The sequence below is a fragment of the Lysinibacillus sp. KU-BSD001 genome, assembly GCF_042920265.1.
In the GTDB taxonomy this organism is placed as follows: domain Bacteria; phylum Bacillota; class Bacilli; order Bacillales_A; family Planococcaceae; genus Lysinibacillus_B.
Map to the genome: position 1 here is coordinate 1 of NZ_JBDQZI010000001.1, position 115343 is coordinate 115343.

Annotated in this window: 114 protein-coding genes (1 of these 114 running past the window's edge); 86 read left to right on the plus strand and 28 right to left on the minus strand. The window is 38.7% G+C overall.

Annotated features, from left to right (window positions below; genetic code table 11):
• Positions 1-152: 152 nt before the first annotated feature.
• The gene (locus tag AAGS61_RS00005) at positions 153-1886 is read right to left on the minus strand and encodes a B12-binding domain-containing radical SAM protein (protein WP_391366225.1); all 1734 of its coding nucleotides are present in this window, start codon (positions 1884-1886) and stop codon (positions 153-155) included.
• A gap of 209 nt (positions 1887-2095) precedes the next feature.
• Here AAGS61_RS00005 and AAGS61_RS00010 point away from each other — a divergent pair, with 209 nt between their 5' ends.
• Together AAGS61_RS00010 and AAGS61_RS00015 are read left to right on the plus strand one after the other, a co-directional pair.
• Positions 2096-3505 carry an ATP-binding protein gene (locus AAGS61_RS00010; protein WP_391366226.1) on the plus strand — a complete coding sequence of 470 codons (1410 nt, stop codon included), beginning with the start codon at positions 2096-2098 and terminating at the stop codon, positions 3503-3505.
• A gap of 73 nt (positions 3506-3578) precedes the next feature.
• The gene (locus tag AAGS61_RS00015) at positions 3579-4025 is read left to right on the plus strand and encodes a MarR family winged helix-turn-helix transcriptional regulator (protein WP_391367269.1); all 447 of its coding nucleotides are present in this window, start codon (positions 3579-3581) and stop codon (positions 4023-4025) included.
• Positions 4026-4069: 44 nt separating this feature from the next.
• Here AAGS61_RS00015 and AAGS61_RS00020 read toward each other — a convergent pair whose 3' ends face one another.
• From AAGS61_RS00020 to AAGS61_RS00030, 3 genes are all read right to left on the minus strand, one after another.
• Positions 4070-4744 (minus strand): hypothetical protein, encoded by a 675-nt coding sequence (locus AAGS61_RS00020; protein ID WP_391366227.1) that lies wholly within the window; start codon positions 4742-4744, stop codon positions 4070-4072.
• 57 nt (positions 4745-4801) lie between these two features.
• A complete protein-coding gene (locus AAGS61_RS00025) occupies positions 4802-5413 on the minus strand; it encodes a CPBP family intramembrane glutamic endopeptidase (RefSeq protein ID WP_391366228.1) in 612 nt (203 codons plus the stop codon).
• 81 nt (positions 5414-5494) lie between these two features.
• On the minus strand, positions 5495-5683 hold the full coding sequence (locus AAGS61_RS00030) for a YkvS family protein (RefSeq protein ID WP_391366229.1): 189 nt from the start codon (positions 5681-5683) through the stop codon (positions 5495-5497).
• Positions 5684-5809: 126 nt separating this feature from the next.
• Between AAGS61_RS00030 and AAGS61_RS00035 the strand changes: the two genes are divergently transcribed.
• The 12 genes from AAGS61_RS00035 to AAGS61_RS00090 all read left to right on the plus strand — a co-directional run bounded on the left by AAGS61_RS00035 (position 5810) and on the right by AAGS61_RS00090 (position 18546).
• Positions 5810-5998 carry a hypothetical protein gene (locus AAGS61_RS00035; protein ID WP_391366230.1) on the plus strand — a complete coding sequence of 63 codons (189 nt, stop codon included), beginning with the start codon at positions 5810-5812 and terminating at the stop codon, positions 5996-5998.
• 70 nt (positions 5999-6068) lie between these two features.
• Complete coding sequence (locus tag AAGS61_RS00040) at positions 6069-6260, plus strand: aspartyl-phosphate phosphatase Spo0E family protein (protein ID WP_391366231.1); 192 nt, start codon at positions 6069-6071, stop codon at positions 6258-6260.
• Between the two features lie 343 nt (positions 6261-6603).
• A complete protein-coding gene (locus AAGS61_RS00045; protein ID WP_391366232.1) occupies positions 6604-7470 on the plus strand; it encodes an NAD(P)-dependent oxidoreductase in 867 nt (288 codons plus the stop codon).
• A gap of 146 nt (positions 7471-7616) precedes the next feature.
• Positions 7617-8525, plus strand: coding sequence for a chemotaxis protein (locus tag AAGS61_RS00050; RefSeq protein ID WP_391366233.1), 909 nt, complete (start codon positions 7617-7619; stop codon positions 8523-8525).
• A gap of 154 nt (positions 8526-8679) precedes the next feature.
• Positions 8680-10221 carry a Ppx/GppA family phosphatase gene (locus AAGS61_RS00055; RefSeq protein WP_391366234.1) on the plus strand — a complete coding sequence of 514 codons (1542 nt, stop codon included), beginning with the start codon at positions 8680-8682 and terminating at the stop codon, positions 10219-10221.
• Positions 10222-10250: 29 nt separating this feature from the next.
• A complete protein-coding gene (locus tag AAGS61_RS00060; protein WP_391367271.1) occupies positions 10251-12395 on the plus strand; it encodes an RNA degradosome polyphosphate kinase in 2145 nt (714 codons plus the stop codon).
• 627 nt (positions 12396-13022) lie between these two features.
• Positions 13023-14666: a putative bifunctional diguanylate cyclase/phosphodiesterase gene (locus tag AAGS61_RS00065; protein ID WP_391366235.1), complete on the plus strand. Its 1644-nt coding sequence runs from the start codon at positions 13023-13025 to the stop codon at positions 14664-14666.
• Positions 14667-14866: 200 nt separating this feature from the next.
• Complete coding sequence (locus tag AAGS61_RS00070) at positions 14867-15103, plus strand: short-chain dehydrogenase (protein WP_391366236.1); 237 nt, start codon at positions 14867-14869, stop codon at positions 15101-15103.
• A gap of 117 nt (positions 15104-15220) precedes the next feature.
• A complete protein-coding gene (cbpB, locus tag AAGS61_RS00075) occupies positions 15221-15664 on the plus strand; it encodes a cyclic-di-AMP-binding protein CbpB (protein WP_391366237.1) in 444 nt (147 codons plus the stop codon).
• A 67-nt stretch (positions 15665-15731) separates the two neighbouring features.
• On the plus strand, positions 15732-16622 hold the full coding sequence (locus AAGS61_RS00080) for a LysR family transcriptional regulator (RefSeq protein WP_391366238.1): 891 nt from the start codon (positions 15732-15734) through the stop codon (positions 16620-16622).
• A 76-nt stretch (positions 16623-16698) separates the two neighbouring features.
• Positions 16699-17415, plus strand: a complete 717-nt coding sequence (gene dapD / locus AAGS61_RS00085; protein WP_391366239.1) for a 2,3,4,5-tetrahydropyridine-2,6-dicarboxylate N-acetyltransferase — start codon at positions 16699-16701, stop codon at positions 17413-17415.
• Between the two features lie 12 nt (positions 17416-17427).
• The gene (locus tag AAGS61_RS00090) at positions 17428-18546 is read left to right on the plus strand and encodes an N-acetyldiaminopimelate deacetylase (protein WP_391366240.1); all 1119 of its coding nucleotides are present in this window, start codon (positions 17428-17430) and stop codon (positions 18544-18546) included.
• Between the two features lie 221 nt (positions 18547-18767).
• Here the strand turns inward: AAGS61_RS00090 and AAGS61_RS00095 are convergent, their stop codons facing one another.
• From AAGS61_RS00095 to AAGS61_RS00120, 6 genes are all read right to left on the minus strand, one after another.
• The gene (locus AAGS61_RS00095; RefSeq protein WP_391366241.1) at positions 18768-19970 is read right to left on the minus strand and encodes an MFS transporter; all 1203 of its coding nucleotides are present in this window, start codon (positions 19968-19970) and stop codon (positions 18768-18770) included.
• Between the two features lie 768 nt (positions 19971-20738).
• Positions 20739-21815 (minus strand): ABC transporter substrate-binding protein, encoded by a 1077-nt coding sequence (locus AAGS61_RS00100; protein WP_391366242.1) that lies wholly within the window; start codon positions 21813-21815, stop codon positions 20739-20741.
• On the minus strand, positions 21812-22609 hold the full coding sequence (locus tag AAGS61_RS00105; RefSeq protein WP_391366243.1) for an ABC transporter permease: 798 nt from the start codon (positions 22607-22609) through the stop codon (positions 21812-21814). The genes AAGS61_RS00100 and AAGS61_RS00105 overlap by 4 nt, the downstream gene beginning before the upstream one ends.
• Entirely contained in the window at positions 22610-23413 is an 804-nt protein-coding gene (locus tag AAGS61_RS00110) for an ABC transporter permease (RefSeq protein WP_391366244.1), read from the minus strand.
• Entirely contained in the window at positions 23403-24509 is a 1107-nt protein-coding gene (locus AAGS61_RS00115; RefSeq protein WP_391366245.1) for an ABC transporter ATP-binding protein, read from the minus strand. Before AAGS61_RS00115 ends, AAGS61_RS00110 begins: the two co-directional genes overlap by 11 nt.
• A 13-nt stretch (positions 24510-24522) precedes the next feature.
• Entirely contained in the window at positions 24523-25065 is a 543-nt protein-coding gene (locus AAGS61_RS00120) for a helix-turn-helix domain-containing protein (RefSeq protein ID WP_391366246.1), read from the minus strand.
• Positions 25066-25339: 274 nt separating this feature from the next.
• On the opposite strand from AAGS61_RS00120, the gene AAGS61_RS00125 reads away from it, so the two are divergent.
• From AAGS61_RS00125 to AAGS61_RS00135, 3 genes are all read left to right on the plus strand, one after another.
• Positions 25340-25882, plus strand: coding sequence for a peroxiredoxin (locus AAGS61_RS00125; protein ID WP_391366247.1), 543 nt, complete (start codon positions 25340-25342; stop codon positions 25880-25882).
• 43 nt (positions 25883-25925) lie between these two features.
• Positions 25926-26378 carry a TlpA family protein disulfide reductase gene (locus tag AAGS61_RS00130; protein WP_391366248.1) on the plus strand — a complete coding sequence of 151 codons (453 nt, stop codon included), beginning with the start codon at positions 25926-25928 and terminating at the stop codon, positions 26376-26378.
• Positions 26379-26448: 70 nt separating this feature from the next.
• Positions 26449-27105 carry a potassium channel family protein gene (locus AAGS61_RS00135; RefSeq protein ID WP_391366249.1) on the plus strand — a complete coding sequence of 219 codons (657 nt, stop codon included), beginning with the start codon at positions 26449-26451 and terminating at the stop codon, positions 27103-27105.
• A 69-nt stretch (positions 27106-27174) separates the two neighbouring features.
• Here the strand turns inward: AAGS61_RS00135 and rnjA are convergent, their stop codons facing one another.
• A complete protein-coding gene (gene rnjA, locus AAGS61_RS00140; RefSeq protein ID WP_391366250.1) occupies positions 27175-28842 on the minus strand; it encodes a ribonuclease J1 in 1668 nt (555 codons plus the stop codon).
• Positions 28843-28848: 6 nt separating this feature from the next.
• Positions 28849-29058, minus strand: a complete 210-nt coding sequence (locus AAGS61_RS00145) for a DNA-dependent RNA polymerase subunit epsilon (RefSeq protein ID WP_391366251.1) — start codon at positions 29056-29058, stop codon at positions 28849-28851.
• 365 nt (positions 29059-29423) lie between these two features.
• Between AAGS61_RS00145 and AAGS61_RS00150 the strand changes: the two genes are divergently transcribed.
• The gene (locus AAGS61_RS00150) at positions 29424-30194 is read left to right on the plus strand and encodes a Cof-type HAD-IIB family hydrolase (protein ID WP_391366252.1); all 771 of its coding nucleotides are present in this window, start codon (positions 29424-29426) and stop codon (positions 30192-30194) included.
• 128 nt (positions 30195-30322) lie between these two features.
• Here AAGS61_RS00150 and def read toward each other — a convergent pair whose 3' ends face one another.
• The gene (gene def / locus AAGS61_RS00155) at positions 30323-30880 is read right to left on the minus strand and encodes a peptide deformylase (protein ID WP_391366253.1); all 558 of its coding nucleotides are present in this window, start codon (positions 30878-30880) and stop codon (positions 30323-30325) included.
• 365 nt (positions 30881-31245) lie between these two features.
• On the opposite strand from def, the gene pdhA reads away from it, so the two are divergent.
• The 7 genes from pdhA to AAGS61_RS00190 all read left to right on the plus strand — a co-directional run bounded on the left by pdhA (position 31246) and on the right by AAGS61_RS00190 (position 39678).
• Positions 31246-32352, plus strand: coding sequence for a pyruvate dehydrogenase (acetyl-transferring) E1 component subunit alpha (gene pdhA / locus AAGS61_RS00160; RefSeq protein ID WP_391366254.1), 1107 nt, complete (start codon positions 31246-31248; stop codon positions 32350-32352).
• A 1-nt stretch (position 32353) separates the two neighbouring features.
• Positions 32354-33331, plus strand: coding sequence for an alpha-ketoacid dehydrogenase subunit beta (locus AAGS61_RS00165; RefSeq protein ID WP_391366255.1), 978 nt, complete (start codon positions 32354-32356; stop codon positions 33329-33331).
• Positions 33332-33346: 15 nt separating this feature from the next.
• A complete protein-coding gene (locus AAGS61_RS00170) occupies positions 33347-34690 on the plus strand; it encodes a dihydrolipoamide acetyltransferase family protein (RefSeq protein WP_391366256.1) in 1344 nt (447 codons plus the stop codon).
• 4 nt (positions 34691-34694) lie between these two features.
• Entirely contained in the window at positions 34695-36107 is a 1413-nt protein-coding gene (gene lpdA / locus AAGS61_RS00175; protein WP_391366257.1) for a dihydrolipoyl dehydrogenase, read from the plus strand.
• A gap of 847 nt (positions 36108-36954) precedes the next feature.
• Complete coding sequence (locus tag AAGS61_RS00180; protein WP_391366258.1) at positions 36955-37737, plus strand: SDR family NAD(P)-dependent oxidoreductase; 783 nt, start codon at positions 36955-36957, stop codon at positions 37735-37737.
• Between the two features lie 495 nt (positions 37738-38232).
• Complete coding sequence (locus AAGS61_RS00185; RefSeq protein ID WP_391366259.1) at positions 38233-38892, plus strand: TetR/AcrR family transcriptional regulator; 660 nt, start codon at positions 38233-38235, stop codon at positions 38890-38892.
• A 12-nt stretch (positions 38893-38904) separates the two neighbouring features.
• Positions 38905-39678, plus strand: coding sequence for a CPBP family intramembrane glutamic endopeptidase (locus AAGS61_RS00190; RefSeq protein ID WP_391366260.1), 774 nt, complete (start codon positions 38905-38907; stop codon positions 39676-39678).
• A 282-nt stretch (positions 39679-39960) separates the two neighbouring features.
• Here the strand turns inward: AAGS61_RS00190 and AAGS61_RS00195 are convergent, their stop codons facing one another.
• Positions 39961-40398: a DUF1801 domain-containing protein gene (locus AAGS61_RS00195; RefSeq protein ID WP_391366261.1), complete on the minus strand. Its 438-nt coding sequence runs from the start codon at positions 40396-40398 to the stop codon at positions 39961-39963.
• An 81-nt stretch (positions 40399-40479) separates the two neighbouring features.
• Positions 40480-41910, minus strand: coding sequence for a carbon starvation CstA family protein (locus AAGS61_RS00200; RefSeq protein ID WP_391366262.1), 1431 nt, complete (start codon positions 41908-41910; stop codon positions 40480-40482).
• Between the two features lie 318 nt (positions 41911-42228).
• Here AAGS61_RS00200 and AAGS61_RS00205 point away from each other — a divergent pair, with 318 nt between their 5' ends.
• The 11 genes from AAGS61_RS00205 (at position 42229) to AAGS61_RS00255 (ending at position 55012) form a co-directional block, all read left to right on the plus strand.
• Positions 42229-44283, plus strand: coding sequence for a helix-turn-helix domain-containing protein (locus AAGS61_RS00205; RefSeq protein ID WP_391366263.1), 2055 nt, complete (start codon positions 42229-42231; stop codon positions 44281-44283).
• A 418-nt stretch (positions 44284-44701) separates the two neighbouring features.
• The gene (locus tag AAGS61_RS00210; RefSeq protein ID WP_391366264.1) at positions 44702-45892 is read left to right on the plus strand and encodes an acyl-CoA dehydrogenase family protein; all 1191 of its coding nucleotides are present in this window, start codon (positions 44702-44704) and stop codon (positions 45890-45892) included.
• A 14-nt stretch (positions 45893-45906) separates the two neighbouring features.
• On the plus strand, positions 45907-47088 hold the full coding sequence (locus tag AAGS61_RS00215) for an acyl-CoA dehydrogenase family protein (protein WP_391366265.1): 1182 nt from the start codon (positions 45907-45909) through the stop codon (positions 47086-47088).
• Positions 47036-48781, plus strand: a complete 1746-nt coding sequence (locus AAGS61_RS00220) for a class I adenylate-forming enzyme family protein (RefSeq protein ID WP_391366266.1) — start codon at positions 47036-47038, stop codon at positions 48779-48781. Before AAGS61_RS00215 ends, AAGS61_RS00220 begins: the two co-directional genes overlap by 53 nt.
• Before the next feature lie 20 nt (positions 48782-48801).
• Entirely contained in the window at positions 48802-49986 is a 1185-nt protein-coding gene (locus AAGS61_RS00225; protein ID WP_391366267.1) for a thiolase family protein, read from the plus strand.
• Positions 49983-50744, plus strand: coding sequence for a 3-hydroxyacyl-CoA dehydrogenase (locus tag AAGS61_RS00230; RefSeq protein WP_391366268.1), 762 nt, complete (start codon positions 49983-49985; stop codon positions 50742-50744). Before AAGS61_RS00225 ends, AAGS61_RS00230 begins: the two co-directional genes overlap by 4 nt.
• A gap of 12 nt (positions 50745-50756) precedes the next feature.
• On the plus strand, positions 50757-51545 hold the full coding sequence (locus tag AAGS61_RS00235) for an enoyl-CoA hydratase/isomerase family protein (RefSeq protein WP_391366269.1): 789 nt from the start codon (positions 50757-50759) through the stop codon (positions 51543-51545).
• Positions 51546-51690: 145 nt separating this feature from the next.
• Positions 51691-52794 carry a CaiB/BaiF CoA transferase family protein gene (locus AAGS61_RS00240; RefSeq protein WP_391366270.1) on the plus strand — a complete coding sequence of 368 codons (1104 nt, stop codon included), beginning with the start codon at positions 51691-51693 and terminating at the stop codon, positions 52792-52794.
• A 16-nt stretch (positions 52795-52810) separates the two neighbouring features.
• Positions 52811-53794: an MBL fold metallo-hydrolase gene (locus AAGS61_RS00245; protein ID WP_391366271.1), complete on the plus strand. Its 984-nt coding sequence runs from the start codon at positions 52811-52813 to the stop codon at positions 53792-53794.
• A gap of 164 nt (positions 53795-53958) precedes the next feature.
• The gene (locus tag AAGS61_RS00250; protein ID WP_391366272.1) at positions 53959-54360 is read left to right on the plus strand and encodes a CidA/LrgA family protein; all 402 of its coding nucleotides are present in this window, start codon (positions 53959-53961) and stop codon (positions 54358-54360) included.
• Positions 54335-55012 (plus strand): LrgB family protein, encoded by a 678-nt coding sequence (locus AAGS61_RS00255; protein ID WP_391366273.1) that lies wholly within the window; start codon positions 54335-54337, stop codon positions 55010-55012. The genes AAGS61_RS00250 and AAGS61_RS00255 overlap by 26 nt, the downstream gene beginning before the upstream one ends.
• A gap of 131 nt (positions 55013-55143) precedes the next feature.
• Here the strand turns inward: AAGS61_RS00255 and AAGS61_RS00260 are convergent, their stop codons facing one another.
• Positions 55144-56613 carry an aminotransferase class I/II-fold pyridoxal phosphate-dependent enzyme gene (locus tag AAGS61_RS00260; RefSeq protein WP_391366274.1) on the minus strand — a complete coding sequence of 490 codons (1470 nt, stop codon included), beginning with the start codon at positions 56611-56613 and terminating at the stop codon, positions 55144-55146.
• A 145-nt stretch (positions 56614-56758) separates the two neighbouring features.
• On the opposite strand from AAGS61_RS00260, the gene AAGS61_RS00265 reads away from it, so the two are divergent.
• Together AAGS61_RS00265 and AAGS61_RS00270 are read left to right on the plus strand one after the other, a co-directional pair.
• Positions 56759-57718, plus strand: coding sequence for an NAD(P)H-dependent flavin oxidoreductase (locus AAGS61_RS00265; RefSeq protein WP_391366275.1), 960 nt, complete (start codon positions 56759-56761; stop codon positions 57716-57718).
• 67 nt (positions 57719-57785) lie between these two features.
• Positions 57786-58055 carry a UPF0223 family protein gene (locus AAGS61_RS00270; RefSeq protein WP_391366276.1) on the plus strand — a complete coding sequence of 90 codons (270 nt, stop codon included), beginning with the start codon at positions 57786-57788 and terminating at the stop codon, positions 58053-58055.
• 80 nt (positions 58056-58135) lie between these two features.
• Here the strand turns inward: AAGS61_RS00270 and AAGS61_RS00275 are convergent, their stop codons facing one another.
• Positions 58136-59035: a ferrochelatase gene (locus AAGS61_RS00275; protein WP_391366277.1), complete on the minus strand. Its 900-nt coding sequence runs from the start codon at positions 59033-59035 to the stop codon at positions 58136-58138.
• A gap of 136 nt (positions 59036-59171) precedes the next feature.
• Complete coding sequence (locus AAGS61_RS00280; RefSeq protein WP_391366278.1) at positions 59172-59798, minus strand: YktB family protein; 627 nt, start codon at positions 59796-59798, stop codon at positions 59172-59174.
• 123 nt (positions 59799-59921) lie between these two features.
• On the opposite strand from AAGS61_RS00280, the gene AAGS61_RS00285 reads away from it, so the two are divergent.
• Positions 59922-60119: a hypothetical protein gene (locus AAGS61_RS00285; protein WP_391366279.1), complete on the plus strand. Its 198-nt coding sequence runs from the start codon at positions 59922-59924 to the stop codon at positions 60117-60119.
• Between the two features lie 140 nt (positions 60120-60259).
• The gene (locus AAGS61_RS00290; RefSeq protein ID WP_391366280.1) at positions 60260-61051 is read left to right on the plus strand and encodes an inositol monophosphatase family protein; all 792 of its coding nucleotides are present in this window, start codon (positions 60260-60262) and stop codon (positions 61049-61051) included.
• Positions 61052-61091: 40 nt separating this feature from the next.
• Here the strand turns inward: AAGS61_RS00290 and AAGS61_RS00295 are convergent, their stop codons facing one another.
• Positions 61092-61310: a hypothetical protein gene (locus AAGS61_RS00295; RefSeq protein ID WP_391366281.1), complete on the minus strand. Its 219-nt coding sequence runs from the start codon at positions 61308-61310 to the stop codon at positions 61092-61094.
• Positions 61311-61434: 124 nt separating this feature from the next.
• Here AAGS61_RS00295 and typA point away from each other — a divergent pair, with 124 nt between their 5' ends.
• From typA to AAGS61_RS00320, 5 genes are all read left to right on the plus strand, one after another.
• Positions 61435-63285: a translational GTPase TypA gene (gene typA / locus AAGS61_RS00300; RefSeq protein WP_391366282.1), complete on the plus strand. Its 1851-nt coding sequence runs from the start codon at positions 61435-61437 to the stop codon at positions 63283-63285.
• Between the two features lie 26 nt (positions 63286-63311).
• Complete coding sequence (locus AAGS61_RS00305) at positions 63312-63716, plus strand: YlaH-like family protein (RefSeq protein ID WP_391366283.1); 405 nt, start codon at positions 63312-63314, stop codon at positions 63714-63716.
• 246 nt (positions 63717-63962) lie between these two features.
• The gene (locus tag AAGS61_RS00310; protein ID WP_391367274.1) at positions 63963-64925 is read left to right on the plus strand and encodes an ABC transporter substrate-binding protein; all 963 of its coding nucleotides are present in this window, start codon (positions 63963-63965) and stop codon (positions 64923-64925) included.
• A 1-nt stretch (position 64926) separates the two neighbouring features.
• Positions 64927-65712 (plus strand): ABC transporter ATP-binding protein, encoded by a 786-nt coding sequence (locus AAGS61_RS00315; protein WP_391366284.1) that lies wholly within the window; start codon positions 64927-64929, stop codon positions 65710-65712.
• Positions 65678-66481: an ABC transporter permease gene (locus tag AAGS61_RS00320; protein WP_391366285.1), complete on the plus strand. Its 804-nt coding sequence runs from the start codon at positions 65678-65680 to the stop codon at positions 66479-66481. Before AAGS61_RS00315 ends, AAGS61_RS00320 begins: the two co-directional genes overlap by 35 nt.
• Positions 66482-66516: 35 nt before the next feature.
• On the opposite strand, the gene AAGS61_RS00325 is transcribed toward AAGS61_RS00320, so the two are convergent.
• Entirely contained in the window at positions 66517-66720 is a 204-nt protein-coding gene (locus AAGS61_RS00325; protein ID WP_391366286.1) for a YlaI family protein, read from the minus strand.
• A gap of 11 nt (positions 66721-66731) precedes the next feature.
• A complete protein-coding gene (locus tag AAGS61_RS00330; RefSeq protein ID WP_391366287.1) occupies positions 66732-67232 on the minus strand; it encodes a peptidyl-prolyl cis-trans isomerase in 501 nt (166 codons plus the stop codon).
• A gap of 174 nt (positions 67233-67406) precedes the next feature.
• Between AAGS61_RS00330 and AAGS61_RS00335 the strand changes: the two genes are divergently transcribed.
• The 3 genes from AAGS61_RS00335 (at position 67407) to pyc (ending at position 72384) form a co-directional block, all read left to right on the plus strand.
• Positions 67407-67688: a DUF1507 family protein gene (locus tag AAGS61_RS00335; RefSeq protein ID WP_391366288.1), complete on the plus strand. Its 282-nt coding sequence runs from the start codon at positions 67407-67409 to the stop codon at positions 67686-67688.
• Between the two features lie 65 nt (positions 67689-67753).
• Complete coding sequence (locus AAGS61_RS00340) at positions 67754-68935, plus strand: FtsW/RodA/SpoVE family cell cycle protein (RefSeq protein ID WP_391366289.1); 1182 nt, start codon at positions 67754-67756, stop codon at positions 68933-68935.
• Positions 68936-68949: 14 nt separating this feature from the next.
• Positions 68950-72384 carry a pyruvate carboxylase gene (gene pyc, locus AAGS61_RS00345; RefSeq protein WP_391366290.1) on the plus strand — a complete coding sequence of 1145 codons (3435 nt, stop codon included), beginning with the start codon at positions 68950-68952 and terminating at the stop codon, positions 72382-72384.
• Between the two features lie 34 nt (positions 72385-72418).
• On the opposite strand, the gene AAGS61_RS00350 is transcribed toward pyc, so the two are convergent.
• A complete protein-coding gene (locus AAGS61_RS00350) occupies positions 72419-73342 on the minus strand; it encodes a COX15/CtaA family protein (protein WP_391366291.1) in 924 nt (307 codons plus the stop codon).
• A gap of 879 nt (positions 73343-74221) precedes the next feature.
• Between AAGS61_RS00350 and coxB the strand changes: the two genes are divergently transcribed.
• The 10 genes from coxB to AAGS61_RS00400 all read left to right on the plus strand — a co-directional run bounded on the left by coxB (position 74222) and on the right by AAGS61_RS00400 (position 83894).
• A complete protein-coding gene (coxB, locus tag AAGS61_RS00355; protein ID WP_391366292.1) occupies positions 74222-75286 on the plus strand; it encodes a cytochrome c oxidase subunit II in 1065 nt (354 codons plus the stop codon).
• Between the two features lie 39 nt (positions 75287-75325).
• The gene (locus AAGS61_RS00360; protein ID WP_391366293.1) at positions 75326-77257 is read left to right on the plus strand and encodes a cytochrome c oxidase subunit I; all 1932 of its coding nucleotides are present in this window, start codon (positions 75326-75328) and stop codon (positions 77255-77257) included.
• The gene (locus AAGS61_RS00365; protein WP_391366294.1) at positions 77257-77883 is read left to right on the plus strand and encodes a cytochrome c oxidase subunit 3; all 627 of its coding nucleotides are present in this window, start codon (positions 77257-77259) and stop codon (positions 77881-77883) included. Before AAGS61_RS00360 ends, AAGS61_RS00365 begins: the two co-directional genes overlap by 1 nt.
• Before the next feature lies 1 nt (position 77884).
• Positions 77885-78226: a cytochrome C oxidase subunit IV family protein gene (locus AAGS61_RS00370; protein WP_391366295.1), complete on the plus strand. Its 342-nt coding sequence runs from the start codon at positions 77885-77887 to the stop codon at positions 78224-78226.
• Between the two features lie 301 nt (positions 78227-78527).
• Positions 78528-79229 (plus strand): phosphoadenylyl-sulfate reductase, encoded by a 702-nt coding sequence (locus AAGS61_RS00375; RefSeq protein WP_391366296.1) that lies wholly within the window; start codon positions 78528-78530, stop codon positions 79227-79229.
• Positions 79230-79241: 12 nt separating this feature from the next.
• Positions 79242-80306 carry an inorganic phosphate transporter gene (locus AAGS61_RS00380; protein WP_391366297.1) on the plus strand — a complete coding sequence of 355 codons (1065 nt, stop codon included), beginning with the start codon at positions 79242-79244 and terminating at the stop codon, positions 80304-80306.
• Positions 80307-80343: 37 nt separating this feature from the next.
• Positions 80344-81483: a sulfate adenylyltransferase gene (sat, locus tag AAGS61_RS00385; RefSeq protein WP_391366298.1), complete on the plus strand. Its 1140-nt coding sequence runs from the start codon at positions 80344-80346 to the stop codon at positions 81481-81483.
• 12 nt (positions 81484-81495) lie between these two features.
• Positions 81496-82089 (plus strand): adenylyl-sulfate kinase, encoded by a 594-nt coding sequence (cysC, locus tag AAGS61_RS00390; protein ID WP_391366299.1) that lies wholly within the window; start codon positions 81496-81498, stop codon positions 82087-82089.
• Positions 82090-82489: 400 nt separating this feature from the next.
• On the plus strand, positions 82490-83407 hold the full coding sequence (ctaG, locus tag AAGS61_RS00395; protein ID WP_391366300.1) for a cytochrome c oxidase assembly factor CtaG: 918 nt from the start codon (positions 82490-82492) through the stop codon (positions 83405-83407).
• Between the two features lie 25 nt (positions 83408-83432).
• Positions 83433-83894: a DUF420 domain-containing protein gene (locus AAGS61_RS00400; protein WP_391366301.1), complete on the plus strand. Its 462-nt coding sequence runs from the start codon at positions 83433-83435 to the stop codon at positions 83892-83894.
• A gap of 82 nt (positions 83895-83976) precedes the next feature.
• Here AAGS61_RS00400 and AAGS61_RS00405 read toward each other — a convergent pair whose 3' ends face one another.
• Positions 83977-84342, minus strand: a complete 366-nt coding sequence (locus AAGS61_RS00405) for a YugN family protein (RefSeq protein WP_391366302.1) — start codon at positions 84340-84342, stop codon at positions 83977-83979.
• Between the two features lie 154 nt (positions 84343-84496).
• Between AAGS61_RS00405 and AAGS61_RS00410 the strand changes: the two genes are divergently transcribed.
• Together AAGS61_RS00410 and AAGS61_RS00415 are read left to right on the plus strand one after the other, a co-directional pair.
• On the plus strand, positions 84497-85564 hold the full coding sequence (locus AAGS61_RS00410) for a CAP domain-containing protein (RefSeq protein WP_391366303.1): 1068 nt from the start codon (positions 84497-84499) through the stop codon (positions 85562-85564).
• Between the two features lie 166 nt (positions 85565-85730).
• On the plus strand, positions 85731-87200 hold the full coding sequence (locus AAGS61_RS00415; protein WP_391366304.1) for a UDP-N-acetylmuramoyl-L-alanyl-D-glutamate--2,6-diaminopimelate ligase: 1470 nt from the start codon (positions 85731-85733) through the stop codon (positions 87198-87200).
• On the opposite strand, the gene AAGS61_RS00420 is transcribed toward AAGS61_RS00415, so the two are convergent.
• Entirely contained in the window at positions 87171-87671 is a 501-nt protein-coding gene (locus AAGS61_RS00420) for a PaaI family thioesterase (RefSeq protein WP_391366305.1), read from the minus strand. The genes AAGS61_RS00415 and AAGS61_RS00420 overlap by 30 nt on opposite strands.
• 173 nt (positions 87672-87844) lie before the next feature.
• Between AAGS61_RS00420 and AAGS61_RS00425 the strand changes: the two genes are divergently transcribed.
• Positions 87845-88294, plus strand: coding sequence for a YlbF family regulator (locus tag AAGS61_RS00425; protein WP_391366306.1), 450 nt, complete (start codon positions 87845-87847; stop codon positions 88292-88294).
• Positions 88295-88361: 67 nt separating this feature from the next.
• Here the strand turns inward: AAGS61_RS00425 and AAGS61_RS00430 are convergent, their stop codons facing one another.
• Positions 88362-89273 (minus strand): glycerophosphodiester phosphodiesterase family protein, encoded by a 912-nt coding sequence (locus AAGS61_RS00430; protein WP_391366307.1) that lies wholly within the window; start codon positions 89271-89273, stop codon positions 88362-88364.
• A gap of 213 nt (positions 89274-89486) precedes the next feature.
• Here AAGS61_RS00430 and AAGS61_RS00435 point away from each other — a divergent pair, with 213 nt between their 5' ends.
• Positions 89487-89759, plus strand: coding sequence for a YlbG family protein (locus AAGS61_RS00435; RefSeq protein ID WP_391366308.1), 273 nt, complete (start codon positions 89487-89489; stop codon positions 89757-89759).
• Here the strand turns inward: AAGS61_RS00435 and AAGS61_RS00440 are convergent, their stop codons facing one another.
• Positions 89760-90149: a DUF7147 family protein gene (locus AAGS61_RS00440; RefSeq protein WP_391366309.1), complete on the minus strand. Its 390-nt coding sequence runs from the start codon at positions 90147-90149 to the stop codon at positions 89760-89762.
• A gap of 55 nt (positions 90150-90204) precedes the next feature.
• Here AAGS61_RS00440 and AAGS61_RS00445 point away from each other — a divergent pair, with 55 nt between their 5' ends.
• From AAGS61_RS00445 to coaD, 3 genes are read left to right on the plus strand one after another with little or no spacing between them, the layout of a single operon-like run.
• Entirely contained in the window at positions 90205-91623 is a 1419-nt protein-coding gene (locus AAGS61_RS00445; RefSeq protein WP_391366310.1) for an RNA polymerase II, read from the plus strand.
• Between the two features lie 18 nt (positions 91624-91641).
• A complete protein-coding gene (gene rsmD / locus AAGS61_RS00450) occupies positions 91642-92217 on the plus strand; it encodes a 16S rRNA (guanine(966)-N(2))-methyltransferase RsmD (protein WP_391366311.1) in 576 nt (191 codons plus the stop codon).
• Entirely contained in the window at positions 92210-92698 is a 489-nt protein-coding gene (coaD, locus tag AAGS61_RS00455; protein ID WP_391366312.1) for a pantetheine-phosphate adenylyltransferase, read from the plus strand. The genes rsmD and coaD overlap by 8 nt, the downstream gene beginning before the upstream one ends.
• A 30-nt stretch (positions 92699-92728) precedes the next feature.
• Here the strand turns inward: coaD and AAGS61_RS00460 are convergent, their stop codons facing one another.
• On the minus strand, positions 92729-93481 hold the full coding sequence (locus AAGS61_RS00460) for a hypothetical protein (protein ID WP_391366313.1): 753 nt from the start codon (positions 93479-93481) through the stop codon (positions 92729-92731).
• 214 nt (positions 93482-93695) lie between these two features.
• Here AAGS61_RS00460 and AAGS61_RS00465 point away from each other — a divergent pair, with 214 nt between their 5' ends.
• Entirely contained in the window at positions 93696-94760 is a 1065-nt protein-coding gene (locus tag AAGS61_RS00465; protein ID WP_391366314.1) for a SepM family pheromone-processing serine protease, read from the plus strand.
• On the opposite strand, the gene AAGS61_RS00470 is transcribed toward AAGS61_RS00465, so the two are convergent.
• A complete protein-coding gene (locus tag AAGS61_RS00470) occupies positions 94757-95956 on the minus strand; it encodes a nucleotidyltransferase (RefSeq protein WP_391366315.1) in 1200 nt (399 codons plus the stop codon). The two genes, AAGS61_RS00465 and AAGS61_RS00470, sit on opposite strands and share 4 nt — an antisense overlap.
• Positions 95957-96133: 177 nt before the next feature.
• Between AAGS61_RS00470 and AAGS61_RS00475 the strand changes: the two genes are divergently transcribed.
• The 20 genes from AAGS61_RS00475 to ftsA form a co-directional block, all read left to right on the plus strand.
• Positions 96134-96667, plus strand: a complete 534-nt coding sequence (locus tag AAGS61_RS00475; protein WP_391366316.1) for a YceD family protein — start codon at positions 96134-96136, stop codon at positions 96665-96667.
• A 24-nt stretch (positions 96668-96691) separates the two neighbouring features.
• On the plus strand, positions 96692-96865 hold the full coding sequence (gene rpmF / locus AAGS61_RS00480; RefSeq protein ID WP_391366317.1) for a 50S ribosomal protein L32: 174 nt from the start codon (positions 96692-96694) through the stop codon (positions 96863-96865).
• Between the two features lie 279 nt (positions 96866-97144).
• The gene (locus AAGS61_RS00485; protein ID WP_391366318.1) at positions 97145-97912 is read left to right on the plus strand and encodes an enoyl-CoA hydratase/isomerase family protein; all 768 of its coding nucleotides are present in this window, start codon (positions 97145-97147) and stop codon (positions 97910-97912) included.
• Between the two features lie 101 nt (positions 97913-98013).
• On the plus strand, positions 98014-98403 hold the full coding sequence (locus AAGS61_RS00490; protein ID WP_391366319.1) for a transcriptional regulator: 390 nt from the start codon (positions 98014-98016) through the stop codon (positions 98401-98403).
• Between the two features lie 321 nt (positions 98404-98724).
• Positions 98725-99627 carry a ketopantoate reductase family protein gene (locus tag AAGS61_RS00495; RefSeq protein WP_391366320.1) on the plus strand — a complete coding sequence of 301 codons (903 nt, stop codon included), beginning with the start codon at positions 98725-98727 and terminating at the stop codon, positions 99625-99627.
• The gene (locus AAGS61_RS00500) at positions 99624-100019 is read left to right on the plus strand and encodes a DUF3397 domain-containing protein (RefSeq protein WP_391366321.1); all 396 of its coding nucleotides are present in this window, start codon (positions 99624-99626) and stop codon (positions 100017-100019) included. Before AAGS61_RS00495 ends, AAGS61_RS00500 begins: the two co-directional genes overlap by 4 nt.
• Positions 100020-100160: 141 nt before the next feature.
• On the plus strand, positions 100161-101777 hold the full coding sequence (gene bshC / locus AAGS61_RS00505; RefSeq protein WP_391366322.1) for a bacillithiol biosynthesis cysteine-adding enzyme BshC: 1617 nt from the start codon (positions 100161-100163) through the stop codon (positions 101775-101777).
• 178 nt (positions 101778-101955) lie between these two features.
• Entirely contained in the window at positions 101956-102387 is a 432-nt protein-coding gene (gene mraZ / locus AAGS61_RS00510; protein ID WP_391366323.1) for a division/cell wall cluster transcriptional repressor MraZ, read from the plus strand.
• 24 nt (positions 102388-102411) lie between these two features.
• The gene (rsmH, locus tag AAGS61_RS00515; RefSeq protein ID WP_391366324.1) at positions 102412-103362 is read left to right on the plus strand and encodes a 16S rRNA (cytosine(1402)-N(4))-methyltransferase RsmH; all 951 of its coding nucleotides are present in this window, start codon (positions 102412-102414) and stop codon (positions 103360-103362) included.
• Positions 103363-103743: a cell division protein FtsL gene (gene ftsL, locus AAGS61_RS00520; RefSeq protein ID WP_391366325.1), complete on the plus strand. Its 381-nt coding sequence runs from the start codon at positions 103363-103365 to the stop codon at positions 103741-103743. It begins immediately after the preceding gene.
• A gap of 38 nt (positions 103744-103781) precedes the next feature.
• The gene (locus AAGS61_RS00525) at positions 103782-105947 is read left to right on the plus strand and encodes a penicillin-binding transpeptidase domain-containing protein (protein WP_391366326.1); all 2166 of its coding nucleotides are present in this window, start codon (positions 103782-103784) and stop codon (positions 105945-105947) included.
• Positions 105948-106037: 90 nt separating this feature from the next.
• The gene (locus AAGS61_RS00530) at positions 106038-107957 is read left to right on the plus strand and encodes a penicillin-binding transpeptidase domain-containing protein (protein WP_391366327.1); all 1920 of its coding nucleotides are present in this window, start codon (positions 106038-106040) and stop codon (positions 107955-107957) included.
• Positions 107958-108037: 80 nt separating this feature from the next.
• Positions 108038-109009: a phospho-N-acetylmuramoyl-pentapeptide-transferase gene (mraY, locus tag AAGS61_RS00535; protein WP_391366328.1), complete on the plus strand. Its 972-nt coding sequence runs from the start codon at positions 108038-108040 to the stop codon at positions 109007-109009.
• Positions 109009-110361 (plus strand): UDP-N-acetylmuramoyl-L-alanine--D-glutamate ligase, encoded by a 1353-nt coding sequence (gene murD, locus AAGS61_RS00540; RefSeq protein WP_391366329.1) that lies wholly within the window; start codon positions 109009-109011, stop codon positions 110359-110361. The genes mraY and murD overlap by 1 nt, the downstream gene beginning before the upstream one ends.
• A gap of 41 nt (positions 110362-110402) precedes the next feature.
• The gene (locus AAGS61_RS00545; RefSeq protein ID WP_391366330.1) at positions 110403-111488 is read left to right on the plus strand and encodes an FtsW/RodA/SpoVE family cell cycle protein; all 1086 of its coding nucleotides are present in this window, start codon (positions 110403-110405) and stop codon (positions 111486-111488) included.
• Positions 111476-112300, plus strand: coding sequence for a cell division protein FtsQ/DivIB (locus AAGS61_RS00550; protein ID WP_391366331.1), 825 nt, complete (start codon positions 111476-111478; stop codon positions 112298-112300). Before AAGS61_RS00545 ends, AAGS61_RS00550 begins: the two co-directional genes overlap by 13 nt.
• Positions 112278-113006, plus strand: a complete 729-nt coding sequence (locus tag AAGS61_RS00555; RefSeq protein WP_391366332.1) for a DUF881 domain-containing protein — start codon at positions 112278-112280, stop codon at positions 113004-113006. The genes AAGS61_RS00550 and AAGS61_RS00555 overlap by 23 nt, the downstream gene beginning before the upstream one ends.
• 10 nt (positions 113007-113016) lie before the next feature.
• Positions 113017-113733 (plus strand): DUF881 domain-containing protein, encoded by a 717-nt coding sequence (locus AAGS61_RS00560; RefSeq protein ID WP_391366333.1) that lies wholly within the window; start codon positions 113017-113019, stop codon positions 113731-113733.
• A gap of 3 nt (positions 113734-113736) precedes the next feature.
• Positions 113737-114114, plus strand: a complete 378-nt coding sequence (locus AAGS61_RS00565; protein WP_391366334.1) for a small basic family protein — start codon at positions 113737-113739, stop codon at positions 114112-114114.
• A gap of 89 nt (positions 114115-114203) precedes the next feature.
• On the plus strand, positions 114204-115343 hold the 5' portion of the coding sequence (gene ftsA / locus AAGS61_RS00570) for a cell division protein FtsA (RefSeq protein ID WP_391366335.1). 147 nt of this gene lie beyond the right edge of the window; only the first 1140 of its 1287 coding nucleotides appear in the window; the start codon lies at positions 114204-114206; its stop codon lies beyond the right edge, outside the window.

The following is a 115343-nucleotide window of genomic DNA, read 5'->3' on the forward strand; positions in this document are numbered from 1 at the left end:
CATATCTATCACCTCTAGTAGTAAGTGCTAATTTTATTTTCAAGAATATCTTTTAATTTTATTTTATAAAGAAAAAAGACTGTAGACAAACTCGAAATTTTCGAGTTTGTCTACAGTCTGAAAGGAGGAAGTTTTTAGACTTCCTCCTTTTTTTATAGTACGATATCAGCCATATAAGGTGATTGACCTTGACGGAAATATGTGAATAGATAGCCGTCTTGCTTTACGACGTGTCCTTTTTCTAAGTCTCTATAGGAAATGCTAGAAGGGACGATGAGTGAATGTTTAAATAAATCTTTTTCACTGACATTCATAGCTGCAAATTCCTTGCCGGCTATATGGGGGGTGTTTCGAATAGCTGTATAAATCTCTTTTAGTGCATCTTCTGCTACACGCTCCCACCAAGTTTTCCGCGGTATAAACGATTGTGGTGTGAAGTAATCAATTAACATCAACGTTTTAACGATTCCTAAATCAACATGTGGTAATGTTTGCAAAAATTCTAACAGACGCATAAATAAGTCTTCTAGCTGATGTCCGATACGACTCCAGCCACGTTCTTCCCAATATGTCCCGAAGCTTTGGAAGAAATCGAACGGTGTTTCAAATACATCTGTGACTAAATATTCGATCGTTTTGTCCATTCGGTGTGCATTCCAATATTTCTCTAAAACGTCTTCCGCATGTTTGATACGTACAATGTCAGTAAACGTGAGTACATTATTGGAGAAAATTTCATAAGGGGCTACATCCACATATGTGTAGCCGTATTTTGGTGCTTCTAGACGAAGACCTGTCCCTCGTAATAGTTTTAAGAAGCCGAGCTGTAATTCTTCAGGGCGCATCGCAAATACATCATTAAATGTTTTACGGAACGAATTGTAATCCTCTTCTGGGAGTCCCGCAATTAAGTCTAAATGCTGGTCGATTTTCCCGCCTTCTTTGACCATCGTGACAGTCCGTTTCAATTTTTCGAAGTTTTGACGCCGTTTTACAAGATCATTTGTTAAATCGTTTGTTGATTGTACGCCAATTTCAAAGCGGAATAACCCAGCAGGTGCGTGATCATTTAAGAACTGAATCACTTCAGGGCGCATAATATCTGCTGTGATCTCAAATTGGAACACGACGCCTGGCTTATGCTCATCGATTAAAAACTGGAACATTTCCATCGCATAGCTACGGCTAATATTAAACGTACGATCAACAAATTTAATCGTCTTAGCTCCGTTATTCATTAAAAAGCGGATATCTTCTTTAATTTTTTCGCGGTTAAAATAACGGACGCCTACTTCAATACTAGACAAGCAGAATTGACATTGGAATGGACAGCCGCGAGATGTTTCAATATATTGAATACGCTTTCCAAGGTAGGGGAGATCTTCCTCGAAGCGGAATGGTGACGCGAGTTCGCGTAAGTCAATTTTAGGTGGTTGGGCATGGATTTTTATTTTCCCGCCTTCTAAATAACAAATGCCATGTACGCTCTCTAATACTAAGTCACCTTTTAAATAATGCATTAATTCTTTAAAAGAAATTTCGCCTTCTCCCATAATAATAAAGTCGATTTCCGGGACTTTTCGAAGCCAATCATGAACGTCGTAAGATACTTCTGGCCCACCGAGTATGACTTTAGTCTCTGGTAAGACTGTTTTTAACATACGCACAACCTTAATAGTTTCCTCTATATTCCATATATAGCAACTGAAACCTATAACGTCTGGCTTTTTCTGAAATAGGTCAGAAACAATATTGAAAGCAGGGTCTTTAATCGTATATTCTGCTAATTCTGGGTCAAATTCAGGGCGAGCATTTGCTTTTAAATAACGAATAGCCAAATTTGTGTGAATATATTTGGCATTAAGTGTTGCTAAAATAATTTTCATAGTTATATTCTCCTTCACAAACTATATTGTAACAGTGTAGTGCAATAGGAACAATATGAGAAAAAATTCCTATTTTATTCTCAATTTAATTGTGAAATAATTTAATTAAATATAACTATAATTTAGAAAATTTAGAAATAAAACGTATAAAAAGTTAAATTTTATCATAAATTAGGGTATCTGATACTGGAAAAAAAGGGGGGGGAGCAATGGAAATAGCCTCTATTATGAATTTTCATCACAATGCAAAACCGACAAATGAGTCTACTGTTTTTATAGCTAACTCATTTGATATTATTTTTGCAAATCAAGGGGCAAAAGCGTTACTTGAAATAAGAGATGGTAAAGATGAAAATTTTTTTCCGATTGATGCAGGGTCGATTCCAAGATGGCAGCAATTTATAGAACAAGTTCGTAGTCAATCGAATGCCACTTGTGAAATCCAATTACAAACATCTATGCAGCCATTTGTAAGAGTGCATGGTTGTTATGATGAGCTTCAAGATGTTGTCATTGCTACATTGCAACCTACATTAATACAAGCAACCGACGCAGTTATGTCGATGATGTCTGTATTTAATTATATGGATTTAGGAATCATGACATTTACTGCAGATGGCTTTGTACTGGATGTAAATCATAAAGCATTGCAATGTATTGGGTGCAGTAAAAACGAAGTGTTAACAAAACATCATAAACAGTTATTAAAGTATTTCACATATGATAGAGAGTCAGCCTCTCATTTTTATAGTCGTCTCGAGAGAAAAGAGCAAGCGTCACTACTCGTAAAAAAAACTGAATGCAGTGAGCCGCTTTATTATGAACTAAAAGTATTTTACAATGAAAACAGTCGTTTGTTTATTGTTTCTATTGTTGATCATACGGAATATGTAAAGTTACAAAATGAATTAAAAGAACAAAATTATTTAAAAGAGCTTGGACAAATGAGCGCTTCAATTGCTCACGAGATTCGAAATCCACTAACGGCTTTAAAAGGTTTTGTCGAGCTATTGAAAAGTGAGGCATTACAAGAACAAGAACATTATTTCGACATTATGGAATCTGAGTTTAAACGATTAGATACGATTTTATCAGATTTATTGTTTTTAGCGAACCCCCGAAAAATCGAATTACAAAAAGTTGATTTAGTTGAAATCTCGAAGGAAGTCATTGACTTTATGCAATTTGAAGCACTAATGAATGAAGTAATAATTCAACTAGAATATGACGAACAATTACAGCATGTTGTGCTGGGAAGCAGTGTACGTTTTAAACAAGTATTGATTAATTTATTAAAAAATGCGGTTCAGGCAATGGAGGATAGCGGTAATGTAACGATTCAATTACATGTAACGACACAAGAGGTACAAGTTTATGTACAAGACGAAGGAATTGGCATGGATGAGGAAACGTGTAAAAACTTATTTAGTCCTTTTTTTACAACGAAAGATTATGGGACTGGTCTAGGATTACCGCTTGTGAAAAAAGTAGTGAGTGATTTTAGTGGCACAATTGAAGTAAAAAGTACACCTAATATAGGAACAACTTTTATTTTAACTTTCCCAAATGCATTAACGACACAGGCAATTAAGCAACCACTTGATTTTCTACTCGGTTAAATTTCGTTTTGACAAAACTTTTTTCTAATCGTTATAATAGCAGTTATAACAAAAAGTAGGGGATGATTTGTCAGTGGCAACAGAGGAGATCAAACAATCACTCAAACTTTTTATTGTACTATCCCGTGCACAAAAAGCGATTAGTGAATCGACCCATCAATTTTTTCAGCAACAAGGTTTAAATCCGACTGAATTCGCTGTATTGGAGCTATTATTTCATAAAGGGAGGCAGCCTTTACAGCAAATAGGGAATAAAATATTACTTGCGAGCGGTTCTATCACATATGTTGTGGACAAGCTGGAGAAGCGTGGTTATTTAAAGCGCGTGTCTTGTCCTAACGATCGCCGTGTTACATATGCGGAAATCTCAGAGGTAGGATGTACATTTATGCAAGAAATTTTCCCAAAACATGAACAGCAATTGCATGAGCTAATGAGTGTATTGACGTCTGAAGAAAAAGACACTGCAATTGAATTGTTGAAGAAGTTAGGATTGTCCATTAAAGATTTGTCCTATTAAAAAGAGTTTGCGCCAAAAGCGCAAACTCTTTTTCAACTACAATATTATTCGATTGTAAAGCCCATTTGTAAAAAGGCATCTGTCATTTCAGCTGTAGTTGTATCAAATACGGTTAACCGTACAATTTTTGTTCCTTTTTCGAAAACGACTGTCACCACTTGATCTTTATCCTCTGTGTAAGTGACAACATAGCCATTTGCATTTGTGATATCTTTATGTGTTGTTAAAAGTGAGTCAAGTGCATACGGTTCATACTTACCTTCTGGTGCAGTAATCTTAACCGTATTTTCTGTTTGTAGTGCTGCTTCTTCATAAGTAGTTTCATCTTTTGCAAATAGTTCGATGCGCATTGAGTGTTCGTTATTGGCGTCATACATTACCATATCGCGACCAGGCTCTTCTGCTTCAAGAGAAAACCCTTTCGCTAATGAAATAGTATAATCCTGCTGAGGACTTACTGTCGTCACCGTTTCCGCTTTTTTTGGTTGCCCATTTTCTACATACTCAATTGTATTTGTACTTTCATTTGTCTCTTCTGTCCCTGTATCAGCTGTTGTGTCTTCCCCTTCAGCGGCACCATTTTGTGTATTGTTTGTCTCGTTAACAGTGCCTGCTGTTTCTTCTTCCTCTGTAGGAGTGGGCGTTTCAGTGGAGTTACAAGCTGCAAGTAAGAGCATTGCGGAAAATGCTGATGTTATAAGGAATGCATGTTTTTTCATCTCAAATTCCTCCTTGTTAATAGTTAGACGTGATCATTAGAAATAAGTTTCATTTGATTAAATAATCGGTAAAATTAAAAATAATAACAAGACAAATACAAGATGCGATACAATAACTAATGGTAAGCTCTTTTTCCATTCGTAGAGTGTACCCCATAGTAAACCGGTAACTATAGCCGCGAGAGCACCAGGCATAAAGCCGCTGATCGCTAATGCAAGAGAAAATAACAGAGCCGTAATTAAAACTGCATAAAAAGGAGAAGTAAAGCGTTTTAACTGTTGTTGAACATAACCACGCCAAAACATTTCTTCACCAATGACTACAATAAAAATCAGCATCAAATAATGCCAAATATTCGTTGGACCATATAGCTCTAAAAATTTTGAAATATCCTTTGTTGTCGAGCTATCAATATATGGAAGCAGTATGTGCCCGAGTTTTACAACACCATATGCAATCGTCCCATAGCCTGTACCATATAGTAAGTAATGCCATGTGGGTAGCCGATCTTCAAACTTGCCGAATATGAGCGCCACAGCGATTCCTACGAGGAGAGTAAAGGAATATAAATACCAAAAAATCACTTTTTCCTCAAATGTGTAAAGTAACATTGCATAAATGAAAACTAAAGATAGAAGGAGCACGATAGTTTCTTTATGTTTCATCATAATTCTGTTTCCCTCCTTGATATAGTGTAACAAAAAAACACTCCTATATCATCTTTTAGCGATGAAAAGGAGTGAAAACGTTTAAGCATCTTTCGTATGTAAAATTTTATATCGTTTATGGTTTATTACAGTTTTCTCTTCCATTTCAAGTTCGTGGAAGTTGTCCATGATGGTTAAATCAACAATGACAGAGTTTTCATTTACTTTTTCGACGAGTCCTTGTAGACCGTCCTTAAATTCGACAATACTTCCTACTTCAGCTACTTTCACAGGCAGTCAGCTCCTTTATCGACTAATACTTAACAGTTTGCACGAATTTAACAAAAAGGTAAAGAGTTTTTCGAATAATTAATCATTTAAAAAGGGATTTTTTATTAAAGAAGGTGGTTTAAAATAATGGAAAAATATAAACAAATACTCGATCAATTAAGAAATGGAGAACTACGAAGTGTGGAAATTTCAAAATCGGATTATTTAAGCTTTCGTGAAGCGCTCGTAAACGATCCACAATTTAAACATTTTCGTGGTGAAGCAAAACAGGGGGGGAACATAATTTTCACATTTTTACAGGCTCCTAGAACATGAAACAATTACCATTTTATGTTATATATGATATAATTGGGGCGTGTGATTACTTTAAGCTTGGGGGGAAACTATGGAAAAGGGCATTTTAGAGCAATTGGAGCAGATGCGGGCGCTTATGATTCAATCGGGTATGAAACATGGCTTTGGAAATGCTAAAACCATTCAACTAAGTAAGAGGTTAGATGAACTACTTAATGAATATGATATGCTAAATAGCAGTAAAAAAGAAGTGGAAATAGAAGAAACAAATTTTTTTCAATAATCCAGAAAAAATAGTGTTTACTTATGAAGAATAGTGGGAATAATACATTTGAACACAGCAACATTCTCATTTCCCCCTTAAGAGCAGATGCTATTGCATTTGCTCTCTTTTTAGGTAAAGCCGATGTTTTATAAGAACATGATTAGACAAAGGTGATGAGGTTAAATTTGAATGAAGCTATAGATGTCTTTATTTGAAGAGCGTTCTTTTCCATGAAGTGTCTTCATCACCATACGGATGCGTTAAACTATGAACTCAGCTAAAAATAGCGTGAGTTTTTTCATTTTTCGCATTTTTTATGTTGTGACATTTGATAAACTAAAGAAAAGGAAGGGGATATGGGATGAAAAAGAAAATTGCTTTTATTGGTACAGGGGTTATGGGGGCAAGTATTGTGAAACATTTATTACATGCTGATCATGAATTAACGGTTTACAATCGAACAAAGAGCAAAACGGACGCGCTTGTAGCACTCGGTGCGAAGTGGGCTGCAACACCTGCTGAGGCAAGTAAGAATCAAGATATTATTTTTACCATGGTGGGCTATCCGCAAGATGTAGAAGAAGTATATTCAGGGGAATATGGTGTTTTCCAAACAGCGGCAGCGGGTACGATTGTCGTGGATATGACAACGTCTGAGCCAAGTTTGGCTAAAAAATTGTTTGAAATAGCACAAGAAAAAGGGATACATAGTATTGATGCTCCTGTTACTGGCGGTGATATTGGCGCGCAGAATGGTACATTGTCTGTTATGGTTGGCGGAGAAAGAGACGTATTTGAAAAATTACAGCCGATTTTAGAGCCCTTTGCAACGAATATTGTGTATCATGGCGAAGCGGGTGCTGGTCAGCATGCTAAAATGTGTAATCAAATTGTCATTGCTTCGGGTATGATTGGGGTTTGTGAATCGATGGCTTACGGCTTAAAAGCAGGACTTTCTATGGAAGACGTTTTAAAGTCCATTACACCAGGTGCTGCGGGTTCCTGGGCATTATCGAATTTAGCACCACGCGTGTTAAAAGGCGATTTGGAACCAGGCTTTTATATTAAACATATTATCAAAGATATTAAAATTGCGATTGATGAAGCAGAACGTATGAATTTACAGCTCCCAGGGCTCGCATTGGCAAAAGCGCTATATGAAGAACTAATGGAGCGCGGATATGGTGAAAAAGGAACACAAGCATTAATTCAATATTATGTAGAATAAGAGTAAATTAACCGCAAAAAACTGTTGTAAACTATATACTTTTTTTCGTTACTTTCATCGTTTGAGGTGGAAAACGGTTATAGGAGAATGGGCTTGCCTATGATACAATTAATGTATAGGGAAGTTTTGAAAGGAGCCGGTATGCTGTGGAAACAGAAAAAAAAGGTATCTTATTAGAGAGTGGTACAAACGAACTTGAAATCGTCGAATTTGAAGTAGGAAGTAATAAATTTGGTATTAACGTTATTAAAGTAAAAGAAATTATTCAACCAATGAACGTTACATTCATTCCACATGCACATCCACATGTTGAAGGGATTATCCAGCTGCGCGGAGAAGTATTACCAGTAGTAGATATGTTAAAAGTATTAGGAATAGCTAATGCACAACGTAATCCGCAACAAAAATATATTGTAGCTGAATTTAATAAGCAACGTGTCGTATTCCATGTCGATAATGTAACGCAAATTCATCGCATTTCATGGGATCAAATTGAAAAACCATCTGATATGTATCAAGGCGGCTCATCACAAGTAATTGGTGTGATTAAATACAAAGATGAGATGATTTTATTGCTTGATTTTGAGCGTATTATGGTAGATATCAACCCTGCTTCAAGTATTAGTGTAGAAGCGGTTAAAAAATTAGGAAAACGCGAACGTTCAGAAAAGAAAATCGTGATTGCAGAAGATTCGCCACTACTTCGTAAACTGCTATTTGATACGATGCAAGAGGCAGGCTATGTCAATTTAGATTTCTTTGAAAATGGTCGCGATGCGTATGATTATTTAGAAACATTAGCAAAAGCGGATAAAAATATTGAAAATCAAGTGCAGATTGTCATAACAGATATTGAAATGCCACAAATGGATGGACATCATTTAACAAAGAAAATCAAAAGCCATCCAGATTTAAAAAAATTGCCAGTCATTATTTTCTCAAGCCTAATTACCGAAGATCTTCGTCATAAAGGCGAAGAAGTGGGGGCAGAAGACCAAATTTCAAAACCAGAAATTGCAGAGCTTATATTACGTATGGATCAGTTAATCTTATAAACAAGCGCCTGTAAAACATTTATATATTCATGAAAAGTCGGGTGCTAATATAAGTATTCCGACTTTTTTTACAAAAAATTTACATAAAAATTTAAAAATGAGTGCTAATGTAAAGCTGTAAATATTTATTGTTGGACAAAAAGGAAGTGAAAAAATGGAGAGAATAAAAACAGCTATTATTGACATTGGCTCAAATACGGTACGGCTTGTCATGTATCAATATGATAAAAATGAAGGATTACATGAGTTTGGGAATATTAAAACGGTTGCTCGCCTTCGGACACATTTATTGCCTACTGGTGACATGAGTGAAGAGGGAATGGGCATTTTATCGAAAACGCTCGCTGCATTCAAACGGATTTTGGAAGATTATAATGTAACAGATATTAAAGCCGCTGCAACAGCCGCAGTGCGACAAGCATCAAATAATCAAGAAATTGTTAGGCGTATGAAAGAGGAGACTGGTATTGAAATTGAGATTTTATCGGAAGAGGAAGAAGCTTATTTTGGTTTTTTAGCTGTTGTTAATTCGATGGATACAGCTTCTGCTGTAACGATTGATATCGGTGGTGGTTCTACCGAAATTACATTGTTTCGAAATAAGAAACTGCAAAAAACTTATAGTTTTCCTTTTGGGACAGTGAGCTTAAAGCAGAAATTTGTAAAGGGCTCCATTATGAATAACGAAGAACGAAAGTTGTTACATAATTATATAAAAGAGCAATTTAAGTCATTAAGCTGGATTTGCGATGTAAATTTACCTGTGATTGCCATTGGTGGTAGTGCTCGTAATGTGGCGCAAGTCCATCAACAGCAGATTAGCTATCCCATTTCAGGTGTACACCAATATGAAATGACGTTAGATGATTTACTTGAATTAAAACAAGGTTTGAGTCAAATGACATGGGAACAGTTAAAACAATTGGATGGGTTATCATCAGATCGAGCAGATATTATTGTACCAGCGATAGAAGTGTTTACAACATTAATGGAAACAGTGTCAACTGAAAATTTCCAATTAAGTAAAAAAGGGCTCCGAGAAGGTTTAATTATTCATCGTGTATTGCAAGGAGATGCAACAGCATTCGATAAATACAATGTCTTTGCAGAGAATGCCAAAAGAATTGCGTTTGAATATGGGCGTTCTGTTGAGGAAGTAGAAACATTATGTACACTGAGTGAGCAAATGTATCGAGAGTGCTGTAAGTTAGACTATTTTACATTTAATCAACAACATTTAGAGCTTATTCAACGTGCAGCGAAAGTTTTTGCCATTGGCGAATACATTGAACTGGAATCCCCGAGTCAACATACATTCTACTTACTCGCTAATCAATCAATTGCTGGGATGAATCATTTAAATCGTGTAAAATTAGCGCTTTTAGCATCTTATAAAAATCGTAATTACTTTAATCGGTTCGCTATGCCGTTTCTATCGTGGATACCGCGTGAGGAATTAAAATGTTTGCGTGATTTTGGTGCATTACTTAAATTTGTCTATGCATTAAATGTATCTAAACGTAATATTGTCAAACAAGTTGTGCTTAAACGTATAGATGAAATGATTCAAGTAGATGTGATGGTGGAAGGGAGTGCGGTTGCTGAAATATATGAAGCAGAACGGACTAAAAAACATATGGAACGGATTTTTAAATGTGAAGTAAGTATTGATTTTTATGAAGAAGGGTGGAAATAAGGATGAACGTTAATCTTGACGAGCTAGCAATGGGCACAAATGACCAAAGTGAACAGACGCCAGAAGAACTGCAGCGCGCTGCATTGCTTGAAGAAATCGCAAAGCCGCAATATTACAATAATCGTGAACTTTCTTGGCTGGCGTTTAATGAGCGTGTATTAGAAGAGGCAGAGGATGAAGAAAATCCATTGCTGGAACGGTTGAAATTTTTAGCTATTTTTAGTTCGAATTTAGATGAATTCTTCATGGTCCGTGTAGCAGGATTACAGGATCAAGTACGGGCAGACTTTCATAAGCCAGAAAATAAATCAGGTTTGACGCCAAAAGAGCAATTAGCGAAAATTGCAGAGCGTACACAAGCTTTAGTTCGTCGTCAAACAGAAGTGTATCGTTATTTAATTGACGAATGTTTACCGAAGGAAAATGTGTTTATTAAAGATTTTAAAGATTTACAGGTAGAACAGAAACGATATATTACGGAATTGTTTGAAGAAACGATTTTTCCTGTATTAACGCCCGTAGCAGTTGATGCTTATCGGCCATTCCCGACACTTTTAGGGAAAACATTAAACTTGCTTGTCATGTTAGAAAAAAACAATAATGATGCCGAACATACAACTAAAGTAGCGATTGTCCAAGTACCGTCTGTATTAGATCGTTTTATTAAAGTACCGACAGCAAGTGATCAAACTGTGTTCGTGCTATTAGAAGATGTTATTACAAGTCATATTGACCACCTGTTCTATGGCTATAAAGTAAAATCTTCTCAAGCATTCCGTTTAACGCGTAATGCGGATTTAACGATTCACGAAGAGGGAGCACAAGACTTACTTTCTGAAATTGAAAAAGAGTTAAAGAAGCGTAAATGGGGCGTTGGCTCTCGTTTGGAAGTACGTGATGGGGAAATGAAAGATGATGTATTAGACTACCTATTAGATGAGTTTGAAATTAATGAATCAGATGTTTTTAAAATCGATGGACCATTGGATTTAACATTTATGTTCCCATTTGTTAAAACGATTTCGGTTGGGCTTGAACATTTGCAATATGAGAGCTTTATCCCACAGCCACCGCAAGATTTAGATTCGGATGAAAACATTTTTGAAAAGGCGTTAGTACAAGATTTATTTTTCCATCATCCATATGAATCATTTGTGCCGATTGTTGATTTCGTCATGGAAGCAGCAAATGACCCATCTGTGTTAGCCATTAAACAAACGCTCTATCGTGTAAGTGGAAATTCGCCGATTATTCAGGCGTTAAAGCAGGCAGCAGAGAACGGGAAACAAGTAACTGTACTTGTCGAGTTAAAGGCACGGTTTGATGAGGAAAATAATGTTCTTTGGGCGAAGTTGCTTGAGCAAGCGGGGTGTTTAGTCATTTACGGGATGAATAATTTAAAAACTCATTCCAAAATTACGCTTGTTGTGCGCCGTCGCCACGGAAAAATTGAGCGCTTTGTTCATCTAGGAACAGGTAATTACAATGATGCAACTGCGAAAATTTATACGGATATGGCCATTATTACGTCAAACAAGGAGTTTGGGATTGATGCGACAAACTTCTTTAACTATTTAAGTGGTTATACGGAAAAACCTGAATTTCACCATTTAGTTGTTGCGCCTTTCGATATTCGAGATGAATTTATTCAACTCATTGATGAGGAAATTGACTGTCATAAACGATACGGTAACGGCTTTATTCGGGCGAAAATGAACTCCTTAACAGATAAAGATTTAATGATGAAGTTGTATGAAGCATCGATTGCAGGGGTAAAAATTGAACTGATTATCCGTGGCATTTGCTGTATACGACCAGGTGTTCAAGGCATTAGCGAAAATATTACGGTAACATCCATTGTGGGACGTTTCTTAGAGCACTCCCGTATTTTTTGGTTCCATCATAATGGCGAAAATAAAGTATTCTTATCTTCAGCAGACATGATGACCCGTAATATGATTAAACGTGTAGAGATTTTATTCCCGGTATATTCACTGGACATCAAAAATCGTATTATAAAAATTATGCAGCTCCAATTGGAAGACAATCAAAAAGCACGTATTCAAGATGCAAATGGTAAGTATCATTATAAAGAAGATCATAACGGCAATAAAAAGATTAACAGCCAAGAAATATTCCTGCGAGAAGCAATTGGGCAACCTACGGAAGAATAGGGTGTTCGTAATGAGTAAAAATGTATTCTAAAAATACCAGTTAAATAGTAAAAGGTATGTATCATAGCCTCCGCGCTTTGCCACAGCCTACACAGGAGCTAAAACAGGCGCGGCCTGTTTGGATCTCCTGTTTCGGCTCCTGTGGCTATGCCGCGCTACGGCAAAAAGTAGCTACTTCTTGATATTTTAGAAAAATATTTCTCTTCTTTAAAAGAAACCATTTTCTTTCCATTTGTACGTATAATCTGCCCGGTCTTTTCTATAATCAATGAGAATCTTTCATTATTTTTGAGCAACCGATTATTGTATTGAACAATAGTTGCTTGTAGCGGAGGCACGAGAGTGTAGCTGACGGCATGCGCCTTTCGCTACAGAGCAAAGCTTCCTACGGGAAAAGCGAGACAATCAAGACCCCGCAGGAGCGAAGGATGAGCGACGAGGAGGCTTGATCTCGCCCGTGGAAAGCGAGTGCCAGAGCGGAAAGCAACGTGTACTGAAATGGTAATATATGTTTTGTGGTTTGCTTGTAATGAATAGGGTGTTGAAAAATTTTCATATAGTCTTGCAAAAAATGCAAGGCTATATGAAACTAAAGACAGTAGAGTGAGTTGGATAGGAGTGTAAAAAGTGATAAAGGTCGTAGAAAAAGATAGAATGAAAGCCTTACAACAAATTATTCAACTAAATCCATTCGATACTGTCATTGTATTAAAAAAAGTACAGTACGGGTATGAAATTGAATGTGTAAATGAAAAAGCCGTTCAGCTCTTTCAGGAACCAAGTAAGGAACCAAGTAATGTGAAAATGGATGCAGAATGTTTTTTCGGGGCTATTGATTGGCAAACGTTACATCCCTTTGTTGAAAAGTTAAGCAACCAAGTTGAATACATAAATCTGAAGTTAGAACAACAAATGGCATTATATATGCAAAAACTAGTGATTAATGATGAATCCTATATTCTCATTGTCCTGCGAGCAGTCATTAATCAAGAGCATTTTGTGTATGAAGATGAGTTAACCAATTTATTTAATAGACGTGCATTACAACATCAATGGTCATCGTTTACAGAGCAACGAACAAAGAGGCATGTGGCACTGCTCATCATTGATTTAGATCGCTTTAAAAAATTTAACGAATCGTTAGGGAAGCAAAAAGCAGATGACATGTTAGCGGTGATTAGTGAACGATTTAGATCATTACGCCATAAGCATTGTGAGATTTTTCGTTATAATGGCGATGAATTTGTATTCGTTATAGGTTATGATGCGCAGGAAGAAGTTGAAGTGCTAGCAACGCAAATTTTAACGTTACTGAAAGAACCGATTGTTGTAGATGAGCAAGACTATTATGTCACCGCATCTATTGGTATTGCCACAAGTATCGCTGAGCAAACCCCACAATTAGACACGATGTTGCATCATGCAGACCAAGCATTGTTTTATGTCAAAAATCATGGCCGAGGTGATTATCGCTTTTACCGTAAAGAAATGAGTCAAGTGTTTCCTAACGAAGCATTAATGGAGGCACATTTACGTAGAGCGATTGAACTAAATGAATTATCCGTTCATTTTCAGCCACAGATGGATTTACAATCAAACGAGATTAACAGTTTTGAAGCATTAATTCGTTGGCATAATCGTAAGTTTGGTTTTGTGTCCCCAGCGCAATTTATTCCATTGGCAGAATCATCTGGGTTAATTATAGAAATTGGGGATTGGGTACTAGAACGTGTATGTCAATACTTGCAAGAATGGAAACAAAAAGGCTATCGGCCTGTCAGAATTGCTGTTAATATTTCACCAAAGCAATTTAAACAGGGACAGTTTGCGAGAAAAGTAGAGCGAGTAATGAAGCAATACGATATTGACCCTGCTCAATTAGAGCTCGAAATTACAGAAGGTTCCATGACGAATGTGCATGAAACAACGGCCATTTTAAATGAGTTAAAGCAGTTAGGTTTGTTTGTGTCAGTGGATGATTTCGGTACAGGTTATTCGTCGCTCAGTTATTTGAAAACATACCCAATCGATATTATTAAGATTGATCAATCGTTTATTGCAGATATTGAAGAAGATGAAAAAAACGAGGCCATTGTAAAGGCGATTATTTTATTATCACATACGCTCGGATTAGAAGTAATTGCAGAAGGTGTCGAGAAAAAAAATCAAGAACAGTTTCTGCTTAAAAACCACTGTAAAAAAGTACAAGGCTATTTATACAATAAGCCATTGCCCGTTGAGGAAATTGTGGAGCAATATTTAATTAATTAAGGGATTTTTTCAAAATATAAAAAGTAGCGATTCGATTTGAGAATGGCTATTTTTTTATTTTTAGAAGGTTGTGTTTACCTGGCGTATTTATTTGAGACATGAGATGTGATAAGAGTGCTATGCACGGTAGGTGTGCATTCTAGTTGCATAGAATGGTAGCTGATCAGAGATACTACATAAAAACGAAAGGAGGTTTTTATGTGAGTTTATTTGTCTGGGGATCGATTGTTGTTATCATTATTTTATGTGCACTTTCAGCGTATGCAACTGTAGTGGCAGCGAACCAAATTGAAAAGAGTAATTCAGAGCTTGATACATCCGTTGACCCTGTCATTCGAAGGCATCCGTTTTTATTGAATCCAATTATTATGATGTACATTGTCGTCGGTATTTTTATGACAATCGTTCTTTTCTTTTATTGGGCAAGAGGGGAATAAAAGGGGAATTTTAGCATTTCAGGCTCCTGTACATAGTCACTTCTTAGTCAATTATGATATGATAACTATGAGTGCACTATCCTGCTCGATTTTTGAGCGGTAAAGGAGTAGAATGTTATGCTGTCAATAAATAACAGAGAATTATTAGATATACCCATTAAAGACTTTATTATTTCTTCTGAGAAGGTTGCTCACGTCCAAAGTGGGAATAATGCGGAACATGCTTTACTCGTGTTAACTCGCACGGGTTACTCTTCTATTCCGGTATTAGATGTCAAATATCGTCTACAAGGTTTATTAAGTAGCAAAATGATTACAGAATCCATTTTAGGTTTAGAGCGCATTGAATATGAACGTCTTTCTGAAATTAAAGTAGATACTATAATGGAAAAGAAAATTGCTTATTTACGAGTAACAGATACTTTTAAACGTGCGTTGGATCTAGTGATTAACCATGCTTTTCTTAGTGTTGTTGATGAAGAAGGAACGTTTGTTGGGATTATGACACGTCGCGTCATATTAAAACAACTCAAAAAGTATATTTATATGAATGAACGATAATGAACATAAAATCGGCAAAATCCTAAGAGGGTTTTGTCGATTTTTAATACCGTGAAAGGATGAGATTATGACCGCGACAGAGGCTGAAATTATTAAAGTATTAGCAGAAGAAAAAAATATGCGTAAGGCAGCGGAACGTCTTTTTTTAACGCAGCCAGCCTTATCACAAAGATTGCAATCAATTGAAAAAGACTGGGGAACACAGCTATTTTTACGTTCGCAACGTGGCTTAACCCCTACACCTGCAGGAGAGCTCGTTATTCAATACGCAACAGAGCAAATCGCTAGGCGTGAAGAAGTATTTGAAACTATTCAAGCGTTAAATGCCAAAGTACATGGCACACTTAAAATTGCATGTGCATCTATTGTGGGGCAAAACTGGTTGCCACAAGTATTGAAAGACTTTGTTACATTGTATCCGGATACAAAAATTTCATTAATGACTGGTTGGAGTTCAGAAATTGTGAAAGCCTTATATGAAGGAGAAGCACATATTGGCATTGTAAGAGGGCAAGCAGATTGGAAAGGGAAAAAAATTCACTTATTCCGCGATATGATGTACTTAGTAGATAAAGAAATTCAAACGTTAGAAGATATTTATACTGCAGATCGTCCATTCATTCAATTCAAAAGTGACTCAGATTATTATCAAGAAATTTTGCAATGGTGGCAACGGCATTTTAACCAAAATCCACGCCATCAAATTATTGTCGATCAAATTGAAACGTGTAAACAAATGGCGCTAAATGGTATTGGTTATGCGATATTACCGTCTATTACATTAAACGGAACAGAAGATGTGAATAAAATTCCGTTATTGCATTCGGAAAAAGATATGGGCTTAACACGGGATACGTGGCTGATCGGTTACGATTCAGCTTTTGAGCTACTTCAAGTAAAAGCATTCGTGGATGTTGTGCAAGATCGAGCCCGTTGTTTATATGAATATAAAAATTAATACGTGCGATTGAAATAAAAATTTAGTACAATCAAAACATGTTATAAAAACTTACATGAAAAGGGGTTGTATAAAGATGAGTGATAAGTTGAATGCACAACGAATTATTGAATTTATTTCGAAGGCGCAAAAAGTGACACCAGTTAAAGTGTATGTAAAAGGTGATAATGTCGCTTCGTTATCATATGGTAAGAGCTCAAAAGTGTTCGGTGAAGGGAATAATGCCGTTGTTTTTGGGGAGTGGAACGATATTGAAGCTGCGTTAAAAAGTAACGGAGAAAAGATAACGGACTATGTCATTGAAAGTGACAGAAGAAATTCAGGTGTCCCATTATTAGATACAAAACATCTGAATGCACGTATTGAGCCAGGGGCAATTATTCGTGATCAAGTAACAATTGGTGATCAAGCTGTTATTATGATGGGGGCCATTATTAATATTGGTGCAGAAATTGGACCAAAAACAATGATTGATATGGGTGCAGTATTAGGCGGACGTGCAACAGTTGGAGCGAATTGTCATATTGGTGCAGGCACAGTGCTAGCTGGTGTTGTTGAGCCGCCAAATGCACAACCGGTCATTATTGAGGATGATGTTGTGATTGGTGCCAATGCCGTTGTACTTGAAGGTGTACGTGTAGGAAAAGGCGCAGTTGTAGCAGCTGGTGCTATAGTGATTGGAGATGTTGCACCGTATACAGTTGTCGGTGGTGTCCCAGCACGCGTATTAAAGCAGCTAGACGAAAAAACAAAAGCAAAAACAGAAGTAATTGATGCTTTACGAAATATTTAAGAAGGTGACTTCATGCAATCCCTAATTGATATTCGCCGAGCGCTACATAAAATACCAGAGCTCGGTTTTCAAGAATTTAAAACACAAGCTTTTATTTTAGATTATTTAACCAAACTTCCGCAAGACGATCTAGAAATAGCAACTTGGCGTACAGGGGTTGTTGTAAGGATTGTGGGCACGAATCCAACGAAAACAATCGGATGGCGTACAGATATTGATGGTTTACCGGTAACAGAAGAAACAGGTGTAGCGTACGCTTCGGAGCACGCTGGTCATATGCATGCATGTGGTCATGATTGTCATATGACGACGGCACTAGGACTTGTCACAGCTTTTGTGAAAAATCGACCTGTGCAAAATGTAGTTGTCTACTTCCAACCAGCTGAGGAAGGACCAGGTGGAGCAGAACCAATGTTCAATTGGTTAAAAGAGGAGCGCCCTGATCTTTTATGCGATGAAATTTATGCACTTCATATTGCGCCAGAATATCCAGTAGGCACAGTAGCAACGCGCCCAGGGCTATTATTTGCGAATACGTCTGAGTTATTTATCGATTTAAAAGGGATTGGTGGGCATGCAGCATACCCCCATCTTACACGGGATATGACGATTGCAACAGCCAATTTAATTTTGCAGCTGCAAACGATTGTGAGCCGCAATATAGATCCGATGAATAGTGTGGTGATAACGGTAGGAAAGATAACAGCAGGTACTGTCCAAAATGTCATTGCAGAGAATGCACGTTTAGAAGGAACGATTCGTACGCTAAATGCCGAATCAATGCAGGCAGTAAAAAGCCGTATTGAGGCCATTTGTGCGGGGATTGAAGCAGCGTTTGAATGCGAAGTTGCTATTGATTACGGCTCGCTGTATCATGAAGTAAATAATCATGAGGCGTGTGCGAATCGTCTGCTTGCTTTTGCGAAACAGTATGACGGTGCAACGGATTTCTTATGCCCAGCAGCGATGACTGGAGAAGACTTTGGTTATTTCCTAAAAGAGATTCCTGGTGCCATGTTTTGGAGTGGAGCAAACTGCCAGTACGGTTTGCATCAGTCGAAGATGAATCCAGATGAAGCGTTACTTTCGTTTAATACCGATTTTGTAGAGGCGTTTATTCGTAGTTTATAAGTAAGAAGGGGGATGTCCAGAAAGTGAACATCCCCCTTTATTTGTTGTTAAATTATAAAATTTCGCATTGTGGATCACAATTGTTAGAAAAGAGCAGCAACGTTTAGGCGAAAGCGCCATCCCCTCGCGACGCTTCGACTCCCTCCTACGTGTGGCAAGCACACTTGTCAGGATTCTCCAACGCGTGTCGGGGATTAGCAGGCGCTTTAGCACTTTTGTTGTTATGATACTTGTTCCGAAGCGTGCATTAAATGTGGTGCTCTTTTTTGTGTCCATGCCCATGCTAAAATGAAGCATGTAGCTAAAATCACTGTCCCGAAAACATACGGAGAGTCCATATTCCAGTCAAATAAAGAGCCAGCTAATATAGGGCCGAACATATTCCCTAAGCTCATATAAGCGTTATTCATTCCTGCAGCAAATCCTTGTTCAGCGCCAGCTACTTTACTAATGAGTGTATTAACTGCGGGGCGGATAAAGGTTGTGGCAATGGAGAATAACGTCGCCACTGTGAGGATCATAAAGAATCCGCTCACATAAATAACAAGTAACATCGTAATCGCAGCTACTAGTAAATTGATTAAAATAACTTTCATTTCGCCGAACTTTTTAAACAGCTTGTTGATAATATACATTTGCAAAATAACGCCAGCAAACCCACCAACCATAATAATGACCGAAATATCAAAAGGTGAATAGTTAAATTTATGGTCTAAGTATAGTGATAATGTTGCTTGGAAGTTAGAAATACCAAAACTAAATGTTAAGACGATGAGTAAAAATACGAAATACGATGTTTTGGTAGAACGTACTAATTGTTTCACTAAACTTTCGCGTGGTGGCTTTGCCGTTGCTTCTGTATCTTTTTTGACATTTGGTAAAATGATAAGAGATAGAACAGCTGCTAGGATGGCTGCGCTACCAGCGAAATAAAATGGAATGTGTAAACTGATGCCAGCTAACACGCCACCAATACCGGGTCCAATGGTGAAGCCTAAGCTCATCGCTGCACCAACCATCCCCATCCCTTTTCCTCGTTCTTCCACTGTTGTAATATCGGCTACGTAAGCTAAAATAGGGGGCATGACAAATGCTGCACCTGCCCCACTTAAGAAGCGTGCAACGAATAATAGCCAAACATGATCTGATAAACCGAATAAAATTTGTGATAACCCGTATAATGTAAGACCAATAATAATAAAAATTTTGCGCCCATAACGGTCTGATAAATCACCAGCAATTGGCGAAAGTAAAAATTGTGCTAGAGAAAACCCTGCAATTAAAAAACCTAATACTTGTCCTCCTACCCCGAACAATTCTAAATAAGAAGGCATAACCGGAACAATGATGCCAATACCACCCATCGTGATAAACATATTAAACATTAAAATATAGAGGGCGACATTATTTGTTTTTTTCGCCATGGCTAACCGCCTTTCTAATCCATTATTTCGACTTTTGAAATGTAAGTACAATTAGTCTAACATAATTATACGACTTGTCACTACTGTAAAGTTATTAGACTAAGGGATGAAAAATGAACTAGTTTAGTACAAAATATGGTGATGATTACTTTATTTTTTTAAATTCTATACTCTTAATGAGTAAATTTTTAAACATATATTACCATTTGAGTAACCATTGCTTTCCGCTGCGGCACTCGCTTTCCACGGGCGAGATCAAGCCTCCTCGTCGCTCATCCTTCGCTCCTGCGGGGTCTTGATTGTCTCGCTTTTCCCGTAGGAGTCTCGTGCCTTCGCTACAAGCAACTATTGTTCCATAAAATAATTGATTACTCAAAAATAACGAATAATTCTTATTGATGACAATAGAGAATAGGCAACGATACATGTAAACAGAAAGAAATTGATTTCTTTAAACGAAGGTAAATACTTGTTTAGAATATTAAGAAGCACTCACCTTTGCCGTAGCGCGCCATAGCCACAGGAGCCAAGATTTTCTTTGCGACGAAAGCGCAGCGTCAGGAGCAGGAACAGGAGATCCAAACAGGCCACGCCTATTTTAGCTCCTGTGTAGGCTGTGGCAAAGCGCGGAGGCTACCATTACGCTTTAATTTAATATCTTTTGCTATTTACCTGGTATTTTTAGGGTGTATTTTTGCTCATTACGCATTCTACACTAATCCGTATACTAAAAAGACGTATGGCCATTAAATGCCCATACGTCTTTTGTTAATTGAGGTTCATTTTAAATTCTAAGAAGTATTCGTTATACTTCCCGAGCCATTCTAGCCCAAGGTTTTCGTATACTTCTAAATGTTTGCGTAGTTCTTCATCTGGATAGAAGCGCTCGTCTGTAATGACTTCTTCATCCATTAACGCCCAAGCGGCTGAGTTCGGGGTAGAGTAGCCAACATAATCTGCATTTTGTGCTGCATTTTCAGCATCTAACATAAAGTTAATGAATGCATGTGCACCTGCTACGTTTTTAGATGTTTTAGGAATGACCATGTTATCGAACCAAAGATTAGACCCTTCTTCTGGAACGGCAAAATCGAGCTCTTCATTTTCCCACATCATATCCGCTGCTTGCCCTGACCAAGTAAGGGCAACAGTTGCTTCATTGTTAATCATCAGTGGTGTAATTTCATCACCGATAATGGCTTTTACGTTAGGCGTTAATTGAATGAGTTTATCCGTTGCTTTACGTAATGCAGCATCATCTTTTAAGTTTAGCGAATAGCCAAGGGAGTTTAAGCCCATCCCCATTACTTCCCGAGAGCCATCCACTAAGAAAATTTTCCCCTTTAAGCGTTCATCCCATAAATCTTCCCAAGATGTAAAGGTTAAATCTTCCGGTACCATTGTTGGATTGTACACGATGCCAACTGTCCCCCAGAAATAAGGGAGAGAGAATTTATTTTTTGGATCAAATGGTAAATCTAAAAAGTACGGATCGATATTTTGAGCATTTGGAATTAATGAATGATCCAGCTCAATAAGCATATCATCTTCAATCATCGTTTCAATCATATATTCAGAAGGAACGGCCACATCATAAGAAGAGCCACCTTGCTGAATTTTTGTATACATCGCTTCGTTTGAATCAAATGTTTCGTAAATGACATGAATGCCTGTTTCTTTTTGGAATTGTTTGATTAACTCGGGGTCAATATATTCGCCCCAATTATAAACCGTTAACGTATCTTTACTGCCGCCCATACCAACCGATTCAAGTGATCTTGACGCGAAGAAAAGCAGGAAACAGGCGATGATAATAGCGATTGTTGCTTGTACTAATTGTTTCATTTCCCAGCCTCCGTTCTTGCTTTTGAGCGGTTTGTTATAAAGTAGTAACCGATGACAACAAGCACTGTAATAAAGAATACTAAGCCTGAGATTGCGTTAATTGTTAAGGTAATGCCCGCGCGAGCCATGGAGTAGATCTCGACTGATAATGTAGAGAACCCATTACCTGTCACGAAGAACGTGACGGCAAAGTCATCTAATGAATACGTAATCGCCATAAAGAAGCCAGCCAAAATACCGGGTGCGATATAGGGTAAGATAACGCGTGTTAAAACGTCGCGCTTTGTAGCACCTAAGTCACGTGCTGCATCGATTAAGGATGTATTCATTTCTAACAGTTTCGGTAAAACCATTAACACAACAATCGGCACACTAAAGGCGATATGTGATACAAGCACAGAAGCAAAGCCTAATTTTACCCCAATCATAGTGAAGAGGATTAAAAAGCTTGCGCCAATGACCACGTCAGGTGATACGATGAGCACATTATTTAATGATAGTAATGTGTTACGCATCTTTTTATCTTTAATGGAAACAATGCCAATCGCGCCAAGCGTACCGACAATGGTTGCAATTAAGCCCGAAAGCAGGGCGACAAGTACGGTATTAATCAAAATAACAATTAAACGTGTATCTTCAAAAACAGCCGCATAATGCTCAAGCGTAAACGATTCAAAATCGTTCATATTGCCACCGCTATTGAATGAATAAAAAATTAAATAGAAAATTGGTGCGTATAAAATGAGAAAGACTAAGGCTAAATAGGCTTTAGAGGCAGTCGATAATTTGTTCATTTATGCGCGGCCTCCTTTCTTTTTCTGACCCGTTAGCATCATAATAATGACCATGAAAATAATTAAAAATACAGCGATTGTGGATCCCATACCCCAGTTTTGTGCGACAAGGAATTGCTGTTCAATAGCTGTACCGAGCGTAATGACCTGATTCCCGGCGATCAAGCGTGTAATCATGAATAGTGAAAGGGCAGGGATAAATGTGACTTGAACCCCTGATTTCACCCCGTCAATTGTTAACGGGAACACAACACGGCGGAATGTCGTCCATGCCGATGCCCCAAGGTCTCTTGCTGCAAACACTAAAGACGGATTTAATTTATCTAATGAGTTGAAAATCGGGATAATCATAAACGGAATAAAAATATATACCGCTACGAAAATAAAACTAAAATCTGTAAATAAAATTTGTTGTGGGTTCAACCCAAATACTTCGATCACTGCATTCATCGGACCGTATAAACCGAAAATCCCGATGAATGCATATGTTTTAAGCAGTAAGTTAATCCAAGAAGGAATAATAATTAACATTAACCAAAGCTGCTTATGCTTTGTTTTTGTTAAGAAATAAGCTGTTGGATAAGCAATGAGTAATGTAAAGAGCGTAATTAAAAAGGCATACCAAAAGCTTGTTAATGTCATTTGTAAATAAATCGTTGAGAAGAATTTTTTATAATTTGCTAATGTAAAATTTCCGTGTAAGTCTAGCATGGAATAATAAAGAACTAAGGCAATGGGCGCAATAACAAATAAGGCAATCCAGACGAAATACGGAAATAATGCTGCACGATTTTTATTCCGCATCTTCGTCATCTCCGTATGCTTCTAAGCGCTTATCAAACTCTTCTTCCGTTTCATTTAAGCGCATAACATGAATTGCCTCTGGATCAAAATCTAAGCCGATTTCTGCCCCTACTTCTGCCTTCTTTAGTGAGTGTACTAACCACTCATTCCCGTCCTGATCGTATGTTGATAATTCATAATGCACTCCACGGAATAGTTGCGTATCTACTTTTACAATTAATTTGCCTTTATCGATTGTTGTAATTTCTAAATCTTCTGGACGAATGACAATATCAATTTTTTCGTTTGGCTTCATCCCGCCATCTACACAGTCAAAAATTTTGCCAGCAAATTGCACTTTATAGTCTTCAATCATAATACCATCTACGATATTGGATTCACCGATGAAGTCTGCCACGAATCGGTTAATCGGCTCATCGTAAATATCCACCGGTGTACCAGACTGCATAATTTCGCCGTTTGATAAGACAAAGATTTCATCACTCATCGCTAACGCTTCTTCTTGATCATGTGTAACGAATACAAACGTTTTACCGAGGCGTTGTTGTAATTCACGAAGTTCATATTGCATCTCCGTACGTAGTTTTAAGTCAAGTGCTGATAAAGGTTCGTCTAGTAAGATCACTTCAGGATCGTTGACGATTGCACGTGCAATCGCTACACGTTGACGTTGACCACCCGACATTTCTGAAATTTCGCGGTTGCCGTATCCAGCTAAGTTGACAAATTTCAATGCCTCTTGTACGCGTTCTTTTATTTCCTGTTCTTTTACCTTCTTTATACGAAGGCCGAATGCTACGTTTTCAAATACATTTAAGTGTGGGAAGAGTGCATAGTCTTGGAAAACAGTGTTGACTTGACGCTCATTTGCAGGGATATGGTTAATGCGTTTCCCGTTAAAGTACACATCGCCAGTTGTTGCCTCTGTAAAACCTGCGATAATGCGTAAAATTGTTGTTTTCCCGCAGCCAGAAGGACCTAATAATGTATAAAATTTACCTCTTTCTAGCTCGAAGTTAATATTTTTTAAAACGACTGTACCGTCGCTGTAAGATTTTGTTACGTTTTCAAAACGAATAATCGTGTTATCCATCATTTGTCCTCCTTCGTTATAAATAAGATTCGGTCGCCACAAGTAGTAGACGCGTTAAACCATTATGTGCGTTAAAAATTTGATGATGTGAAGATGCCTCGTAATAGACAGCGTGTCCTTCGGTTGCGATATACTCCTCATTCCCGATGACGACACGAATCCTTCCATTTAATACATAAAGAAATGTCTCGGATAAGGACGGTTCGAATTGTTTAAATTCTCCGCCCTTTTGCAATGTTAAAATGACCGGCTCCATCTCTTTTTCATTCGACGTCGGAATTAACCAATCAATTGTATATTGTTTATCATGGTCAGTAAAACTTGTTTGATCTTCTTTTGTATAGACAACCGGTTGTTCATCAGCCGTGTCGTCGAAAAATTCTTTTGGGGTTGAGCCTAATACTTCGAGAATATGAAAAAGTGTCTCAATGGAAGGAGAGTTTAAATCACGTTCTAATTGAGAAATGTAGCCCTTTGTTAAATCCGTACGTTCCCCAAGCTCCTCTTGTGTGAGTCCTTTTTTTAATCGTAAAGCTTTAATTTTTGCCCCGATTTGCATGAAGTTTATCCCTCCCAGTATAAGTTTATTAATTCTAAACAAAAAGTATTGAAGTTTACTTTTACAAAACTTTTAGTTTACAAACCAAAAAACATTATACACAATATCAAATGAATTTCAAGTGATGTAGTGAAAATTTTTGTGGGGAAATAAAAGATTTTATAGATAGTGGGGAGTTTTTTTACGTATGTTAAATATATACAAATTAGGAGTTTGTTTTTTTTGGTAAGTGTCATTCGATTCGGCAGAACATATTAAAAGGGAGGCAGTGATGATGATTGAAAGAATAGTCGGGAAAAAGGCCCCTCATTTTGAAATGGATGCAGTATTGGTAGATAAGTCATTTGGGAAGGTATCGTTAAAAGACAGTATGGAGCAAGGGAAATGGACGGTATTACTTTTTTATCCAATGGATTTTACGCCGGTGTGTCCAACTGATCTTACGGCAATCAGTGATCGGTATGATGAATTGCGAGATTTAGATGCAGAAGTGATTGGCATTTCTACGGATACAGTGTATACACATTGGGCATGGGTCAATACAGACCGAATGCAAAATGGTGTAGGCACATTAAACTTTGCGCTTGCAGCAGATACAAATCATCGTGTGTCAAAGCAGTATGGTGTATTTGTTGAGGAAGAAGGGGCTGCGCTTCATGGCTTATTTATTATTAGCCCAACCGGAGTACTACAATATCAAACGGTTTTTTATCAGAATGTTGGGCGAGATGTGGATGAACTATTACGTGTATTACAAGTACTTCAAATGGGGGGGCTATACTCGGTAAATTGGCCTCCTAGTGAAGAGACACTTTAACTACATTCGCATATGATAGCAAAGAGCTAGGAGGGATTAGTGGATGAAGTTACGCGCTCCAATGCCTTCGCTAGACGGAGCGAAGTGGTTAAAAGGTAGAGGATGGACAAATGACATGCTTACAGGAAAGCCAACGTTTATTCATTTTTGGTCTGTGAGCTGTAATTTATGTAAGCATGGGCTAGATGCTATCAATCATTTAGCTGATCAGTATGCGGGGGATTTAAATATTATAGCCGTGCATATGCCGCGTACCGAGGAAGATGTTATTGTAGATAATGTGAAAAAGGTTGTAAAATATTATGATATGCTACAGCCAATAGTAATCGATAATGAGTTTTTAATCACGGATCGATTTAACAATCGATATGTCCCGTCTTATTATTTATTTGACGATAAGGGGCTTTTACGCCATTATCAAGCAGGTGGCAGTGGATTGCGCATACTTGAAAAGCGCATTGAACGGGTTGTTCACGAACATAAAGGTATGGTTTGATGCCATACCTTTTTTATTTGGGTCATTTGCGATACACTTGAAACACATTAGAATAAGGGGGCATTATACGATGAGAAAAGAATTTGTAGTCATCGGACTTGGCCGATTTGGTAGTAGTATTGTTGGAGAGTTAATTGCACAAGGGGCTAATGTTATGGCCATTGATATGTCGCAAGAACGAGTAGATGAATTTGCACAAATTGCGACACAGGCTGTTGTAGCAGATACGACAGATGAGGCAGTCATTAAGTCTCTTGGTTTATGGAATTTTGAGCATGTAATCGTAGCAATCGGGGAAGACATCCAATCGAGTATACTGACAACGCTAATTTTAAAAGAATTAGGTGTACAGCAAATTACAGTAAAAGCGACGAACGATTATCATGAAAAAGTATTGCGTAAAATTGGTGCCGATTTTGTCGTGCATCCTGAACGTGATATGGGGATTCGAATTGCCAATAATATGATATCTAATAATGTACTGGACTATTTAGAACTATCGGACGAGCATTCCATTATGGAGATTAAAGCGAGCGATCGTATTGCTGGACGCTCTCTTGTAGACTTAGACATTCGTGCGAAATATGGGATTAATATTGTAGGGATCAAACGTGGTGAGGAAATTTTAATTACGCCTTCTCCGACAGATCCGATTTTAATGGGGGATATCCTTCTTGTTATTGGCGCGGATGTGGATATTAATCGCTTTATGAAAAAAGCGTTGTAGAAAAGGATAGCGTGTATCTAGTAGGAAAGTTCCTATTGGATACACGCTTTTTATTAAGTGTATAAGAAATTATACTTCCATAATGATTGGTAAAATCATTGGACGACGTTTTGTTTTTTCGAAAAGATAAGGTCCTAAAACGTCTGTAATTTCATTTTTTAATTCAGTCCATTGTGTCGATTTCTCTTGGATGACGTGATTTAAATGTTGCGTAAGCATTTTTTGTGCTTCATTAATCATCGTACCTGATTCGCGCATATACACAAAGCCACGCGAAATAATATCAGGTCCAGCAACGACTTTTTGATTTGTCATATCAACGCTTACAACGACGATGACAAGACCTTCTTCTGAAAGGATACGGCGATCGCGTAGTACGATATTACCGATATCGCCAATCCCGTTACCATCAATATACACATCTCCCGATGGAATGCGACCTGCTACATGTGCTTCTTTCGCACTTAAAGCAAGTACTTCACCATTTTCCATCACAAATGTGTTCTCATGTAATACATCACAATCAACGGCTAGCTCTGTATGCATTTTTAACATACGGTACTCACCGTGGATAGGCATAAAGAATTTCGGCTTCATCAGTCGAAGCATTAACTTTTGTTCTTCCTGTGAGCCATGTCCGGATGTATGGATGCTATTGAGTGAACCATGAATGACTTCAGCACCAGCGCGGAACAGTAAGTTAATAATTTTATTCACGCTCATTGTGTTCCCTGGAATCGGTGAAGAAGAGAACACAACTGTATCGCCAGGTTGAATTTGAATTTGTCGATGCGTTCCGTTTGCGATACGTGATAAAGCAGCCATTGGTTCGCCTTGCGAGCCTGTACATAAAATCATGACTTCATTTGCAGGTAAACGATTAATGCTTTGGGCATCCACGAATGTTTCTTTTGGCGCAGTAATATAACCTAACTCACGACCAATTGTAATCGCATTATCCATCGAGCGACCAAACACGGCAATTTTACGACCATGTGCAGCAGCTGCATCTGTTACTTGTTGTAAGCGGTGGATATTTGATGCAAATGTCGCGAAAATAATGCGGCCATCTACTTTTCGAAAAATATCATTAATGCTTTCGCCTACTTTACGTTCAGACATCGTAAAGTTAGGTACTTCAGCATTTGTACTGTCTGATAGTAAACATAAAACACCATCACGTCCGATTTCAGCCATTTTCGTTAAGTTCGCTGGCTCTCCAACAGGCGTAAAGTCGAACTTGAAGTCCCCTGTATGTACGATATTGCCAGGGGGTGTTTTAACAACGATTCCGAACGCGTCTGGAATACTATGTGTTGTACGGAAGAAGCTGACAGATGTTTTTCGGAATTTAATCACATCTTCTTCTTTAATTTCAATTAACTTTGTTGTACGTAGCAAACCATGTTCATCCAGCTTATTGCGTAGTAAACCTAGCGCAAGCTTACCGCCGTAAACAGGAACGTTTACTTGGCGCAGTAAGTACGGAATACCACCGATATGATCTTCATGCCCGTGCGTAATAAATAACCCTTTAATTTTGTCGACATTACGTACTAAATACGTATAGTCCGGAATTACGTAATCAATTCCGAGTAAATCATCTTCAGGGAATTTAATGCCTGCATCAATGAGGATGATTTCATCTTGGAATTGAACACCATATGTGTTTTTGCCGATTTCGCCCAGTCCGCCAAGTGCGAATACAGCTGCTTGATCGTTTTTAACGAACTTCATAATCGATTAAGCATTCTCCAAACGGAAGTTAGGGCTGTTTTGCTCATACTCAAGGTATGCACCTTCTAATAATTGTACAAGCTCGATATTGTATTTGCGGTCTTTTAAATACTGACGAACTTCGCGTTCTGAAGAGGCCTCTACATATAATGATTTTGTGTTTTCGCGAACTGGAATCTCATGCATATTTTCTTGATAATAAACTTTGTAAATCATAATTACTCTCCTTTTAAAACGTACATAGTCATTGCATTTAAGTTTATACTTTATACAACTTTTATGTTATTTGAAATACTTATGTATAAATACATGTCTGAAGAAGTATAAAATAACGAAAGTTATAAAAAGAATCATTTAATAAATGCATTTCCTTTATATTATCACGCAGCTACTTTAAAATAAAGAAAAGCCCTTCAAATTCTGAAGGGCTTAGGCAATTGATTTTTTTCCGAGGATGCCATTTAACCGTTTCAATAATTTCTTTTTGAGCCGTTTTAGCATGGCACATCACTCCTTACATTCATTATAATGAATTTTCAGATATTTGTAAAGGTCTTTTGGTTAAAGAGAGGGTAGATTATATGAAAAAAATTTTATTTTTCGACGTAGACGGTACACTGTACGATAGTGAGAAATGTTTACCTCATTCAACGAAAGAAGCGCTATTTTCTGCGCGTAAAAATGGCTATGAAATTGCTATAGCAACAGGGCGTGCCCCATTTATGATTACGTCTTTACTAGAAGAGCTTGAAATCGATACATATGTGACATTTAACGGACAATATGTGGTGTACAAGGGGGAGGTTATTTTTACGGATTCTATTCCGCGCGATTATTTACAACAAGTGATTGCATTTGGTGAGCGTCGTGGTGAACCTGTTGTATTTTTAGATGATCGTGAAATGATTGCATCGCTTCCAGATAATCATAAGGTAGCATCGAGCTTAGCTACATTAAAATATCCGTATCCTCGTATCGATGCTGCGTTTTATGAAGTGCAAGCAGTCTATCAAACGTTAATTTTTGTAGAAGAAAAAGATGAACATCTATATCGCAAAGCGTTTCCGGAAGTGCAATTTGTACGTTGGCATCCCTATTCATGTGATATTTTGCCTAAATCCGGTTCAAAGGCGCGCGGCATTGAGAAAATCTTGCAACATATTGGGAAGACAATGGATGATGCTGTAGCGTTTGGCGATGGCTTGAACGATATTGAAATGCTACAAGCAGTTGGACTTGGTATTGCCATGGACAATGGGCATGATCGAGCGAAGGCAGTAGCAAATGTCATTGCCCCACATGTGGATGATGATGGCATTTATAAAATTATGAAAGAGTTTGGCATGATTTAACGTTTGTATAAAAAATGGACTGTAGATAATTACAAAGGATGTATCCCAAAAGTAAAAACTTTCGGGATACATCCTTCATTTTTGATCAATATCTACTAAGAAGTCGCATCAGTATGCTTCCTTTGTCATTAATTTCTTTCGTATGGAGTAGCATTTGGGATTTCGCTAAATGGATCTTTTTCGTTAATGCGATCGTAGAACATGACGCCGTTTAAATGGTCGAGTTCATGCTGGAAGGCAATAGCGGGTAGTCCCGACAGTCGCATCTTTTTCTCTTCGCCGTCTACAGTCATAAATTTTACTGTAATGCGTGCGTAGCGGGGTACGTAGCCTGGCACATGACGGTCCACAGAAAGGCAGCCCTCACCAGATGTCATATACGTCTGCTCAACAGAATGACTGACGATTTTTGGGTTGATTGCAACAAAGCTTAATTGCTCTCCTTTTTCATCTGCTAAATGTAAGGCAAACATACGTTTTAAGCTGTTTACTTGATTCGCTGCTAGCCCAATCCCTCCACGTAAACCGTATTTTTCAGCCATTTCAGGATTTTGACTATTAATTAAGTATTCTAGCATATCATGAGCGAGGTTTTGGTCTTCTTTAGTGAGTGGGAAAGTCACTTCTTCCGCACGTGTTCGCAAAGTAGGGTGACCTTCGCGGATAATATCTCCCATTAAAATCATTTAAATACTTCCTTTCGCATTTCTACTTCTGCCTTTAGTATACAATACGGAGCAAGCTGTTCAATGAAAAAACGTTGAAATACGAAAAAAATATCATTGTAAATTATGGAGATGAGAAATGATGAGTTTGATTGAGCGGTTTAAGGGGAAAAATAAAAATGGAGGTGTTATTATAGTACAGAAGTTGTTTTGATATATAACAGATTAGAGTTTTTCGGAATTTTTTATTTTGTATAAAAAAATGCGTTTTATTAGAAAATCAACGATTGACCGATTGTGTTTTCTTCTTTATACTGAGTGGTAAGAAATAGTTGTACTAATAAAAACAAATTAAAAAATAATACAGTTGAAAGGGAGCGTTCACTATGGGAGAAAATAAGTTTGATCCAACTGTAACGTTACATGAAATTGAAGACAAATTTCAAATGTTCCAAATTTTAAATGAAGAAGGAGAAATCGTAAACGAAGAGGCAAATCCAAACCTTTCGGATGAAGAGCTTGTAGAGTTAATGTCTCGTATGGTCTATACACGTATTTTAGATCAACGCTCGATTTCACTGAATCGTCAAGGACGCTTAGGTTTCTATGCGCCAACTGCTGGTCAAGAAGCCTCTCAATTAGCATCACAATTTGCACTTGAAAAAGCAGACTGGATTTTACCTGGCTACCGTGATGTACCGCAAATTGTTATGCATGGTTTACCACTTTGGAAAGCATTTTTATTCAGCCGTGGTCACTTTATCGGTAATCAAATTCCAGAAGGTGTAAACGTATATCCACCACAAATCATTATTGGTGCACAATATATTCAAGCGGCAGGTGTAGCACTTGGTTTGAAGAAGCGTAATGCCAAAGCTGTAGCTGTAACATATACAGGTGACGGTGGTTCATCACAAGGTGACTTCTATGAAGGTATTAACTTTGCAGGGGCAATGAAATCACCAGCAATTTTCTTCATTCAAAACAACCAATTTGCGATTTCTACACCACGCGAATTACAAACAGCAGGTAAGACGCTTGCACAAAAAGGTGTAGCCGCTGGTATTCCAAGTATTTTAGTAGATGGTATGGATCCACTTGCCGTTTACAAAGTAACGAAAGATGCGCGTGAACGTGCGATCAATGGAGAAGGACCAACTTTAATTGAAACAATGACATACCGTTACGGACCACATACGATGGCAGGGGATGACCCAACGCGTTACCGTACAGGTGATTTAGATAATGAATGGGCAGCAAAAGACCCAATTGTACGCTTCCGTAAATTCTTAGAAGCAAAAGGTTTATGGTCACAAGAAAAAGAAGAAGCTGTAATCGAGCGTGCAAAAGAAGAGATTAAAGAAGCGATTAAACAAGCAGACCAGGCACCAAAGCAAAAAGTAACAGAGCTAATCGAGAACATGTATCGTGGTGACTTACCTGCGAACTTACAAGAGCAATTAGCGATTTATAAAGAGAAGGAGTCGAAGTAATATGGCACAAATGACGATGATTCAAGCAATTACAGATGCGCTTCGTTGTGAATTAAAAAATGACGAAAATGTATTAGTGTTTGGGGAAGACGTTGGGGTAAACGGAGGCGTGTTCCGAGCGACGGAAGGTCTTCAAAAAGAGTTCGGTGTAGATCGCGTATTCGATACACCGCTTGCAGAGTCAGGAATTGGTGGGCTTGCAGTCGGTTTATCGCTAACGGGTTTCCGTCCAGTGCCTGAAATTCAATTCTTCGGCTTCGTTTTCGAAGTATTTGACTCCATCGCAGGTCAAATGGCACGTACGCACTACCGTACAGGTGGTACATACAATATGCCAGTCACAATCCGTTCACCATTTGGTGGTGGGGTACACACACCAGAGATGCACTCAGATTCATTAGAAGGGTTAATGGCACAAACACCGGGTTTAAAAGTGGTCATTCCTTCTACACCATATGATGCAAAAGGATTATTAATTTCAGCCATTCGTGATAATGATCCAGTGGTGTTTTTAGAGCACTTAAAATTATATCGTTCATTCCGTGAAGAAGTACCAGAAGAAGCGTACACAATCGAAATCGGTAAAGCGGATGTAAAACGAGAAGGTAAGGATTTATCCATCTTTGCATATGGTTTAATGGTTCATGAAAGCTTAAAAGCGGCAGAAGAGCTTGAAAAAGAAGGGTATTCTGTAGAGGTTATCGACTTACGTACAATCCAACCATTAGATATCGAAACAATTATTGCTTCTGTTGAAAAAACAGGTCGTGCCATTGTTGTACAAGAAGCGCAAAAACAAGCAGGTATTGCTGCAAACGTTGTAGCGGAAATTACAGAACGTGCCATCTTAAGTTTAGAAGCACCGGTTCTTCGTGTAGCAGCACCAGATACAGTATATGCCTTCCCACAAGCTGAGGGTGTATGGCTACCGAACTATAAAGACGTAATGGAAACGGCGAAGAAAGTTCTAACATTCTAAAAAGAGGTGACAAATATGGCATTCAATTTCCGTTTACCGGATATCGGAGAAGGTATCCATGAAGGTGAAATCGTTAAATGGTTCGTAAAACCAGGAGACAAAGTACAAGAAGATGATATTTTATGTGAAGTACAAAACGATAAAGCGGTTGTAGAAATCCCGTCTCCAGTAGAAGGTACTGTCGAAGAGATTTTAGTAGGAGAAGGGACAGTGGCGGTTGTAGGTGACGTACTCATTCGATTTGATGCGCCAGGTTATGAAGATTTAAAATTAAAAGGCGATGACCATGCAGAAGCAAAAGGTGAAGAGAAAACAGAAGCACAAGTACAAGCAACAGCTGAAGCAGGTCAAGAGATAGCGAAGGAACCAACAGCAACAGAAGAGGCGCCAAAAGCTGAAGTCGTACGAGCAGGTGAGCAAGATACGAATAAACGCATCATTGCAATGCCATCTGTACGTAAATTTGCACGTGACAATGGGGTAAATATTCACCAAGTCGCTGGTTCAGGCAAAAATGGCCGTGTTGTAAAAGAAGATATTGAGAAATTTATGAGCGGTGAGCAAGCACCAGTTGCACAACAAGCAGTAGGGGAAGTGCAAGCAACGGAAACGGTAGATGCACCACAAGTAGCGGTACCGGTAAATGTAGAGGGTGAGTTCCCAGAAACACGTGAAAAAATGAGTGGTATTCGTAAAGCGATTGCAAAAGCGATGGTACACTCAAAACAAACAGCACCGCACGTGACATTAATGGACGAAGTAGATGTGACGGCACTTGTAGCACACCGTAAGCGTTTTAAAGACATCGCCGCTGAAAAAGGTGTAAAATTAACGTACTTGCCGTATGTTGTCAAGGCGTTAGTATCCATGTTACGTGAATTCCCTGAGTTTAACCGTTCATTAGATGATGCAACACAGGAAATTATTCAAAAGCATTATTATAATATTGGGATTGCAGCTGATACTGAAAAAGGGCTATTAGTTCCTGTCATTAAGCATGCAGATCGTAAATCTGTCTTCGCTGTATCAAGTGAAATTAATGAGCTGGCAACAAAAGCACGTGACGGCAAGTTAACACCAAATGAAATGAAAGGTGGCTCCATGTCGATTACGAACATTGGATCAGCTGGTGGTCAGTGGTTTACACCAGTAATTAACCACCCTGAAGTAGCAATTTTGGGAATTGGCAGAATTTCAGAGAAACCTGTAATAAAAAATGGTGAAATTGTAGCGGCACCTGTGTTAGCATTATCATTGAGCTTTGACCATCGCATGATCGATGGTGCCACTGCACAAAATGCTTTAAATCATTTAAAGCGTTTGTTAAGTGAACCAGAACTTTTATTAATGGAGGCGTAATAAAATGGTAGTAGGAGATTTTCCAATCGAGATTGATACTCTAGTTGTTGGTGCAGGCCCTGGTGGTTATGTAGCGGCAATCCGTGCAGCGCAAACTGGACAAAAAGTAACAGTAGTAGAGCGCGGTCAACTAGGCGGCGTATGTTTAAACGTAGGATGTATCCCATCAAAAGCATTAATCTCTGTAGGTCACCGCTTTGAGCAAGCGAAGCATTCAGATGATATGGGTGTTGTCGCATCAGACGTGAAATTAGACTGGGCTAAAGCACAAGAATTCAAAAACGGTGTTGTCAAAAAATTAGTAGGCGGCGTTGAAGGTCTATTAAAAGGCAATAAAATAGATATCGTAAAAGGTGAAGCTTACTTTGTTGATGCAAACACTGTACGTGTCATTGATGGCGATAACGCACAAACTTATACGTTCAAAAATGCTATTTTAGCAACAGGTTCTCGTCCAGTTGAAATTCCAACATTCAAATTCACTGAGCGTGTAATCAACTCAACGGGTGCGCTTTCTTTACCAGAAGTACCAGAGAAATTAGTTGTAATCGGTGGCGGTTACATCGGTACGGAGTTAGGTTCTGCATACGCAAACTTAGGTTCACAAGTAACAATTATCGAGGGTGGAAAAGACATCCTAGCTGGTTTCGAAAAGCAAATGACACAGGTCGTGAAAAAAGGCTTAAAGAAAAAAGGCGTAGAAGTAGTAGTAGGCGCATCAGCTAAAGGTGTACAAGAAAATGAAAACGGCGTAATCGTAACATACGAAGTTGGCGGAGAAGAAAAAACAGTTGAAGCAAACTACGTATTAGTAACTGTAGGTCGTCGTCCAAATACAGATGAAATGGGTCTTGAGCAAATCGGTGTTAAATTTGCAGAGCGCGGTTTACTTGAAGTAGATAAACAATGTCGTACGTCAGTACCAAACATTTACGCAATTGGTGATATCGTAGCGGGTCCACAACTTGCACATAAAGCATCTTACGAAGGTAAAGTAGCAGCAGAAGCAATCGCTGGCGAGCATTCAATCGTAGATTACTTAGCAATTCCAGCAGTATGCTTCACAGATCCAGAACTTGCTACTGTAGGTTACTCAGAAGACCAAGCAAAAGCAGAAGGTATCGAAGTGAAAGCGGCGAAGTTCCCATTCGCTGCAAACGGTCGTGCATTAGCTTTAAACGCTACAGAAGGTTTCGTAAAACTTGTTGCGCGTAAAGAAGACGGTTTATTAATCGGTGCTCAAATCGTGGGTGCTGGTGCATCTGATATGATCGCTGAAATGGGTCTAGCAATCGAAGCAGGTATGACTGCTGAAGACGTAGCATTAACAATCCATGCTCACCCAACATTAGGTGAGATCACAATGGAAGCGGCTGAAGTATTACTTGGCAACCCAATCCATATCGTATCTAAATAATTGATCAGTAAAGCCTTATTATTTCTTCGGAAATAATAGGGCTTTTTCTATTGATTAATAAAAATAATAGCCCTCATATATTAAGTTTATTTTCATCTTTTAACGTAACGGTTGACTTCAAAAATCAGTGTATACCTTGCTATTGAATCGTCTCATTTGTGTGCGTTTTGAAGAAAAAATGAACGATTTCATTCAAAATAGAGCGCTCTACAAATAGTTATTGTGATAAAAAAGAGAGAAATTTACTGAAAACGGAGGTTGCGCTGAGTGGGGAAAAAGATCTTTTTCGGATGGAAAACGAACAGAATCGAGCTTTTTTCGAAACATATGCCGTCATCGAAATTAGTTGGTGTGTGCCTTTATGATGCGATCATTCATAAAAAAAACGATAACTTACGATTTTTGAATAAAAAATTTATTTGTTCATTTAAAAAACGATGAAAATTGCTACTGGTCGTTTTTGAGATACGACTTAATTATGAATAAGTGCTATTTAGGATAATAGTCCTTGTTTAACACTTATTTTAAATTAAGTTGTATACCGATTTCGCTATGTGACACAATTAGGGGATTCAAAATAATCGATTTCAATGACGAGCAATAAAAATACGTACTCGTTGATTGGATTGGAGGCCACTCGACTGGACTCGGGCAGGAATAAGCATGAGCCGAAATAAATTAGCTGAAGTCGTGCCTGCGGAAAGTGAGTTGGCCGTAGCGGAAATTAACGTATTCCAATGCGTTTCTCAACAATATATAGAATGTTTCAATAATTAATTGAGCAAACATTCATTTCTAATAATTCCCAATGTATAATAGAAGTACATCGGCAAAGGGGGAATGGATGGTGGATTTACAGTTACAAGGCAAAGTAGCCATCGTGACAGGCGCGAGCAAGGGGATTGGCTTTTATACAGCGCTACAGCTCGTAAAGGAAGGGGCACATGTCACGATTTGTGCACGTGGGGAAAAATATTTAGAAGTCGCTGCCGCAAGTATTAAGCAACAAACAGGTGCTGATGTCTTGGCTGTGCCAGCAGACGTAACGAAAGAACAAGATTGCCAAGCAGTCATTGAAAAGACGATTGCTCATTACGGCAAACTTGATATTTTAGTGAATAATGCAGGAACTGCGGCTGCTCATCCATTTGAACAAGTCGCAACAGCGTTATGGCAAACGGATTTAGATGTAAAACTTTTTGGTGCCATTCATTGTGCGAAATATGCAATTCCTTATATGAAGCAATCAGGGGGAGGGGCCATTGTCAATGTGACCGCAGTATTGGCAAAAACACCACCAGCAAGCTCCTTACCGACAACTGTAAGTCGTGCAGCAGGACTAGCCTTAACAAAGGCGATGAGTAACGATTTAGGCGCTTACAATATTCGGGTAAACGCCGTTTGTATTGGGCTGATTCGAAGTGATCAAATTGAAAAACGTTGGCAGAAACAAGCACCACAATTATCGTGGGATGAATATTCAGAGCAAGTCGGTCAATCGATCCCACTTGGTCGCATTGGCAGTACAGAGGAAGCGGCCAATGTTATTACTTTCTTAGTGTCTGATGCAGCATCCTATGTGACAGGGACAACGGTCAATATTGATGGTGGGGCGGGGAGTGCATTATAAAAGCTGTGCGTGAAGATTTTCTTCGCGCACAGCTTTTTTGCTGAAGTAAGAAGGGGGAAATGCCATCTTATTTTGCCTATGTAGACACGACTTGTGAAATGAAAACACGGTTGCTGATTACTAGCGATGTTTCACTTTTTTCTTTTATTGTTATCAGCTTCACGACTATGTGTATTTTTAAATCATCAGATGCACGCCAAGCTTCAAATTGTTCTACTGAATCTCAATACATCATCACGTTCATTTCATCGTGACCTTCTGGTTGTGTACAAATATTCACTTCTACTTTATTAAAAACATCCAATCTAAAATGAAATAGTTTCAAAATTAGCTGTAAGATTTTCTTTCTCTAAATTTAGGAGCCTACAACTCATGTTACATGAGGTGAATTATTCGTGTTTTAATAATGATAGTAGTGTCATTTAAAATATTGACAATGAATAAATCAAGCTATAAAATAAAAATGACATATATGTCATTTTAAGGGGGGTAACTATGCCGAAGGTAAGTCATGAATATGTAATGAAAAAGAAAAACACCATTTTAGAAGCAGCTTTATCGGTTTGTAAAGTTAAGCCACTTTATGAAATTACGATGAGAGATATCATTAAAGCATCAGGAGTAAGTCAAGGAGGAATTTATCGCTATTATTCAGATTTAGATGAAATACTTGTTGAGATTATTAATCAGATTAATACTAATGCTGACTATAAACAAGCTGTGGATATGATTATTAAGAATAGCAAAGCCCCCAAAGAGGCGATAGAAAAGCTATTTACTTTTCTGGGAGAATATATAAAAGAAAACTTATCCACAGTTGGCAAAATTCAATTTGAGCTCACAATCTTATTTGCAAACAATCCAGAGAGACAAAAGAAAATTTTATCCAATATTACTGAAAATCAAAGCGGACAATATTTGGTTGAGAGATTATTTAATACAATTCGTGAGGGAATTTCTTTAGGTAGTTTTCATCCTGAAATATCATTAGAAGATTTGTTTACTTTTATTTTGACATCTATTGATGGCATTGTAAGAGATGTGGTTTTACAAAAATGTTACGGTATGTTCGAAAATGAGCAAGCATTATTTGATGAACTTCGCCTAATGAATACACTATGCAAGTCTGTATTATTATTGTTGAGGTCTAAATAGGGGGGAGCATAATTGGGGAAAGGGGTAAGAAGGTTTCTATTTTATACATTTTTTTCATCGTGGGTACTATGGGGTGGTTTAGCGATACTAACACAATTCAATTTACTCAGATTTGGAACTCCATTATCAATAATATTATTTATTCTTGGTGGTGTCGCACCTGCGATTTGTGAGATTTGGCTAAAAAAGAAATATAGTTCTAAAGAAGAATTTAAAGCGTTTATTAGTAATATAAAAAATCCTAGACACCCATTAATATGGTATCTATTTACGGTAGGACTTGCGTTTTTAGCTTGTTTTCTACCCACTTTTTGGGGAGGGGTATCTATCAAGAATCCCTTATATGTAGCATTAATTAATTTTCCAATCATGATTATTGGTGGTGGTTTGGAAGAAATAGGGTGGCGTGGGTATTTGCAACCTACGTTGCAAAAAAGATGGTCACCATTCACAAGTACACTAATTGTTGGGGCAATTTGGGCAATCTGGCATTTGCCATTATGGTTTGTGGTTGGCTCAAATCAAATGAACATGAACTTTCTTTGGTTTACTTTAATTGCTTTGGCATTATCTTTTTTAATGACTGTTATTTATTTATCTACTAAAAGTATTTTCTTATGTATTATTTTCCATGCTTTAATTAATTCATTTTGGGAGGTATATATTCCGAATACAAATATTTCATCCGCTTTATTTACGGTTTTGTTTGCTCTAGTTATTTTTACTGTATTTGAATTCTATCGAAAGAGGAATAACGCTAAAGGGCGCAATTTAATTCATGAGTAACCACTATTTCACCATTTAACTAATACTATGTTTGTTCGCGGTATATAGGCTATTCATTTAATTTATAGGTGATGGGAATTTGAAATAAGTGTTAAATATTACGAAAGAGTTAAGATGGAATTGGTATTTGAAATTCTCATCCATTTTAATCAATGTGTATTCAAAATAAGTTGTATTACTTCTTGGTAAAATTAATGTTTGCAAGTCATTCTTAATCAAACTGTATTCCAACCTAATAAATAGAAGCCCCCCAACCCAGGAGGCTTTATTTTCATGTTGTTATTAACGACGAATAGTTCCTTCATACAGCCCAATCCACTCATTCACTGTGATTTTGCTACACAGCTCTGCGATTAAATCAAATGGAATATGCTTTGTGGAAGTCCATCGAATACAGCTTTTTCCCATATTTAGCTTAGTCGGAACCGTTTGTGCATACGCTTGTTGAAACCATGTCAGCAGCTGTTCATCTGTATAAATGCCCATATGATAAAGGGATAAATGCCGTTTTTGAGCGGCAATGCTAATGAATGGTAGCGGTGTATTTGGTGTGACATGATAACCTGGTGGATAGGTTTCTAGTGGTACAACATATGAAATCATATTGTACTGCATTGTTTTTTCAAATCCAGCGGGTAAATTTTCTTCAATGGTATGCATTAACTCGATCAATGCATCACGCCATTTATCATCGATTTGTGAAATATATTGTTCAAACATCGTCCCACAACCTTTGCCTCTTAATAAAACATGCATTCACGCTGATCACATATTCATGCGAAGCGCGAATGCACAATGTTGTTATTCTTTTATGAAAACAGGATTATTTAATCCATTATAACGTGCAATTTGATAGGCGTAAAGTAACCCGACAACCGCTGTAGCAGATAATCCGATGATCATCGATAGATTATAGTCTAATCCGAATCCTTCTGGTGCTACCATTAAATACGTAAAGACGACAGCTGTCATAAACATCGCTGGAAGACCAGCAATCCAGTGGAATTTTCCTTCCTTTAATAAGTAAGAAGTCGCTACCCATAGCATCACCGTTGCCACCATTTGGTTTGTCATCCCTACATAGCGCCATAGGAATTGATAGTCAATTGTTGTTAAGTAGAATGCAGGAATTGTCACAGCTACTGTTGCTAAAATCGCGACTGTTTTTGGATTACCTTTAATGCGTGAGCCTAGGAAATCAAGCACAATCATACGAGCTGAACGAAGTGATGTATCGCCTGTTGTAATCGGTAAGATAATCACACTTAGAATAGCTAATAAGCCACCGACAGTACCAAGTAATCCAACGGCAATCTGGTCTACTACACCGCCAGCACCTACTGCCGTAATAACAGTGCCAAGCTCCCCTGTACCGCCAAAGAAGCTCATGCCTGCTGTACACCAAATTAAAGCAATAATCCCTTCCCCAATCATCGCACCATAAAATACTTTGCGTCCCTCTGTTTCTTTTTTGAGTGTACGAGAAATAATTGGGCTTTGTGTAGAGTGGAAGCCAGAAATGGCACCACAAGAAATCGTAATCATTAATAAAGGCCAGATGGGTAAATCAGCTGGATGCAAATTAGCAAACGTTAATTCTGGTATTTTAATATCTGAGAATAATAATGAGACTAAAATAGTACTAGCCATAATTAGTAGTACAGCGCCGAATAACGGATAAATACGACCGATAATTTTATTAATAGGTAAAATCGCTGCGAGTAAAAAGTATAAGAAAATAATCACAATCGCAACCATAAATGTAATGCCTGTTTTCGCGGAAATAACCGCTGCAGGACCTGCTGTAAAGGCAGCAGCTACTAAAATCATTAACACGACAGATACGATATCTGTGAAGACACGCATTGCTTTTCCTAAATATTTTTGGACAAGTGTAGGAAATTGTGCGCCACCATGTCGTAGTGACAGCATACCTGCAAAATAATCGTGAACTGCACCAGCAAAAATACAACCGAATACGATCCAAACCATTGCAACAGGGCCATATAAAGCACCTGCAATCGCCCCATAAATCGGACCAAGCCCTGCAATATTTAATAATTGAATTGTCCAACCTTTCCAAGCGGGCATCGGAATATAATCCAAGTTATCTGTTTTTGTATAGGCAGGGGTCGGTGTTGCATCATTGACAATAAACACCTTTTCCACAAATTTACCGTAAACAATATAACCAATTAGTAATAGAAGTATAGAACCTAAAAGTGTAAACATAAAAACTCTCCTAAAATAATTTCATTTTTTTGATAAATCGAATTATATAACGCAAAAATTATTTTGACAAACTATTTTTAGAAAATTTTATATATTGAAAACGTTCAGTGCTACTAAAAAATTTCATGTAATCGGTTACATGAAATCATTCATCTATTTCATACAGAAATCTTGTTATTTCATTTTTTTTATAATAGACAGATAATTTTGTGAATTTTGAAGTGAACAGGATATCAAAATATGGTAGATTGTATATACAAAAAAATGGTTTATATAGAAAAAGAATCGAAATGTTGGACATTTAAGGGGGCGTAATGAATGACCGTGCAGTATTTTTCAGAACTTGTTCAGAGGTTTCAATGGGAGGGGAAGTATCAAATCTATATTGCAAGCGCAGAAAGCCCACATTTTGAATTTTTAGAAGGACGGGAGGAGCAAGTCCAATTACCTTTTAAGCGATTAACGACCCAACAACAAAATATGGTGAAAATAGTAAATGGCTATACATTTATACTGTTTACGTACCCACATGATTATCAAATTTTAGTCAATGTTTATGAGTATAGTCCAACGAAAGAGGCAGAAATTGTTGTCCTTTATCACTATATGTACCCTTACTATACAAAAGCAGCGATTGAGCGGGAACAGTATAAGCTAGAAAAGGTGATTGAGAGTACGGGGCGTGCTTCATCCTCGTTAAATCCAGAGGAGATTTATAATAATATTTTATCCTACGCACTAGATGTCATTCCACAATGCGATATTGGTACGCTATGGTGGTATGATCATGAACGAGATCGGCTTATTTGTAAAGCATCTGTAGGGAATGTACTACAAGGAATACGTTATATGGGGTTTAAGCGAGGAGAAGGTCCGATTGGTTATACATTTCAGACAGAGAAGTCGTTGCTTTACTATCAACATCAATACGAATTATGGCGACATTTTGAGCCTATATCTGAAGAAAATAATCGATATTGGGATTCCAATTATGAATTTGACAAGGAAGTAAAGTCATTTTTAACTTGCCCGATTAAAGTAGATGACCAAGTAGAGGGCGTTCTATTTTTATGTCAAATCGTTAAACCAGTTGCACCGACTGAAAATGATTTGCAGCTATTAGAAGGTTTTTCTTCTCAAGTAGGGATTGCGATCCGCAATGCACGGCAATATTCACATATCAAAAAATTGAATGACAAGCTCATGAAGCGCGATGAAATTCATACAACATTAACAAAGTTATCAATGCAAAATATGGGTATTCCTAAAATTTTAGAAGAAATGACGAGGATGATTGGGAAGAACTTCATTTTTGTTGATTTACTTGAAAATGAAGTCATACCGACTATGAGAAAGCTACCAAATTATCTATCTTTTAATGATTTGAATGAAGTTTTGCAAGCAAATGAGGCAATGCCTTACTATGAGTTAAAGCGTTCTGGTTATGTGACACATATTGTATATCCAATTCGTTTAGGACAAATCATTTTAGGGTGCATTATTATGGAAGTAAAAGGGGAAATGAGTCAGCTTGAATCCATTGTCATTGAGCAGGGGCATTCTGTCCTAGCGTTGGAGCTCTCACGTAAGCAAAATTTAGCGGAGTTTTACTATAAGAAAAAACGCGATGCTTTTAACGAAATGATGAATACAAAAGAGCAGGAAGTCATTGTACAGAAAGCAAAGGAGTTAATGATTTCACTGAATGAACCGTATATGGTGATTTTATTAAAATTAGCGGAAGAAGTGAGTCCGCATGAAATTGAGGCGTATGTACATAAGCTCATGTCGCAAATGAAGCGTGACTTATTTTCTTATGCGCAGCTACTTTTTGCGGATTATGCAACAATTACGATCGTAGCACGTGCTTCACCAGGAGAAGAAAAGCGGGTACGAAAAGAGCTAAAAAGGATTTGTACAGAATGGAATAAAAAAATCCATGCCCCTTTAAGTTGTGGTGTAAGTACAGTGTACCAGGATCTTTATGCGATTCGAAAAGCGTATCATGAGGCGAAGACCGTGCTATCTTATTTAGATTCACGTAAACAGCACGCGATGATGGATTATGCAGAAATTGGTGTTAATCGTTTATTTATTCATCAAGATGAGCAAGAAATTGGGCGCTTTATTGCAGAAGTGTTTGCACCACTTGAAACACAGCAAAGTATGAATAATGCATTGAAGGAAACGCTACTCATGTATTTTGCGCAAAATCGTTCCGCAACGAAAACAGCGAAAATGCTGCATATTCATATTAATACATTGTATCAACGACTAAAAAAAATTGAAGAAACATTACAAATTTCATTTGAGGATGCTGAACATGTGTTAAAGCTCCAGTTGGCTTGCTATTTAAAGCAATCGTATCAATAATATCATTCATCGTGTAGAACACATGAAAAAGAAGTTATGTTTTCAGTCTAGCAACAACAGCTTGTGCATATAGAATAAGTATATAAATGGTGAGTAAAAGAAGTTGCGCTGTAATTTATTACAGTGCGGCTTTTTTTATGCTGTGATTTTTCACACTGAAAACCGAAAAACAATAGAAAAACATACATTGTATTACTATGTCTGAAAATATAAATTTAAGTTAATAAAGTTCTTTTTTTCTCTTTTGTGTAAGTAAATTCTATTTTGTGGGGGATGGTAGTATGTTTGCGCAAAGCAGTGATTGGAATGACAACGAAGGCAAGGTGATTCCATTATGATGAGCACGACTGAGAAAGCGTATGTGATGATGAGGGGAAAAATTGTGTTAGAAATGAATTTGTAAAGGGAGGTTATTTGGATGAATTTTACATTTAAAAAGGAAGAGGAATTATTTCGCCAAGAGTTGCGTATATGGTTAGAGGAAAATCTTCCGGAAGGCTGGTTAGATGGCAAACGTGATTTACCGGAAGACGATCAGGAACGGAAATCATTTTTACGTGCCTGGCAGCGCAAGCTTTATGAGGGCAATTGGGCAGGTGTGCACTGGCCGAAAGAATATGGTGGACGTGGTGCTACACATATTCAAGAAGTCATTTATCAAGAGGAACTTGCGCGTGTGAAGGCTCCACCAGTACTTAATTTTATGGGGATTAATATGGTAGGACCAACACTAATGCAAATGGGTTCACCTGCACAAAAGGAGCGCTATATTGACAAAATTTTAAGTGGTGAAGAAATTTGGTGCCAAGGTTTTTCTGAGCCAAATGCAGGCTCCGATTTAGCAGGTATTCAAACACGCGCGGTTGAACGTGACGGTAAATGGTATATTACAGGGCAAAAAGTATGGACAACCTATGCGCATATGGCAGATAAATGCTTAATTTTAGCGCGTACACATAACGCTAGTAAACGCCATGAAGGGTTAACGGCCTTTTTAATCGATATGCATCAACCAGGGGTGGAAGTAAGACCGATTTATCAAATGAACGATGATCATGATTTTAATGAATTATTTTTACAAGAAGCCATAGCAGAAGGAGATGACATCGTTGCAGGTGTCGGCATGGGCTGGAAAGTTTCGATGGCACTACTAAGTCATGAGCGTGTAGGCGTAGCAAGTACCATTTTCCATTTAGAAAACTTATTTGAGGATTTAATTGCGGATATGAAGACACAAACATATCGTGGTAAGCCATTAATGGATGATTCGTATTTCGCACGAGATGTTACGAAATATTATATTCGTTTACGTGCAGCAGCATTGAACTACTACCGAAATTTAACAAAAACAATTGAGCAAGGCTATCCAGGTCCAGAGGGCTCCATTGATAAATTAGTCACAAGTGAGTTATCTAAGGCGATCACTGGCTTTGCTACAGCGATGCTAGGTCTTGTCGGATGCTTATGGAAGCAAGATCGTTCGACCATTGCAGACTGGGCGCATCAATATTTACAATCGTTCGGCTCAACGATTGCAGGTGGTACATCAGAAGTACTTAAAAATGTCATTGGTGAACATATTTTAGCGTTACCAAAAGATTTGCGATAGGGGGGAAGGAACATATGTATTTTGCATTAACGAAAGAACAAAAATTATTTCAAACATCTGTTCGAAAATATTTAACTTCCCAAGAAAAAACAACGGCTGCTCGTTTGTTTATGTCGGGTGATACAGTTCGTTATGAAAAAATTTGGTCCGGTTTATCAGAACTTGGGGCGATGGCTATCAATATTCCAGAAGCATATGGCGGGGCAGGGTTAGCACAAGTGGATCTTATTCCAGTGATGGAGGAAATCGGACGTGTGTTATTACCAGGTGTGTATGCGGAGACGGTGGCGTTTGCAACACCGGTCTTAACAAAATACGGGACAGAACAGCAAAAGAAAATGTATTTAGCGCAAATCGCAAATGGGCAAAAGAAGTTTTCCTTAGCCATTGCAGAACGAGGTGTCATGACATTTGTAGAAGAAGGGATTAGGCTTGAAGCAATAAAAGAAGGAAATCAGTACGTATTAAACGGCTCCAAAACATTTGTTATTGATGGCGATACAGTTGACGTATTACTCGTTGCTGCCAAAGTAGACGGTCAAACAACATTATTTCTCGTGGACCGAGAAGTGGCTACTTGGGAGGCACGTCGCTTACAAGTGATCGATGAAACAAAAGGTGTCACAGAAGTATATTTCAATCAATTAAAAGTTTCAGAGAGTGCTGTTATTGGACAGATTGGTCAAGGGTGGGACATTGTCGATGACGGCTTGCAAATATTGAATACTGTTATTGCCACAATCGGAATTGGTGGCATGGAGGAAGTTGTGGAGATGTGTGCAGAATATGCGAGAACACGTGAACAATTTGGGCACCCAATCGGTGTGTTCCAAGCGGTAAAGCATCGCATTGTGGATATGAAGGTAGAGCTTGAACTAGCGAAGTCCCTTGTTTATTATGCCAATTGGGCGATTTCAGAGCAAACAGCAGATGCGAAAATTGCTGTCGCAAGTGCTCGTGCATTTACGACGGATGCGTACATTGAGGTCGCGGCACATAATATTCAAATGCATGGTGGGATTGGTTTTACAACAGAAATTGACTGTCATTTATTCTTAAAGAGAGCACGTATGATGGAGAGTTATTTATGGTCTGTGCAAGATTGCTATGAAGTCATTATGAGCGAACAGGGGTGGAGAATTAATGAGGAAACAGCCAGACAATCCAAAGCTTTACAATCAAATGTTGCCACATAAAATAGATATTCCGAATGTACCAGTAGGAGCTGTATTAAAAGGCGCAGCAAAATACTACGGTGAGCGTACTGCCTATCTTTATAGAGGATTTGAGCTTTCCTATAGCAAGCTGTATGAGCAAGCATTGCGATTTGCAAATGGCTTAAAAAAGCGAGGGTATGGAAAGGGCGATGTCATTGCTGTACAAATGCAAAACTGCACGCAATACGTAGTCGCTTACTATGGCATTTTGTTAGCAGGGGCTACGTACACACCTGTTAATCCGATGCTACCGAAGGACGATTTAATCTTCCAAATGAAAGATAGTGGAGCAAAGGCAATTGTCACGTATGGTCCGTTACTATCACTCTGTTTAGATTTACCGTCGTTAACGAATATCGAGCTCGTTATCGTAACAGATGATGTAGAGGTTGAGTCGATTGAAAAAAGTATCGACGTATCAGCGTACGGTGATACAGTGATCAGCTTCAATCAAATGCTTCGTGACAATGAACCACAAGAGCTATGTATCGACATTAATGGTTATGAAGATATCGCTCATCTTGCTTATACAGGGGGGACAACAGGGCGTTCCAAAGGGGTCATTATTACACATAATAATTTGATTAGTAATATTTTGCAATCGGGTGCTTGGTCAGCGGCGGTACTGCCACAAGTGGATGACGATGGTGCGTTAACAGTAAAGCGGGTTGAAACGGATCCGGAAAAATATTTGAAGGAGTATCCAACATTGGTTGGGACAAATATCCGATTAAGTCCAGCACCATTTTCACATGGAGCAGGTGCAATGGGGGGAATGGTTTACTCGGTTTTATTTGGAGCAACAACAATTATTTTTGAACGCTTTATGCCAGAGGAGTTTTTACGCTTAATCGAGGAGCATCAAGTAACAGAAGTGTCCGGTGCACCTGCAATGTTTAACTTTCTATTATTCCATCCTGATATGGAAAAACGGGACTTCTCTTGTGTACGCACGATTAATTCAGGTGCTGCACCCATTGCGCCTGAAACGATGCAGCTGTTAATAAAATACTTCCCCAATGCAGTCGTAACGGAAGGCTATGGCTTAACAGAGGCAACCGCTAGTACAGTACAAAGCGTTGGATTTTATTCGGGCGAACGTAAGCTAGGGACTGTCGGGTTACCGATTTATAACACAGAGGTTAAATTAATGTCAGTCGATGGACCAGATCGTGAGGAAATTCAAATGCCAGGTGAACGTGGTGAAGTGATTATTCGTGGTCCACAAGTGATGAAGGGTTATTTAAATAATCCAGAGGCGACAGCTGAAACGCTTATCGATGGTTGGCTATACACCGGAGATATTGGTGTATTTGATGAAAGTGGCTTCTTATCGATTGTCGACCGTAAAAAAGACATGCTTATTTATAACGGTTACAATGTGTATCCGCGCTATATAGAAGAAATTTTATATGAACATCCAGCGGTTCAAGCAGCTGTTGTTATAGGTGTCGAAGACCCAAAGGTGGGCGAAAAACCAAAAGCATTTATTGTGTTACGACCAGGTGTGACGGCAAATGAAGAAGAAATTATGGAATTTGTCAATACAAAGGTTGTGCACTATTCCAAGGTACGAGAAGTAGAGTTTATCGACCAACTACCAATGACCGCGGCTGGGAAAATCTCGAAAGTTAAACTAGTAGAATTGGAAAAAACACGTTTGAAACAATAGACCAATAGGGGGTGAGGATGATGTTTGAAGCTGTAATTGTGGATGCTATTCGAACGCCAATGGGGAAAAGAGGTGGCCGTTTAGCAAATGAGCATCCAGTAGATTTACTCGGTTCGGTACTAAAAGCATTAGTCGAAAGGAATGAGCTTGATCCAGCGATTGTTGATGATGTCATCATTGGCTGTGTTGATCAAGTGGATGAACAATCATCGAACATTGCTCGGAATGCTTGGCTTGCAGCAGGGTTACCGATTACTGTACCAGGCGTCACGATTGATCGACAGTGCGGTTCGAGTTTACAAGCGGTTCATTTTGCTGCACAAGGGGTGATGTCTGGGAGCTATGATGTGGTCATTGCTGGTGGTATTGAATCAATGACGCGTGTGCCCATTGGAACTTCCGCTCGTGACGGAAAAACACCTATGACAGAAAGTTTGTTTCAACGCTTTGATTTACAAGGCTATGGCTTTAACCAATTTGGCGGCGCTGAAATGATTGCACATGAAATTGGTTTAACACGTGAGCAAATAGATGCATATAGTGTACGTTCCCATGAGCGTGCATATGAAGCACAGCAAAATGGCTATTTCGACAAAGAAATTATCCCTGTACAGGTAAAAGATGCAGAAGGTAATGTATCCGTATTTCATCTGGACGAGACGATTCGCCCAGATGCATCGATAGAAAAAATGACGAGCTTGCAGCCGGTGTATCCAGGGCTTCAAACGGTTACACCTGGCACATCGAGTCAAATTTCTGATGGAGCCAGCGCTGTGCTCATTATGAGTAAGGAGGCAGCGAAAAAATATGGGCTCCAACCACGCGCCGTATTTAAAGCCTTTTCAGTTGTCGGCTCTGACCCAGTTGCCATGCTAAAGGGGCCGGCGATTGCTACAGAAAAAGTATTACAAAAAGCCGGATTATCGAAAGAGGAGATCGATTTAGTTGAAATTAATGAAGCATTTGCCTCTGTCGTACTACGCTGGGAGCATGAAATCGGTATTCCACTGGAAAAAGTGAATGTCAATGGTGGTGCGATTGCTCTTGGGCATGCCCTCGGTTCAACTGGTACACGACTCGTAACGACACTGTTACATGAACTAGAACGCCGACAGTTACGTTATGGCCTCGTGACAATTTGCGAGGGACCAGGGATGGCAAACGGCTTAATTATAGAGCGAATGGAAGGGGGAAATAAAGCATGAACTTTGACAATAAAGCAATCATTATAACAGGTGGTGGATCAGGACTAGGAGAAGCAACGGCTCGTGCTGTGGCAGCTGCGGGTGGGTTCCCGGTCGTACTCGATTTAAATGCAGAAAAAGGGCAAGCAGTCGCAGAGGAGTTAAAAGGTACCTTCTTTCAAACGAATGTCGCAAAGGAAGAGGAAGTACAAACAGCGATTGATGGAGCGATAGAAACATACGGTGCGATTCATGGCGTTGTCAACTGTGCTGGACTTGGAACATCGACACGTGTCGTTGGAAAAAAAGGTGTATTCCCGTTAGATGAATTTAATTTTGTTGTACAGGTGAACTTAATCGGTACGTTTAATGTCATTCGTCTAGCTGCTGCTGCGATGGTTAATAATGAGCCAAATGAGCACGGTGAGCGTGGCGTCATTGTCAATACAGCATCTGTTGCAGCGTTTGATGGGCAAATCGGGCAAGCGGCGTATGCAGCCTCTAAAGCGGGTATTGTTGGCATGACATTACCAATTGCACGTGATTTAGCTAGCTACGGCGTACGGGTTATGACCATTGCACCAGGTATTTTTAACACACCGTTAATGGCTATGGCTCCACAAGAAGTAAAAGATGCGTTAGGGAAGCAAATTCCATTCCCTTCTCGTTTAGGTGAAGCCCCTGAATTTGCGCATCTTGTGCAATCCATTTTTGAAAATCCAATGTTAAATGGCGAAACGATTCGTTTAGATGGTGCGATTCGGATGGGCCCACGATAAGGAGGAGCTAATATGAAGTTAGAAACAATGACGGTTGAACAATTAGCGCATGGTGTGCAAGTGGTCACGATTAGTAACCCCCCTGCCAATACATTAAACTTAGCCATTCAACATGATTTATTACAACTGGTGGATGAAGCGAACCATAACCCGGCAATTCGTGCAATCATCTTTAAATCAGCCAATCCGAAAATTTTTATTGCCGGGGCAGATTTAGGGCAAATGAGCAATAGTACAGGTGAAGTGGATTATGCAGAAGGGGCAAAGCAACTCCAAGATATTTTCAATGCGCTAGAAGCTGTTCGTGTACCGACCATTGCAGCGATTAATGGACATGCACTTGGCGGTGGGTGTGAATTTGTATTAGCGTGTGATTTCCGCATTATGGGTAGCGGGACAATCGGCTTAACAGAATCCTCGCTAGGGTTATTGCCAGCTGCAGGTGGGACACAGCGCATGACGAAGCTTGTTGGTGGAGCAAAGGCACGTGAATTAATGTTTTTAAGTCAGCGTTTGAAAGCAGAGGAAGCGGCCGCGATTGGGCTTGTGACAAAAGCGGTTGCACCAGAAGAAGTAGAAACAGCAGCGATTGCACTGGCAACGACATTAGCACAAGGAGCAGTGGGTGCTTTAGGTTTAATTAAAGAATGCATTTTAGCAGCTGAGCTTCCGCTTGAGCAAGGGTTACAAGTAGAGCGCGAAGCATTTGCGAAAACATTTGCAACAGGTGAGCCAACGGAAGGGATGAGAGCATTCTTCGAAAAGCGCCCACCGAATTTTATTAAGCAAGTGACAACATAAATCACTGTGGCAGGTTCTTTCTAGAGCCTGCCTGTTTGCACTTTAAGTAAAGGCTGCGTACTTTGCCCGAGCGGAAAGTAACGGCTAATGAACTAGCAATATATGTTTAATAATTTGCTCATTGTAAGTTAAACAAGGGGGGAGAATGCGTATGTTATTACAAGGGTTAAAAGTATTAGATTTTTCATTATTGCTACCAGGACCGTTTGCAACAATGATGTTAGCGGATTTGGGGGCGGAAGTTGTACATGTCACAAAACCAGCAGAAGAGCCTGTTTGGGTTGTAGACGAATATTTACAACGCTCCAAAAAATCAATCGCCGTAGATTTAAAAGATCCAGAGATGATTGCCTCTTTAAAAGCGTTAGTGAAAGACTATGATATTGTCGTTGAGCAATTTCGACCAGGCGTCATGGAGCGGCTTGGACTTGGGTATGAAGAGCTAAAAAAGATTCATCCAGGGCTTATTTATTGCTCAATTACAGGATATGGACAAACAGGACCTTTTAAGAATCGTGGAGGTCATGATATTAACTATGTCTCGCTTGCGGGAATTCAAGGGTATTCGGGTACACAAGCGGAGGGGCCTGCTCAAATCGGGATTCAAATGGCAGATATAGCAGGTGGGTCGCTGCATGCTGTCGTTGGGATTTTAGCAGCGGTTATTTACCGTACACGCACAGGGGAAGGGCAGCATCTCGATATTAGTATGACGGACTGTGCGTTAGCATTAAATGCATTATCGGCACCCGAATACTTAGTGAGTGGTCAACCTCTAGAACGTGAGCGCCTCATGTTGAACGGCGGCACGTTTTATGGGTATTATGAAACAAAGGATGGTCGCCATTTATCAGTAGGAAGTCTTGAGCCGAAATTTAGACAGCAACTCTGTATGGCGATTGGGCGTGAAGATTTACTCCCATTAGCGATGAGCTTTAAGCCAAAAGATGCGATTGCTTTGAAAGCACAACTGCAGCTTATTTTTAAAGAGAAAACATTGGAGGAATGGACGTCCATTTTTACGCACGTAGATGCTTGTGTAGAACCGGTACTCACATTTGAAGAGACGGTGGAGCACCCGTTATTTTCAGCTCGTGAAATGTATGTGGAAGTAGCAAAAACAGATGGGACAACACAAAAACAAATTGCTTGCCCGATTAAGTCCAATATCTTTAGGCCGATTTACACTACCGCTGGGGTAGCAGCAGGCACGCATAATGAGGAGATACTTGGATCGCCTGCAAAATAGATAGGGGATGGAACTAGTGTCAAACGTCATAACAATTGGAACAAAGGCGGTATATCCTATTATTTTTGAAGTGGATTACGGTCAAATGAAAAGCATCAATTGCTATTTATATCAACAGGGAGAAAGCTTAACATTAATCGATGCAGGTATTGATTTACCAGCTTTCCGTGAATTTTTTGAGCAAAAGCTAAAAGAGTATGGCTTTACAATCGATGATATTGATCAAATTTTATTGACCCATCATCATGGGGATCATATTGGGCTAGTCAATCATATTGTAAAGCAAAAGCAAGTACCGCTATATGCACATCATGTAGCCATTGAACGTTTGCAGTTAACAGAGGCGTATCAATTGCGGAAGCGTCAGTTTTTTCACCAGTTGTACGAGGAATACGCTAGCTTAGAGTTAGCAGGTCCACGCCTCAAAAAGATGGAACAAACATACCAAAACACCGAAGCGTTGAAAATTAATGCACCGATTATTGCCTTTTCTGACGGGGATACAGTTTGCGGTCTCCAAGTCATGGAAGTGCCAGGTCACTCGCCCGATTCCGTGTTATTTTATGACAGCGAAACAAAATGGTTATTTGTTGGGGATTTAGTATTATATACAGGAACGACCAATGCATTGATTGACCATGATGAGCAGTTGAATTTATTGCCAACGGTGATGCAATATAGACAGTCGCTTGAAAAATGCCTACAACTTGATACAAGTGTGATTTATGCAGGACACCAACAATCGTTTTCGAATTTATCGGAAATCGTAGAGAAAAATTTACAGCGCATTGATTTTAAGCTAGCACGTATTGTACGCAAGGTAGCAGAGGGACATAAAACAGCCCTTGATTTAGCGAAGGCGATTTACGGTGATCGAATGAAACGTGAATTTCCACTGATCATGTCTGAAATTATTGGTTATGTCACATATGCTGAAATGCAAGGGATGGTTGAAAAAAAGAACAATGATGGGCAATGGGAGTTTTTCGTGCAGTCATAAAAAAGTATAAGACATGTGATAACTGTCGTTCGATTGTTAAAGTACAATCGAAGGCAGTTTTTCTACTTGATGCATAAATACTGTCAATAATTTGTCAAAAACAATAGACAGAAAATTTCGTAAGTCGTAAAATGAAACTCATAGATAGAGAGGGGGCTATGAACATGAGAGTGATTCGCACAATTGCCCAAATCTTCATTTTATGGGTTTTTTATTATATTGGTGTACTAATTGTCGAGTGGACGGGGATTTTTATTCCACCGAGTATTGTCGGTCTTGTTCTATTATGGGGATTACTCATGCTAAATGTGATTAATGTCAAATACATTCAAGATGGTGCTGGCTTTTTAATTGCTTTTTTAACATTATTTTTTATTCCGTCTACGGTTGGAGTCGTGGAATACCCTGAATTACTAACGGTATCAGGACTTTTACTCGTTTTAGCGGTCTTTTTAAGTACCGTGATTACTATTATTATAGCGGGAAAAGTGAGTCAGTTTATCGAACAGAAGGAGCAGGCGGTAAGGGAGGAAGCAGAGCATGCTGGCATTACTCATCATCATTAGTACAATTATATTATTTATGATCCTTCAAAAAATCTATGTAAAAGTAAATCATCCGTTTTTCTTACCGTTATTATCGACGACGTTTATTACGGCCATTATTTTAGTTGGGTTTAATATTCCCTATAGCACATATATGCAAGGTGGGGAGTGGATTCAAAAAATGCTAGGGCCCGCTGTTGTTGCGTTAGCCTATCCGCTATATAACCAGCGTGCGCTAGTTTATAAATATAAATATTCGATTGTATCCAGTTTAGTAGTAGCAATGCTATCTGGCCTTAGTAGTGTATATGTTTTGTTGAAACTGTTTAAAGCGAGTGATGCGTTTATGTTGACGGCTTTGCCAAAATCGTTAACAACACCAGTCGCAATGCAGGTGAGTAGTTCGATTGGAGGTATTGCGCCATTAACGGCAGTACTTGTAATGGTGGCGGGGTTTACAGGAGCTATTTTTGGACCTTTTCTATATAAAATTGCCCATATTGATACAGCAATTAGTCGCGGGGTATCAATGGGTAGTGCAAGTCATGGCGTAGGAATTTCAAAATTAAAAGAATATGGTGAGGAAGATTTATCGATTGGTTCACTCTCTATGGGACTCAGTGCAGTATTAGGGGCATTTATTTGTCCGGTATTTGCCATGCTAATTATGTAAGTAGAGAGAAGTAGTCAGCTAATCTTGTTTTTTGTTGAAGCGAGTAAATTAGAAACGTATGTGATTGCAGGTGATGAAAGCCACTCTTTTTACCCATAAAAAAACTTGAGGGCAACGTACCCTCAAGTTTTTTAGAAAATTGCGCGACGTTCTTTAATGACGCGGATATTTTGTAATGTTGCATCTTCCGGTCCCTGTACTGGCAGACCTGCTTCTATATTCATTTGAATATATTTAATATTATCTTCTGTAATCACTTCGCCAGGAATGAAAATTGGGATTCCTGGTGGGTACACCATAATGAATTCAGCTGAAATGCGATCATGCGCTTCTGACAGCGGAATGACTTCTGTCTCTGCATAAAATGCATCACGTGGAGACATCGCAAGTGCTGGAATTTCAGGTGCTTTTACATTCGGTATCTTAATGGTTGCCTCTGAGTCAAATGCTTGCGACATGCGCACTAAAGCATTCACCAGGAGATTCATTTCCTTTTTCGTATCACCAAGTGTCACTAAACATAGGATATTATATAAATCTGATAACTCGACTTCGATATTAGCGTTTTGGCGTAACCATTCTTCTGCAGTATGCCCTGTAATCCCTAAATCTTTTACGCTAATCAATAGCTTGCAAGGGTCCATATCAAATGTTGCAGAAGAGTGAAGCTTTTCACGACCAACACATGTTAAATGTGGAATGGCATTAATTCGTTTTCGCGTATCCTTTGCCAAACGAATAGCATCATCAATTAAATCGTGTCCATGTACAGCTAATTGGCGACGTGCGCAATCTAAAGAGGCTAGTAATGGGTACGATGTTGATGTTGTTGTGAGCATCGAAAAGATCGACTGTGCACGTTTAGCAGACACACGTCCTTCACGTATATTTAAGATGGATGTCCCTGTCATGGAGCCACCTAGTTTGTGCACACTTGTGGCTGCCATATCAGCACCTGCTTGCATGGCTGATAATGGAAGCTCGTCATGGAATTTAATGTGTACACCATGTGCCTCATCGACAATAACAGGAATATCATGGGCATGTACGATTTCAACGATGCGTTTTAAATCAGCAGCAAAGCCAAAATACGTTGGGTTAATGACTAAAACAGCTTTTGCATCTGGGTATTTTTGTAATGCTTTTTCTACTGATTCTGGTGAAATTCCATGAGAAATACCTAACTCAGAATCTACGTCAGGATGAATGAAAATCGGAATTGCACCTGCAAATACAATTGCCGACATAATCGATTTATGAACATTCCGTGGTACTAAAATTTTATCACCTGGGCCGACGACGGTCAGAACCATCGTCTGAATTGCGCCACTAGTACCTTGAACGGAAAAAAATGTATGATCAGCACCAAAAGCTTCTGCAGCAAGGGCTTGTGCTTGCTTAATCGCTGCTTTAGGTGAATGTAAATCATCTAGCGGAGCAATATTGATTAAATCAATTGATAAAACGTTGTCGCCGACGAACTCTCGAAACGCCGGGTCCATACCGGAACCTTTCTTATGGCCTGGAATATGGAACTGAATTGGATGTCTGTTTCGATGCTTGAGTAAAACGTCGAACAATGGAGTCTCTAACTGTGACAACGCAGGTACCACCTCACTTAAATTAAATTTTTTAAAAACAAATGAATTATAGCACCTATTGCATCATGTGACTATATGTAAAGTTAGAAAATTCGTCGTATTTAATAGCGAATAAAAAAATTTAAAAGAAAAAGGGGTCATTTTAATGAATTGGGAGACACGTATAACAAAATTATTAAAAATAAAATATCCAATTATTCAGGGTGGACTTGCATACTTAGCGTATGCCGACTTAGCTGCAGCTGTATCCAATGCAGGTGGACTTGGTCAAATTACAGCAATGAGTTTACCATCGCCAGAAGCGCTAAGAGAAGAAATTGAAAAAGTACGTACGTTAACGGATAAGCCATTTGGGGTGAACTTTGCCATTGGTATGTATGGTAAAGGGTACGAGCCGATGGTTGAAGTTGCAAAAGAAATGAATGTACCCGTTGTGACAATGACAGGAGGTAATCCAGCCCCTATTTTCGATATTTTGGAGGGGAGTGATTGTAAAAAGCTCGTCTTAGTCGCCGCACGTCGTCAAGCACAAAAAGCAGAAGAGTTAGGTGCCGATGCGGTGATGGTCGTTGGGCAAGAAGGAGGAGGGCATCTAGGACGTGATGATGTGGGGACGATGGTACTTGTACCACAAGTAGTAGATAGTGTATCGATTCCGGTTATCGCCTCTGGAGGGATTGGCGATGGGCGTGGCTGGATGGCCGCACATGCGCTTGGTGCAGAAGGGATTGAAATGGGTACACGATTTATTGCGACAAAGGAATGTGTGCATGCATCTGATGTGTACAAGCAAGCGTTATTAAACAGTGCAGAAACGGATACGACGGTGATCAAGCGTTCAATTGGTGCACCAGCAAGGGCACTTCGGAATGATTTTACGGAGCAAATTTTAAAAATTGAAAGTGAAACACCAACGTATGAGGCATTGAAAGATTATATTAGTGGCAAAGCAAATAGACGCTATATTTATGATGGCGATAGAGCACAAGGGTTTGGCTGGGCTGGTCAAGTAACGGGCATGATTCATGATATTCCAAGCGCAGAGGAACTCATCGAGCGAATGGTTGTACAGGCTACAGAAATCCGTTTAAAATGGGGGCAGTAATACAGAAAAGCCATTATCGATCTATAAGGGGAAATGGCTAGAAAGAACAACGAAGGTAGGTTACAGCATGGAATATTCGTATCCATTATCAACGGATTGGACAACGCAAGAAATGGTAGACGTTGTACACTTTTTTGAGGCAATCGAAGCAGCGCATGAAAAGGGTATTAAGCGTGAAGTATTTATGGCGAGGTATCGCCGTTTTAAAGAAATTGTTCCGTCGCAAGCAGAGGAGAAAACGATTTTCCGTGAATTTGAGCAAGCGAGTGGCTATGTGGGGTATAAAGCGGTAAAAATGGCTAAAGAATCAGCAGACGGACAAATCATTCGTCTATAAAGACAAAAGGTGTAGTAATCGTGAGGGACGATTACTACACCTTTTTATGTGAATTGCTTAAATATTATTTTTCTAAAAGTCTATATACGTGATGCAACTAGAGTAGCGAGTGCATACACTGTATCAAAGCTATCGCCAGGGAATTCTGCTACTGCAAATGGGACGCCTAATTCGTGACATAATTGTTGGCACTGCTCACCAATCTCAAAGTAAGATTCAACATCGGCAGTGAGTGATAGTAATTCACATGTGACAAAGCCAGTGCTACCTGAAGCGTGTAGTACACGAATTTTATCTTTTACATCTGGCTCTAGCCAATTTGCTTTCCCACCAGAAGAACGATACGTAAGGTGGAAGTTATGAATATTCGCTTTAGTAGCAATTGCTGTTGCTAGCTCTGTAAATTGCTTCACATAGATCGCATTGCGTTCTGGATCAATCGGTTGACTATGCACAGTAAATAAGATGTGCGCATTATCCTGTGCTGCAAGTGGTAACCAATGCAATGCACGTGTTACACGTTCAGTATAAACATTTACAATCCCTTCATCTGTATGCCAATCTGTAATAGCGATATGTTTTATATTGTTTTGTGCAACTAAATTGGCTACTTCTTGATGCACTGCGCCACCACCAGAGGCAGAGAAAATCAGGTTAATGGGTAATGTAACGATTGTCGTTACACCGTCATTGAGTGCCTGTTTTACAGCATCCTGCACGAATGGTGTGGTATGTTTATAGGCATTATAAACTTTTACAGGCTCCTCCAGCTGGCTATTTAGTAAAGTTTCTAAACCTTTAGCAATCCGTTGGGTAGAAGAGGCAATGAAATCCGGGAATCCAGACTTTTTAAATGATGCCTCAATTTGTTCCATCATCGGTGTTGGAACAGGCTTGCCATTGAGAATATGGCTAAAATATGTACGAACATCATCGATTGATGTTGGTGCACCATATGCATAATAAATGATACCAATCATGTGTTGTATACTCCTTTCAACTCATAGTATATAAAATATCATTTAAATTGTGCATTTAAATGATAATCATTTTCAATTTTTTTAAAAAAATAATTAACAGATATGTCATGATTCCACACATCTGTTAATAAAATAATTATTTTCTAACAAAAATATTGTAAATTAACAGTAAATCATCGAATGTTTTTTTTGTGAATTGCATAAACTCATCAGAAGAAAGGTTAATTGCATCGTCAGCTGCGATATGTCGACCTACTAATAGTTCACCTTTTTTTACATCGCGCAAGCGTATAATAAGTGTCTCAAGTTTTTCACTACGTGCTTCCCCTAATTTTATAGCATCTGGGGACATATGATCACCTGAAATAATGTAATCATCACTTAATTGATTAAATGCATCGATATTTTGCAATAAGCGTTCGGCCATCTCAGTTTTTTGAGGTGCTTCGTAAATAATAGCGGTCACAATAAATAAATGACTATTCCACAAACCGATTTGAAAATGCGGCAATGCTTTGTAGCCTCGTTTATAAGGGGCAAAAGCTACCCAAGAATCTTTTGGAGGATTGACAGTTCGACGTGCATGCTTGGCAACGTGATGAAAAAATTCATCTCCAGTTTTAGTACTTAAATAATTGGAAAAGATTTCACCTAGTGTATGGAATTTAGGACGAACGATAGTAGTCAATGCTTCCATGCGCTCATCTAAACCATTTATTTGAAAAACATTAAAATCCTCCGTCGTCCACTGTACATTGTTCAAAATTAATAACTCCTTTCGATTTTTTAGGTTTATTTTAATAAGTTTTTGGGAAAAAATCATATAACACACACTTTCCATAATGTCAAAAAGTGTTGCAAAAAAATGCTAAGGAAGTGATGGAAAATGAAACAGATGATTAAAATTATACGCAAAGTTGATATTGAAAAGCAATATGAGCAAATTTTGCGTCTAGAGCTGGATTATGAGCTCGCATCTTTGTATGTTGCGATGAAGGATCAAGACAATGTAGAGATGGAAAAGGCTAAAAAGCGGTTAAAGGAAATTCATGAGGAATTAGAAGGTCTCCATGCATATGCATAGCAAAAAATTCATACCAAACTAAAAAATCACTTGCTGAGTGTTCGGACAGCAAGTGATTTTTTGTTATACTAAACATATAGTGCAAATTTACATTCATTCATTATATAGATGAAAATAGGGAAGAGGAAGGTGGTTATACAGTGGATTTAAAGCGATTAGATGCATTTGCAAAAGGGATTATTTTCGAAGCGGGAAAACGGATACGAGAATCATTTACATATGATTTAGAAGTTGAAACAAAATCGAATGCGAATGATTTAGTAACAAATATTGATCGTGAAACAGAGCTTTTTTTTATTGAACAAATTCATGCATTTGACCCGTCACATAAAATTATTGGAGAAGAAGGGATGGGGGAAAGACCCGACTCTCTAGCAGGGGTTGTTTGGATTATCGACCCAATCGATGGCACGATGAACTTTGTTAAGCAACATCGCCATTTTATGATTACGGTTGGGATTTACATTGATGGTATTGGAAAACTTGGGTACATATTCGATGTAATGCGTGAGGATTTATTTTATGCGATTGCAGGGGAAGGCGCTTGGTACAATGATTCACCGATGCGTAAGCTGCAACCATTAAAAATTGAAGAAGCCGTGATTGGGATTAATGCGAGTTGGGTAACACCAAATCCTAAGATCAATCATGAAAAATTAATCGAGCTCATTCGAACAGTACGTGGTACGCGTTCATATGGCTCGGCTGCAATGGAAATTGCCTTTGTGGTGAGCGGTAAACTAGATGGGTATATTTCGATGCGGCTAGCTCCTTGGGATATTGCGGGTGGCATCATTATTGCACAAGAAGTTGGCGCAATCGCAACGAATTTAGAGGGGAATGGTTTTGATTTAATGCAATCTGATACGTTTATCATTGCCAATCCGTCTATTCATCAACTCATACTAGAAAACTATATCGAACAGAAATAAAGAAAGCCACCAAATGTGTAAATTTGGTGGCTTTTGTCAATTATAAAAGACCTGCTTGTACGAACTTTTTCTTTTGTTTCATACCCATTATAAAGATCACACACGTGACGATAATGCAAGCGATAATCCCAATCATGCCAGCCGTATCGTATTTATCTGTTCCAGCCATAAATACAAAAGATACGGAGAAGCCGATGCCAATCATCGAAAGCATCGCTGCGAGTGCGTAAATAAACATGACAAGTTTTGCTTTATTCATGAGAAATCCTCCTCTAAAGATACTATATTAAGAGAACAATGTTCAATTTCCAAAAAGACATTTGTGTCTACATATGCTATAATAGCACAGTTAAACAACTGAAAAAAGAATATGGAGTGGAATAATGACAAATTTACGTCAAGATTTACGTAACATTGCAATTATCGCGCACGTTGACCATGGGAAAACGACGCTAGTAGACCAATTATTAAAACAATCAGGAACATTCCGTTCGAACGAACAAGTAGAAGAACGTGCAATGGACTCAAATGATATCGAACGTGAGCGCGGTATTACGATTTTAGCAAAAAATACAGCTGTTAACTATAACGGCACACGTATTAACATTTTAGATACACCAGGACACGCGGACTTCGGTGGAGAAGTAGAGCGTATCCTTAAAATGGTAGACGGCGTTTTACTAGTAGTAGACGCTTATGAAGGCTGTATGCCACAAACGCGCTTTGTATTAAAGAAAGCACTAGAGCAAAATTTAACGCCAATCGTTGTAGTGAATAAAGTCGATAAAGACTCAGCTCGTCCAGAAGAAGTAGTAGACGAAGTGTTAGAGTTATTAATTGAACTAGATGCAAATGACGATCAATTAGACTTCCCTGTTGTGTATGCTTCAGGTGTGAATGGGACGGCTTCATTAGATTCAAACCCAGCAAATCAAGAAGAAAACATGCAGTGCTTATTTGAGCAAATCATTGAGCATATTCCAGCGCCAGCGGATAATTCAGATGAGCCATTACAATTCCAAGTAGCATTACTTGATTATAATGACTTCGTTGGTCGTATCGGTATCGGCCGTGTATTCCGTGGGACGATTTCTGTTGGTCAGCAAGTAGCGTTAATGAAGCTTGATGGCACAGTGAAAAACTTCCGTGTAACGAAAATTTTCGGCTTCTTCGGTTTAAAACGTGAGGAAGTACAAACAGCCAAAGCGGGTGACTTAATCGCCGTTTCGGGTATGGAAGACATTAATGTAGGAGAAACAGTTTGTCCTGCTGAGCACCAAGAAGCGCTACCGCCATTACGTATTGATGAACCAACATTACAAATGACATTTTTAGTCAATAACTCACCATTTGCTGGGCGTGAAGGGAAATGGGTAACATCTTCTAAAATTGAAGAGCGTTTACGTGCACAACTTCAGACGGACGTATCACTTCGCGTTGAAGATACAGATTCACCGGATGCTTGGACAGTATCAGGTCGTGGTGAATTACACTTATCGATTCTAATCGAAAACATGCGTCGTGAAGGCTTTGAGTTACAAGTGTCGAAACCACAAGTAATTATTAAAGAAGTAGATGGCGTAAAATGTGAACCAATCGAACGTGTACAAGTGGATGTACCAGAAGATTGCGTAGGTTCTATTATTGAGTCACTTGGTACACGTAAAGGTGAAATGTTAGACATGGTTAACAATGGTAACGGGCAAGTACGTATTATTTTCAACGTACCAGCGCGTGGCTTAATTGGTTACTCAACAGAGTTCATGTCGTTAACAAAAGGTTTCGGTATCATTAACCATACGTTTGATTCGTACCAACCAGTTGTAGCAGGTAAAGTGGGAGGCCGTCACCAAGGTGTACTTGTATCAATGGAGAACGGTAAATCAACAACTTATGGTATGATGGGTGTGGAAGACCGTGGTACACTATTTGTGGAACCAGGTACAGAAGTTTACGAAGGGATGATCGTTGGTGAAAATACACGTGAAAACGACATCACAGTAAACATTACAAAACAAAAGCAAAAAACAAATATTCGTTCTGCGAATAAAGACCAAACAAACGTGATTAAAAAACCTCGTCTAATGACACTTGAAGAAGCGTTAGAATATTTAAGTGATGATGAGTACTTAGAGGTAACACCAGAGTCAATTCGTTTACGTAAACAAATTTTAGATAAAAACGAACGTGAACGTATTGCGAAAAAGAAAAAATACGCTGAAATGGAGCAGTAAAAGCGTATCAAAAGAAAGGATGAAGGATGTTGTTGAATTTAGCACTAAACTTTATTCAAGCATCTGCACCTACTGATGAAATAACGCAAGTTTATAGTAGAATGTCTGGTATTACGCGCTATATTTATGAAAATTTAGCGGCGGTAGATGCGTCAGGTGCGGTTGATTATACGATTCCAGGTTATATTACGTTAGCGCTTATATTTGTCTTATCAGCGATTGTATATAAACTAGGCTTCGCAAAAACATTACCGTTATGGCAAAATGCTATTATTTATATATTCCTATTTTTAGGATGTATTATGCTGACATTCTTCGCCTTTTTCCTCCCAATGGTGGAAGGGTTAATTGTTGCAGCGTTGATCTTAATCGTCTATAAATCGCGCTTATGGCGTGAGAAACGTGAAGAGCAAAAAGCTGTAGCAAAATAATTCAAAAAGCTCGAATCTCCTATCTTAAAGGAGATTCGAGCTTTTTTAGTAGCTTATGATAGAGCGTGGATTTTATAAAGATAAAAATATTCTAATAAACATACATTTCCTAAAATGCGACAGGTGAAATAGATTTCTATCAAGGCACCCTTTTAGGCGATTTTGCATAACCTACTCTAGATAAAAGACCCTATTATTTAGAGGAGGATAGTCGTGAAAAGATTCGTGAAATCTGGTTTTGTTGTGATGTTCACATTGATGTTACTTCTCGTTCTGTCAGCGTGCGGCGAGAAAGAACTGCAAGATGTGAAAGTTGGTGAGGTTACGCGCTCTATTTTTTATGCCCCTCAATATGTAGCAATTGAAAAAGGCTTTTTTGAAGAAGAAGGCTTGAATGTCGAGTTAACGACAATCCCTGGTGGCGATAAGACGATGACGGCTTTACTATCTGATGGCATCGATATCGCCCTTGTAGGCTCGGAAACATCGATTTATGTAACGGCGCAAGGGGCGAATGATCCGATTAAAAACTTTGCACAGCTTACGCAAACAGACGGGACATTTTTAGTAGCGCGTGAGAAAATAGAAAACTTTTCTTGGGAGATGTTAAAAGATTCTACTTTCTTAGGGCAGCGTAAAGGCGGTATGCCACAAATGGCGGGCGAATTCGTCTTAAAGAAACATGGCATTGACCCACACAATGACCTTGAACTGATTCAAAATGTAGATTTTGCTAATATTGCCTCTGCTTTTGCATCAGGTACGGGTGATTATGTTCAATTATTTGAACCAACAGCAAGTGTGTTTGAGAAAGAAGGAAGAGGGCATATTGTAGCGTCGTTCGGTACAGAATCCGGTCATTTACCATATACAACATTTATGACGAAAGCGAGCTTGATTGATAGTGATCCTGAAACGGTCGAGAAATTTACAAGAGCAATTAAAAAAGCCCAAGACTGGGTGTATGAAAATAGCGCGGAAGATGTAGCGAAAGCGATTCAACCATTCTTTGAGGATACAGATGTAGAGTTGATTGCAACGGTTGTAGAACGTTATAGAGCCCAAGAATCCTATGCAAAAGATCCAATTTTAGATGAAGGAGAATGGAATAATTTGCAAGACGTTATGGAAGAAGCGGGCGAGTTGCCAAGACGGATGGATTACAATGAGCTGGTGGATACTTCCTTTGCAGAGAAAGTAACGAAGTAATATGGAGTTTTTAACAGTTAACAATGTACATCATACGTATTTTTCAACTGAAACGGCGACAGAAGCATTACAAAATATTCACTTATCCATTCAAAAAGGTGAATTTATCTCTTTTTTAGGGCCTAGTGGATGCGGGAAGACGACGCTTTTATCGATTATTGCCGGTTTATTCCCTCCAACAACGGGAACGGTTTTAATTGAAGAACAACCCGTTTACGAAAATAATCACTTGTCAATCGGCTATATGTTGCAACAAGATTATTTATTCCCTTGGAAAACGATTGAAGAAAATATTGCATTAGGACTCACGCTTTTAAATAAAGAACAAGAACAAATACAAGAAATTACGTCCCGCTTATTAAAAATGATCGGCCTACCGCATATCAGGAAAAAATTTCCTCGAGAGCTTTCTGGTGGCATGAGGCAGCGGGTAGCATTAGCTAGAACGTTAGCAGTGGATCCGAAAATATTGCTATTAGATGAACCTTTTTCGGCACTTGACTATCAATCAAAATTAAAATTAGAAGATTTAGTGTCCGAAATGTTGAAGGCATTTGGCAAAACGGCTATCCTCGTCACACATGATATTGGTGAAGCGATTGCGATGAGTGATCGGATTTTTATCTTTTCAGCTCGTCCAGGAAGAGTATATAAAACATTTGAAGTACCGGAAGAGTTAAAACGTTTAACAACATTTAAAGCTCGTGCCCATCCAACCTACTCTACGCTATTCCAAATGATTTGGAAGGAGCTTGAAAGTCTTGAACACGGAAACACTTCACAATGAATATAAAAAATCATTAATAAAAGAAAAGCGATTGATTCGTTTTTTTCAACTTGTAATATTAATTGGTTTTATCGGTCTATGGGAGCTCGCTTCTAGATGGCAGTGGATTGATCAGCTCATTTTTAGTTCACCATTAAAAATTGGGGCATTATTTATCGATAAGATTTCCGATGGTACTTTATTTGCCCATATTGGTATTACATTATTTGAAACCGTATTGGGTTTTATTATCGGTACACTGCTCGGCACGATATTAGCAGCTATTCTTTGGTGGTCATCTTTTTTATCGAAAGTGCTAGATCCATATCTTGTCATACTCAATGCGATGCCAAAAGTAGCGCTAGGCCCTATTTTAATCGTAGCACTAGGACCGGGTATGACATCGATTATTACAATGGGGGCTATTATTTCCGTCATTATCTCAACGATTGTTATTTATACAGCTTTTAAAGGGGTAGACGGAAATTATTTGAAGGTGCTGCAAACGTTTAATGCAAGCAGGCTGCAAATGTTCAAAGAAGCCGTTCTACCTGCATCCTTTCCGACAATTATTTCAACATTAAAGGTAAATGTTGGGCTATCTTGGGTAGGGGTCATCGTTGGGGAATTTCTTGTCTCGAAACAGGGACTTGGTTATTTAATTATTTACGGCTTCCAAGTATTCAATTTCAATCTTGTCTTAATGTCACTTGTGATCATCGCTATTTTTGCAACAATTATGTATCAAGTGGTAGAGCTACTAGAAAAGAAATTAGTGAAGAATGGGTGAAGAAACCCTTGAGCATGCTCAAGGGTTTTTCGTATTTAAAATTCTTCATCAATCTTTGAAGAGGTGCGGTAAAATTTGAATTTGCCTGTTGCAATGCGTTGTTCTGTTTTTTCCGCAATTCGTTCGCTACATGGCTCACACATATACGTATGAATGGGCCGATTTCGTAATTTTTTTGCTAAAGGCAAATCATCTGATAGCTGGTGGATTGAATCACAAATGACGCATTTGACGCGCATGCTATTCCTCCTTATTGAACACGAATCGCGATAACCTCTTTAATAGGGTTGTCAACGTTTGAACCATCATCAAATAATAAGTGAACCGGACCACCATCTGTAATCGGTTTGCCATCTTGACTAAATTTGAAAATGATTGTTTTTGCTTCTTCAATGGAGAAGACATGTTCCTCCCCATTGGCGCATTCAAATACAATTTGTGTCGCTTCTGGTTTAATTTCTGCATTTTTTAGGAAAGGGCTAATTGCCATGCCAAATGTCCCTGTGAGCATCCCTTTACGGTCAAATTTACGTTCTGTTTTTAAGGTTGGCGGGAAAACAGCACCTTCCATAATTTCACGTGACCAGTGTGCACCAACATCGGCTAAATATTTTTCTTCTGTATTATCAGGTGCTTTTTCTGTGACAAAATAAGTTGTTAAATCAAGGCGGCGGTCATCAAAAATCCAAACGGTTGGATCCAGTGTTAGCGAATATGTAACCGCGCCTTTAATAGGAATGATTGAGTTCATCAAAAATCCTCCTTTTATAATATATCCTCATACAGTATAACGCCTTTTTTATAAAATAAGAAACATTTAAATGAAGTTTGCGTCTATATGCAAAGACACTTGCATTTTTATCCTTGAAAAGATAAACTTTATTAAGATAGAGTCGAAGAAATATCAGATAATGGGGGCGTCCTCATGGATACTAAATCACAAGCTTCCTTCCAGGAGAAAGCATTAGAGCAGTTACAAACAGATGCAGGTAAAATTGCTCGTTTAATTAAAGTACAAATGGATAATTTAACGATGCCACAATGTCCTTTATACGAAGAAGTGTTAGATACACAAATGTTTGGCTTATCGCGTGAAATTGACTTTGCCGTAAAGGTAGGTCTTATTGAGCGTGAACAAGGCAAGGACATTCTTGATGCTTTGGAAAAAGAGTTATCCTTACTGCATGATGCATATACAGACAAATAATAGAAAAAACTCAAACGCATGCGTAATGCGGTTTGAGTTTTTTTTCTAAAATGAGGGTTAAAATAATGAAAAAATATTTCGCAACATACTTCAGGAACTTTGATTATTTGTTATTTTTTACATACGTATTTTTATGTTTGTTCGGATTAGTCATGATTTATAGTGCGGGCATGATGGTGGGTATTATGTATGAGGATGGAACACCCGACTACTTTTATCGAAAGCAAGTAATCAATTTAGTCGTTGCTGCAGTTATATTTTGTATCGGTGCCTTTTTTCCTTACAAACATTACAGTAATAAATTCGTCATGCTTTTTGGTATGGCTATGATGGCAATTTTACTTGTTTGGTTAAATGTCGATGGATTTGGTCGTGAGGAAACAGGTTCACAAAGTTGGATTCGAGTGTTGGGGATGTCGTTCCAGCCTTCTGAATATGCAAAACTATTTATTATTTTATATATAGCAGGTTCTTTTTATAAAAAAAGTTTAAAAGAAAAATCCATTCAATATGTAAAACCTAATGATATCGGTTATCCGATTGCGATTTGGCTCATTATTTTATTGAGTGTCGGCTTAGAAACAGACTTAGGGGCATTCATTATTATTTTTATGATTGCTATTTCGGTTGTTTTTTTAAGTGGTATACGAGGAAAGTCATTATTTCGGTTCTTTACTGTATTAAGTGCATTCGGTGGCGTCCTGGCCGGTGCTTTAGCACTCTTTAAGCATGATTCTATTTTTAATGCTAGTCGATTAGGGCGATTACAAGTTTGGTCAAATCCGTTTGCATATGAACAAGGGTCTGGTTACCAAGTGATTAATGGGTATTTAGCGATTGGACAAGGTGGTTTAGAAGGGGTAGGACTTGGTCAATCCATTCAAAAGCTTGGTTATTTACCAGAACCACAAAATGACTTTATAATGGCAATTATTGCAGAAGAATTAGGTGTTCTTGGGGTAGCCATCGTGATTGGTGGTATTGGAATAATCGTTCTTCGCAGTTTCTATATGGCAATGACTACAAAAGATCCGCTAGCACGTATGATTGCAGGTGGAATTGGTAGTTGGATTGGGTTTCAAACCTTTGTAAATCTAGGGGGTGTATCGGGAGTAATCCCGTTAACCGGAGTAACGCTACCTTTTATAAGCTACGGCGGTACTTCTATATTGATGCTTTCTTTAGCGATGGGCATTTTAATGAATGTCTCTATGTACTATAAGAAAGATAAAAAAAAGCTATTATAGGGGGTTGAGGAGAAATGACACACATTCACAAAGTGTTGGTCGCAAACCGAGGGGAGATTGCCATCCGTATTTTCAGAGCGTGTACGGAACTAAAGTTGAAAACGGTGGCTATTTATTCGCGTGAGGATAGCGGTGCCTTTCATCGTTACAAAGCGGATGAAGCGTATATTGTAGGAGTAGGAAAAAAGCCGATTGATGCTTATTTAGACATTGAAGGAATTTTGGCGATTGCAAAGGATGCTGGTGTGGATGCGATTCATCCAGGGTATGGCTTTTTATCTGAAAATGTGGAGTTTGCACGCCGCTGTGAAGAAGAAGGTATTTTGTTCATCGGGCCCACATCTAAGCATCTCGACATGTTTGGCGACAAAGTAAAAGCGCGTGAACAAGCGATTTTAGCAGACATTCCTGTCATTCCAGGTACAGACGGTCCAGTAGCAAGTTTGGAAGAGGTCGCGGCATTTGGTGAGGCGTATGGCTATCCAATTATGATTAAAGCAGCACTTGGTGGTGGTGGCCGTGGGATGCGCCTCGTGCAAACGAAAGAAGAACTTGCTTCTTCCTATGAACGGGCTAAATCAGAGGCAAAGGCAGCATTTGGTTCAGATGAGGTGTATGTTGAAAAGGCGATTGTAAAACCAAAACATATTGAAGTGCAAATTATTGGTGATACAGCAGGAAACATTGTGCATTTATATGAGCGCGATTGTTCCATTCAACGACGTCATCAAAAGGTTGTTGAAATTGCACCATCGAATTCAATTTCAACACAACTGCGTAATCGAATTTGTGATGCGGCTGTAAAGCTCATGAAAAATGTAGGCTATGTGAATGCAGGCACAGTAGAGTTTTTAGTAGCTGGCGATCATTTCTACTTTATCGAAGTGAATCCGCGTATTCAAGTAGAACATACGATTACGGAAATGATTACGGGTGTAGATATCGTGCATGCGCAAATTAAAGTTGCAGCTGGTTATATCCTTCATTCACCTGAAATTAATATTCCGGCACAACAAGAAATCCCACTATTCGGATATGCGATTCAATCACGTGTGACGACGGAAGATCCGAAAAATGATTTTATGCCGGATACAGGAAAGTTAATGGTGTATCGTTCAAGTGGTGGCTTTGGCGTTCGCCTAGATGCGGGTAATGGATTCCAAGGCGCGGTTGTCACACCTTATTATGACTCGCTACTTGTCAAAATTTCGACTTGGGGTATGACGTTTAATGAGGCCGCAGCGAAGATGAGCCGAAATTTAAGTGAATTCCGTATTCGAGGTGTCAAAACGAATATTCCGTTTTTAGAAAATGTTGTATTACATGAAAAATTTTTAACAGGAACATTCGATACAAGCTTTATTGATTCAACACCTGAATTATTTGTGTTCCCAGTACGAAAAGACCGAGGTACAAAGCTGCTTAGCTATATTGGAAATGTTACATTAAACGGCTTCCCAGGTGTAGAAAAACAAGCAAAGCCTATTTTTACGCAACCAGAGCAACCGAAAATTGATTTGCTCACACCGCCACCACTAGGTACAAAGCAAATTTTAGATGAGCGCGGTGCGGATGGGTTAGTGGAATGGATTAAAGCGCAAGAGGATGTGCTATTAACGGATACGACATTCCGTGATGCGCATCAATCACTTCTAGCAACACGTGTGCGCTCGCAAGATATGTTCCAAATCGCAGATGCAACAAGTCGTCTCATGCACAATTACTTCTCGCTTGAAATGTGGGGAGGGGCTACATTCGATGTAGCGTACCGTTTTTTAAAAGAAGATCCGTGGGCACGTCTTGAAAAACTACGTCAACAAGTGCCGAATGTACTGTTCCAAATGTTATTGCGTGGTGCCAATGCAGTTGGTTATACAAACTATCCAGATAATTTAATTCGGGCATTCATTCAGGAATCAGCAGCATCTGGTATTGATGTATTCCGTATTTTTGATTCACTCAACTGGATCAAAGGAATGGAAGTAGCGATTGATGAAGTGCGTAACACAGGGAAGGTTGCAGAAGCAGCCATTTGTTATACGGGCGATCTTTTAGATGATACACGTGCGAAATATACAGTACAGTACTATAAAGAGATGGCACGTGCGTTAGAAAATACAGGTGCACATATTTTAGCGATTAAAGATATGGCGGGACTTTTAAAACCAGAAGCCGCGTATCGTTTAATCTCCGAATTAAAAGAGGCAACAAGCTTACCAATTCACTTGCATACGCATGATACAAGCGGTAACGGGATTTACTTATATGCCAAAGCGATTGAAGCAGGGGTCGACATTATTGATACGGCACTCGGTTCAATGGCGGGCTTAACATCACAACCAAGTGCAAACTCGCTCTACTATGCGATGAAAGGAAGCGAGCGTCAAGTACGAGCGGACATTGCGTCACTTGAAAAGCTTTCTTACTACTGGGAAGATGTGCGTAAATACTATGTGGACTTTGAAAGTGGCATGAATGCACCTCATTCGGAAATTTACGTACACGAAATGCCAGGCGGTCAATACAGCAACTTGCAGCAACAAGCAAAAGCAGTAGGACTTGGCGACCGTTGGGATGAAGTCAAAACGATGTATTCACGTGTCAATATGATGTTTGGGGATATCGTGAAAGTGACACCGTCTTCGAAAGTAGTAGGCGATATGGCATTATTTATGGTGCAAAATAACCTAGATGAAGACAATATTGATGAGCGTGGACAAACGTTGGATTTCCCAGATTCGGTCATCGAATTTTTCCAAGGCTATTTAGGTCAACCACATGGTGGTTTCCCAGAAAAACTACAACAAGTAGTGTTAAAAGATCGTGAAGCGATTACCGTGCGTCCAGGAGAATTACTTGCACCTGTTGACTTTGAGCAATTAGCGAAAGACTTAGCGGAAAAAATAGGGCGTGATGTGACAAATAAAGACGTGCTTGCCTATGCATTATATCCGAAAGTATTTGAGGAGTATGCTAAAACTGTCGATTTATTTGGTGACATTTCAGTGCTCGATACGCCGACATTTTTATATGGCTTAAAGCTAGGAGAAGAAATTGAGGTAGAAATCGAGAAAGGCAAAACGTTAATTGTGAAGTTGGTGTCAATTGGTGAACCGCAACATGACGGTACGCGCGTTATGTACTTCGAGTTAAACGGCCAATCACGTGAACTGGTGATTCAAGATATGACGGTAGAAGTCGATGGCAGTATTGCATTAAAAGCAGATCCGTCCAATCCAAATCAAATCGGTGCGACAATGCCAGGGACAGTGCTCAAAGTTGTTGTATCCAAAGGGAGTTCAGTAAAGCGTGGCGACCACTTGTTGATTACTGAAGCGATGAAGATGGAAACGACTGTACAAGCACCAAAAGATGGGATTGTCAAAGAAGTATATGCTTCAGCAGGAGATGCCATTTCCACAGGCGACCTATTAATTGAATTAACATAAAAAATAAGAGTACGAGGTTTCAAACCTCGTACTCTTATTTTAATTTTTCGTTTTGATTGCTGCGATAGACAAGTAAAATCATATAGCAGAACAAGCCAAATAATAATGAAATAAACAAAGAGTGTAATAGTGATACAGTCAAATTCAATTTTGTTAAAACGACTAACATGCCGGCTAATACTTGTAGTATGACAATAATGAATGCGATAATCCAGCCCCAGTAAATCACGCGCTGCTCTTTGTAGTTTTTCACGACATGGAGTGTAATGTACAGTATCCAAATAAAGATGAGTAATACAGCAAATCTGTGCCCCATTTGAACCCACTCATACATATTGTATGGCAATGCAAATGGCTGATCATTGCGACAGAACGGCCAATCTGGACAAACTAAGCTTGAGTCTGTGTGACGTACAAGTGCCCCCGTATACACGACGATATAAGAATAGATTGTAACCCCGATAATATGCCATTTTAATTTAGGTGCAATGAATACTTGGTCTGCATCAAACTTTGTATCTACTTCAAATACTATTAAAGAAAGTAATAGCACGGCAGCAAATGAGATTAGAGAAATACCGAAGTGCAATGCTAAAATGAAATCCCCTTGCCCCCATAATACTTGTGCAGCGCCAATCAGCGCTTGTGCAACAAGAAAGAAAATGGCGTTAAAGCCTAAAAACTTTACTTCTTTAATATGACCTAATTTGCGCCAAGTCCAAAAAACTAAAGCAACGATGAAAATGGATACGGAACCTGTTACTAGTCGGTGTGAAAATTCAATTAATACTTCTGTTGTAATTTCTTTAGGGATAAGAGATCCGTTACAGTCCGGCCAATTTCGTCCGCAACCTAAACCACTATCGGTTTTAGTAACGAGCGCCCCCCCTAAAAGGATCAGCAGCATGCCTAATGTTGCTGCTACAGCTAGCCATTTCAAATATTTACTATGTTGCATTATAATGTGCCACCTACTTCTAATATCAACATCGCTCTTAAAAAGCGTCTCTAGTTTTAGATGATAGCGAATAAAGTAGCAAAAGACAACTTCTAACGAGAATCCGTTTTTAGATACGATTTCCATTTCACAAATTGTTCATAAATTCGTACCCTAACTTTCACAAATGATAGTAGAAAATGGATTACTATATATATGTTGTTTTCTCGCGGATTCGCTTCATTCCGATTTCATGAAACTTTCACCGAAATTTCACCAAACGTCTAGAAATCATAGACAAATTTCGATATAGTTAATGATAGCGGAATATGCTTACAAAAATGAAAGGAATGGTAACTTTTAGGGAAGTTGTATACTGAATTGGAAAAGCCATCAGATGTAAAGGAATTATTTGCATTCATAAAGATTGAAAGCGGCTATTCTAATTTAGTGGTACTTTTCACATTGAGTGGAATGTTTGTCTTTTAAACAAGTTCTCTATTCATTTGCAGTGTACATATTGAATATGGGATACTCACCACTCATTCACGTGTTGCCGGTCCTTAATAATTTGTAAGTGAATTTTTTTGATCTATGGCATTACTTGGTGCCAGCATGTGGGGACTAGTTAGAGACATAATCTTTGAGGCGTTCAGCTGAGAAAATTAAATGAATAGTTATTTCATAATTATTCAATGCTTGTATTGGAAAAGATCGAAATTAGACAAACTTTGTTCATGAACTAGATAGCCGGATGAAGTATGTACTATTAACACGATCTGTTCAATGATAAGCTAGTGTTAGGGATTCTTTCTTGGATGATAAGAATTCATATAGAACTAAACCATAGTCCTGGTTACACATGAAAATACAACAAAGAAAGAGAGGTTTTATTAAGCTATGATGAAAGGGCTTAAAAAATGGCGTCTATTCTCGCTGTTAGCAGTAATGACTGTCTTCCTTTCAGCTTGTGGTGAAGAATATATTTCGACACTTACACCAGCTGGTCCAGTTGGTCAAGAACAGCTGAATATTTTATTACTTGCAACTGCGATTATGACGTTAGTAGTTGTCATTGTTTCTGTTATCTATTTACTTGCTTTCGTTAAGTTCCGCCGTTCAAAAGTAGGCGAAAATTATATGCCTAAACAAGTAGAAGGTAGCCATACTCTTGAAGTAATTTGGACAGTAATTCCAATTATATTACTGTTAATCTTATCTGTTCCTACACTTACAGCTACTTATAAATTTGCAAATGTTGCTGCAATGGATGAAGTAGATGAAGAAGGAAACAAAACAGCACTTACTGTAAACGTAACTGCAAAATTATATTGGTGGGAGTTTGAATATCCAGATTTAGGAATTATTACAGCGCAAGAGCTTGTTGTTCCAACTGGTGAAAAAGTATACTTCAACCTAATCGCTGCTGATGTTAAGCACTCTTTCTGGATTCCAGCAGTCGGCGGTAAAATGGATACAAACGTAGATAATTTAAACAAATTCTATTTACAATTCGACAAAGAGTCTGAAGGCTTAAAAGATGGCGTATTCTATGGTAAATGTGCTGAGCTTTGCGGTCCTTCACATGCTTTAATGGACTTCAAAGTTAAAACATTAGAGCCTGCTGCATTTGATGCATGGGTAGCTGCTATGAAAGCGACTGAAGGGAATACAGCGGATGCTAACTCAACAAATGCTGGGGAAGCAGCATTCGCAAAAAGCTGTTTAGGCTGTCACGCAGTATCAGGTGTATCTGGTGCTGGTGTTGGACCGAACTTAGCGGCATTCGGTGACCGTAACCGCGTAGCTGGTTTCATGGATCACACTGTAGAAGAAACAACAAACTGGATTGTGGATCCAGAGTTCTACAAACCAGGCAACTTAATGACTGGTAAATACAATGTTTCAGAAGAAGAAGCGAAAGCTATTGCTGAGTACTTAATGACATTAAAAGTAGAAGATTAATTTCACACTTAGACAGAAACTTTGAAGGAGGTTAAAGTTGTGAGCTCTGTGGCAAAGAAAAAGGGCTTAGGAGGACACATCTGGGATTATTTAACGACTGTCGATCATAAAAAGATTGCCATTCTTTATTTAGTTGCTGGTACATTGTTCTTCGCAATCGCTGGTTTTGAAGCGCTACTTATACGTATTCAATTAATGATTCCTAACAACGATTTCATTTCAGCGGGCCTATTTAACGAATTATTAACAATGCACGGTACGACGATGCTATTCTTAGCAGCGACACCGTTACTATTTGCATTTATGAATGCGATCGTTCCGCTTCAAATTGGGGCACGTGACGTAGCATTCCCGTTCTTAAACTCACTAGGATTCTGGTTATTCTTCCTTGGTGCAGTATTCCTTCACCTGTCATTCTTTATGGGTGGAGCTCCTGATGCAGGGTGGACTTCTTATGCATCATTATCTTTATATTCACCTGGTCATGGTATTGACTTCTATGTATTAGGTTTACAAATTTCTGGTGCGGGTACATTAATTTCGGGTATCAACTTCATCGTAACGATTATTACGATGCGTGCACCTGGTATGACGTTCATGCGTATGCCACTATTCACTTGGACTACACTAGTTTCAAGTACATTAATTTTATTCGCATTCCCTCCATTAACAGTTGGTTTATTCTTAATGTTAGTGGACCGTATGTTCGGAGCTAACTTCTTCGACCATACAATGGGTGGTAACACGATTGTTTGGGAGCACTTATTCTGGATCTTCGGTCACCCTGAAGTATATATTTTAGTATTACCTGCGTTCGGTTTATTCTCTGAAATTATTCCGGTATTCGCTCGTAAACGTTTATTCGGATACTCTTCAATGGTATTCGCAACAATTTTAATCGGTTTCTTAGGGTTCATGGTATGGGCTCACCACATGTTCACAACAGGTTTAGGTGCAACTGCCAACGCAATCTTCGCGGTAGCAACAATGGCAATCGCTGTACCAACTGGTATGAAAGTATTCAACTGGATCTTAACTATTTGGGGCGGATCTATTAAAGTTACAGTACCAATGCTTTATGCACTTGGTTTCATCCCGTCATTCGTTGCGGGTGGTGTGACAGGGGTAATGCAGGCAACTGCTCCACTTGACTACCAATTACACGATTCTTACTTTATCGTAGCTCACTTCCACTACGTAATCGTAGGTGGTATCGTAACTGCGTTATTCGGTTCAGCTCACTTCTACTGGCCGATTATGTTTAACCGTACGTTAAATGAAAAACTAGGGGTACTTACTTTCTGGGTATTCTTCATTGGTTTCCACTTAACGTTCTTCTTACAGCATTTCTTAGGTTTAATGGGTATGCCACGTCGTGTATTCACATACATGGGCGATCAAGGTTGGGATTCATTCAACATGATTTCAACAGTTGGTGCATTAATGATGGGTGTTGGTGTAATCCTATTAGTAATTAACGTATTATTATCAATTAAATCAGCACCAGTTAACCGTCGTGACTACTGGGGCGATGGTCGTTCACTTGAATGGGCGCTTGAAACACCGCTTCCATTCTACAACTTCAAACAAACGCCACTTGTTCGTGGATACGATCCATATTGGATTGAAAAGGAAGAAGGCAACAAAGAGGGTATGGTGTATGCTGAGCCACTAGGCGATATTCACATGCCAAATAACTCAATTTTACCTTTATTAATGTCAATCGGTATGTTCGTTGCTGCATTCGGTGCTCTTTATAGTCCATGGGGTGACCAAGCGATTGCAGGTACTGCTGAAAGTGTTTCACCAGCTGCATCATTAGCATTAATGATCGGTGGTTTAGGTTTAACAGTTGCTTGTATGATTACTCGTTCATTCAAAGACGATTTAGGCTACCATGTGCATAAAGCAGAAGTGGAACAAATCGAGCGTGAACTTGCTGAATACCGTGCTAAAGGGGGTAAAAAATAATGGATATCAATCATAAATTTACTCCACAAAGCTGGCCTCAGCACGCTGAGCAAGCGACTATGGAAGGTAAAAACAAATTCGTAGGTTTCTGGATTTTCCTTTCGTGTGAGGTTGTACTTTTCGCTTCATTATTTGCAACATACTTAGCGCTTAAAGACCAAGGTCCAGCTGGTATGGAGTTCTCTGCTAAAGGTCTTTATGAGTTACCATTAGCATTTATCATGACGATGTTATTATTAACATCTTCATTAACTTCTGTGTACGCGATGTACCACATGAAAAACTATAACTTCAAAGGTGTTCAGACTTGGATGGCAATTACTGTTCTTTTAGGTCTTGGCTTCTTAGGGTTAGAAATTTATGAGTTCCAACACTATGTACACATTGGTTTTGGTTATACGCAATCAGCGTTCTCTTCAGCGTTCTTCACGCTTGTAGGTACGCACGGTTTACACGTTATCATCGGTTTAGTTTGGATTACTGGTCTACTAATCCGTAATGCTAATCGTGGTCTTAACTTATACAACGCACCGAAGTACTTCATCGCTTCACTTTACTGGCACTTCATTGACGTTGTTTGGGTATTCATCTTTACAGTAGTTTACTTGATGGGAGTGTTAGGATAATATGGCACACGATACTCATTTTGAAACTCGTTCTCAGGCACAGTATGAATACGATCGCGTTCAAAACTCAAAAAAAATGCGTAAGCAAGTAACGCAGTTCGCGATTATGATCCTGCTAACATTTGTTGCATTCTCAGCAGTTGTAGCAGACTTTGCTCCAAACTTCATTAAACCGTTAGTATTATTACTAGCAGGTATTCAAGTAGTACAACAGCTTTATTCTTTCATGCATATGGAAGAAAAAGATGCTCCGCACATGGGTGTTATTCAATTCTTCATGTGGGGCGGCGGATTTATCGCCTTTACGTTCTTCGTAGCGTTCTTAACAATTATTTGGTGGTAATTCCATTGAAAACGTCTCTAGCATTTGCTAGAGGCGTTTTTTTATGTGTTTAATCATATGCAATATCGGTTAGTGCAAATACTCAAAGAGATAATTAATTAAAAAAATACAAAAACCTAGTTGACTAATAGGTAATGTATAGTATACTTCATTATAAGAGTATTCATTAAGTGAAAACAAAATGATTACCTTTTTCAATGGATGAACTGAAAATAGAGCTGACTAGTCAACTAGAGGCGTTTTAATGCAGGCTTTGGCCATGCATTAGAGCGCCTTTTTATTTTAGTAGGGGGGAAATGGATTGTTAACGTATGAGAATTGGCAAAAGCCAGATATTGAATTTGAACAAGATGACACGTATAAAGGGGCATTGCAAGTTCTGAAATGGGCGTATGAACATTACAATGAGGAAATTGTATATGCATGTAGCTTCGGGATTGAGGGGATTGTACTAATCGACTTAATTTCGAAAGTGAAGCCAGATGCACAAATTGTTTTTTTAGATACAGATGTCCACTTTAAAGAAACATATGAAACGATTGAACGTGTGAAAGAAAAATATCCACAGTTGCAAATTGACATGAAAAAGCCAACATTATCACTTGAAGAACAGGCAGAACAATATGGTCCTGCACTTTGGGAAAGAGAGCCCAATCAGTGCTGTCATATTCGTAAACTAGTTCCTTTAAATGAAACATTGACTGCTTCAAAAGCTTGGATTTCAGGGTTACGCCGTGAGCAATCTGAAACACGAGCAAATATTGAATACATTAATATCGATGACCGTTTTAAATCCGTTAAAGTATGTCCACTTATTTATTGGACATGGAAAGATGTATGGCGATATGTGTCAAAGCACAATTTACCATACAATCCGCTTCATGATAAAGGGTATCCAAGCATTGGCTGTGAAACATGTACGAAGCCTGCTTTCACGATGGAAGATTTACGATCAGGTCGCTGGGCAGGTAATGGGAAAACGGAGTGCGGCTTGCACGGATAAAGGGGGACTTACATGCTAGAATACATTGCCATTGCCATTGCCTTATTTTTTGCAGCAAATATTGGTGCAAGTGGAGCTGCAGCTTCTATGGGGGTGGCATATGGCTCAGGCGCAATAAAAAATGCTAAATTTGCCCTTCTGCTTTGTGGAATTGGTGTTATAGCCGGTGCCGTATTAGGAGGGGGAGAAGTTGTTAAAACAATTAGTGGCGGCATTATTCCCGAAAGCATTATTACAGTAAAGTTAGTCATCATTATTTTATTAGCTGCCACAAGTACATTGTTTATTGCAAATTTAATGGGGATTCCGTTATCCACCAGCGAAGTAACAGTAGGTTCCATTGTCGGTGTCGGTGTCGCGTACCAAGTGCTTTATATAGAGAAGTTGTTATATATTATGGCATTTTGGTTTATCGTACCGATCATTGCATTTTTACTATTATTGATAGGAGGGAAAATTCTTTATCATTTTCAGCAAAAAGGTTATTTGAAAGATCGCCCGTTATTTACATTTTTACTTATTATCGCCGGCTTTTTTGAAGCTTTTTCAGCAGGTATGAATAATGTGGCGAACGCTGTTGGTCCCCTTGTTGGTGCAAATATGATGACAATCACTGAAGGTGTTTGGATTGGCGGGGTTTTTGTTGCCTTTGGTGCACTTTTTCTAGGAAGACGTGTCCTTGAAACGAATGGAAAAAAGATTACAAGATATGAAAAAACAGAAGGCATTTTAATTTCGAGTACAGGTGCATTATTAGTAGGGATTAGTTCTATTTTTGGTTTACCGGTCCCGCTAACACAAGTTACGTCTTCAGGTATCATTGGATTAGGCGTTGCTAAAAACGGTGCCAAAGTGTTTGATAAAAATATTGTTAAAAAAATTTTACGAATTTGGATTGTATCTCCGCTGTTTTCGTTAGCGATATCCTATATGTTGGTCAAAGTATTTATCGAAAGTGATTATTATTCAATGATTGTACTTGTAAGTGTAGCAATCGCGATTATGGGTGCTTTTAGTTTAATGCAAATTGTACGAGAAGAGGAACAAACCTTCAACGACGAAGGGTCAGGTATTTAAACTGAGTAATTAAATTGGAATAATTGGAGGAAGTATAATGAGTTTACAAGCACATGGTGGGGAGTTAATTAATACGTATCGTCCAGATACAGATGTTTCAGCAATTCAAAAGGAAATTCAATTAGATGCAATCGCGTTAAGTGATTTAGAGTTAATCGGGATAGGAGCGTATAGTCCATTAGATGGTTTTTTAAATCAAGCCGATTATGAATCTGTTGTAAAAAATATGCGTTTAGCGAATGGCATAGTGTGGAGTATCCCAATTACATTGCCAGTAGAACCGGCAGTTGCTGCGACATTGCACCGCGGGGAACAAGTGAAACTTATTTTTAATGGAGAAGTTTACGGTACATTAACAGTTGGAGATATTTATGAACCGAATAAGCAGCAAGAGGCAAAATATGTGTACGGAACGGAAGAATTAGCACATCCAGGGGTAGCGAAATTAGTTGAGCGTCCAAATGTTTATGTAGGCGGCGCCGTTACATTAATTAAGAAAGCTGAGAAACCATTCCCAGCTCATACATTTGAGCCTACGGAAACACGGGCACTTTTTGCTGAAAAAGGCTGGAAAACAATCGTGGGATTCCAAACTCGTAACCCTGTGCATCGTGCCCATGAGTATATTCAAAAAGTAGCGCTTGAAATTGTGGATGGGCTATTTTTAAATCCGCTTGTAGGTGAGACGAAATCAGATGATATTTCAGCAACTATTCGTATGGAAAGTTATGAAGTCCTGCTTGAAAAATATTATCCGAAAGAGCGTGTGCAACTAGGGGTATTTTTAGCAGCCATGCGTTATGCAGGCCCTCGTGAGGCGATTTTCCACGCTCTAGTACGGAAAAATTACGGTTGTACACACTTTATTGTTGGACGCGATCATGCGGGTGTTGGTGATTATTACGGCACATATGATGCACAAAAATTATTTGATTTATTTGAGCCAGAAGAGATTGGTATTACACCGTTAAAGTTTGAGCATAGTTTCTACTGCAGTGAATGTGAAGGAATGGCCACAACGAAAACATGTGCGCATGGTCCAGAAGCACGCGTTATTTTATCTGGCACAAAAGTACGCGAAATGCTACGAGCAGGTGAAATTCCGCCAAGTACATTTAGCCGTAAAGAAGTCATTGAAGTGTTAATTCGTGGATTACGAGAAGAAGCGACGGTATAGGAGGATATAGAGATGAGCACAAATATCTTATGGCATGAGGCATCTATTTTAAAACAAGAGCGCCGTGAACAAAATAGCCATTCCAGTTTTATTTTATGGTTTACAGGTCTTTCGGCATCAGGAAAGTCTAGTATTGCCAATGCATTTGCTCGCAAGTTGTTTGAGGATAATAAGCAAGTGTTTGTGTTAGACGGAGATAATATTCGCCATGGTTTAAATAATGATTTAGGATTTGATGAAGTAAGCCGTAAAGAAAATATTCGTCGCATTGGCGAAGTGTCAAAACTTTTCGTTGAAAGCGGACAAATTGTGTTAACGGCATTTATTTCTCCCTATCGCGAAGATCGTCAGGTTGTTCGTGCTTTAGTAGAAGACGACGAGTTTATTGAGGTATATGTAAAAGCCTCGGTTGACGCCTGTGAAAAGCGTGATCCGAAAGGGCTTTATAAAAAAGCGCGTAACAATGAAATCCCAAACTTTACAGGCATTAGTGCGCCGTATGAAGAGCCGTTACATCCGGAAATTGTCCTAGATTCTGAACATAACTCTATCGAACAATGTGTACAACAACTGCATGCATTTTTAATTGAAAAAGGATTAATCTAAATAGTGAAGGGGGTGTCCAGAAAGTGAAAGCTTTCTAGACATCCCCTTCTTGATTAATATCTACTAAGAAATATTATGCTATTATCCTCGTCGCAAAGGAACCGTCTTAAAATATTTTTTCAGACGGCTCTTTTTTCGTTGATTAAGAAATGATAAGTGTCACATTATGAAATAACAATCATTTAAAAAAGTATATACATCTAGGCAAAATTGTCATTCCCTCACGACGCTTCGACTCTCTCCTACGTATGGTAAGTACATTTGTCGAGGATAAGCAGCACTTTTGTTCTTGCGTATTTCTCAACATTCCCTCATAATGCAATTGTCATACTATGTTCATTGAAGTCTCTAAAAACGACATTTATAATAGAGATATTGAAGTTTAAAGGAGCGCGATTTTATGCCACTTAGTATATTTGGTTTTCAAGCGTTATGGAGCCCTTATTTAATCGGGGTCATCGCATTTTTAACAGTCGTTTACTTTTTAACAACTGTTACATGGAGAAAAGATTTTAAAGTAAGCGAGCCTTTAAAGAAAAGCGAAGCCATTTATTTTATTCTAGCGATGATTATATTATATATCATTAAAGGATCTCCAATTGATTTATTAGGTCATATTATGTTTACGATGCATATGGTGCAAATGGCATTCTTATTATTATTAGTACCTATTTTCATCATTAAAGGTATCCCGTGGTGGGTATGGAAAGTCGTTGTAGAAGCGCCCGTTGTACGTACGATATTTAAAATCTTTACACAACCACTTGTTGCGATTTTTATCTTTATTGCGATGTTTAGCTTTTACCATATTCCATCCGTTTTTGATGCCATTAAATTAGATATGACGCTACATGGCATCTATACATTCGTCTTATTTATTACAGCTTTATTTATGTATTGGCCATTATTAAATCAAGTAGATGGACAACATAAGATGAAAAATATTAATAAGCTGGCATATATTGCAGGAAATGCGGTATTAATTACACCAGCTTGTGCCTTAATTATTTTTGCGTCACACCCGATGTATGCAACTTATACAGAGGCAGACGCATGGCTACAAGCGATGGAGCTATGTGTGCCTGTTGATACATTAGCTGGTCTTAATTTATCAGGTCCTGAGCTATTTTCTAATATGGACCCAGTAAGTGATCAACAAGTGGGCGGCGTCATGATGAAAATCATTCAAGAAATTATTTTTGGTGTGATTTTAGCGCGCATTTTCCGTCAATGGTGGGTGAGTGAACGTGGTAGCCAACAGGAAATCAATGAAAAGGCATTACGTGATTTCCAACAAAATCGCACAAATTATAATTAATTAGATAGGAATAGGAGAATAGGAAATGAGTGTACCAATTTTACCAACTATTAGTACATCATTCATCGTGCTGAGTGCTATTTTAGTAGCGATTGGATGGGGCTTAATCGCAAAAAGAAAAATCGAAGCGCATAGAAAGGTAATGTATGCTGCTGGTGTTGCGGCAACTATTTTCTTTATCATTTATGCTTCACGTACAGTATTTATTGGAAATACAGCGTTTGGTGGTCCAGAGGAGTTAAAAGGCTACTATACGTTCTTCTTAATTTTCCATATTACACTTGCAACAGTGGGAGCTGTTTTCGGTATTACGAGTCTTTGGTCAGGCTATAAAAACAATTTAAAATTACATCGTAAAATTGGACCGATTTCAAGTATTATTTGGTTCTTTACAGCAATCACAGGTGTAATGGTCTATTTATTATTATATGTAATTTATGAAGGCGGCGAAACGACGTCTGTGATTAAAGCAATTTTAGGTTTTTAAGTATGTAGGCTTCTATGTGTAATGCATAGGAGCTTTTTCATGTAAAGAAAAAAGGCAACCAGCTTTGGTTGCCTATCACTCATTATTTCGCTTCAAAACCATATTGTGCAAGATCTTTTGCAACAGCTGTAAAAATCTGCTCACAATCTTTCACAAGGTGAGCTGGGAATGTCTCGTCATTATATTCTACACCATGTGGGTAGTAGTATTTACCAAGAGCAGGTTTTAAAATTTTTAAAGTTGCATCGTGAGCACCTACATCGCCAGAAATCGCTTCACAGAAAACGCGTAAGTAGAAGCGACCTTCACGAATGTCGAAACGGCGGTCAAATGTCATGCGATCATAGTCCCACTCGCCATAACATTCTAAGCCATGATTTTTTAAGATGTTTGTAAGAAAGTCTTGATCAACAACAATGTTTTCAATTTTTGTATTTTCAAAATACATTGTAATATCCTCCTTTAGCAAATCGTACATATTTTATACGCTCTGTTTTTAATAATAGAGCAAATTTACAGATGTTGCAATGACAACATTGTGTCAAGCTTGGCTGAATTGATATAATTATAGAGAATCATTTATAGTAAAAGGAGGGAAATTTATGAAGGCACTATTTCGTATTTTAATCATTTCGAGCTTTTTAGGCATTATTTTTTACTATTCAAATATAGAAGAACAAAATGTTCCGTTAGAAGGACCGAATGCAGTGCAACAAGCGATCCCTTCTGAGCAGTACATAAATGATTACAATGAAGCATTATCAAGACCTGAGACAGGTATTTCGACAATGATTGGTCAGCCTTCGGAAATAGTATTGGAAAACTACGGGGAACCTAATAGGATAGATCGTTCTGCATTTGGTTATGAATGGTGGGTATATAATCGAGATGCTACGATCATGTTTGGAATTGAGCAAGGGCAAATAACACAAGTATATACGAATGCGGAAAATATCGACGTTAGTCCATATTATATTGGACAATCGGTTGAAGATGTTTATCGTATGACGATCGTAGATGCAGAAGTATCTGTTGCAATTGATGAGAATGTTTTCATCTTTACGATGAGTGAAGATGATACGAAAAATCGTTTATTGGCAAAGTTCGATACAATATACGCGCAGCTATACATAGATGAAGAACGAGGCATATTAGCAGGGATTCGGTATATGAACGGGAAAACGCTCGTACAGCATCAGCCTTACGAAATGCAATTTACGGGAGAATTAGTAGAGAAGCAAACGCCATCTTCATTTTTACAATTTGAACTGAATCGCACAATGGCAAAACAACTATTTGAATTGACGAATGTATATAGACAAAAGTACGACCTAGAACCGCTATTGACGTTTAATGAGTTAAATACGACGGCAATGGCGCATAGTGAAGACATGTTTCTTCAAAATTATATGTCACATGAGTCACCTACATATGGGTCACTACAACAGCGGCTAAAAGATAGTAACATTGTATATGAAAAGGCGAATGAAAATGTTGCGATGGCTTATTATGATGCCATTGAAGCGGTGCATGGCTTATTAAATTCGCCAAATCATCGCGAAACAATGTTGAATGATGAATACACGCATGTGGGAACAGGTGTGTATTATAATTACTATACTCAAATATTTCTTAAGCAAGTAGTACAAGAAGAAAGTGAAACGGAATAACTGTTGAAAGTGTAAACAAGGGCATTTTGCGCCATGTTTGCACTTTTTTAATTACCATAAAACATGAATATGAACGTCTTGTACATTCGTCATGTATGTTATAAAGCGATGGCTTTTTTGTGTCAAATTTTGTGCGCCCACATACTGTAGAGCAGGAGGGTGTAACGTGCAATTAGCAGAGTTATTAAAAGATTGGCCGTGCACTGTAAAAGGCTCAATTCGAGAAGAGGTTTTTCGTTTAGAAGATGTCGTGGATGAAGTGCGACCAGGGGATTTGTTTATCGCACGTAAAGGAAAAAAACATGATAGTAAAAAATGGATCCAAAAGGCGATTGAGTCAGGTGCAAAGGCGATCGTTGTGGACGATGAAGTGTTTTTTGATGGGTGTGTTAGCGATATCCCATTCGTTTGGGTGCCTAATATATTACAATTCAGTGCCTATGCCAGTGCAAAACTATGCGGCTTTCCTTCTGAAGCACTGACAATCATTGCGATTACAGGTACGAATGGCAAAACAACGGTTAGTCACTTGATAGGACAGTTATTGCAAAAAATGAATAAACGTGTATTAGTAATTGGTACAAATGGCGTCTATCTAAATGGTACGTTATTTAGTACAAATATAGAACAGTTAACGACATTGCAACCAAAACATTTACATCCAATATTACTTGAAGCTGTTCGAAAAAATGTACAGTATGTTGTAATGGAAGCTTCATCAATGGGCTTGGCTACACATCGACTGGATGAATGCGATATTGATATTGGTGTTTTTCTGAATTTAGGGGAAGACCATTTAGAAGATCATGGCTCGTTTGAACAGTATAAGTTGGCGAAGCAGCGCCTAGCAGGACTGAGTAAAAAAATCGTATTAAATGGAGACGATTCTTTTTGTCGAGGGGTGGGCGTACTGGCGAAGCGTGAGAAACGCTACTTTGGCATAAAGGGTCGAGTGGATGTTTTATTGCAATTATTGGCGGAAGGAAAAGCAGAAAGTACATGCTGCGTCCAAATGGCGAATCATGAAAAGGTCATTACTATTCCGTTTATAGGTGATTATCAGCGGTCAAATGTAGCAGCAGCTATCACTGTAATGGATATGCTTGGTTTTCCATTTGAGGATGTAATGAAAGAAGTACCAACGCTTACTTTACCGATTGGTCGAATGCAAACATTCCATAGTAGTCAAGGTTTTCAAGTGATTGTCGATTATGCGCATACAGCCGATGCGTTAAAAGCGGTATTACAGGCAGTTAAAAATACAGTCGACCAAAAGCTAGTCGTCGTATTTAGTTGTGGTGGAGAACGAGATGTAGCAAAGCGAAAAGAAATGGGCACGGTAGCATCTAAGTATGCAGATCATATTATTTTAACAACGGATAATTGTCGAAGTGAAGACCCCGAAGTGATAAATGAACAAATTGCCACAGGCTTTTTTGCGACTCAAAGCTATGAGGTTATTTTATCTCGCGCTGAAGCGATTGAAACAGCGCTAAGGCAAGCGACAGAAGGCGATATTATTGTCATTGCTGGAAAGGGGCATGAACGTACGCAAACAATTGGCGATGTTACAACCCCATTTTCTGATATTGATTATGTAACGAATTTACTGACGCGGCTCCATGACGAAAAATGATGCAGTAGCCGTAGCTAATTTTTTACCTGTTTCATCTTCAATCACACACTCCATAACGATCATTCGACGCCCCTTATTTACGAAATAGCCTGTCGCAATTAATTCCTTGTTTTTCGTTGTCGCGATATAGTTGATTGTTAAATTGGTTGTGACAACATTTTTCCCTTCTTCAACCGACCGAGAAGCAAGTCCGCCCATCGCAGCATCAGCAATCGTTGCTAAAATGCCACCATGCGGTACTTTAATCGTATTATGGATAACAGGTGTTACAGGTATACGTACAATGCTATGGTCAGTATAAAACTCACCCATCATATGTAAAGTAGCGTTAATATAGCGGTTATGAATACCTGTTTGTTTGTCGTGTAATCCTTGAAGCAGATGCATAAGTACTTCTTCATCTTCTGGTGTACTATGTGCCAAAATCGATTGTAAAAGTTGCTCCGCTTCCTGTTTTTTCGATGCAATCATAATGTTCTTCCTTTATCCTGAGTATTATTTAGTAGTTAGTAAAGTATATATATTGAAGGAGATCCATATAAGCAAGGACATCATCTCGAACTATTTGGGGCAAGATGTGTCTTTCTAATAACAAATATAACATCTTTTCTGTTATGATAGGTGGGAGATTGGAGGAATTTTCGATGATAATGACTTCAGAGTGGGCTTTTATTTTAGATGAAGCTGATGCGTTAAGTGCGATGATTCTTTCTTCTGAACAAGCTAACAATTTACGTGATGCCTACCGCGCAGTATATGACAATCACCAGCTTGTAGAGCAAATTCATACATTTAGCCGACTTAAAGAACAATATGAAGACGTACAACGTTTTGGGAAATATCATCCCGATTATCATACAATCATGAAAAAAATACGCGAACAGAAGCGTGCGCTAGATTTAAATGATGCAATTGCACAGCTAAAAATTGCAGAAAATGACTATCAAGATTTGTTAGATGAAGTGAGTCTACTGATTGGGAAGTCCGTATCAGAAGCTGTCAAAGTACCTGTAAGTAATCCCTTTTTTGCCACAGCAAGCGGGTGTAGTACGGGAGGTTGCGGTTCAGGCGGTAGTTGTGGCTGTTCCGTATAAAGGGGAGAATGTTTATGTTGTCCTTAAACGAAATGCGAGAGGTGTTGGATACCTCTCGCATTTTGTTTTATACATTTACGTATTTCTTTAGTAAAGTTTCAGCAATATCAGGGCGATCTGTAATGATGCCTGTTGCGCCGGAGCGAACTAAGCGAGACATCGTTACTAAATCGTTAATCTCTGTATATAAGACATGGCAATTTAAATCGCTTAAGAATTTGATGAATTTTGGTGAATCAAAATTCATGACATTAGATTTTAATGGTACTTCAAATACATCTACTTTTGGATTGAACAGGTGTCCAAATTGGCTTGTAAATGATGTATATGCTTTTGTAATATCAGCATCACCAGCGCCTAATGCTACGCGATTTTGTGCGTATAAATTAAAGCGATCAGCTTGTTCGCTATAATTTGAAGAGACAATGACACGGTTTGTTGCCTGTAATTCTTCAAGTAGGCGCCATAGTTTGGAAGGCATTAAGCTACCTTCATAAGTATCAGGAGCATCTTTAATATCGATATATACAACCTTCTCAGGGAATGTTTCAAGCAATTCACGCAATGTTACAACTTCTACTTGTTCGTTTTTATATGGATAGTTGCCTTCTAAACATTCAAAGTTTTCTCCGATATTTAACTCGCGTAATTCAGCAAGTGTTAAGTCTTTTACAGAACTAGAGACGCCTGTTAGTCGCTCCGTTGATGCATCGTGGAATAAAATAATTTCCTCATCTTTTGTAAGACGGACATCCACTTTAAATCCATCTACACCATACTGCACTGCTTTTTCAAATGCCAACATCGAATGTTCGGGTGCTAAATGAGCGCCACCATGATGTGCTAATACAATTGGACGTGTAAAGCTTAGTACGTCTTTATCTTCACGTTTTTGTGGTTTTGCTACTGCTTTTGTCCCTGCCCATACTGCTGCGCTAGCTGCTGCAATGGCAAGTGCGATTTTTGTTTTTTTTCCCATACTTTATCCTCCTCATACATTACGTATTCCTTTGTAAAGCTTCAATTATACATGTAAGACATAAATAGAGCGCTGTTTTACATGAAACTCGTGAGGAAAAAACACTCTATTATTTCTATTATAACGGAAAATACTACCTTCTGTCAGCTAAACGCTGTTGCTATCAATTTTGACTGTATGGTATGCTCATATCAAGAAATGGAGGATTTATATATGATAGAAAGGCAAGGAATCATCGTTTATGTGCATCAGTTAAAGCACGCCAAGTCCCTTCGTAAATATGGTCATGTGCATTATATTTCACGCAAAATGAAGTACGTCGCAATGTATTGCAATCAAGAGGACGTTGAAATGCTTAAACAAAAACTACAACGTCTTCCATTTGTGAAAGACGTTGTTGAGTCATTCCGTCCGCTATTAAAAACGGAGTTTGAGAATGCGAAACCAGATAAGGCAAAGGAATATGACTATAAAATAGGCCTTTAACTATTGCATTGGAGGTATATAACGGCTCATGCGTAAAATACCAATTAAGTATTGATAAAACTGGTTTGTTTCTGAAAAGATAGAAGAGTGTTTCACTTCAAGTGTAGTTGCTTTTTTATCGATAGAAGCTAAAGCGTCTGTAAATAATGTCATCCGTTTTGTCGTTTTTTCTGCACTGTAAGGAATGCCTTCACGGCAGATGTAAATAGGCATAAATTTGCTTTCTCCTACAGGTTGAAACGCAACGGCTAGTGAGCAATATGTTTGTTCATTTTTAGTAGACGTAAAGATAAATGCTTCGTGGAAACGTACTTTGTTTGCTTGAATGAGTTCGCATAATTCATATACATCTCCGTAACCTTGACCAAGCTCTATAAATTGTTGAATCATTATGTTTCACATCCTTTCCATACCATATAGTATCACGATGCAGGAGGACAGGCACATGAAATTTGCAGTGAGTTTATTTGCAACATTCTCAATCATCGTCGGCGCTATGTTATTTATGCAATACCAAGTGTATTCTAATCAAGACATTCCAACAAATGAAGCGTTTACGTATTCACAAGAAATTGAAATTACGTATAGAGCAGGAAGTCTAGATATCCGCCATCATTTCAAAAATTTACCGAATGATTCACTGGAGATTGTATGGCCCGCATTAGCAACCGATCGAAATTGTTTTTTAGAAACAGAATATAGCTGTGCACGTTTAAGTGAGGATAAGGCGACATTTGAAGCAGGTGAAAACCGTACTCAATCCGTTTCGTATATTATTCCGCTTGAAGGCGGATTAACGTCTGAAAACGTAGTCAAAAATGTATATGCATCTTTAAAAAACGGTGATGTAAAATTTTCAACGGTGCATATTTCAACAGAAAGTTCAGTGGCTGGTCAGTGGGTGACGGGATTGCCATTAATTGGTCAGCAATCTTTAGCCCTTGTTAATTATTCAATGTTTAGTGGAAATGGACAAGTTTATGATCTTTATTGGCAACAAACAGGACTTGCACTACAAAAGAAAACAGACGCATTATCCATTTATGCGAATACCGATATTTCAGCAGAGATAAGCCAGGCTGCAGACGAACTAAATCGTTTAAGTGATGAGCATATTGCCATTATTGCTGGAAATAATATAGAGGTGAAAGCACATCGTATGTTGTTTTTACCGCAGTTATCAGTACCGGCACTGCAAAAAGAGTTTATGATGGCACAAGTCGAATCACAATATACATTTGTTGATTCACCATTGTGGCTAAAGCATGTTGTTGCTATGTATTTATCAGGCGAGACTTTTGGTACGCCGCGAGCGCAAAAAATCATGGAAATATTAACAAATCAAATGACAGAAGAACAACTAGCTGATTGGAAAAAACGTCTAAAAGAATTGGAAGGAAATGTCGTTTCGCCAGAAGTTTTAGATAAGCAATTATCAGCTGTTCTTGGTACATATACCGAATATTTATCGATGAATGTAGATGCAGCGCAAACGTATCCATTTATGTTCCATGATAAACGAAAAGTGTATGTAAATAGTGTGCTAACAGAAGATATTGATGTTGTTTTATATGAAGGGAAAGTATTATATACAGCAGATCCATTATTGCATAGTATCGGTTATACTACATCACTTGGTCCAAATGGTTATTATGTAAATAGTGATACGCGTGTCTTCCGCTTCCCAGAGAATGAACATGGTTTCTATGTATTTAATCAACGTCGTTATAATACGACGACATCGCCTCTTTCTGTTGTGGCCGGTACTTACTACATTGAGGAATCGTGGTTGCAGCGTTTATTTTTAATTAATTTGCAAAAGGATGAGCAATCTGTTCAGATTACTACAACAGCACAGCAGTAGAAAGTTAGGTGAAGAAGTATGCGCGTTGTAGCAGGCGAGCGCAAAGGTATGCCTCTAAAGGCAATTACTGGTACGACAACAAGACCGACAACAGATAAAGTGAAAGAATCTATTTTCAATATGATTGGGCCATTTTTCGACGGTGGGATTGCACTTGATTTATTTGCAGGAAGTGGCGGCTTAGGGATTGAAGCGTTAAGCCGTGGGGCAGATAGAGCAATCTTCGTTGAAAAAGATGGGAAGGCTTTTGGTACATTACAAGAGAATATTAAAAAATGTCGTTATGAAGATTATGTAGAAGCATTTCGGACAGATGCTGTTCGTGCTGTAAAAGCACTGTTGAAGCGTGATATTCAAATTGATTATTTATTTGTCGATCCTCCCTATCATAAAAAAGAATATTATGATTTAGTAGAAACACTTATACAAGGGGATAAATTAACGGAATATGCGACGATTGTTTGTGAGCACTCGACAGAAATACAGCTCCCAGCAAATTATGGCGCATTTACGTGTATGAGACAAGAAACTTACGGTGGAACGATTGTATCGATTTATCGTAGACAAGAGGAAGAGGGAGAAGCAATTGTCTGAGAAAGTTGCAGTAGTACCAGGAAGTTTTGATCCAATTACAAATGGACACTTAGATATTATTAAACGTGCTGCAGATGTATTTGATGTCGTATATGTGGCGGTACTCAATAACTCATCGAAGAATCCATTGTTTACTGTGGATGAGCGAATCGCACTAATTGCCGAAGTAACCAAATATTTGCCAAATATTCGAATTGAATGTTCTTCGGGGTTATTAATTGATTATGCTCAGCAAAAAAAAGCACAGGCAATCGTACGTGGTTTACGTGCTGTTTCTGACTTTGAGTATGAGATGCAAATTACATCGATGAACCGCGTACTAGATGAGCATATTGAGACGTTTTTCATTATGACGAAAAACCAATATTCATTTTTAAGCTCCAGTATAGTAAAAGAAGTGGCAAAGTATGGGGGCAAAGTGAGTGAGCTCGTGCCGTCCATTGTTGAACGGGCTTTAAAAGAGAAATTTAATACGAAATGATAAAAAGGCTACCCTAAGGGGGTAGCCTTTTTAAATGAAAATTATTGCATATAGAACTGGGATTGCTATGGAATAAAGTACGCGAATCCATGCATAAGTAGAGAGTGGAATAGCAGCTGCTTTTGCGATGACAGCTACTTGCATATGAATACTTAAGCTTTGTGTTGTTAAGAATACAGTGATAGCGAGTAGTAGCACATTCCCTGTTAATAATGTGTGAGCAGCATGAAGCCCATTCGTCATTTCGAGCGTAGCTGCAAGTAACAATAATTGTTTTGGTGCGAAAATATCATCTACAATCGCATAAAGGACGGTATAAATTGTAGCAAAGAAAATAATCGTTGAACCGACAACAAGCACAGTAGGCACACTTTCTTTAATGCTGGATGTAAACGCATTTTTAGGAACAGTGGTAGAATGTACACTATTTTTATGTGCTGGCAAAAAGAATAGTAAAATGAGTGAAAATGTATGAAGTAGTATTAAATATTGCCAGCTAAACTGAGTATTTCCTAGCAAATCTTGTCCTACAAAACCAATGACAAACAATGGGCTTGGACAATGGCAAATACCTAAAAGTAATGCAGCCTGCCTTTCTGTAATTTCGTTTCGTTCTTTTAATTGAGCGATGATTGAGGCACCTGTTGGAAACCCGCCAAGTGCACTTAATATGTATATTTTTAAATAATAGAAGGGGCCATTTAGCGGCAGCGGTGCAGTTAATTTTAACAGCCAGCTTGTCAATATTAAGTAGGTTAGTAAATAGGGAAATAATGCATCCATAAAAAGCGCTATTCCAAAATCTGCTCCTTGATGGGCAACGCCAGGAAAAAGCAGGAGTAACACTAATAAAAGAGTGCTGCAAATTAATTGGAAAATTAAAATTATAGAAATCCACTCTTTTCGATATTTTGTCATCTAAAGTATGAAGTGCTACACTAATATATGCATTATGATGATTGTTTATCGTATGTAAGAAGTAGGAGGTGCTCAAACATTGAAGAATAGTAAAATTTCCGCATTAATTGTAACCTTTATTTGTATTATTTTGGTGGGCGTCCTGCTACTCTATCCTTTAGATGTATACGTTATGAAGCCTGGTCATGCATATGATGTTTCCGAATACGTAATGGTTCAAGATGGTGACGAAGATGATGAAGGGACCTTTAGCTTAATGACGGTATCGATGTCAAAAGCGACGCCACTAATGTATGTATATGCAAAGTTGAAAGATTATTATGAGCTATTACCGATGAATCAAGTGCGTCAAAATGAAGAAGATGAAGAAGAATATAATATACGCCAGTTAAAATTAATGGCCGATTCGCAGTTTAATGCATTGTATGTTGCTTTTTCACGCGCTGGTTTAGAGTATGAAGTAACCTTTCAAGGTGTGTATGTGCTAAATATCATTACAGGTGGGGCGGCAGACGGTATATTAAAGCCAGGTGATGAAATTGTAGAAATCAACGGAGAAACGATTGAAAGTCAAGATATGCTTGTAAGGCGCATTGAAGAACAACGCGATGAAGGGCACGATGAAATAGAGCTTGTTATTAATCGGAATAACGAATTATTAACAAAAGTCCTCGCATTGAAAGAAATTCCAGGTAGTGAAGGCAGAGTGGGCTTAGGGATTATTTTTACAGAAAGTAAATCCATAAAAACGAGTCCAAATGTCAATATTGATACAGAGAGCATTGGTGGTCCATCAGCAGGATTGATGTTTACCCTAGGTATATTAAATCAACTGCTTGATGAAGACTTGACAAAAGGTTACAAAATCGCTGGTACAGGTGAAATGTTAGAAAGTGGTATCGTTGGTCGCATTGGTGGTGTAGAGAAAAAAGTTGTTGCTGCACATAAGGCGGGAATGGAGATTTTCTTTGCGCCAGATGATCAAGTGACAGAGGAAATGTTAAGTAGAAATCCAAACTATTTGTCAAACTATGAGGCTGCTGTTAAAACGGCAAAAGACATCGGTACGACAATGAAAATCGTACCGGTGAAAACGATTGAAGAGGCATTGCAGTATTTAGAACAACTAGAACCAAAGAACTAAACACGAATAGGCGGGGTTTTAATATCCTCGTCTATTTTTTGTGGGCTAAATAACTGCATGCCAATCGCATACATAGCTGTTGCTTGAATATCGAGTGTCAGCATGGCATCTTTTACAGCAGCGACACGGCTAATAAGCGGTAATTGTATTTGTTTTTTATACGTCGATAAATAACGTTGGCCGTTTTCCGTCATGCCGAGTAAACGGATATAAGTTGGTGTGTTAAAAGCGTGTAATTGTTCTTTTGTAACCCCTGTATAAATATGTGTAAGCATCCGTTGTAGGCGCGTCCATGTATAACGCTTAGATTTTAGTTTCATCATAAATTCAATGTAAGTATTGCTCGTCTTTGCGTGCTTAATAAGAGCGTTCTCAATCCCTTCCTGTACGTCCGCATAGGCGGTTAATTGTTCAGGTGTATGCCTTAGGATGGCATACTTTAAAAGTGGCCACAGTACTTCCCAAGACATGAATTTTTCATGTTTAGCTTGCCAATCGCGTAGCAACGTGTAAGAGTTTTTTGGTAAAAAGTGAGACACGTCTTGTCCATCAGATAAAGCTTTTCGAATGCCTGTGGCGCTAGCGATATGCTTTTGGTAATCGATATCATCATAATAACCTGCTTCAATCCGCTGAATGGTCACAGCTTGCATCTTACTTTTTAATGCGTTTGCTGCTTCAATATAATGAAACCCTAAAATATTATTAGGTTGTGCTAAATCAATATAATGGTTAGGGTAAGTTAACTTTAATGATTCGTAAGCATAATGAAGCGCTTGCGGGTAGCTCATGCCTGTTTTGACTGCTTGTTGAATGAATGTATTATACTGAGCACGGTTCGATTCAATCAATTCAACGGTGTTTAAAAATGGCGTGATGCTCCCTTGTTCGCTACCGAAAGCAAATGTTGAGCAACCAATTGCATCCAGCAGTGTAATGGCCCCTTTTGCAAAATCATGAGCTAGAGCTGTACTATATACATAGGGCAATTCAATTACTACGTCTACACCGTTTGCTAGAGCCATGTTTGTACGTGTCCATTTATCCACCAGAGCTGGTTCACCGCGTTGCAAAAATTGCCCGCTCATTACTGCGATAGCGACTTCTGCACCAGTTATTCGTTTCGCTTCTTGTACATGGTGAAAATGGCCGTTATGGAATGGATTATATTCAACAACAAGTCCAACCGCTTGCAAATTAGCCCACCTCCTAGTAGAATAAAACTTTATGTAATGATGCAATGAGTGCGAATAATTTTAAAGCATCTATTTATACTGATTATACGGGCGATTTAAACTGGTGACAAGAAATTATCTTGACATCTATTTTTGTAAGCTATATAATCTACAGTGTTGTCTCGAGGTGATTAACGAATGAAGTGGTCAATTCATCAATTATCGAAGTATCGCCAAAATGGGATGCCGATTGATGCTGAAGTACAATTGGATGAAGTGAAGGATCGCAACAAGGACATTCGCCGCATTTCACCCGTTCATGTAAAAGGGCTTTGTACTTTTGGTGCATCGCAAATGACTTGTCAATTTACGCTTGAAGCGACATTAACACTTCCATGTGCTCGCACGTGGGAAGACGTTGAATATCCTATCAACGTTGAGACAACTGAAGTTTTCAGTTGGATTGACGAAGAGAAGCGTGGGGATGTTGATGGTGATATCCATTATATCGATGGTGAAGTCATTGACATAAAGCCAGTGCTAGAAGAGCTAATACTTTTAGAGATTCCGATGCAAGTATTCAAAGAGGATACCGAAGGACAAGTGCAAGGCGGGAAAAACTGGTCATATTCAACAGACGAAGATGAAGCGATTAAACGTGAATCTGACGAACCAAAATTGGATCCAAGACTGGCTGCTTTAGCTAAGTATTTTGATCAAACAGATGAATAGATAATCTGTAAGGAGGTGCCAATAATGGCTGTACCATTTAGAAGAACTTCTAAAACTGCAAAAAGAAAGCGTCGTACGCATTTCAAATTATCTGTACCTGGCATGGTAGCTTGCCCAAGCTGTGGTGAAGCTAAATTAGCTCACCGCGTTTGTAAAGCATGCGGACAATACAAAGGTAAAGAAGTAGTAGCGAAATAATTCAGTATTTACGCTATATAAAGGTGATATAAGAGGCCATGGCTCTTATATCACTTTTTTCTTTTGGTTATATTATAATTTTAGTACATATTGGCGTAACGATTGGGGATGTAAATGGAGGGCGAGAGAAGTCCTGTATTTTAATAAAATATCGCAGAGCTTTCTTTTTTTATAACAAATTTAGCGAATATTCGCATAGTTGTGTTGTCAAATCTGTATAAATTAGGCTACCATTAAAGAACGTTTACTAGCGCAAAGATTGTAAAGGGGATGACAGAAGTGGCGTATTTAATTGAAAAAAACGATGGAATTTTAATATTTACCATCAATCGTGAAGAAAAGCGGAATGCGGTTAATGATGAAGTGATGGAGGGCTTAAAAGAGGTCATTACATATGTAAAAGAACATAATGATGTACGTTTTTTAGTGATAACAGGTGCTGGCGATAAATCGTTTTGTTCCGGTGGGGATTTATCTGTATTTCACGAATTAGAAACAGAAGAGCAAGCATTTGGTATGTTAAGTAAAATGGCAAATATTTTATATGAATTAGCGACATTGCCAGTGCCAACAGTAGCGTTAATTAATGGTACAGCGGTTGGCGGTGGTTGTGAAATTGCCACGGCTTGTGACTTCCGTTTAATGGCTTCTCATGCGAAAGCTGGATTTATTCAAGGGACTTTGGCGATTACCTCTGGTTGGGGTGGCGGTACGTATTTATTTGAACGTGGATTACGCCATGACCGTGCATTAAAAATGTTAGTAGATGCTAAACCATATGATGCGCAAACATTGTATGAAATCGGCTGGGCAATGCGTGTTTACTTTGAAGGAACGAAGGAAGAGGCGCTGGCTGATTTTATCGAACATATGAGTAAAATTCATCCATCTGTCCATCAAGCGTATAAAGAAATTGAGCTTCGTAAATGGCGTGAACGCAATATGTACGGTCGTATTATGGAGGAAGTGCGTACATGTGCAAAGTTATGGGAGAGTGAAGCGCATCACGAGGCGGTTAATAGCTTCCTAACAAAATCGAAAAAATAATGCACTAGATGGATTGTCTCTAAAAAGAAGGAGGCAATTCATTTTTTTATTCTAATTTTTTACTCGATGCATATAGTAGTAAAAAATGCGAGGTGAACAAGTTGGGAGAAAAAAGACGTAAAGATCAATGGACAGCAGTGGATGATGAAAAACTAGCAGAAATTGTGATTGGTTATGTCCAAAATGGCAAGACACAATTAGAAGCGTTTTCGCGTGCTGCAGAAGTGCTCGGGCGTACAAAGCAGGCTTGTGGTTTCAGATGGAATAAGACGCTTAGGTTGCAATATGGACATGTTTTAGATAATGTACGTAAACGTCCTAAACAAATGATGCGTAGCCACTTGAAACTAGCGCTAACAAATTTTGAAGAACTAACAGAAGCGTATAATACGCTTGATTTAAAATATCGTGAATTACAGGCTGAGTATGATAAAATGTTAAAATGGTTACATCAAGGGACTAGTTTTTTAAATAAAGAAGTTGGACAATAATGAACAGCAATCACATATCTCGAAAGTTAAGGAATTATCCCTTATAATGATGAAAAGGTCTGTTTTATAAGTGAAAAAAGTAGCGATTTCAACAGATGTGAGCGCTACTTTTATTTCTCGTTAATGGGCATCCCACCTCCATTTCTTGATTTTCTTAAGCCTTGAGGTGGGGATCCCTTCGCTTTCGGTACAGATAAACTATTTCCTGTTAATAAGAGAAAAAAGAACATGTATGGTCGGAAAAATTGTACAATACTGTTATTTAACTTACTATAGTATGATATTAAGTATGAAACTAATCAGTTTAAGGTGGGGGAGCAGGTGACAGTTCAAATTATCGGCGGCGGTGCGGTTGGCTTGCTGATGGCAAGTTTTTTTTCGGAAAAAGACATAAATGTGGAAATCGTCTCTCAGCGTAGTGGACAGTGTGAAGCATTATGTACATATGGGTTAGTTCGAAAAGGTAGAGCGGGTGAAGAGAAAAAGTTTTCGGTAGGAGCCACGACACAAATCGCGGAGACTCCAGAGCTTGTTATTATTGCCACGAAATATAATGCACTTGCTCAGGTTTATCCACTCCTTATGCAATTGCCGACAACAGTTCCTTTGTTATTTCTTCAAAATGGTTTAGCACATTTCGAAGAAGCGTTACACTTACCGCATTTACATATCGCATTTGGTAGCGCTCAATTTGGTGCGCAACGAGAAAATGATTATATGGTGATACATAAAGGGATAGGTGTTTTAAAGGTAGCGGTAGCGCGTGGAGCAGTTGAAAAATTTGCTTATATCGATGAGCTACAAGGGGCATTGTTACCTATTCAACATGAAATGGATGCGGAAAAAATGTTATTAGAAAAAGCGCTCCTCAATTGCTTTATCAATCCGTTAACCGCTATATTAAAAGTAAAAAATGGGGAATTACTCACAAATGCGCATGCCTATTCATTGCTTGAAATACTATATGAGGAATTGATGGCGGCATTTCCAAGCGTTCGGTCGCAATTTCCGTTTGATCGTGTAAAAGGATTGTGTGAAAAAACCGCTATGAATACTTCTTCAATGCTAGCTGATAGACTAGCGGGGCGCAAAACAGAGGTCGATACGATTGTAGGGGCAATTTTAGCGAAAGCAGCACGAAATCAACAACGGATTCCAACGTTATATACGTTGTATCAAACGATTAAGGCGTTAGAACAGGTGGAGTGTGGTGATAAAATGTGAAAATATTTATTGAAGCGGTAGGTGGCATTATTCTCATTTGCCCGCTTGTAGCGTTAATACTAACATTTATCATTTGTAGGAAGATGCGTATAAAAAAAATATATGCGGTCGGATTTGCTGCAGATGTCACAACGTTTATTTTGTTTTTCTCTGTTCCGCTCGCTTTTTATAGCATTTGGGAGAAATCTTTGTTTTTGTCAATCGTTATTGTTGCATTGCTTATAGCGATTAGCTTTACATATATCGATTGGCGAACAAAAAAAGAAATTGACGTGCCCATCTTATTGAAAAAGATATGGCGTGTTTATTTTATACTATTAAGTGCGATGTATTTAGGGGCTTGGGTCATTGGCCTCTCAGTAAATATTATGGAATATCTAGCGGCACCATAAGGCAAAAATGTTTTCGCGAGCAGGTAAAACATATACAATAATACATATATATATAGTAAAAATATACTTAGCATAGTAAACTGAACCGTTAGACGATGCAAATCATGCATAGTTGAGTTAGAAAGTAGAGGCGTTTATTTCATGAAGCTGGAGCAAATTTCATTACCAGTGAACAATGAAGTGTTAGCGGATTATTGGAATCAGGAAGCTGACATTCATTCATTTTTTGCGTATCCATTTGAAAAAGATTCGTTTGCGAAACGTGTAAATACGATACATAAACAGTCCTATAAGCGAGAGGCTTTAGTACAAGTAATTCGTTCTTATATGGAACCCTTTGGTGTATCAAAACAAGCAGAAAAACATTTGCAGGAGCTGGAAGAAGGAGCGCTTGCTATTGTTGGTGGGCAACAGGCAGGTGTATTCACAGGGCCTTTATACTCAGTTTATAAAGCGATAACGGTTATTTTGTTAGCACATGAACAACGACAAGCATTGAAGCTACCAGTTGTACCGGTTTTTTGGATTGCTGGAGAAGACCATGATTTAGAAGAGATTAATCATACATTTACCGCTGTAGAGGGAGCGCTTAAAAAGCGTGGATACAGTAAACGTTCCAATAAAAAAACGATGGCATCAACAACGACAATCGATCATGAGGCAATGGAGCAGTTGATTAAAACTGTTTTTGAAGATTATGGTGAAACAGCATATACAGAGGCGCTACTTCATGAAGTATTGGAAGCGAGTCGTTGTAGCCAAACATTTACAGATTTCTTTACGACATTAATGAATCGTTTATTTGCAGCATATGGGCTGTTAATGATTGATGCAGCATATGAGCCGTTGCGTGAATTAGAAAGTGATTATTTTGCGCGCTTAATTGAACATAATGAAGAAATTGCGCAAGTTGTAGTAGCGCAAGAGCAAGCACTGCAAGCGGCGGGCTATGGGAAGCCAATTGAGGCAACTAGTCAAAATGCGAATTTATTTTATATAAAAGACGGTGAGCGTTTTTTACTAGAAAGAAAAGATGGGTATTTTGTCAATGCTTTAGCACAGCTAAAATTGACAAAAGAAGAGCTGGTGCACATAGCGAAACATTCCCCAGAAAAGTTAAGCAATAATGTCGTGACAAGACCGTTAATGCAAGAGATGGTATTCCCTGTTTTGGCGTTTGTGGGTGGTCCTGGTGAATTGGCTTATTGGGCAACTTTAGGACGAGCATTTAGCACATTAAATCTTGAAATGCCTATTTTTGCACCGCGCTTGAACATTTCAGTTGTGACACGTAAAGTTCAACCGCTACTCGATTTACATCAACTAACGTTTGAAGATGTTGTAGCGGGGAAAGCGACTCAAGCAAAAGAGCGATTTATTGCCAGTGTGCAAGATGAGCAAGTCATTGCGCAAGTGGAAGAGATGCAAGAGGCGCTGCTTGAGCAATATAAGTTAGTATATACTCAGTTAGCTAATAATGAATTACATCTTGATCAAACAATTGAAAAGAATAAGGCGTATCATATTAAACAATTTGCTTATTTAAAAAATAAAATCTCAGAGCAAACATTGCAGAAGCATAGTGTAGCGATTCGCCAATTCAATATCATGAATGCTGAAATTTTTCCGCATGATAGCTTGCAAGAGCGAATATTTAATCCTTATCAGCTAATGAATCAGTATGGTCCGACATTTGTAGAAGATTTAATGAAATTACCACTCAATATAGGGCCTGAACATTATGTAGTAATATGTTAATAAAAAACAGTTATCTCGAAAATGAGGTAACTTTTTTTTATGACCATTTTAGTATTTTGGGTAAAAGGAAATAAGGTCTAAACTCCCGAATCCCTGTAATGGCGAGGGAAAGACGGGAATTTAGTGGTAGAAAGTGGGGGGATGTGGTACATTATTAACTAAAGTAGGGGTGAGTAGTATGTTCATGGGAGAATATCAACATTCGGTTGATATGAAAGGACGTTTAATTGTTCCCGCGAAATTTCGTGAGCTGTTAGTTGACACTTTTGTCATTACGCGCGGACTTGATAACTGTCTTTTTGGCTACCCTATGGATGAATGGCGAAAGCTCGAAGAAAAATTAAAAGGACTTCCGATGACAAAAAAAGATACACGTGCCTTTACACGTTTCTTCTTTTCAGGAGCAACTGAAGTAGAAATAGACAAGCAAGGTCGTATTAATATCCCGACAACACTTCTTTCACATGCGAATATTACAAAGGAATGTGTCATTATTGGAGTGGCGACGCGCATTGAAATTTGGGCTAAAGAGGCTTGGGAACAATACTTTGAGGAATCTGAGGAATCCTTTAATGAAATTGCAGAAAATATGGTAGGCTTTGATTTTTAATGAAGCCCAAAGGAGTAAGTTTTTATGTTCGATCATACAACCGTGTTATTAAAGGAAACTGTTGATGGGTTGAACATCAATCCCGATGGTATCTATGTTGATTGTACACTAGGTGGTGCAGGGCATAGTGAGTATTTAGTAAAACAGTTATCACCACAAGGTCGCCTTATTTGTTTTGATCAAGATACGACGGCGATTGAAAATGCACAAATGCGCTTAGCTGACTACTTGGATCGTGTAACTTTTGTACATTCAAATTTCCGCTATTTGAAGGATGAATTGTATAAGCTGAATATTCATAAAATAGACGGCGTTTTATATGATCTTGGTGTATCATCACCACAACTTGACACACCAGAACGAGGGTTTAGTTATCATCATGATGCGCCACTTGATATGCGTATGGATCAAACTGCGGAGTTAACGGCAGCTCATGTTGTGAATGAATGGGCATATGAGGATTTGGTTCGCATCTTCTTCCGTTATGGAGAGGAGAAGTTTTCTAAGCAAGTAGCGCGTAAAATCGAAGAGGCACGAAAGAAAGCGCCAATCGAAACGACAGGGCAATTAGTGGAGCTCATAAAAGAAGGCATTCCAGCAGCAGCACGGAGAAAAGGCGGGCATCCTGCAAAGCGTATTTTCCAAGCGATTCGTATTGCGGTAAATGATGAGTTAGGGGTAGCGGAAGAGTCGCTAATCGACGCAATTGAATTATTAAAAGTGGGAGGACGCATTAGTGTCATTACATTCCACTCTTTAGAAGATCGTTTATGTAAAACGATTTTTAAGGAAGCGTCTTCATTACCAGAGCTTCCACCAGGTTTACCGATTATTCCAGATCATATGAAACCAACATTGAAATTAATAACGCGAAAGCCGATTTTACCATCAGAAGAGGAGTTAATAGCAAATAATCGTTCACGCTCAGCGAAGTTAAGAATTGCTGAAAAAATAAACGATAAAGGACGTGACTAAATGGCAGTTCGAGTTAGACAACAAACTTATATTCAACAACCGTCAATGCCGGAACAGCCACAGCAGCAATCGTCGCCTCAAAAGCAGAAAAAAGCTGATAAACCGTCATTGATTACAGGGAAAGAAAAAGTGCTATACATAACTTTTGTTATTGTGGTGGCATTGTTCGCCGTATCCATTTTGCATAAGCAGGGACAAATTCAAACAACGACGATAGACATACAAAAGCTTGAAGCAGAAATTCAACAAGTCACAAAGCAAAATGTAGAGTTAAAAGTACAAGTAAGTGAACAATCAACTCATGAACGCATTTGGGAAAAAGCGAAAGAGCTCGGCTTAACATTGAATGGGAAAAATGTAAAGGTTGTGTCAGGGGAATGAAAAAGCTTAAGTTTCGCTTTCAATTAGGAGCCTTTCTAATGTTTTGTATATACGGAGGGCTCTTTTTCCTATTGTTTTGTCGTTTCTTTTATATTCAATCAACGGGCGAAGTGCTGGGACATAATTTACAAGCCGAGGCAGCAAATAAATATGCACGTGAAACCATATTAACGGCAGAACGTGGACGGATTTTAGATCGCAATGATAATGTCATTGCGGAAGATACGCTTAGTTATCGTTTAATTGCTGTCGTGCGTGAATCTGCTACAACTGATCCAGAAAACCCGCGTCATGTAGTGGATGCCCGTGAAACAGCACGGATTTTAAAACAATATATTGGTTGGGATGAAGAGAAAATATATGCACAATTAACGAAAGATGGTGATCCACCACCGTATCAAGTGGAATTTGGTTCAGCTGGACGAAACATTAGCCATGACGTCAAAGAGGCGATTGAAGAGCATCGTTTGCCTGGTATTATTTTTGTGAGTGAAAAAAAACGGTATTACCCCAATGGTTCCTTTGCAGCCCATTTAATTGGTTACGCAGCAAAAGATGAGCAAAAAGATGGTACTTTTAAAACGGTCGGTCGAATGGGTCTTGAGAAAACGTATAACGAAGAATTGACCGGTGAAGACGGTAAAATTGTGTATGATAGTGATGTTTTTGGCTATTTACTAGCCAATAGTGAAAAGACAATCCAACCAGCAAAAGATGGTAGTGATGTTTATTTGACACTGGATAAGACAATTCAAAACTTTGTGGAAGACGCGATGAATCGGGTGGACGAACAATATAATCCTGAATCCATGGTAGCAGTAGTAGCTAATCCGAAAACAGGTGAAATATTAGCGATGACGGAGCGGCCAACATTTGATCCAGATACACGTATAGGGCTTGACACAAACTGGTTAAATGATGTGGTAGAAGAAGTATTAGAGCCCGGGTCGACGATGAAAATATTTACGCTAGCAGCAGCCGTAGATTCCGGTAATTGGCATCCAAATGCAACATTTCAATCTGGATCGTATACACTTTATGACCGAACAATTCGTGACCATAATAGTGTAGGATGGGGCAACATAACGTATTTAAAAGGCTTCCAACACTCTTCTAATACAGCGATGGCCCATATGTTGAACATTATGGGTAGTGAGACGTATTTAGAATATGTCAATCGCTTTGGATTTGGGCAGAAGACAGGCATTAACTTGCCAAACGAAGCGACAGGTACCATTTTAACGAAAAACCCGATTGACCGCGTGACAACAACATACGGGCAAGGTTCAACTGTAACACCGATTCAATTGATTCAAGCGATGACAGCAATTGCGAATGACGGAAAAATGATGCAGCCGTATGTCGTAGATAAAATTGTTGATTCGAATACAGGTGAAGTCACATATAATCAAGAACCTGTAGTAAAAGGGGAACCGATTTCCGCGGAGACAGCAAAGCAGGTGCGGGAAGTTTTAGCCTCAACAGTTACATCAGAAGATGGTACAGCAAAGCGCTATGCCATTGAAGGCTATGAAGTAGCGGGAAAGACGGGAACGGCCCAAATTCCAAAAGAACAGGGTACAGGATACTACTGGGGGAACCATCAATATATTTATTCGTTTTTAGGGATGGTACCAGCTGATGATCCACAACTCATTATGTATGTAGCGGTGAAACGTCCGCAGATGAGTAACTCTATATCGGGCGCGGAGCCTGTTTCACAAATATTTAACTCTGTGATGGAAAATAGCTTAAAATATTTAAATATTAACCCTGATAATACAGTCGAAGCACAAATGGTAGCAGTGCCAAACGCGATAGAGCAAAATGCAGAGACACTCCAACTCCAGTTAAGTAATGACGGTTTAACACCGATTATTATTGGTGAAGGTGGGACAGTTATTGACCAGTACCCGAAGGCGGATACACCGTTGTTAAAAGGTAGCATTGTCTTCTTAAAAACAGAAGGTGCGGTCACATTACCATCCTTTACGGGTTGGTCACTACGTAATATGCTCGTCTATAAAACGATGTCGAATGTACCAATTGAAATCGTTGGTGAAGGCTATGTCTATAATCAAAGTGCTTCTGCTAATACGATTATCGTAGATTCTTCGCCGATTGTCGTAAAACTACGAACACCGAAAGAAAGTTATACGGTTCAAGAATTACCCGTAGAGGAAGAGCCGTTACCACAAGATTAGTACTATGTTGAAGTGATTAATGACAGCATAGTTTGAATACACGCTTCGTTTATAACATAGGTTGTTATTAAAAACGGAGCGTGTTGTGGAATGAAATGGATTTTTAAACAAACGAGAGGGCGTTTAAAAATCATTATTATTTGTTTGTTGTTGTATGGGTTTGCAGTAATAGCGAGGCTTTTTTATGTACAAATTATACAACATGAGGAACTGACAGAACTGGCTAAAGCGAACTGGGATAGGGAGATTCCATTCCAGGAAGAACGCGGTGAGATTACAGATCGTAATGGAGAAGTAATTGTGACAAATAAGCTTGCACCGACACTGTATTTTATGAATGCCCAAAATCCAGACATCGAGCTGGTTGCTAAGCAACTGGCAGGAGTTCTAAATACAGATGAAAAGGCATTGCTTGAAAAACTATCCAAAAGGGCTTATTTAACGAAGCTTGCACCTGAAGGAAAAAATATTACAACGGAACAAGCTGAGGAAATTCAAAAAATGCAAATTGATGGGCTTTATAGTGGTGTAGATTATGTCAGGCATTATCCGTACGGGACGCTATTAGCAAGGCTACTCGGTTTTACGGGGTATGATGCGCAAGGACTAGCCGGCATTGAATATCAGTACAATCGTGTATTAACTGGAGACCCTTCTGCTATTCGACTATTTACAGATGCCAAAGGAAATGCCATGCCCCAAACGCAAGATGAATGGAGGCAAGGAGACGGCGGCGCAACCGTTGAATTAACTGTTGATGTAGCATTGCAGCAAGTTATGGAACGCGAATTATCGCAAGCAATGGAGCAATATAATGCAGATCAAGCGCTTGCCTTAGCGATGAATCCGAATACAGGGGAAATTTTAGGGATTGCTTCATATCCGACGTATGATCCGACTGCTTATCAAGAAGTAGATAAGTCCATTTATAATCGCAACTTACCAGTATTTATGACATATGAGCCTGGTTCCACATTTAAAATCATTACACTAAGTGCTGCGGTCGAGGAAAAGGTTGTGGACCTAAAAAAGGATACCTTTTATGACCGAGGTTTTACAATAGTAGAAGATACACGTCTGCGTTGTTGGAAACGAGAAGGACATGGTCATCAAACATTTTTAGAAGTAGTAGAAAATTCATGTAATCCAGGATTTATTGAAATGGGACAGCGAATTGGATCAGATAAGTTACTGGATTATATTCATAAATTTGGTTTTGGTAAACAAACAGGATCTAACATTGCTGGAGAAGCAAGCGGGATTTTGTTTTCAAAAGAGGGATTTGGTCCTGTTGAAAGTGCAACCACATCATTTGGTCAAGGTGTTTCGGTCACGCCAATTCAGCAAGTACAAGCAGTAGCCGCTGCCATTAATGGTGGGACATTGTATACGCCGTATATTGTCTCGAGAATACTAGATTCAAGCGGAGATGTATTGCTGGAAAACAAGCCGACTGCTAAAGGGAAAGTAGTGAGTGAGGAGACGTCGAAAATTGTACGTGAAGCGCTTGAATCTGTTGTCGCAAATGGCTCAGGTAGACAGGCATATCGGGATGGCTTACGTGTTGGAGGCAAAACAGGTACGGCACAAAAGGTTGAAAATGGTCGTTATAAAGACGGGGATTATATTGTATCGTTTATTGGATTTGCGCCAGCAGACAACCCAGAAATTTTAGTCTATGTAGCCGTTGATTCACCAAAATCGCATTTGCAATTCGGTAGCGTGATTGCAGCACCAATCGTAGGGCAAATCATTGAAGAAGCCGCATCGATTTTGCAAATTGAAAGTGCGGATGCAGAAAATCAATTGCCTAAAAAATATGTCTGGGGTGATGAGCTAACGGAGCGTGTGCCTGATTTTACTGGGCAAACAATGGAAGAAATAATTGAACAGCAATATGTTTACAAGATTGAATGGCATGGTGAAGGAAACGAAGTCACTGAACAATTACCAAAAGCAGGTGAACTAGTTAAACAAGACGGGATTATTCACTTATATTTATCGAATTAGTCCTTTCAAAATAGCGGTAAAACAACTATTATAGTGAAGGATGTTTACACATTTAATAGGATATTTAAAGGAGATTTCTTATGAATTTGGCAACAACGGCGACCATTTTAGCTACATCTTTTATTTTGACCGTTATTTTAGCGCCGATTGGTATTCCGATGCTACGGCGCCTAAAGTTTGGTCAAAGCATTCGGGAAGAAGGTCCACAATCGCATATGAAAAAAGCGGGAACGCCAACGATGGGGGGCATCATTTTTCTACTTTCCATCATTACAACGACGATTGCTTGTGGGCTTTTATTTAATGTACTTACGACACACACAGTTGTTTTACTGCTTGTTTTTGTAGGGTTTGGGCTAATAGGATTTTTAGATGACGGAATTAAAGTGATTTTTAAGCGGAATTTAGGACTCACGTCATTACAAAAATTAATCGGGCAAATTGCCATTGCGATTGCAGCATTCTTGTTATTACGTTTAGGTACATTGGATACAGCCATTGTAATTCCATTTACGGAGTTGCAGTTTGAACTCGGATCATTGTATATTGCCTTCTTAATCTTCTGGCTTGTTGGTTTCTCAAATGCAGTTAACTTAACCGATGGGCTAGACGGGCTCGTGGCAGGAACAGCATCCATTGCTTTTGCAGCATTTGGTGTCATTGCGTTATTTAACGAGCAAACGGATATTGCGTTATTTTCATTTGCCGTAACAGGTGCATTACTCGGGTTTTTAGTTTTTAATGCGAACCCAGCAAAAGTGTTTATGGGCGATACAGGCTCCCTTGCATTAGGTGGCGCATTAGCCATGATTTCGGTATTAGTAAACCAAGAGTTGTTATTGCTGCTAATTGGATTAGTGTTTGTCATCGAAACACTTTCCGTGATATTGCAGGTAGGAAGTTTTAAACTTCGTAAAAAGCGAATTTTTAAAATGAGTCCTATTCATCACCATTTTGAATTATCAGGCTGGTCTGAATGGAAAGTTGTAATCGTATTTTGGTCAACAGGGCTTATTATGGCATTAATTGCAGTCTTATCGGAGGCGTTATGATGAAGGAATATACAGCATTACAACATAAAAAAGTATTAGTACTTGGTTTAGCGAAAAGTGGCGTTGCAGCAGCGGAGCTTTTACATGAGTTAGGCGCATTTGTAACAGTAAATGATGCCAAACCATTTGATGCAAACCCTGAAGCACAAGGACTTTTAACAAAAGGGATTACGGTTATTTGTGGGCGTCACCCAGAGGATTTACTAGATGAAGGGTTTGAACTCGTTGTCAAAAATCCGGGTATTCCATATAGTAACCCGATTATTGCCGATGCGATTTGTCGTGAGTTACCAGTAATTACAGAGATGGAGCTCGCATATTTAGTAAGTGAAGCACCGTTTATTGGGATTACAGGTACGAATGGAAAAACGACAACGACGACATTAATCTTTGAGATGCTTGAAAAAGGGAAGCTTCATCCGTTAATCGCAGGGAATATTGGAACGGTTGCCTGTGGTGTAGCGAAGGAGGCAACATCAGATAATGTCATCGTCACAGAGCTTTCGTCATTCCAACTAATGGGGACACGTACATTCAAGCCGCATATTGCGATTTTAACGAATTTGTATGATGCGCATCTGGATTATCACGGTACGTTTGAAGAATATGCGCATGCAAAGTTTGGTGTAACGCGTAATCAAACGGCGGAAGATTTCTTTATCTTCAATAATGACCAAGAAGTGGTGCGCCAATATGCGGCGAAATCAAACGCACAGAAAATACCATTTACAACAAATGGGCGTGCGGAAGAAGGAATTAGTGCCGATGAGCAAGTCATTTATTGGAACGGGAATCCGATTTTAAACCGTGATGAAATTGCGTTGCCTGGAAAGCATAATTTAGAAAATATTTTATGTGCGGTAGCTGCTTGCTTGCTACATGGTTGTGAGATAGAAGCAATTAAAGACGTACTGGCAACATTCGCTGGTGTTCGTCATCGCTCTCAATTTGTACGTGATTGGAAGGGGCGTAAAATTTACAACGATTCGAAAGCAACAAACTGCCTCGCAACAAAGAGTGCATTAGACGCATTTAACAAACCGACTATACTGCTTGCAGGTGGATTAGATCGCGGTCACTCATTTGAAGAGTTACGAGAATCAATGGGGAATGTAAAGGCGGTTGTAGCATTTGGTGAAACGGGCTTACGCTTTATCGAATTCGCGAAATCTTGCGGTGTGAAAGCAACAGTTGCAGCAACAAATGTAGAGGATGCCGTTGTCTACGCAGCCAACCTTTCAGCAGAAGGGGACGTTATTTTATTATCACCTGCATGTGCGAGTTGGGATCAATATGATAGCTTTGAGATTCGCGGAGATGTATTTATCGATTGTGTGATGAAGTTAACTTAATACGGTAGGAAAGGATTTTTTCGCTGATTTTATATAGACGTTTGTTTGTAGGAAGTGCGCTGTTACTGACGTTAATTGGTATAGTCTTTATTTATTCAGCGAGTGCCTATTGGAGTGAAGTACATTATGCAGATGATTTGCCGTTTTACGTCAAGCAGATGATGTATTTTGCATTAGCCCTTGTTTGTTTTACGATCGTGAGTCGTAGCAAGTGGCTACTGGATGAAAAATGGTGGTTTCTGCTATATGTACTCTCCATTGTTTTATTAATCGCTGTACTGATTCCAGGGATTGGTGTATGGCGAAATGGCTCACGAAGCTGGTTAGGGATTGGACCATTGACATTCCAGCCAGCTGAATTTGTCAAAATTACAACACTCGTATATTTAAGTATCGTTCTTGCGAAGTGGAAACGTGGCGAACACATTATTAAGCTAAAACATTTTATCGTTTTGCTATTACCGATTGCGCTAATTATGATGCAACCGGATTTTGGGTCAGCCTTTATTTTAATTGTAGCTGCATTTATCCTATTTTTTATTGCAAATTATCCAATCAAGTTTTATGCACTGTGCATTATGCTAGGCATAACAGGACTTGTTGCGTTAATTTTGTCTGCACCATACCGACTTGCCCGCATTCAATCCTTTTTAGATCCGTGGCAAGATCCTTTAGGGAAGGGATTTCAGGCAGTTCAATCGTTACTGGCTATTGGACCTGCTGGATTATTCGGACATGGTTTTTTAAAAAGTAGACAAAAATACTTATACTTACCAGAGCCGCAAAACGATTTCATTTTTTCCATTTTGCTAGAAGAAACGGGTTTCATAGGTGGACTTTGTATTGTATGTATTTTTGCGTGCTTTTTATATAGTGGGTATAAATTAGCTACTCATGCCATCTACGTACGCCATTTTTATATCATTAGTGCACTTGTTTCAATGATCGCTGTACAGGCGTCCTTAAATATAGGGGTAGTCATTGGACTGCTACCTGTTACAGGGGTCACACTGCCTTTTATTAGTTATGGTGGTACATCATTAATGATTTTATGGCTTACAGTTGGAATTATCTACTTATTTGGAGCTACGACAGAAGGAGAGAGAGGAGCATCATGGAAAAAGTAATTGACTTGGAAGATCGCATACCAACATTTCGGCAAAAGCGGCGAAAAAGAACGAACTTTAAATTTATAGTATTAACGACTATTTTCCTCTTCCTTTTGCTCCTGCTTTTGTATTTTCAATCGCCATATAGCGAAGTGAAAACAATTGATATTTCAGGACATACACTAGTAGATCGTACATATTATGAGGAATTGTCTGAAATAAAAGTAGGAGACTCCATGTGGGGGATTGATGCTAAGGAAATCGAAGCTAAAATGGAAGCGCTTGATTGGGTGAAAAAAGTAAGTGTACAACGGAAATGGTTAACAACTGTCGTCATTGAAATTAAGGAATGGAAAAAAGTAGCCTATTTAGCGAAAGATAATACATTTTATCCAATGCTTGAAAATGGTGTTTTATATGAAGAAGCAAATGAATTATTGCCGATTGATGCCCCCATTTTCTTGGCGTTTAATGATGAGGATTTGCGTAAGCGACTATTAAAAGAATTAGCTAAGCTAAAACCGGAAGTGCTCGCACTCATTTCGCAAATTAATGCGACTGCTTCTGCTTCAGATCCTTACGCCATTACATTATTTATGAATGATGGTTATGAAGTGCGAGCAGATATTACATCACTTGCAAGTAAGTTAAATTATTATCCTTCTATTATTGCACAAATTGAAAATGAAGAACAATTTGAAAAGGGGATTATTGATATCGAAGTAGGGTCATACTATCGACCGTATACAGAAGAATACACAGCCATTAACTTCGAAGAAGATGTAGGAGAACAGGATGTGATGGAAGATGAAGAACAATCCTCACAATAAAAGGAATGTACTTTGGAATCGAAAATATTTTGTGATTTTAGTCGTCTGTATTATTACGGGCTTTATCATAGGGTACTCCTATAATTTATCAAAAGATGATCGCCAAACAAGTTCGATTTCTAGTCTTTATGTGCAACAAGGTGACACATATCGAGAAGAACTCATCGCACAGCAAGAGCGCAATAAAGAGCTTGCAGAAGAATTAAATATACTACTTCAAACAATCCGAAACTATGAAAAAGAATTTGCAACAAATGAAGGGCAATACGAATCGTTAGTAGAAGAGGCTGAACGATTACGTATTCTATTAGGTGAACTGCCTGCGGTTGGTGAAGGAATCGCGATTACATTACGTGATAACGCCTATACAGGCATGACGAATCCGAATGATTATATTGTACACGAAAGCCATATATTTTCTGTCATTAACGAGTTGAAAATCTCTGGTGCAGAAGCGATTGCGATTAATGGACACCGTTTAAAAACCAATTCGTATATCAGTTGTAATGGACCTGTTATTACGATTGATGGAAGTCAGTATCCAGCGCCGTTTGTTGTGGAAGCAGTCGGGAATCGAGAAACATTGACTGCGGCGCTTGAAATTGAAGGTGGGGTAGTAGACCAGTTGTTAAGCGATCATATCGTCGTAACGGTGGAAAAGAAAGAACAAGTCTTGATGCCTTCTATTACAAAAGGGAATTCTTAGGAGGTATTGGATGACGAGGAAAATGTATATTCATATTACGCTTATTTCTTTCATTATCGGATTGATGCTTGCAGTTCAATACAATACGGTTCAAAGCCCTGAAAAAAAAGAAACGACAGATGTTTGGGAAATTCGTCAAGATTTATCAGATGAAAAGAAGTTGCATTCAGAGTTGTTGACTAACATTAGACAAGCTCAGGATATCGTTCGTAAATATGAGGATAAAGAGCTAGGTGATCCCGAGGCCATTTTAGCGCAGACCGTAGAAGATTTACAAGAAGCGGCAGGCCTTAAAGAAGTAACAGGTCCAGGAATAACGATTAGCATTACCCCTTCACCTGAATTAATAGCATTTGGTTATGAAATAAATGAAATCTCACCATCATTGTTAATTCGTCTTGTGAATGATATTTATCGTTATAAAGGACACTATATCGAATTAAATGGACAACGGGTTATTCATTCTTCCGCTATTCGTGATATTAACGGAAAAACAACGGTCGGTAGCGTACCTATTGGCAAAACGAACGTTGAGATGATTGTCATTACAGAAACGGAAGAAGAAGCTGCAAAATTGTATAACCACTTAATGGCATCTTCATTTATGGATGAATTTTTCATTGATAATATGATGCTAACTGTAGAGCAACCAGAGACTACACTGACAGTTCGTGCAACAGATATGGATATTCGTAACACCTATTTAACAGAACATAAAGGGGATTAGAATATGTGGTTACCACTACTAGGATTAATTTTAGGGATTGCACTTGGCGTCTTAACCGATATTCAAATTCCTGCTGTGTATGAAAATTATTTATCCATTGCGGTACTTGCAGCGCTTGATACAATGTTTGGTGGCATTCGTGCACAGTTGCAGCAAGTATACGATGATAAGGTATTTATTTCAGGTTTTTTCTTCAATATTGCGCTTGCGGCAGGGCTCGCCTTTTTAGGGGTGCATATAGGAGTAGACTTGTATTTAGCAGCGATTTTTGCCTTTGGCGTACGGCTGTTTCAAAATATCGCAGTCATCCGTAGGATTTTAATTACAAAATGGGAAGAATATAGAATAAAAAAGCGTGAAAATTCATCAAAATCACGTTAAAATTTGATTACAAGTAGTGATTTACTTAGACATTAATCAGATTTTACAATAGAATTAAAAGTAGAAGTATTTTAAGGAGGTGCAGCGAGTTGAATCATCAAGATATATATATTTCGCTAGATATTGGTTCATCTTCTATTAAAGTATTAATAGGTGAAATGAGTGATAGACAATTACACGTAATTGGCGTCGGACAAATAAAATCAAACGGCATTCGTAGGGGTGCAATTGTAGATATAGATGCAACAGTGCAATCAATAAAAAAAGCAGTTGAACAAGCAGAAAGAATGACTGGTTTAACGATTGAAGAAGTCGTACTCGGTGTACCAGCAAATCAGACGGTATTACAATCAGTCAAAGGTGTAGTCGCTGTAAACGGAGACGGTCGTGAAATCTCAGATGATGATTTGGCACGTGTACTGGAATCAGCGCAAAGTATGGTAACACCACCAGAAAAAGAAATCGTTAATTTAATTCCAAAACGGTTTACAGTCGACCTATTATCTGAAATTAAAGACCCACGCGGTATGATTGGGACACGCTTAGAGGTAGATGCTACGATGATTATGACATCGAAAACATTGCTCCATAATGTACTGCGATGTGTAGAGCGTGCTGGTCTAAAAGTGCGAGAAATTTATTTACAACCATTAGCGGCAGGTTATTATGCTTTAACAGAAGATGAAAAAAATCAAGGGACTGCCTATATCGATTTAGGTGGTGGTTCAACAACAATCGCTGTGTTTGAAGATGGATTATTAACACATACCGGAGTAGTAGGGATGGGTGGCGACCAGATTACAAAGGATTTATCCATTGTACTGGAAACATCAACCGAACAAGCAGAGAACATCAAAAAACAGTATGGTCATGCGTTTTTTGACGATGCATCAGATGAACAATTATTTGAAGTTCAAGTAGATGGGACAAGTGCGACAGAGCAATATAGTCAACGTTACATTGCAGAAATTATCGGAGCTCGTGTTGAAGAAATTTTGGAGTATGTATTAGATGAGCTATCTCGACTCGGTGTTCGTGATTTACCAGGTGGGGTTGTATTAACAGGAGGTGTAGCGCAACTAGAAGGTGTAGGGCAAGTTGCTCGCCAAGTGATGCAACTTCGTGTGCGTATACATACACCAGATTATATTGGTGTGCGTGACCCTGGTTTCACAACAGCGGTAGGATTAATTCGTTATGCGCATTCAGATGATGAATTTTACGGTAGG

Excerpts from the sequence above, each read along its gene's own strand:
- AAGS61_RS00005 (WP_391366225.1), bottom strand. The coding sequence starts at position 1,886 with ATGAAAATTATTTTAGCAACACTTAATGCCAAATATATTCACACAAAT.
- AAGS61_RS00010 (WP_391366226.1), top strand. The coding sequence starts at position 2,096 with ATGGAAATAGCCTCTATTATGAATTTTCATCACAATGCAAAACCGACA.
- AAGS61_RS00020 (WP_391366227.1), bottom strand. The coding sequence starts at position 4,744 with ATGAAAAAACATGCATTCCTTATAACATCAGCATTTTCCGCAATGCTC.
- AAGS61_RS00025 (WP_391366228.1), bottom strand. The coding sequence starts at position 5,413 with ATGATGAAACATAAAGAAACTATCGTGCTCCTTCTATCTTTAGTTTTC.
- AAGS61_RS00035 (WP_391366230.1), top strand. The coding sequence starts at position 5,810 with ATGGAAAAATATAAACAAATACTCGATCAATTAAGAAATGGAGAACTA.
- AAGS61_RS00040 (WP_391366231.1), top strand. The coding sequence starts at position 6,069 with ATGGAAAAGGGCATTTTAGAGCAATTGGAGCAGATGCGGGCGCTTATG.
- AAGS61_RS00045 (WP_391366232.1), top strand. The coding sequence starts at position 6,604 with ATGAAAAAGAAAATTGCTTTTATTGGTACAGGGGTTATGGGGGCAAGT.
- AAGS61_RS00055 (WP_391366234.1), top strand. The coding sequence starts at position 8,680 with ATGGAGAGAATAAAAACAGCTATTATTGACATTGGCTCAAATACGGTA.
- AAGS61_RS00060 (WP_391367271.1), top strand. The coding sequence starts at position 10,251 with ATGGGCACAAATGACCAAAGTGAACAGACGCCAGAAGAACTGCAGCGC.
- cbpB (WP_391366237.1), top strand. The coding sequence starts at position 15,221 with ATGCTGTCAATAAATAACAGAGAATTATTAGATATACCCATTAAAGAC.
- AAGS61_RS00080 (WP_391366238.1), top strand. The coding sequence starts at position 15,732 with ATGACCGCGACAGAGGCTGAAATTATTAAAGTATTAGCAGAAGAAAAA.
- dapD (WP_391366239.1), top strand. The coding sequence starts at position 16,699 with ATGAGTGATAAGTTGAATGCACAACGAATTATTGAATTTATTTCGAAG.
- AAGS61_RS00090 (WP_391366240.1), top strand. The coding sequence starts at position 17,428 with ATGCAATCCCTAATTGATATTCGCCGAGCGCTACATAAAATACCAGAG.
- AAGS61_RS00095 (WP_391366241.1), bottom strand. The coding sequence starts at position 19,970 with ATGGCGAAAAAAACAAATAATGTCGCCCTCTATATTTTAATGTTTAAT.
- AAGS61_RS00100 (WP_391366242.1), bottom strand. The coding sequence starts at position 21,815 with ATGAAACAATTAGTACAAGCAACAATCGCTATTATCATCGCCTGTTTC.
- AAGS61_RS00105 (WP_391366243.1), bottom strand. The coding sequence starts at position 22,609 with ATGAACAAATTATCGACTGCCTCTAAAGCCTATTTAGCCTTAGTCTTT.
- AAGS61_RS00110 (WP_391366244.1), bottom strand. The coding sequence starts at position 23,413 with ATGCGGAATAAAAATCGTGCAGCATTATTTCCGTATTTCGTCTGGATT.
- AAGS61_RS00115 (WP_391366245.1), bottom strand. The coding sequence starts at position 24,509 with ATGATGGATAACACGATTATTCGTTTTGAAAACGTAACAAAATCTTAC.
- AAGS61_RS00120 (WP_391366246.1), bottom strand. The coding sequence starts at position 25,065 with ATGCAAATCGGGGCAAAAATTAAAGCTTTACGATTAAAAAAAGGACTC.
- AAGS61_RS00125 (WP_391366247.1), top strand. The coding sequence starts at position 25,340 with ATGATTGAAAGAATAGTCGGGAAAAAGGCCCCTCATTTTGAAATGGAT.
- AAGS61_RS00130 (WP_391366248.1), top strand. The coding sequence starts at position 25,926 with ATGAAGTTACGCGCTCCAATGCCTTCGCTAGACGGAGCGAAGTGGTTA.
- AAGS61_RS00135 (WP_391366249.1), top strand. The coding sequence starts at position 26,449 with ATGAGAAAAGAATTTGTAGTCATCGGACTTGGCCGATTTGGTAGTAGT.
- rnjA (WP_391366250.1), bottom strand. The coding sequence starts at position 28,842 with ATGAAGTTCGTTAAAAACGATCAAGCAGCTGTATTCGCACTTGGCGGA.
- AAGS61_RS00145 (WP_391366251.1), bottom strand. The coding sequence starts at position 29,058 with ATGATTTACAAAGTTTATTATCAAGAAAATATGCATGAGATTCCAGTT.
- AAGS61_RS00150 (WP_391366252.1), top strand. The coding sequence starts at position 29,424 with ATGAAAAAAATTTTATTTTTCGACGTAGACGGTACACTGTACGATAGT.
- def (WP_391366253.1), bottom strand. The coding sequence starts at position 30,880 with ATGATTTTAATGGGAGATATTATCCGCGAAGGTCACCCTACTTTGCGA.
- pdhA (WP_391366254.1), top strand. The coding sequence starts at position 31,246 with ATGGGAGAAAATAAGTTTGATCCAACTGTAACGTTACATGAAATTGAA.
- AAGS61_RS00165 (WP_391366255.1), top strand. The coding sequence starts at position 32,354 with ATGGCACAAATGACGATGATTCAAGCAATTACAGATGCGCTTCGTTGT.
- AAGS61_RS00170 (WP_391366256.1), top strand. The coding sequence starts at position 33,347 with ATGGCATTCAATTTCCGTTTACCGGATATCGGAGAAGGTATCCATGAA.
- lpdA (WP_391366257.1), top strand. The coding sequence starts at position 34,695 with ATGGTAGTAGGAGATTTTCCAATCGAGATTGATACTCTAGTTGTTGGT.
- AAGS61_RS00185 (WP_391366259.1), top strand. The coding sequence starts at position 38,233 with ATGCCGAAGGTAAGTCATGAATATGTAATGAAAAAGAAAAACACCATT.
- AAGS61_RS00195 (WP_391366261.1), bottom strand. The coding sequence starts at position 40,398 with ATGTTTGAACAATATATTTCACAAATCGATGATAAATGGCGTGATGCA.
- AAGS61_RS00200 (WP_391366262.1), bottom strand. The coding sequence starts at position 41,910 with ATGTTTACACTTTTAGGTTCTATACTTCTATTACTAATTGGTTATATT.
- AAGS61_RS00205 (WP_391366263.1), top strand. The coding sequence starts at position 42,229 with ATGACCGTGCAGTATTTTTCAGAACTTGTTCAGAGGTTTCAATGGGAG.
- AAGS61_RS00210 (WP_391366264.1), top strand. The coding sequence starts at position 44,702 with ATGAATTTTACATTTAAAAAGGAAGAGGAATTATTTCGCCAAGAGTTG.
- AAGS61_RS00215 (WP_391366265.1), top strand. The coding sequence starts at position 45,907 with ATGTATTTTGCATTAACGAAAGAACAAAAATTATTTCAAACATCTGTT.
- AAGS61_RS00220 (WP_391366266.1), top strand. The coding sequence starts at position 47,036 with ATGAGGAAACAGCCAGACAATCCAAAGCTTTACAATCAAATGTTGCCA.
- AAGS61_RS00225 (WP_391366267.1), top strand. The coding sequence starts at position 48,802 with ATGTTTGAAGCTGTAATTGTGGATGCTATTCGAACGCCAATGGGGAAA.
- AAGS61_RS00230 (WP_391366268.1), top strand. The coding sequence starts at position 49,983 with ATGAACTTTGACAATAAAGCAATCATTATAACAGGTGGTGGATCAGGA.
- AAGS61_RS00235 (WP_391366269.1), top strand. The coding sequence starts at position 50,757 with ATGAAGTTAGAAACAATGACGGTTGAACAATTAGCGCATGGTGTGCAA.
- AAGS61_RS00240 (WP_391366270.1), top strand. The coding sequence starts at position 51,691 with ATGCGTATGTTATTACAAGGGTTAAAAGTATTAGATTTTTCATTATTG.
- AAGS61_RS00250 (WP_391366272.1), top strand. The coding sequence starts at position 53,959 with ATGAGAGTGATTCGCACAATTGCCCAAATCTTCATTTTATGGGTTTTT.
- AAGS61_RS00255 (WP_391366273.1), top strand. The coding sequence starts at position 54,335 with ATGCTGGCATTACTCATCATCATTAGTACAATTATATTATTTATGATC.
- AAGS61_RS00265 (WP_391366275.1), top strand. The coding sequence starts at position 56,759 with ATGAATTGGGAGACACGTATAACAAAATTATTAAAAATAAAATATCCA.
- AAGS61_RS00270 (WP_391366276.1), top strand. The coding sequence starts at position 57,786 with ATGGAATATTCGTATCCATTATCAACGGATTGGACAACGCAAGAAATG.
- AAGS61_RS00275 (WP_391366277.1), bottom strand. The coding sequence starts at position 59,035 with ATGATTGGTATCATTTATTATGCATATGGTGCACCAACATCAATCGAT.
- AAGS61_RS00285 (WP_391366279.1), top strand. The coding sequence starts at position 59,922 with ATGAAACAGATGATTAAAATTATACGCAAAGTTGATATTGAAAAGCAA.
- AAGS61_RS00295 (WP_391366281.1), bottom strand. The coding sequence starts at position 61,310 with ATGAATAAAGCAAAACTTGTCATGTTTATTTACGCACTCGCAGCGATG.
- typA (WP_391366282.1), top strand. The coding sequence starts at position 61,435 with ATGACAAATTTACGTCAAGATTTACGTAACATTGCAATTATCGCGCAC.
- AAGS61_RS00305 (WP_391366283.1), top strand. The coding sequence starts at position 63,312 with ATGTTGTTGAATTTAGCACTAAACTTTATTCAAGCATCTGCACCTACT.
- AAGS61_RS00310 (WP_391367274.1), top strand. The coding sequence starts at position 63,963 with ATGTTCACATTGATGTTACTTCTCGTTCTGTCAGCGTGCGGCGAGAAA.
- AAGS61_RS00315 (WP_391366284.1), top strand. The coding sequence starts at position 64,927 with ATGGAGTTTTTAACAGTTAACAATGTACATCATACGTATTTTTCAACT.
- AAGS61_RS00325 (WP_391366286.1), bottom strand. The coding sequence starts at position 66,720 with ATGCGCGTCAAATGCGTCATTTGTGATTCAATCCACCAGCTATCAGAT.
- AAGS61_RS00330 (WP_391366287.1), bottom strand. The coding sequence starts at position 67,232 with ATGAACTCAATCATTCCTATTAAAGGCGCGGTTACATATTCGCTAACA.
- AAGS61_RS00335 (WP_391366288.1), top strand. The coding sequence starts at position 67,407 with ATGGATACTAAATCACAAGCTTCCTTCCAGGAGAAAGCATTAGAGCAG.
- AAGS61_RS00340 (WP_391366289.1), top strand. The coding sequence starts at position 67,754 with ATGAAAAAATATTTCGCAACATACTTCAGGAACTTTGATTATTTGTTA.
- pyc (WP_391366290.1), top strand. The coding sequence starts at position 68,950 with ATGACACACATTCACAAAGTGTTGGTCGCAAACCGAGGGGAGATTGCC.
- AAGS61_RS00350 (WP_391366291.1), bottom strand. The coding sequence starts at position 73,342 with ATGCAACATAGTAAATATTTGAAATGGCTAGCTGTAGCAGCAACATTA.
- coxB (WP_391366292.1), top strand. The coding sequence starts at position 74,222 with ATGATGAAAGGGCTTAAAAAATGGCGTCTATTCTCGCTGTTAGCAGTA.
- AAGS61_RS00365 (WP_391366294.1), top strand. The coding sequence starts at position 77,257 with ATGGATATCAATCATAAATTTACTCCACAAAGCTGGCCTCAGCACGCT.
- AAGS61_RS00370 (WP_391366295.1), top strand. The coding sequence starts at position 77,885 with ATGGCACACGATACTCATTTTGAAACTCGTTCTCAGGCACAGTATGAA.
- AAGS61_RS00380 (WP_391366297.1), top strand. The coding sequence starts at position 79,242 with ATGCTAGAATACATTGCCATTGCCATTGCCTTATTTTTTGCAGCAAAT.
- sat (WP_391366298.1), top strand. The coding sequence starts at position 80,344 with ATGAGTTTACAAGCACATGGTGGGGAGTTAATTAATACGTATCGTCCA.
- cysC (WP_391366299.1), top strand. The coding sequence starts at position 81,496 with ATGAGCACAAATATCTTATGGCATGAGGCATCTATTTTAAAACAAGAG.
- ctaG (WP_391366300.1), top strand. The coding sequence starts at position 82,490 with ATGCCACTTAGTATATTTGGTTTTCAAGCGTTATGGAGCCCTTATTTA.
- AAGS61_RS00400 (WP_391366301.1), top strand. The coding sequence starts at position 83,433 with ATGAGTGTACCAATTTTACCAACTATTAGTACATCATTCATCGTGCTG.
- AAGS61_RS00405 (WP_391366302.1), bottom strand. The coding sequence starts at position 84,342 with ATGTATTTTGAAAATACAAAAATTGAAAACATTGTTGTTGATCAAGAC.
- AAGS61_RS00410 (WP_391366303.1), top strand. The coding sequence starts at position 84,497 with ATGAAGGCACTATTTCGTATTTTAATCATTTCGAGCTTTTTAGGCATT.
- AAGS61_RS00420 (WP_391366305.1), bottom strand. The coding sequence starts at position 87,671 with ATGATTGCATCGAAAAAACAGGAAGCGGAGCAACTTTTACAATCGATT.
- AAGS61_RS00425 (WP_391366306.1), top strand. The coding sequence starts at position 87,845 with ATGATAATGACTTCAGAGTGGGCTTTTATTTTAGATGAAGCTGATGCG.
- AAGS61_RS00430 (WP_391366307.1), bottom strand. The coding sequence starts at position 89,273 with ATGGGAAAAAAAACAAAAATCGCACTTGCCATTGCAGCAGCTAGCGCA.
- AAGS61_RS00435 (WP_391366308.1), top strand. The coding sequence starts at position 89,487 with ATGATAGAAAGGCAAGGAATCATCGTTTATGTGCATCAGTTAAAGCAC.
- AAGS61_RS00440 (WP_391366309.1), bottom strand. The coding sequence starts at position 90,149 with ATGATTCAACAATTTATAGAGCTTGGTCAAGGTTACGGAGATGTATAT.
- AAGS61_RS00445 (WP_391366310.1), top strand. The coding sequence starts at position 90,205 with ATGAAATTTGCAGTGAGTTTATTTGCAACATTCTCAATCATCGTCGGC.
- rsmD (WP_391366311.1), top strand. The coding sequence starts at position 91,642 with ATGCGCGTTGTAGCAGGCGAGCGCAAAGGTATGCCTCTAAAGGCAATT.
- AAGS61_RS00460 (WP_391366313.1), bottom strand. The coding sequence starts at position 93,481 with ATGGATGCATTATTTCCCTATTTACTAACCTACTTAATATTGACAAGC.
- AAGS61_RS00475 (WP_391366316.1), top strand. The coding sequence starts at position 96,134 with ATGAAGTGGTCAATTCATCAATTATCGAAGTATCGCCAAAATGGGATG.
- rpmF (WP_391366317.1), top strand. The coding sequence starts at position 96,692 with ATGGCTGTACCATTTAGAAGAACTTCTAAAACTGCAAAAAGAAAGCGT.
- bshC (WP_391366322.1), top strand. The coding sequence starts at position 100,161 with ATGAAGCTGGAGCAAATTTCATTACCAGTGAACAATGAAGTGTTAGCG.
- mraZ (WP_391366323.1), top strand. The coding sequence starts at position 101,956 with ATGTTCATGGGAGAATATCAACATTCGGTTGATATGAAAGGACGTTTA.
- rsmH (WP_391366324.1), top strand. The coding sequence starts at position 102,412 with ATGTTCGATCATACAACCGTGTTATTAAAGGAAACTGTTGATGGGTTG.
- ftsL (WP_391366325.1), top strand. The coding sequence starts at position 103,363 with ATGGCAGTTCGAGTTAGACAACAAACTTATATTCAACAACCGTCAATG.
- AAGS61_RS00525 (WP_391366326.1), top strand. The coding sequence starts at position 103,782 with ATGTTTTGTATATACGGAGGGCTCTTTTTCCTATTGTTTTGTCGTTTC.
- AAGS61_RS00530 (WP_391366327.1), top strand. The coding sequence starts at position 106,038 with ATGAAATGGATTTTTAAACAAACGAGAGGGCGTTTAAAAATCATTATT.
- mraY (WP_391366328.1), top strand. The coding sequence starts at position 108,038 with ATGAATTTGGCAACAACGGCGACCATTTTAGCTACATCTTTTATTTTG.
- murD (WP_391366329.1), top strand. The coding sequence starts at position 109,009 with ATGAAGGAATATACAGCATTACAACATAAAAAAGTATTAGTACTTGGT.
- AAGS61_RS00550 (WP_391366331.1), top strand. The coding sequence starts at position 111,476 with ATGGAAAAAGTAATTGACTTGGAAGATCGCATACCAACATTTCGGCAA.
- AAGS61_RS00555 (WP_391366332.1), top strand. The coding sequence starts at position 112,278 with ATGAAGAACAATCCTCACAATAAAAGGAATGTACTTTGGAATCGAAAA.
- AAGS61_RS00560 (WP_391366333.1), top strand. The coding sequence starts at position 113,017 with ATGACGAGGAAAATGTATATTCATATTACGCTTATTTCTTTCATTATC.
- AAGS61_RS00565 (WP_391366334.1), top strand. The coding sequence starts at position 113,737 with ATGTGGTTACCACTACTAGGATTAATTTTAGGGATTGCACTTGGCGTC.